The 113,199-nt window shown below is 68.5% G+C and carries 109 protein-coding genes, 1 other RNA gene and 2 pseudogenes (1 of these 112 only partly in view); 62 read left to right on the top strand and 50 right to left on the bottom strand.

Annotated elements, in window-relative coordinates:
* The 5 genes from D5S18_RS31080 to D5S18_RS31060 all read left to right on the top strand — a co-directional run.
* Positions 1-785 carry the 3' portion of a polyprenyl synthetase family protein gene (locus D5S18_RS31080; RefSeq protein ID WP_120044919.1) on the top strand. Its footprint begins 373 nt before the window's first position, so 785 of the gene's 1,158 nt are visible here — the last part of the coding sequence; its start codon lies off the left edge, out of view; its stop codon occupies positions 783-785.
* A complete protein-coding gene (locus D5S18_RS31075; RefSeq protein ID WP_147404316.1) occupies positions 782-1,054 on the top strand; it encodes a hypothetical protein in 273 nt (90 codons plus the stop codon). The genes D5S18_RS31080 and D5S18_RS31075 overlap by 4 nt, the downstream gene beginning before the upstream one ends.
* 53 nt (positions 1,055-1,107) lie before the next feature.
* Positions 1,108-2,676, top strand: coding sequence for a phytoene desaturase family protein (crtI, locus tag D5S18_RS31070; RefSeq protein ID WP_120044693.1), 1,569 nt, complete (start codon positions 1,108-1,110; stop codon positions 2,674-2,676).
* 80 nt (positions 2,677-2,756) lie between these two features.
* Positions 2,757-4,469: an alpha-(1->6)-mannopyranosyltransferase A gene (locus tag D5S18_RS31065; RefSeq protein ID WP_120044692.1), complete on the top strand. Its 1,713-nt coding sequence runs from the start codon at positions 2,757-2,759 to the stop codon at positions 4,467-4,469.
* Positions 4,466-5,476, top strand: a complete 1,011-nt coding sequence (locus tag D5S18_RS31060; protein WP_120044691.1) for a phytoene/squalene synthase family protein — start codon at positions 4,466-4,468, stop codon at positions 5,474-5,476. Before D5S18_RS31065 ends, D5S18_RS31060 begins: the two co-directional genes overlap by 4 nt.
* 55 nt (positions 5,477-5,531) lie before the next feature.
* Here D5S18_RS31060 and D5S18_RS31055 read toward each other — a convergent pair whose 3' ends face one another.
* Complete coding sequence (locus D5S18_RS31055; protein WP_120044690.1) at positions 5,532-5,897, bottom strand: Rv2175c family DNA-binding protein; 366 nt, start codon at positions 5,895-5,897, stop codon at positions 5,532-5,534.
* 206 nt (positions 5,898-6,103) lie between these two features.
* Here D5S18_RS31055 and pknB point away from each other — a divergent pair, with 206 nt between their 5' ends.
* Positions 6,104-8,014, top strand: a complete 1,911-nt coding sequence (gene pknB, locus D5S18_RS31050) for a Stk1 family PASTA domain-containing Ser/Thr kinase (RefSeq protein WP_239004138.1) — start codon at positions 6,104-6,106, stop codon at positions 8,012-8,014.
* A gap of 37 nt (positions 8,015-8,051) precedes the next feature.
* Here pknB and D5S18_RS31045 read toward each other — a convergent pair whose 3' ends face one another.
* A complete protein-coding gene (locus D5S18_RS31045; protein ID WP_120044688.1) occupies positions 8,052-9,437 on the bottom strand; it encodes a class II 3-deoxy-7-phosphoheptulonate synthase in 1,386 nt (461 codons plus the stop codon).
* Between the two features lie 130 nt (positions 9,438-9,567).
* Between D5S18_RS31045 and D5S18_RS31040 the strand changes: the two genes are divergently transcribed.
* Entirely contained in the window at positions 9,568-10,062 is a 495-nt protein-coding gene (locus D5S18_RS31040) for a polyadenylate-specific 3'-exoribonuclease AS (protein ID WP_120044918.1), read from the top strand.
* A gap of 19 nt (positions 10,063-10,081) precedes the next feature.
* On the opposite strand, the gene D5S18_RS31035 is transcribed toward D5S18_RS31040, so the two are convergent.
* The 6 genes from D5S18_RS31035 to ctaE form a co-directional block, all read right to left on the bottom strand.
* Positions 10,082-10,690 (bottom strand): RloB family protein, encoded by a 609-nt coding sequence (locus tag D5S18_RS31035; RefSeq protein ID WP_120044687.1) that lies wholly within the window; start codon positions 10,688-10,690, stop codon positions 10,082-10,084.
* A gap of 6 nt (positions 10,691-10,696) precedes the next feature.
* On the bottom strand, positions 10,697-11,995 hold the full coding sequence (locus tag D5S18_RS31030) for an AAA family ATPase (protein ID WP_239004107.1): 1,299 nt from the start codon (positions 11,993-11,995) through the stop codon (positions 10,697-10,699).
* Positions 11,996-12,179: 184 nt separating this feature from the next.
* The gene (gene qcrB / locus D5S18_RS31025; RefSeq protein WP_120044686.1) at positions 12,180-13,805 is read right to left on the bottom strand and encodes a cytochrome bc1 complex cytochrome b subunit; all 1,626 of its coding nucleotides are present in this window, start codon (positions 13,803-13,805) and stop codon (positions 12,180-12,182) included.
* Entirely contained in the window at positions 13,802-15,001 is a 1,200-nt protein-coding gene (gene qcrA, locus D5S18_RS31020; RefSeq protein WP_120044685.1) for a cytochrome bc1 complex Rieske iron-sulfur subunit, read from the bottom strand. The genes qcrB and qcrA overlap by 4 nt, the downstream gene beginning before the upstream one ends.
* On the bottom strand, positions 14,998-15,861 hold the full coding sequence (gene qcrC / locus D5S18_RS31015; protein ID WP_120044684.1) for a cytochrome bc1 complex diheme cytochrome c subunit: 864 nt from the start codon (positions 15,859-15,861) through the stop codon (positions 14,998-15,000). Before qcrC ends, qcrA begins: the two co-directional genes overlap by 4 nt.
* Positions 15,862-15,923: 62 nt before the next feature.
* Positions 15,924-16,535: an aa3-type cytochrome oxidase subunit III gene (gene ctaE / locus D5S18_RS31010; RefSeq protein WP_120044683.1), complete on the bottom strand. Its 612-nt coding sequence runs from the start codon at positions 16,533-16,535 to the stop codon at positions 15,924-15,926.
* 330 nt (positions 16,536-16,865) lie between these two features.
* Here ctaE and trpD point away from each other — a divergent pair, with 330 nt between their 5' ends.
* Positions 16,866-17,918, top strand: a complete 1,053-nt coding sequence (gene trpD / locus D5S18_RS31005; protein ID WP_120044916.1) for an anthranilate phosphoribosyltransferase — start codon at positions 16,866-16,868, stop codon at positions 17,916-17,918.
* 8 nt (positions 17,919-17,926) lie between these two features.
* Here trpD and D5S18_RS31000 read toward each other — a convergent pair whose 3' ends face one another.
* Positions 17,927-18,202, bottom strand: coding sequence for an Lrp/AsnC family transcriptional regulator (locus D5S18_RS31000; protein ID WP_120044682.1), 276 nt, complete (start codon positions 18,200-18,202; stop codon positions 17,927-17,929).
* Positions 18,203-18,284: 82 nt separating this feature from the next.
* The gene (locus D5S18_RS30995; protein WP_120044681.1) at positions 18,285-20,150 is read right to left on the bottom strand and encodes a DEDD exonuclease domain-containing protein; all 1,866 of its coding nucleotides are present in this window, start codon (positions 20,148-20,150) and stop codon (positions 18,285-18,287) included.
* 498 nt (positions 20,151-20,648) lie between these two features.
* On the opposite strand from D5S18_RS30995, the gene D5S18_RS30990 reads away from it, so the two are divergent.
* The 12 genes from D5S18_RS30990 (at position 20,649) to D5S18_RS36495 (ending at position 29,758) form a co-directional block, all read left to right on the top strand.
* The gene (locus D5S18_RS30990; protein ID WP_120044680.1) at positions 20,649-21,215 is read left to right on the top strand and encodes a C40 family peptidase; all 567 of its coding nucleotides are present in this window, start codon (positions 20,649-20,651) and stop codon (positions 21,213-21,215) included.
* A gap of 250 nt (positions 21,216-21,465) precedes the next feature.
* Positions 21,466-22,476, top strand: coding sequence for an NlpC/P60 family protein (locus tag D5S18_RS30985; RefSeq protein ID WP_120044679.1), 1,011 nt, complete (start codon positions 21,466-21,468; stop codon positions 22,474-22,476).
* A 35-nt stretch (positions 22,477-22,511) separates the two neighbouring features.
* Positions 22,512-23,504: a hypothetical protein gene (locus D5S18_RS30980; RefSeq protein ID WP_120044678.1), complete on the top strand. Its 993-nt coding sequence runs from the start codon at positions 22,512-22,514 to the stop codon at positions 23,502-23,504.
* A 35-nt stretch (positions 23,505-23,539) separates the two neighbouring features.
* A complete protein-coding gene (locus D5S18_RS30975; protein ID WP_120044677.1) occupies positions 23,540-24,667 on the top strand; it encodes a glycosyltransferase family 4 protein in 1,128 nt (375 codons plus the stop codon).
* 169 nt (positions 24,668-24,836) lie between these two features.
* Positions 24,837-25,223: a polyketide cyclase / dehydrase and lipid transport gene (locus D5S18_RS30970; protein WP_120044676.1), complete on the top strand. Its 387-nt coding sequence runs from the start codon at positions 24,837-24,839 to the stop codon at positions 25,221-25,223.
* 29 nt (positions 25,224-25,252) lie between these two features.
* Positions 25,253-25,690, top strand: a complete 438-nt coding sequence (locus D5S18_RS30965; protein WP_120044675.1) for an SRPBCC family protein — start codon at positions 25,253-25,255, stop codon at positions 25,688-25,690.
* Positions 25,687-26,937, top strand: coding sequence for an ArsA family ATPase (locus D5S18_RS30960; RefSeq protein WP_282434921.1), 1,251 nt, complete (start codon positions 25,687-25,689; stop codon positions 26,935-26,937). Before D5S18_RS30965 ends, D5S18_RS30960 begins: the two co-directional genes overlap by 4 nt.
* The gene (locus D5S18_RS30955; RefSeq protein WP_239004104.1) at positions 26,934-27,332 is read left to right on the top strand and encodes a hypothetical protein; all 399 of its coding nucleotides are present in this window, start codon (positions 26,934-26,936) and stop codon (positions 27,330-27,332) included. The genes D5S18_RS30960 and D5S18_RS30955 overlap by 4 nt, the downstream gene beginning before the upstream one ends.
* On the top strand, positions 27,329-28,330 hold the full coding sequence (locus tag D5S18_RS30950) for an ROK family protein (RefSeq protein WP_120044674.1): 1,002 nt from the start codon (positions 27,329-27,331) through the stop codon (positions 28,328-28,330). Before D5S18_RS30955 ends, D5S18_RS30950 begins: the two co-directional genes overlap by 4 nt.
* A 108-nt stretch (positions 28,331-28,438) precedes the next feature.
* Positions 28,439-29,161, top strand: coding sequence for a lysophospholipid acyltransferase family protein (locus tag D5S18_RS30945; RefSeq protein WP_120044673.1), 723 nt, complete (start codon positions 28,439-28,441; stop codon positions 29,159-29,161).
* A 108-nt stretch (positions 29,162-29,269) separates the two neighbouring features.
* A complete protein-coding gene (locus D5S18_RS30940) occupies positions 29,270-29,509 on the top strand; it encodes a nucleotidyltransferase domain-containing protein (protein WP_120044672.1) in 240 nt (79 codons plus the stop codon).
* Positions 29,510-29,758 carry an aminoglycoside adenylyltransferase domain-containing protein gene (locus D5S18_RS36495; protein ID WP_120044671.1) on the top strand — a complete coding sequence of 83 codons (249 nt, stop codon included), beginning with the start codon at positions 29,510-29,512 and terminating at the stop codon, positions 29,756-29,758.
* Here D5S18_RS36495 and D5S18_RS30930 read toward each other — a convergent pair.
* The 4 genes from D5S18_RS30930 to D5S18_RS30915 all read right to left on the bottom strand — a co-directional run bounded on the left by D5S18_RS30930 (position 29,703) and on the right by D5S18_RS30915 (position 34,580).
* Positions 29,703-30,605 (bottom strand): hypothetical protein, encoded by a 903-nt coding sequence (locus tag D5S18_RS30930; RefSeq protein WP_120044670.1) that lies wholly within the window; start codon positions 30,603-30,605, stop codon positions 29,703-29,705. The two genes, D5S18_RS36495 and D5S18_RS30930, sit on opposite strands and share 56 nt — an antisense overlap.
* A gap of 22 nt (positions 30,606-30,627) precedes the next feature.
* Positions 30,628-31,761, bottom strand: coding sequence for a DUF3696 domain-containing protein (locus tag D5S18_RS30925; protein WP_120044669.1), 1,134 nt, complete (start codon positions 31,759-31,761; stop codon positions 30,628-30,630).
* Between the two features lie 4 nt (positions 31,762-31,765).
* A complete protein-coding gene (locus D5S18_RS30920; protein WP_120044668.1) occupies positions 31,766-32,941 on the bottom strand; it encodes a DUF262 domain-containing protein in 1,176 nt (391 codons plus the stop codon).
* Between the two features lie 118 nt (positions 32,942-33,059).
* Positions 33,060-34,580, bottom strand: a complete 1,521-nt coding sequence (locus D5S18_RS30915; protein WP_120044667.1) for an MFS transporter — start codon at positions 34,578-34,580, stop codon at positions 33,060-33,062.
* Positions 34,581-34,674: 94 nt separating this feature from the next.
* Here D5S18_RS30915 and D5S18_RS30910 point away from each other — a divergent pair, with 94 nt between their 5' ends.
* Together D5S18_RS30910 and D5S18_RS30900 are read left to right on the top strand one after the other, a co-directional pair.
* On the top strand, positions 34,675-35,229 hold the full coding sequence (locus D5S18_RS30910) for a TetR/AcrR family transcriptional regulator (RefSeq protein ID WP_120044666.1): 555 nt from the start codon (positions 34,675-34,677) through the stop codon (positions 35,227-35,229).
* A 205-nt stretch (positions 35,230-35,434) separates the two neighbouring features.
* Entirely contained in the window at positions 35,435-35,899 is a 465-nt protein-coding gene (locus tag D5S18_RS30900; protein ID WP_120044664.1) for a nitroreductase family deazaflavin-dependent oxidoreductase, read from the top strand.
* 70 nt (positions 35,900-35,969) lie between these two features.
* Here D5S18_RS30900 and D5S18_RS30895 read toward each other — a convergent pair whose 3' ends face one another.
* The 3 genes from D5S18_RS30895 to ctaC all read right to left on the bottom strand — a co-directional run bounded on the left by D5S18_RS30895 (position 35,970) and on the right by ctaC (position 38,999).
* Positions 35,970-37,247: an FAD-binding oxidoreductase gene (locus D5S18_RS30895; RefSeq protein WP_120044663.1), complete on the bottom strand. Its 1,278-nt coding sequence runs from the start codon at positions 37,245-37,247 to the stop codon at positions 35,970-35,972.
* A 236-nt stretch (positions 37,248-37,483) separates the two neighbouring features.
* Positions 37,484-37,900, bottom strand: coding sequence for a cytochrome c oxidase subunit 4 (locus D5S18_RS30890; RefSeq protein WP_120044662.1), 417 nt, complete (start codon positions 37,898-37,900; stop codon positions 37,484-37,486).
* 13 nt (positions 37,901-37,913) lie between these two features.
* Complete coding sequence (ctaC, locus tag D5S18_RS30885) at positions 37,914-38,999, bottom strand: aa3-type cytochrome oxidase subunit II (RefSeq protein ID WP_120044914.1); 1,086 nt, start codon at positions 38,997-38,999, stop codon at positions 37,914-37,916.
* Positions 39,000-39,418: 419 nt separating this feature from the next.
* On the opposite strand from ctaC, the gene asnB reads away from it, so the two are divergent.
* Entirely contained in the window at positions 39,419-41,362 is a 1,944-nt protein-coding gene (gene asnB, locus D5S18_RS30880; RefSeq protein ID WP_120044661.1) for an asparagine synthase (glutamine-hydrolyzing), read from the top strand.
* 52 nt (positions 41,363-41,414) lie between these two features.
* On the opposite strand, the gene D5S18_RS30875 is transcribed toward asnB, so the two are convergent.
* Both D5S18_RS30875 and D5S18_RS30870 read right to left on the bottom strand, forming a co-directional pair.
* A complete protein-coding gene (locus D5S18_RS30875) occupies positions 41,415-42,383 on the bottom strand; it encodes a carbohydrate kinase family protein (protein WP_120044660.1) in 969 nt (322 codons plus the stop codon).
* A gap of 107 nt (positions 42,384-42,490) precedes the next feature.
* Complete coding sequence (locus D5S18_RS30870; protein WP_120044659.1) at positions 42,491-42,841, bottom strand: HesB/IscA family protein; 351 nt, start codon at positions 42,839-42,841, stop codon at positions 42,491-42,493.
* Positions 42,842-43,002: 161 nt separating this feature from the next.
* Here D5S18_RS30870 and D5S18_RS30865 point away from each other — a divergent pair, with 161 nt between their 5' ends.
* From D5S18_RS30865 to D5S18_RS30845, 5 genes are all read left to right on the top strand, one after another.
* A complete protein-coding gene (locus D5S18_RS30865; RefSeq protein ID WP_120044658.1) occupies positions 43,003-43,671 on the top strand; it encodes a DUF3043 domain-containing protein in 669 nt (222 codons plus the stop codon).
* A gap of 154 nt (positions 43,672-43,825) precedes the next feature.
* Positions 43,826-44,359, top strand: coding sequence for a bifunctional adenosylcobinamide kinase/adenosylcobinamide-phosphate guanylyltransferase (cobU, locus tag D5S18_RS30860; RefSeq protein WP_239004103.1), 534 nt, complete (start codon positions 43,826-43,828; stop codon positions 44,357-44,359).
* A 211-nt stretch (positions 44,360-44,570) separates the two neighbouring features.
* Complete coding sequence (gene cobT, locus D5S18_RS30855; RefSeq protein ID WP_120044657.1) at positions 44,571-45,638, top strand: nicotinate-nucleotide--dimethylbenzimidazole phosphoribosyltransferase; 1,068 nt, start codon at positions 44,571-44,573, stop codon at positions 45,636-45,638.
* A gap of 61 nt (positions 45,639-45,699) precedes the next feature.
* The gene (locus D5S18_RS30850) at positions 45,700-46,446 is read left to right on the top strand and encodes an adenosylcobinamide-GDP ribazoletransferase (protein ID WP_120044656.1); all 747 of its coding nucleotides are present in this window, start codon (positions 45,700-45,702) and stop codon (positions 46,444-46,446) included.
* Between the two features lie 129 nt (positions 46,447-46,575).
* Positions 46,576-47,289, top strand: coding sequence for an MBL fold metallo-hydrolase (locus tag D5S18_RS30845; protein ID WP_120044655.1), 714 nt, complete (start codon positions 46,576-46,578; stop codon positions 47,287-47,289).
* A 222-nt stretch (positions 47,290-47,511) separates the two neighbouring features.
* Here the strand turns inward: D5S18_RS30845 and D5S18_RS30840 are convergent, their stop codons facing one another.
* From D5S18_RS30840 to D5S18_RS30825, 3 genes are all read right to left on the bottom strand, one after another.
* Complete coding sequence (locus D5S18_RS30840) at positions 47,512-48,612, bottom strand: branched-chain amino acid aminotransferase (protein ID WP_120044654.1); 1,101 nt, start codon at positions 48,610-48,612, stop codon at positions 47,512-47,514.
* A 619-nt stretch (positions 48,613-49,231) separates the two neighbouring features.
* The gene (gene gcvT / locus D5S18_RS30830) at positions 49,232-50,332 is read right to left on the bottom strand and encodes a glycine cleavage system aminomethyltransferase GcvT (protein WP_120044652.1); all 1,101 of its coding nucleotides are present in this window, start codon (positions 50,330-50,332) and stop codon (positions 49,232-49,234) included.
* A gap of 59 nt (positions 50,333-50,391) precedes the next feature.
* Complete coding sequence (locus D5S18_RS30825) at positions 50,392-51,024, bottom strand: GNAT family N-acetyltransferase (protein ID WP_120044651.1); 633 nt, start codon at positions 51,022-51,024, stop codon at positions 50,392-50,394.
* A gap of 193 nt (positions 51,025-51,217) precedes the next feature.
* Here D5S18_RS30825 and D5S18_RS30820 point away from each other — a divergent pair, with 193 nt between their 5' ends.
* Positions 51,218-52,744 carry a leucyl aminopeptidase gene (locus D5S18_RS30820; RefSeq protein ID WP_120044650.1) on the top strand — a complete coding sequence of 509 codons (1,527 nt, stop codon included), beginning with the start codon at positions 51,218-51,220 and terminating at the stop codon, positions 52,742-52,744.
* A 20-nt stretch (positions 52,745-52,764) separates the two neighbouring features.
* On the opposite strand, the gene D5S18_RS30815 is transcribed toward D5S18_RS30820, so the two are convergent.
* Positions 52,765-53,124, bottom strand: a complete 360-nt coding sequence (locus D5S18_RS30815) for an oxidoreductase (protein WP_120044649.1) — start codon at positions 53,122-53,124, stop codon at positions 52,765-52,767.
* Positions 53,125-53,392: 268 nt separating this feature from the next.
* Here D5S18_RS30815 and sucB point away from each other — a divergent pair, with 268 nt between their 5' ends.
* From sucB to D5S18_RS30785, 6 genes are all read left to right on the top strand, one after another.
* Positions 53,393-55,096 carry a 2-oxoglutarate dehydrogenase, E2 component, dihydrolipoamide succinyltransferase gene (sucB, locus tag D5S18_RS30810; protein WP_120044648.1) on the top strand — a complete coding sequence of 568 codons (1,704 nt, stop codon included), beginning with the start codon at positions 53,393-53,395 and terminating at the stop codon, positions 55,094-55,096.
* 4 nt (positions 55,097-55,100) lie between these two features.
* The gene (locus tag D5S18_RS30805; protein WP_120044647.1) at positions 55,101-56,009 is read left to right on the top strand and encodes a TIGR01777 family oxidoreductase; all 909 of its coding nucleotides are present in this window, start codon (positions 55,101-55,103) and stop codon (positions 56,007-56,009) included.
* A complete protein-coding gene (locus tag D5S18_RS30800) occupies positions 56,006-56,542 on the top strand; it encodes a GNAT family N-acetyltransferase (protein ID WP_203237004.1) in 537 nt (178 codons plus the stop codon). The genes D5S18_RS30805 and D5S18_RS30800 overlap by 4 nt, the downstream gene beginning before the upstream one ends.
* A 147-nt stretch (positions 56,543-56,689) precedes the next feature.
* Positions 56,690-57,421, top strand: a complete 732-nt coding sequence (gene lipB / locus D5S18_RS30795) for a lipoyl(octanoyl) transferase LipB (protein ID WP_120044646.1) — start codon at positions 56,690-56,692, stop codon at positions 57,419-57,421.
* A gap of 43 nt (positions 57,422-57,464) precedes the next feature.
* Positions 57,465-58,481: a lipoyl synthase gene (lipA, locus tag D5S18_RS30790; RefSeq protein ID WP_120044645.1), complete on the top strand. Its 1,017-nt coding sequence runs from the start codon at positions 57,465-57,467 to the stop codon at positions 58,479-58,481.
* 106 nt (positions 58,482-58,587) lie between these two features.
* Complete coding sequence (locus tag D5S18_RS30785; RefSeq protein ID WP_120044644.1) at positions 58,588-60,771, top strand: elongation factor G-like protein EF-G2; 2,184 nt, start codon at positions 58,588-58,590, stop codon at positions 60,769-60,771.
* 76 nt (positions 60,772-60,847) lie between these two features.
* On the opposite strand, the gene glnA is transcribed toward D5S18_RS30785, so the two are convergent.
* Positions 60,848-62,284, bottom strand: coding sequence for a type I glutamate--ammonia ligase (glnA, locus tag D5S18_RS30780; RefSeq protein WP_120044643.1), 1,437 nt, complete (start codon positions 62,282-62,284; stop codon positions 60,848-60,850).
* A 271-nt stretch (positions 62,285-62,555) separates the two neighbouring features.
* Here glnA and D5S18_RS30775 point away from each other — a divergent pair, with 271 nt between their 5' ends.
* Positions 62,556-63,008: an RDD family protein gene (locus D5S18_RS30775; protein WP_120044642.1), complete on the top strand. Its 453-nt coding sequence runs from the start codon at positions 62,556-62,558 to the stop codon at positions 63,006-63,008.
* A 102-nt stretch (positions 63,009-63,110) separates the two neighbouring features.
* On the opposite strand, the gene D5S18_RS30770 is transcribed toward D5S18_RS30775, so the two are convergent.
* On the bottom strand, positions 63,111-63,845 hold the full coding sequence (locus D5S18_RS30770) for a DUF4191 domain-containing protein (RefSeq protein ID WP_120044641.1): 735 nt from the start codon (positions 63,843-63,845) through the stop codon (positions 63,111-63,113).
* Positions 63,846-64,013: 168 nt separating this feature from the next.
* Here D5S18_RS30770 and D5S18_RS30765 point away from each other — a divergent pair, with 168 nt between their 5' ends.
* The 3 genes from D5S18_RS30765 to D5S18_RS30755 are packed head-to-tail and all read left to right on the top strand — an operon-like array spanning position 64,014 to position 66,395.
* Positions 64,014-64,367: a VOC family protein gene (locus tag D5S18_RS30765; protein ID WP_120044640.1), complete on the top strand. Its 354-nt coding sequence runs from the start codon at positions 64,014-64,016 to the stop codon at positions 64,365-64,367.
* A 40-nt stretch (positions 64,368-64,407) separates the two neighbouring features.
* Complete coding sequence (locus D5S18_RS30760) at positions 64,408-65,286, top strand: DUF2334 domain-containing protein (RefSeq protein ID WP_120044639.1); 879 nt, start codon at positions 64,408-64,410, stop codon at positions 65,284-65,286.
* Positions 65,286-66,395 (top strand): glycosyltransferase, encoded by a 1,110-nt coding sequence (locus tag D5S18_RS30755; RefSeq protein WP_120044638.1) that lies wholly within the window; start codon positions 65,286-65,288, stop codon positions 66,393-66,395. The genes D5S18_RS30760 and D5S18_RS30755 overlap by 1 nt, the downstream gene beginning before the upstream one ends.
* A 12-nt stretch (positions 66,396-66,407) precedes the next feature.
* Here the strand turns inward: D5S18_RS30755 and D5S18_RS30750 are convergent, their stop codons facing one another.
* Positions 66,408-67,334: a DMT family transporter gene (locus D5S18_RS30750; protein WP_120044637.1), complete on the bottom strand. Its 927-nt coding sequence runs from the start codon at positions 67,332-67,334 to the stop codon at positions 66,408-66,410.
* A 111-nt stretch (positions 67,335-67,445) separates the two neighbouring features.
* Here D5S18_RS30750 and D5S18_RS30745 point away from each other — a divergent pair, with 111 nt between their 5' ends.
* Genes D5S18_RS30745 through D5S18_RS30735 form a run of 3 tightly spaced genes read left to right on the top strand, consistent with a single transcriptional unit; the run spans position 67,446 to position 71,283 of the window.
* Positions 67,446-69,107, top strand: a complete 1,662-nt coding sequence (locus D5S18_RS30745) for a CocE/NonD family hydrolase (RefSeq protein ID WP_120044636.1) — start codon at positions 67,446-67,448, stop codon at positions 69,105-69,107.
* A complete protein-coding gene (locus tag D5S18_RS30740; RefSeq protein ID WP_120044635.1) occupies positions 69,104-70,468 on the top strand; it encodes a M20/M25/M40 family metallo-hydrolase in 1,365 nt (454 codons plus the stop codon). Before D5S18_RS30745 ends, D5S18_RS30740 begins: the two co-directional genes overlap by 4 nt.
* A complete protein-coding gene (locus tag D5S18_RS30735) occupies positions 70,465-71,283 on the top strand; it encodes an alpha/beta hydrolase (protein ID WP_120044634.1) in 819 nt (272 codons plus the stop codon). Before D5S18_RS30740 ends, D5S18_RS30735 begins: the two co-directional genes overlap by 4 nt.
* Positions 71,284-71,291: 8 nt before the next feature.
* Here the strand turns inward: D5S18_RS30735 and D5S18_RS30730 are convergent, their stop codons facing one another.
* The 3 genes from D5S18_RS30730 to D5S18_RS30720 form a co-directional block, all read right to left on the bottom strand.
* On the bottom strand, positions 71,292-74,303 hold the full coding sequence (locus tag D5S18_RS30730) for a bifunctional [glutamine synthetase] adenylyltransferase/[glutamine synthetase]-adenylyl-L-tyrosine phosphorylase (protein ID WP_120044633.1): 3,012 nt from the start codon (positions 74,301-74,303) through the stop codon (positions 71,292-71,294).
* Positions 74,304-74,396: 93 nt separating this feature from the next.
* The gene (locus D5S18_RS30725; RefSeq protein WP_120044911.1) at positions 74,397-75,737 is read right to left on the bottom strand and encodes a glutamine synthetase family protein; all 1,341 of its coding nucleotides are present in this window, start codon (positions 75,735-75,737) and stop codon (positions 74,397-74,399) included.
* 118 nt (positions 75,738-75,855) lie between these two features.
* Complete coding sequence (locus tag D5S18_RS30720; RefSeq protein WP_120044632.1) at positions 75,856-77,364, bottom strand: alpha/beta hydrolase; 1,509 nt, start codon at positions 77,362-77,364, stop codon at positions 75,856-75,858.
* Between the two features lie 165 nt (positions 77,365-77,529).
* Here D5S18_RS30720 and panB point away from each other — a divergent pair, with 165 nt between their 5' ends.
* The 4 genes from panB (at position 77,530) to D5S18_RS30700 (ending at position 80,826) form a co-directional block, all read left to right on the top strand.
* Positions 77,530-78,417, top strand: a complete 888-nt coding sequence (gene panB / locus D5S18_RS30715) for a 3-methyl-2-oxobutanoate hydroxymethyltransferase (RefSeq protein WP_203237003.1) — start codon at positions 77,530-77,532, stop codon at positions 78,415-78,417.
* A 120-nt stretch (positions 78,418-78,537) separates the two neighbouring features.
* Entirely contained in the window at positions 78,538-78,969 is a 432-nt protein-coding gene (locus D5S18_RS30710; protein ID WP_203237002.1) for a hypothetical protein, read from the top strand.
* Positions 78,969-79,931, top strand: coding sequence for a prolyl aminopeptidase (gene pip, locus D5S18_RS30705; RefSeq protein ID WP_120044631.1), 963 nt, complete (start codon positions 78,969-78,971; stop codon positions 79,929-79,931). Before D5S18_RS30710 ends, pip begins: the two co-directional genes overlap by 1 nt.
* 1 nt (position 79,932) lies before the next feature.
* Positions 79,933-80,826, top strand: coding sequence for a CHAD domain-containing protein (locus D5S18_RS30700; RefSeq protein ID WP_120044630.1), 894 nt, complete (start codon positions 79,933-79,935; stop codon positions 80,824-80,826).
* A 29-nt stretch (positions 80,827-80,855) separates the two neighbouring features.
* Here D5S18_RS30700 and D5S18_RS30695 read toward each other — a convergent pair whose 3' ends face one another.
* Positions 80,856-82,325: an RNB domain-containing ribonuclease gene (locus D5S18_RS30695; protein WP_120044629.1), complete on the bottom strand. Its 1,470-nt coding sequence runs from the start codon at positions 82,323-82,325 to the stop codon at positions 80,856-80,858.
* A 6-nt stretch (positions 82,326-82,331) separates the two neighbouring features.
* Entirely contained in the window at positions 82,332-82,646 is a 315-nt protein-coding gene (locus D5S18_RS30690) for a hypothetical protein (RefSeq protein ID WP_239004102.1), read from the bottom strand.
* Between the two features lie 451 nt (positions 82,647-83,097).
* Between D5S18_RS30690 and D5S18_RS30685 the strand changes: the two genes are divergently transcribed.
* Positions 83,098-83,478: a hypothetical protein gene (locus tag D5S18_RS30685; protein ID WP_120044627.1), complete on the top strand. Its 381-nt coding sequence runs from the start codon at positions 83,098-83,100 to the stop codon at positions 83,476-83,478.
* Between the two features lie 8 nt (positions 83,479-83,486).
* Here D5S18_RS30685 and D5S18_RS30680 read toward each other — a convergent pair whose 3' ends face one another.
* Positions 83,487-84,335 (bottom strand): slipin family protein, encoded by an 849-nt coding sequence (locus tag D5S18_RS30680; RefSeq protein WP_120044626.1) that lies wholly within the window; start codon positions 84,333-84,335, stop codon positions 83,487-83,489.
* An 85-nt stretch (positions 84,336-84,420) separates the two neighbouring features.
* Positions 84,421-85,182: a TetR/AcrR family transcriptional regulator gene (locus D5S18_RS30675; RefSeq protein WP_158608037.1), complete on the bottom strand. Its 762-nt coding sequence runs from the start codon at positions 85,180-85,182 to the stop codon at positions 84,421-84,423.
* 95 nt (positions 85,183-85,277) lie between these two features.
* Between D5S18_RS30675 and D5S18_RS30670 the strand changes: the two genes are divergently transcribed.
* Positions 85,278-85,694, top strand: coding sequence for a Cif family virulence factor (locus D5S18_RS30670; protein WP_203237001.1), 417 nt, complete (start codon positions 85,278-85,280; stop codon positions 85,692-85,694).
* A gap of 29 nt (positions 85,695-85,723) precedes the next feature.
* Positions 85,724-86,833 carry an oxidoreductase gene (locus D5S18_RS30665; protein WP_120044624.1) on the top strand — a complete coding sequence of 370 codons (1,110 nt, stop codon included), beginning with the start codon at positions 85,724-85,726 and terminating at the stop codon, positions 86,831-86,833.
* 28 nt (positions 86,834-86,861) lie between these two features.
* On the opposite strand, the gene D5S18_RS30660 is transcribed toward D5S18_RS30665, so the two are convergent.
* Complete coding sequence (locus D5S18_RS30660) at positions 86,862-87,464, bottom strand: TetR/AcrR family transcriptional regulator (RefSeq protein ID WP_239004101.1); 603 nt, start codon at positions 87,462-87,464, stop codon at positions 86,862-86,864.
* Between the two features lie 94 nt (positions 87,465-87,558).
* On the opposite strand from D5S18_RS30660, the gene D5S18_RS30655 reads away from it, so the two are divergent.
* Complete coding sequence (locus tag D5S18_RS30655; RefSeq protein ID WP_120044623.1) at positions 87,559-88,797, top strand: cytochrome P450; 1,239 nt, start codon at positions 87,559-87,561, stop codon at positions 88,795-88,797.
* A 58-nt stretch (positions 88,798-88,855) separates the two neighbouring features.
* On the opposite strand, the gene D5S18_RS30650 is transcribed toward D5S18_RS30655, so the two are convergent.
* Positions 88,856-89,743: an alpha/beta hydrolase gene (locus tag D5S18_RS30650; RefSeq protein ID WP_120044622.1), complete on the bottom strand. Its 888-nt coding sequence runs from the start codon at positions 89,741-89,743 to the stop codon at positions 88,856-88,858.
* 36 nt (positions 89,744-89,779) lie between these two features.
* Here D5S18_RS30650 and rnpB point away from each other — a divergent pair.
* The 4 genes from rnpB (at position 89,780) to D5S18_RS30630 (ending at position 93,062) form a co-directional block, all read left to right on the top strand.
* Positions 89,780-90,211: RNase P RNA component class A (rnpB, locus tag D5S18_RS30645), an RNA gene on the top strand.
* A gap of 79 nt (positions 90,212-90,290) precedes the next feature.
* The gene (locus D5S18_RS30640) at positions 90,291-91,709 is read left to right on the top strand and encodes a serine hydrolase domain-containing protein (protein ID WP_120044621.1); all 1,419 of its coding nucleotides are present in this window, start codon (positions 90,291-90,293) and stop codon (positions 91,707-91,709) included.
* Between the two features lie 24 nt (positions 91,710-91,733).
* Complete coding sequence (locus D5S18_RS30635; protein WP_120044620.1) at positions 91,734-92,438, top strand: MerR family transcriptional regulator; 705 nt, start codon at positions 91,734-91,736, stop codon at positions 92,436-92,438.
* Between the two features lie 63 nt (positions 92,439-92,501).
* Entirely contained in the window at positions 92,502-93,062 is a 561-nt protein-coding gene (locus tag D5S18_RS30630) for an NUDIX hydrolase (RefSeq protein ID WP_120044619.1), read from the top strand.
* An 84-nt stretch (positions 93,063-93,146) separates the two neighbouring features.
* On the opposite strand, the gene D5S18_RS30625 is transcribed toward D5S18_RS30630, so the two are convergent.
* From D5S18_RS30625 to cobC, 6 genes are all read right to left on the bottom strand, one after another.
* Positions 93,147-93,842 carry a chymotrypsin family serine protease gene (locus tag D5S18_RS30625; protein ID WP_120044618.1) on the bottom strand — a complete coding sequence of 232 codons (696 nt, stop codon included), beginning with the start codon at positions 93,840-93,842 and terminating at the stop codon, positions 93,147-93,149.
* Positions 93,843-94,025: 183 nt separating this feature from the next.
* A complete protein-coding gene (locus D5S18_RS30620; RefSeq protein WP_239004135.1) occupies positions 94,026-95,174 on the bottom strand; it encodes a bifunctional RNase H/acid phosphatase in 1,149 nt (382 codons plus the stop codon).
* Positions 95,174-95,911 (bottom strand): zinc ribbon domain-containing protein, encoded by a 738-nt coding sequence (locus D5S18_RS30615; protein WP_120044616.1) that lies wholly within the window; start codon positions 95,909-95,911, stop codon positions 95,174-95,176. The genes D5S18_RS30620 and D5S18_RS30615 overlap by 1 nt, the downstream gene beginning before the upstream one ends.
* Before the next feature lie 67 nt (positions 95,912-95,978).
* Entirely contained in the window at positions 95,979-96,623 is a 645-nt protein-coding gene (locus D5S18_RS30610) for a hypothetical protein (RefSeq protein WP_120044615.1), read from the bottom strand.
* 237 nt (positions 96,624-96,860) lie between these two features.
* Complete coding sequence (locus D5S18_RS30605) at positions 96,861-97,982, bottom strand: Nif3-like dinuclear metal center hexameric protein (RefSeq protein ID WP_120044614.1); 1,122 nt, start codon at positions 97,980-97,982, stop codon at positions 96,861-96,863.
* Positions 97,983-98,034: 52 nt separating this feature from the next.
* The gene (gene cobC, locus D5S18_RS30600; protein ID WP_120044613.1) at positions 98,035-99,072 is read right to left on the bottom strand and encodes an Rv2231c family histidinol phosphate aminotransferase CobC; all 1,038 of its coding nucleotides are present in this window, start codon (positions 99,070-99,072) and stop codon (positions 98,035-98,037) included.
* A 44-nt stretch (positions 99,073-99,116) separates the two neighbouring features.
* Here cobC and D5S18_RS30595 point away from each other — a divergent pair, with 44 nt between their 5' ends.
* Both D5S18_RS30595 and D5S18_RS30590 read left to right on the top strand, forming a co-directional pair.
* Positions 99,117-99,608 (top strand): low molecular weight protein-tyrosine-phosphatase, encoded by a 492-nt coding sequence (locus tag D5S18_RS30595; RefSeq protein WP_120044612.1) that lies wholly within the window; start codon positions 99,117-99,119, stop codon positions 99,606-99,608.
* Complete coding sequence (locus tag D5S18_RS30590) at positions 99,608-100,474, top strand: SURF1 family cytochrome oxidase biogenesis protein (RefSeq protein ID WP_120044907.1); 867 nt, start codon at positions 99,608-99,610, stop codon at positions 100,472-100,474. Before D5S18_RS30595 ends, D5S18_RS30590 begins: the two co-directional genes overlap by 1 nt.
* 28 nt (positions 100,475-100,502) lie before the next feature.
* Here the strand turns inward: D5S18_RS30590 and D5S18_RS30585 are convergent, their stop codons facing one another.
* Both D5S18_RS30585 and D5S18_RS30580 read right to left on the bottom strand, forming a co-directional pair.
* Complete coding sequence (locus D5S18_RS30585) at positions 100,503-101,420, bottom strand: cobalamin biosynthesis protein (RefSeq protein WP_120044611.1); 918 nt, start codon at positions 101,418-101,420, stop codon at positions 100,503-100,505.
* A gap of 45 nt (positions 101,421-101,465) precedes the next feature.
* The gene (locus tag D5S18_RS30580; RefSeq protein ID WP_120044610.1) at positions 101,466-102,122 is read right to left on the bottom strand and encodes an MspA family porin; all 657 of its coding nucleotides are present in this window, start codon (positions 102,120-102,122) and stop codon (positions 101,466-101,468) included.
* Between the two features lie 362 nt (positions 102,123-102,484).
* Here D5S18_RS30580 and sigJ point away from each other — a divergent pair, with 362 nt between their 5' ends.
* Entirely contained in the window at positions 102,485-103,414 is a 930-nt protein-coding gene (gene sigJ / locus D5S18_RS30575; RefSeq protein WP_120044609.1) for an RNA polymerase sigma factor SigJ, read from the top strand.
* On the opposite strand, the gene D5S18_RS36665 is transcribed toward sigJ, so the two are convergent.
* The 4 genes and pseudogenes from D5S18_RS36665 to D5S18_RS30555 form a co-directional block, all read right to left on the bottom strand.
* On the bottom strand, positions 103,411-103,587 hold the full coding sequence (locus D5S18_RS36665) for a hypothetical protein (RefSeq protein WP_439651194.1): 177 nt from the start codon (positions 103,585-103,587) through the stop codon (positions 103,411-103,413). The genes sigJ and D5S18_RS36665 overlap by 4 nt on opposite strands.
* A gap of 2 nt (positions 103,588-103,589) precedes the next feature.
* Positions 103,590-104,027: pseudogene (locus D5S18_RS30570) on the bottom strand (alanine dehydrogenase); the annotation flags it as partial.
* Between the two features lie 56 nt (positions 104,028-104,083).
* Positions 104,084-105,253: an MFS transporter gene (locus D5S18_RS30565; RefSeq protein ID WP_239004100.1), complete on the bottom strand. Its 1,170-nt coding sequence runs from the start codon at positions 105,251-105,253 to the stop codon at positions 104,084-104,086.
* A 191-nt stretch (positions 105,254-105,444) separates the two neighbouring features.
* Positions 105,445-106,230 (bottom strand): MBL fold metallo-hydrolase, encoded by a 786-nt coding sequence (locus tag D5S18_RS30555; RefSeq protein ID WP_120044608.1) that lies wholly within the window; start codon positions 106,228-106,230, stop codon positions 105,445-105,447.
* Between the two features lie 70 nt (positions 106,231-106,300).
* On the opposite strand from D5S18_RS30555, the gene D5S18_RS30550 reads away from it, so the two are divergent.
* The 4 genes from D5S18_RS30550 to D5S18_RS30535 all read left to right on the top strand — a co-directional run bounded on the left by D5S18_RS30550 (position 106,301) and on the right by D5S18_RS30535 (position 108,969).
* Positions 106,301-107,257, top strand: coding sequence for a GlxA family transcriptional regulator (locus tag D5S18_RS30550; protein ID WP_120044607.1), 957 nt, complete (start codon positions 106,301-106,303; stop codon positions 107,255-107,257).
* Between the two features lie 48 nt (positions 107,258-107,305).
* The gene (locus tag D5S18_RS30545) at positions 107,306-107,821 is read left to right on the top strand and encodes a gamma carbonic anhydrase family protein (protein WP_203237000.1); all 516 of its coding nucleotides are present in this window, start codon (positions 107,306-107,308) and stop codon (positions 107,819-107,821) included.
* A gap of 166 nt (positions 107,822-107,987) precedes the next feature.
* On the top strand, positions 107,988-108,146 hold the full coding sequence (locus D5S18_RS30540; RefSeq protein ID WP_239004099.1) for a hypothetical protein: 159 nt from the start codon (positions 107,988-107,990) through the stop codon (positions 108,144-108,146).
* Positions 108,147-108,318: 172 nt separating this feature from the next.
* Positions 108,319-108,969 (top strand): TetR/AcrR family transcriptional regulator, encoded by a 651-nt coding sequence (locus tag D5S18_RS30535; RefSeq protein WP_120044605.1) that lies wholly within the window; start codon positions 108,319-108,321, stop codon positions 108,967-108,969.
* Between the two features lie 2 nt (positions 108,970-108,971).
* Here D5S18_RS30535 and D5S18_RS30530 read toward each other — a convergent pair whose 3' ends face one another.
* Positions 108,972-110,660: an Eco57I restriction-modification methylase domain-containing protein gene (locus D5S18_RS30530; RefSeq protein WP_120044604.1), complete on the bottom strand. Its 1,689-nt coding sequence runs from the start codon at positions 110,658-110,660 to the stop codon at positions 108,972-108,974.
* Between the two features lie 200 nt (positions 110,661-110,860).
* Here D5S18_RS30530 and D5S18_RS30525 point away from each other — a divergent pair, with 200 nt between their 5' ends.
* Complete coding sequence (locus D5S18_RS30525) at positions 110,861-111,475, top strand: SanA/YdcF family protein (RefSeq protein ID WP_203236999.1); 615 nt, start codon at positions 110,861-110,863, stop codon at positions 111,473-111,475.
* 8 nt (positions 111,476-111,483) lie between these two features.
* Here D5S18_RS30525 and D5S18_RS30520 read toward each other — a convergent pair whose 3' ends face one another.
* Both D5S18_RS30520 and D5S18_RS35985 read right to left on the bottom strand, forming a co-directional pair.
* Entirely contained in the window at positions 111,484-112,932 is a 1,449-nt protein-coding gene (locus tag D5S18_RS30520; protein ID WP_120044602.1) for an acyl-CoA carboxylase subunit beta, read from the bottom strand.
* A 133-nt stretch (positions 112,933-113,065) separates the two neighbouring features.
* Positions 113,066-113,199: pseudogene (locus D5S18_RS35985) on the bottom strand (beta-ketoacyl-ACP synthase); the annotation flags it as partial.

The raw sequence follows: 113,199 nt of genomic DNA, 5'->3' as shown, positions 1-113,199 counted from the left end.
CCTCGCGCACCCGACGCGGCTACCCCACCGTCCACGTCGACTACGAGCGTCGCCACCGCGACCGCGGCTGGGCGGGCGAATCCGAGCACTTCGGCGTCGGCGCGGGCATCCTGATCGGCGACCTGGCCCTGGCCTGGGCCGACGACATGGTGCACGCGGCCGGGTTGCGCCCCGACCAACTGGCCCGATTCGCCGAGGTATGGGCCGGTATGCGCACCGAGGTGCTCGGCGGCCAACTGCTCGACATCTCCGGTGTGGCCGGGGCCGACGAATCGGTAGCGGCCGCGCTGCGCATCAACCGCTACAAGACCGCCGCCTACACCGTGGAGCGGCCGCTGCACCTGGGCGCGGCCATCGCCGACGCCGATCCGGAACTCATCGCCGCCTACCGCACCTTCGGCACCGATATCGGCATCGCGTTCCAACTGCGCGACGACCTGCTCGGCGTCTTCGGCGATCCGGCCGTCACCGGCAAACCCTCGGGCGACGACCTACGCGAGGGCAAACGCACCGTTCTGCTGGCGGCGGCGCTCGAGCGCGCCGACGCCACCAACCCCGCCGCGGCCGCGCTGCTGCGCGAAGGCATCGGCACCGACCTGAGCCAGGATCAGGTCGAGCGGCTGCGCGGAGTGCTCATCGAACTCGGCGCCGTCCACGAGGTGGAGCGGCGCATCACCGAACTCACCGACCGGGGATTGGCCGCGATGCAAGCCAGTTCGGCCGCACCGGCCGCCAAACAACGACTGCGCGCCATGGCATTGGCCGCGACAAGGAGAGCCGCATGAGGGCCGTAGTGGGACCGAACGATCGCGTAGTCGTCGTCGGGTCATATGCGAACACGGCTGAGTCCAACAAGCCCGATACCGAGCAGGCCAATACCGGCAATCGGAGGTCGGTCCCGCTGGAACGCCGGGTGGTGATCGGCGGCGCGTTCCCGACCCGCCGCGCCATCGGGGCGACCCGGCGGCGCAGGCGGTTGCCCGCCACGGTGTTCGACCGGCCCGCCGCGGTCGAGTCCGCGCCGCGCCGCCCCGAGACGGACACCCCGCAATAGTCGAGGATTTCCCGCTCGGCGACAAATTTCCACAGAAGGATCGGGAGTTCCGCATGAGAACCGTCGCGGGACCGACGGGGCGCGTCGCCGTCGTCGGGGCCGGGCTGTCCGGCTTGGCCGCCGCCCTGTACCTGACCGGGTCGGGTCGTCAGGTGACGTTGTTCGAGCGCGCCGACCACGTCGGCGGGCGGGTCGGTCGCTATCGCGGTCCGGACTACGAAATCGACTGCGGTGCGACGGTTCTCACCTTGCCGGAACTCGTCGACGAGGCACTGGCCGCCGTGGGCCGCACCCCCGAATCGCTCGACACGCCGCTGCGTATGCGGCGGCTGGTCCCCGCCTACCAGGCCCGCTACGCCGACGGCAGCACCATCAGGGTCTTCCCCGACGTCGAACAGATGGCCGCCGAGGTGGCCGCCACCTGTGGACCCGACACCGCCCGACGCTATCGCCGCCTGCGCGAATGGCTGGCCGCGATATATCGGGTCGAATACCGCGAATTCATGGACACCAATTTCGATTCGCCCCTGGATCTGGTGCGCAGTCCACACAAGCGCGGCGCCATGCTCGAACTGGTGCGCCTAGGCGGCTTCGGTCGCCTAGGCGCGCGCGTCGACCGACTGCTGCGCGAACCGAAACTCGCCCGGCTGTTCACTTTTCAAGCGCTCTACGCGGGCATCGCACCCGCCGACGCGCTGGCCGTCTACGGGGCCATCCCGCATATGGACACCTCGCTCGGCGTCTACTTCCCCGAAGGCGGGATGCGGGCCATCGCCGCCGCGCTGGCCGAGGCATTCACCGGAGCAGGCGGCAAACTCGCACTGAACACCGAGGTCACGGGCGTCGACTACCGCGAAGGACGCGCCCATCGCCTCCGGCTGGCCGACGGCGCGACGGTGGACTGCGACGCCCTCGTCCTCACCGCCGACCTCGGCTCGCTCGCCCGATTCGGAGTGCGACCCCGGCGCGGGCTGCGGGCCGCGCCCTCGGCGGTCGTCGCGCACGGCACCATACCCGCCGCCGTCGCCGCGACCTGGCCGGTCCAAGCGCACCACACCATCGATTTCGGCGCGGCCTGGAACCGGACCTTCCGCGAGATCACCGCCCGACGCGGCGGTCGCCCGATGAGCGACCCGTCCGTGCTGATCACCCGGCCCGCGCTGACCGATCCGACCCAGTGCGTGGCGCGCGCCGACGGCCGCCACGAACCGCTGTCCCTGCTCGCACCGTGCCCGAATCTCGAAGCGACGCCCCTGGATTGGACCGCACTCGGACCGGCCTACCTGAGCGAACTGCTCGGTGTGCTCGAGGGGCGCGGCTATCACGGCATCGCGCAACATTTCGCCGTCGACCACCTCGACACCCCGCACACCTGGCGCGACCAAGGCATGATCGCGGGCACCCCGTTCTCGGCCGCGCACCTCTTCCGACAGACCGGCCCGTTCCGCACCCGCAACTTCCCGCGCGGCAGCGCCAATGTCGTCCTCGCAGGCTGCGGCACCACACCGGGAATCGGCGTGCCGACCGCACTGCTGTCGGGCAAACTCGCCGCGGACCGCATCATCGGCCCGCACCTCGAAACCGCGCATACCAGCCGGATGGCACTCGCGGCAACGCCGTAAACTAAGCGCCGACCTATTCACTCGCGGTTGCGACCGCCGACCAACCGGGGGGACCAACACCGACTATGGCATCCCCCAATATGACGCACCTCCCCGCGGTCGAGACCGCGCCCCGCCCCGCCGCACCCGGCAACGCCCGGCGCCTGCGCGCCGCGGGCGACTTCTTCCGCAGCCCCGAGGGCCACGCGGCACTGCTCGGATGCGCGGGCGCGACCATGATCACCTTCGGCGGCTTCGGCGCGGGCAGCGTCCGCCGCAACGATCCGCTGCTGGAATCGCTGCACCTGTCCTGGCTGCGCTTCGGACACGGCTACGCACTGAGCACCATCGTCATCTGGATCGGCGTACTGCTCATGATCACCGCGTGGGTCCGCCTGGGCCGCACCACGATCGGACGCGACGACCGCCCCGGCGCGGGCGTCACCCTCAACGAACTGCGCGCCATCGTCGGCATCTGGACCTTCCCGCTGCTGTTCGCGGTGCCCATGTTCAGCCGCGACGCCTACTCCTACCTGGCGCAGGGCGCGCTGCTGCGCGACGGTTTCGATCCCTACCAGGTCGGCCCGTCCGCCAATCCCGGTGTGCTGCTGGACAATGTGAGCCCGGTCTGGCTCAACACCACCGCGCCGTACGGCCCGATCTTCCTGCTGCTCGGCCGCGCCATCACCGTGGTCACCGGCGACAACGTGGTCGCGGGCACCATCGCGCTGCGGCTGGTCATGCTGCCCGGCCTGGCCCTGATGATGTGGGCCGTGCCGTACCTGACCAAACACCTCGGCGGCAAACCCACCGTCGCACTGTGGCTCGCGGTGCTCAACCCGCTGGTCCTCATCCACCTCATCGGCGGCGTCCACAACGAACTGCTGATGGTCGGACTGATGGCCGCCGGAATCGCGCTGGTTCTCGAACGCCACCACGTGGCGGGCATCGTGGTCGTCGCCATCGGCGTCGCCATCAAGGCCACCGCGGGCGTCGCACTGCCCTTCCTGGTGTGGATCTGGATGCTGCACGAGCGCGAACGCCGCGCCGAACAGCGCGCCGCCGCCCCCGACCACCACCCCGACGCCGCGCGCCCCAGCCCGGATATGCCGCACCCGGCCATGACCTTCGCCAAAATCGCCGGACTCGGCCTCGGCGTCTTCGGCGTGGTATTCGTCGCCGCCTCCGCCATCGCGGGCGTCGGCATCGGCTGGCTCACCGCGCTGTCGGGCTCCAAGAAGATCATCAACTGGCTCTCGCTGCCCACCATCCTCTCCCACATGGTCACCTGGGTGACCCCGCTGAGCCAGGAATCGGTGCTGCCCATCGCCAGGGCGCTGTGCGCACTGGCACTGGGCCTGGTCCTGATCTGGACCTGGTGGCGGTGCCGACACAGCGAGCGCGAGGCGGTGCTCGGCATCCTCATCGCCTTCGTCGCCATCGTCATCCTGTCCCCCGCCGCACTGCCCTGGTACTACTCGTGGCCGCTGGCCCTGGCGGCGGGCTTCGCCCTGTCCACCGGCACACTCATGGGCCTGGTCGGGGTGTGCACGTGGTTGATGCTGGTCTTCCAGCCGGACGGGTCGATCGGGCTGTACAACTTCTGGCACGTGGCCGCGGCCACCTTCGCCGCCGTGGTCGCGGCGCTGTCGCTGCGCACCGTCGACCCGCTGCGGCTGCGCGCGAACCCCGGTCCGACCGCACCCGATGGCACAGCCCCGTTGCTTCGCTCCGACACCGCGCTCCCGACCACCGCTGTGTCCTCCGCCACCGCTACCGCCACCGCGTCCTCCCCCACCCCCACCGGGTCATGAGCGGCCAGGAACTCGCCGCCGCCTATCGGGAGTGTCGCGCCATCGCAGCCGCGCACGGCCGCACCTACTTCCTGGCCACCCGGTTGCTCTCGCCCGAGCGAAGACCGGCCGTGCACGCGCTGTACGCCTTCGCCAGGACCGTCGACGATATCGTCGACCATCCGGCCACCGTCACGGCCGAACACGGTCCGGCGGGTGAACTCGACCTGATCGAGAAGCGACTGCGGCTACTGCTCGAATCCGGTTCGGAATCCGGCGAGCAAGGCGCACAACCGTATTCGGCGGTATTGCGGGCCGCGGCCGACACCATCGCGCGCTACGACATCGCACCCGAACACTTCTGGATCTTCCTCGACGCCATGCGCATGGACGTCCCCGGCTCGGCCCACTTCCGCGACCGCTACACCACCATGACCGAATTGCGCGGCTACATGCGCGGTTCGGCGGCCGCCATCGGACTGCAACTGCTGCCGGTGCTCGGCACCGTGGTCCCGGTCGTCGAGGCCGAACCCGCCGCCGCCGCGCTGGGCGAGGCCTTCCAGCTCACCAACTTCCTGCGCGATATCGCCGAGGACCTCGAGCGCGGCCGGATCTACCTGCCCACAGCGGAACTCGCCGCCTTCGGCGTCGACGCCGACCTGCTGACGCACGCTCGCCGCACCGGGCGCACCGAGCCACGGGTGCGGCGCGCGCTGAGCCACCTCACCGCGATCAATCGGGAGCTGTACCGGCAGGCGAATCCGGGTATCGCGCTGCTGTCGCCGCGGGTCCGCCCCGCCATTCGTGCGGCGAGCACCCTGTATTCGGAGATTCTGGTCGAACTGGAACGCGGCGGTTTCGCCGTCTTCGCGTCCAGGGCCGTGGTGTCGCGGCGACGACGCATCGGTGTCGCGGCGAAGGAATTCGCGGCCTCCGCCGTACGGCCGGGAATTCCAGCCATACAGCCTGCAATTCCAGCCACCCGGCAAAGGGATTACCGCCGCCCGGCAAAGGGATTCCAATACTGACACGGAAGTGAATTGCCCGCCCTGCGACACAGGGCGGGACGTCCTATACGACTGCTCAGAACGGGTCGGCGGCCGCGCGGCGCAGCACCTCCCTGGCGAGCGGACCGTGCAGCGCCTCGACGGGCTTGCCCGGCAGCGTCTCGTCCTCCTTGAAGATCCACTCCAGGATCTCCTCATCGCTGTACTTGGCGTCGCGCATCACCGTGATCAGGCCCGGCAGCGGTTTGACCACCGCGTCGGCATCGAGAAACATCTCGGGCACGCCCGCGACACCCGCGCGGCGCACCGCGATCAACTGATGATCGCGCAGCATCTGATGAACACGGGTCACCAGGATCCCGAGCCGGTCGGCCACCTCCGGCAGCGGCAGCAGCGCCACCGATTCGGGAAGGACATCATCACTGCAGGGAAAGGCACTCACCCGGACAACGGTAGACGGTCACCAGCGGCGCAGCGCGCAACACCCTGGCAGCAGGCCCGCGAACAGGACACGCCCGAGCCACCCGGCGCCACAGCCGGGCACGGCTACGATCGTGGGGGCCGCACGGGGCGGCCGGTCGCTTGTCGCACGCGCAGCGAGGGGTGAGCACATTTGTGAAAGCCGGAGGAAACCAATTGATCGGCCAGATGCTGGAAGGGCGCTATCGCATCGACGCGCCGATCGCGCGGGGCGGCATGTCGATGGTGTTCCGAGGGGTCGACACCCGCCTCGACCGGCCGGTCGCCATCAAGGTGATGGATCCCAAATTCGCGGGCGACCCGCAATTCCTCACCCGCTTCGAATTCGAGGCGCGCGCGGTGGCCAAACTCAAGCACCCCGCGCTCGTCGCGGTGTACGACCAGGGCATCGACGGCGAATACCCCTTCCTCATCATGGAATTGGTGGAGGGCGGCACCCTGCGCGAACTGCTGCGCGAACGCGGCCCGATGCCGCCACACGCGGTCCGCGCCGTCGCCGAACCCGTCCTGGCCGCCATCGGGGTCGCGCACACGGCGGGCCTGGTGCACCGCGATGTCAAACCCGAGAATGTGCTCATCTCCGACGCGGGCGAGGTGAAGATCGCCGACTTCGGCCTGGTGCGCGCGGTAGCCGCCGCCAACACCACCTCCGCCAGCGTCATCCTCGGCACCGCCGCCTACCTCTCCCCCGAACAGGTCACCACCGGCACCGCCGACGCGCGCAGCGATGTCTACTCCTTCGGCATCCTCATCTTCGAATTGCTCACCGGGCAGGTGCCGTTCACCGGCGACAACTCGCTGTCCATCGCCTACCAGCGCATCGAGAACGATGTACCGAGCCCCAGCCGATTCATCGCGGGCGTCCCACCCGAATTCGACGACCTGGTGGCCAGGGCCACCGCCCGCGAACCCACGCACCGCTTCGCCGACGCCAACGAGATGGCCGCCGCACTGCGCACCATCGCGGGCACGCTCAACCTCCCCGCCTACCGGGTGCCCGCGCCGAAGGATTCGGCCGAACACCTCAGCGCCACCTACCGCGCTGTCGCACCCGCACCGCGCCCCGCACCGGCACCGGTGCCGCAGGAGCTGCAGCACACCAGGGTGGTCACCGCGCCGCGCCCCATCGCGGACTACCACCCCACCGAATACACACCGGCCCAGGAGCTTCGCGAACAGCCCTTCGGTCCGCCCGAACTACCACGCGGACGACGCACCGCCTGGATCTGGGTGGCCGTCGTCGCCGTGCTCACCCTGCTGGTCGGCCTCGGCGGCTGGTGGCTCGGCTTCGGCCGCTTCGCCGCCGTCCCGCCCATCGCGGGCCTGGACACCCCGCGCGCCGTCGCCGCACTCCAGCAGGCCGGATTCGACACCGAGGTCAGAGCGCGGGCCTCCGACACCGTCCCCGTCGGCGGCGTCGTCGGCAGCGACCCCTCGGCGGGCGCCAAGGTCACCAAGGGCTCCACGGTCGCCGTCCTGGTCTCCAGCGGCAAACCGAAGGTGCCCGACGTCAAAGCGGGCGACAGCATCACGCAGGTGAACCAGCAGATCCGCGACGCCGGACTGATCCCGGTCGACTCGGGCGAGACGGCCAGCACGGCATCGAAAGGCACGCTGGCCAAGGTGGATCCGAGCCCCGGCATCGTGGTGCCCGCGGGCAGTCAGGTAAAGGTCTACCGCAGCAAGGGATCCCAACCGGTCAAGGTGCCCGACGTGCGTGGCAAATCCACCGAGGAGGCCACCCGCGTCCTGGACCAGGTCGGAATCAAGGTGCGCGACACCAAGAACCAGTACGACAAGAGTGTCGAGGCGGACAAGGCCATCGGCACCGTCCCCGCCGCGGGCGCGACCGTCCAATCGGGGGACGAAGTCACGCTGCTGGTCTCCAATGCCGTGCGCATGCCCGGCGTCGTCGGACTCAATGTGGCCACCGCACGCGGCCAACTGCAATCGCTCGGCCTCCAGGTCGATGTCAAACAGTTCGCACCGATGGACGGGTCGCTGGTGATCTCCCAGAACCCCGGAGCCGGAGCCAACGTGGAGGCGGGCGACACCGTCAGCCTGGTCGCTATCCCCTAGTCGGGAGCGCGGCCGATGGGACCGCGCTCCCCACCGATCAGCGCAGCATCTCGGCGACCAGGAAGGCCAACTCCAGCGACTGCGAGGTGTTCAGGCGCGGATCACACGCCGTCTCATAGCGGTCATTCAAATCCAGATCGGAAATGTCCTGCGCGCCACCGAGGCATTCGGTGACATCCTCACCCGTCAACTCGATGTGCAAGCCGCCGGGATGGGTGCCCAGGGCGTGATGCACCTCGAAGAAGCCCTGCACCTCGTCGACGATCCGGTCGAAATGGCGGGTCTTGTAACCGGTGGACGCCTCATGGGTATTGCCGTGCATCGGGTCGCACTGCCAGATCACCTGATGGCCGGTGGCCTGCACCTTCTGAATGATCGCGGGCAGCACATCGCGGACCTTGCCGTTACCCATCCGCGAAACCAGCGTCAACCGGCCCGGCTCATTATTCGGGTCCAGACGCTCGACATACTCCACCGCCAACTCCGGCGTGGTGGACGGGCCGATCTTCAAACCGATCGGATTGGCCAGCAACTCGGCCAAAGCGATATGAGCGCCATCCAACTGGCGGGTGCGCTCACCGATCCAGAGGAAATGCGCGGACAGGTCGTACAGCAGCGGCTCACCCTGCGCGTTCTCGCTCAACCGCAGCATGGCCCGCTCGTAGTCGAGGACCAGCGCCTCATGACTGCAATAGATGCGGGCCGATTGCAGACTCGGATCATTGACCCGGCAAGCCGTCATGAAACGCAGGCCGCGATCAATCTCCGAGGCCAGCGCCTCATAGCGGGCACCGGCGGGCGACTGGGCCACGAAATCACGATTCCAGTCGTGCACGCGATGCAGATCGGCCATACCCGCGCCGGTCAGCGCGCGCACCAGATTCATCGCCGCGCTGGCATTGGCGTAGGCGCGGACCAGGCGCGACGGGTCGTGCTCGCGCACGCGGGCATCCGGCGCCAACGAATTGATCATGTCGCCGCGATAGGACCGCAGGCCGAGCGAATCGGTGTCGGACGAGCGCGGCTTGGCATACTGACCCGCGATGCGGGCCACCTTCACCACCGGCAGGCTCGCGCCGTAGGTGAGCACCACCGCCATCTGCAGCAGGGTGCGGATATTGCCGCGAATATGCGGCTCGGTGTTGTCGGCGAAGGTCTCCGCGCAGTCGCCGCCCTGCATGAGGAACGCCTCGCCCCGCGCCACCTGGGCCAGTTGCTCACGCAACTCCTCGACCTCGGCGGGCACGCAGATCGGCGGCACGCTCTCCAAGACAGTGCGCATATTCGCGGCTTGCGCCCGGTCCCAAGACGGTTGCTGTACCGCGGGGCGGGCCAACGCTTCGTCGAGCCGTCTGCGCATCTCCATGGGCAGCGGCGGCAGTTCCGGAAGGCGATCAATGGGCACGTCAACGGTCCAGTTCACAACATCAGAATACGGCCGGCGAACCCCATCCGCAGACACCCGGCATAGATCGCCGATCCGCGGCACCTAGGGTGAATGTTCGAGTTGCGTCGACCGCGACGCACCGGATGTGGAGGACAGAGCAATCTCGCTGAGGTACTTTTACGACTCCGAATTCATCGAGGACGGCCGAACCATCGACCTGATCTCCCTCGGCGTCGTCTGCGAGGACGGCCGCGAATACTACGCCATCTCAACGGAATTCGATCCGGACAAGGCGGGGCCGTGGGTACGCAGGAACGTGCTGCCCAAACTGCCGCCCCCCTCCTCGCGCCTGTACCGCAGTCGTCGCCAGATCCGTGACGACCTCTACCAATTCCTCGTCCCCCGCCCCACCGTCCAACCCGAACTGTGGGCCTGGGTCGGCGCCTACGACCATGTAGCCCTCTGCCAACTGTGGGGCGACATGACCGAACTTCCCCCCGCCCTCCCCCGCTACACCAACGAACTCCGCCAACACTGGGACTCCCACGGCCGCCCCACCCCCCCCCCCACCCCCCCCGACGCCCACGACGCCCTGGCCGACGCCCGCCACAACCTCGCCAAATACGAAGCCATAGAAGCCTCCCGCCGCACCGCTTCTTGAACGCCCCGGCTCCACATTCTCAGGTCCGCTCGAGGGCATCCAGCAACTCGAACATCCCCGACGACGGGTTGTTTCGTGGCAGTTCGGAGCCGTTGTCGGCGTGCAGGCGCGCCAGGCTCGAGGCACGCCGGTGGGCTTGGTTTCGCAGCGGCATGTACCGGGCCGCGTCGATCTGTTTTCCGGCGCGTCCGTCGAGCCCTCGACTGTCTCGCTCCGCACAGTGCGTATCAATGAATGACGTGTGGTCACGGTGGTGCAGGATCAGCCACAGTTCGAAGCAAGGGTTCGAGATCGCCAGGCCGATATCGCTCGCCTTGGCCAATTCGAGGGCCTTGCCGAGATGGGGGTGATTCCTCGGCCATTCCACATCGAAAACACACCAGCAGGAGTCGATCTCCTTGTCCCGCTTGCGTTCCATCGCACGTTCCACCAGAGTCAGGGGCACGCCGCATTTCGGATCCAGTTCGATCCGCACCGATGTATTCGCGCGGACACCCGGCAGATTTTTGACCGCTCTGAGGTAGTCGTGCTCGGTACGCACACCTTCGCAGAAGATGACAACCGTCCGGTATTCCGCGCGGGTGGCCGCCCGGCGGGTCAGAGGCCGGGCGGATTTGCGTCGTGCCATGCGGTTTCAGGCGATCAAGCCGAGTGCACGGAGCAGGTCGGCGCGGTCGATATCCGGTAGCGCGCCGAAACGTCCGTGTAGATAGGCGGTTTCGAGGTTCTGGGACTTTCGGACGCGTTCACCTGCGAATTCGGCCAGCGCGCCGAGACGCGTCGCGCCGGTGGATGCCTTCTCGGTGAACCAAACCTCGTCGCGATTGAGATGATTCAGCAGGTTCGTGTCGTGGGTAGTGAAAATCAACTGCGCCCCCAATGGATTCGTCGCAGGATCGTGAAACAGTTGCAGGAGTTGCGCTGACAGTGTCGGGTGCAGGCTCGCGTCAATCTCATCGAGTACCAGGATCGAACCCGACCGGAGGGTATCGAGCAAGGGGCCGATCATCTGATACCAGTTGCGGGTACCGCTGGACTCGCCAGTAAATTCGAGAGGCGTCGGACCGGTTGATGTTCGATGAGTAAGTCTTGGTCGCCGCGTCGGGAGGATGAGTTTGATCATCCAAGAATCGGGTTCGGTCTCGGAAGCCGAGAGTCTCGACTCCTCAGTGAAGACAACATCTTCGATGCCCAGGTCCGCAAGCCGCAGCAGTTCCAGCGCGCGCTGCCTATCTTTCTCGAAGTCCTCATGACTTCCCGAGTTCCGCGAGGCGCTCCCGGAGCCCTCGGCATCAAACCACTGGTTTGTCTGACCCGCACCGAATAGACCGAGCAGGGAAGGGACCGCCTCTTGAACCGTCCCTTTCAACTGTATTGCGAGCAGAGCATCGGCAAAGCCCGAGACCAGAGGCTCGTCAAAACGGTGGGCCGCCGCAAGCGCCGACGTTCGCGGAGTCAATAGCTGACGAGTCCCGGCCAGATCTCCCAGCCCACGCTGAAGGGTGAGATCGAGTCCGGTCCGCTCGAAGATCCGCCTGCGCTTCTTCTCCGGATAGTGGAACAGTCCTTCGTAGTGAATCTGCTTGCGATCCAGTTCGATTGCGTACTCGAAGCGGACTCCATCGATCAGGAGCTCGATGATGAACTCGGTCGGACACGACCAGGCGTCATCGAACGCGAAACACTCCACCGGAATTTCGTTGTCCCACATCCGCATCGAGTCGCGAATCGCATCGCTCAGCCACTTCATCGCCAGCAGAACGTTCGTTTTGCCGGAAGCGTTCGGACCATAGATACCTGCCACCGTCAGCAGATGCTCGCCGAGCATGGACGCTTCGCGGGCAGCGGCTCGGTCCCTGTCGATGGCGACCATCGACAACTCGACCCGGTCTCGGATCGATCGGAAGTTCGAGACTTCGAATCGAATCAGCACGATGCCATACTACGCCGCCTGAGCACACTCATGCCGCGACCAGAGGGCAGATTTCGTCGAAACTGTACGAAAATGATGGCTTACACGCTGAGCGAACGGAAGGGAAAACCCGCGGGCCTCGAGTCGATGGAGACTCGAGGCCCGCGGGCTGGTGAAAATGACTCAGTGGCCAGATAAAAGTGACTCAGTGGCCGGAGGACTCTTCCTGAGCCTTCTGGAGGACGGCGAGTTGCTTGTGCTCCTCGGCGTGCTCGATCTCGAAGTGCTGCTGACTCTCGTGCGGCGGGTCGGCGCGCAGGAAGCTGCCGGTGCCGGGTTGGCCCGCGGCGCCGAGCTTGTTCATCTTCTTCGGGACCGGGGCGCCCTGGTATTCCAGCGGGATCGGGTGGCCGTGGTCGTCGACCGGGCCGAGGGGCTGATGCACCTCGATGTACTCACCGTGCGGCAGGCGCTTGATGACACCGGTCTCGATGCCGTGCTCGAGCACCGCACGATCCGAACGCTGCAGACCGATGCAGAACCGGTAGGTGAGGAAGTACGCCACCGGCGGCACCACCAGCATGCCGATACGACCCATCCAGGTGGTGGCGTTCAACGAGATGTCGAACTTGTACGCCAGGATGTCATTGACACAGGCCAGGGTGAGCACCACGTAGAACGAGATGGCCATGGCGCCGATCGCGGTGCGCACCGGCACATCGCGCGGCCGCTGCAGCAGGTTGTGCAACGCCTTGTCACCGGTGAGCTTGGACTCGATGAACGGGTAGGCGATCAGCGCGCCGAACACCAGACCCATGATCGCCGCGGTCCAGAACGCGCCGGGCACGGTGTAGCGGCCCAGGTACAGCTCCCACGGCGGCATCAAGCGTTCCATGCCGTCGGTCCACATCATGTAGAAGTCGGGCTGCGAACCCGCCGACACCTGAGAGGGGTTGTAGGGACCCAGGTTCCAGATCGGGTTGATCTGCAGCACACCGCCCAGGATGGCGACCACACCGAGGGTGAACATGAAGAACGCGCCCTGATCGGCGGCGAACACCGGGACGATGCGCGCGCCGACCACATTGTTCTCCCGACGGCCGGGGCCGGGGAACTGGGTGTGCTTCTGGTACCAGACGAGCGCCACGTGCGCGGCGATGAGGGCCAGGATGATGCCGGGCAGCAGCAGCACATGCGCGACGTAGAGGCGCGGGATGATCATGGTGCCGGGGAAGTCGCCACCGAAGATCAGCCAGTGCAGCCAGGTGCCGATGATCGGCACGCTCATGGTGATACCGCCGAACGCGGCCCGCAGACCGGTGCCGGAGAGCAGGTCGTCCGGGATCGAGTAGCCGAAGAAGCCCTCGAACATGGCCAGGATCAGCAGCAGCGAACCGATCACCCAGTTCGCTTCGCGGGGCTTGCGGAACGCGCCGGTGAAGAAGACGCGGAACAGGTGAATGATGATCGAGGCCGCGAACAGCAGTGCCGCCCAGTGGTGCACCTGTCGGACGAACAGACCGCCGCGCACCTCGAAGGAGATGTTCAGCGTGGTCTCGTACGCCCTGGACATGGTGACGCCGCGCAGCGGCTGGTAGGCGCCGTTGTAGACGACCTCGCTCATCGACGGATCGAAGAACAGGGTCAGGTAGACACCGGAGAGCAGCAGGATGATGAACGCGTAGAGCGCGATCTCACCGAGCAGGAACGACCAGTGGGTCGGGAAGACCTTGTTGATCGACCGCTTGACGAACGCGGCGGCGCGGTACCGCTCGTCCATCGCATTGGCTTGTTCGGCCGCCCTGCGGCCGATGGCGGATTCGGCGCTCATGAACGACGCTCCCAGTAGGCCGGGCCGAGCGGCTCGATGAAGTCGCCGTTGGCGACCAGGTAACCCTCGGCGTTGACGGTGATCGGCAGCTGCGGCAGTGCGCGCGCGGCGGGACCGAAGATGGGCTTACCCCATTCGGTCGCGGAGAACTGCGACTGGTGGCACGGGCACAGGATCCGGTTGGTCTGCTGCTCGAACAGCGAGGTGGGGCAACCGAGGTGGGTGCAGATCTTCGAGTAGGCGAAGTAGTCGCCGTAGTTGAAGCTCTCCTGGCCCTTGCGCTTGATCGCCGTCTGCGCGTCTTGGGTGCGCAGGCGGATCATCATGACCGCGTTGCGGATACCGCGCAGCGACTGCAGGGTGGCGTGCTCGTCGCCGCGCCACTTCTCCTTCCACGGAAAGACTGTCTCCATGGCGCCCGCGTCCAGGTCCTCGGGGCGGACCAGCACCACATCGTCCGGGCGACCGGTGTCGCGACGAATGTAGATGGTCTCGCCCGGGTAGTCCGGGGTCCAGCCCGAGACCCACAGCGGCGACTTGTCGCCCTTGGCCCACGGGTTCTTGACGAGGCCGCCGACAAAGACCAGCAGCGCGCCGATGCCGAGCACGCCGACGCCCGCGCCCGCGGTGCGGGTGATGAGCTTGCGGCGGCCCAGGGTGGAGGTCTCGAGCGCGTCGGACAGCTCCGCGACCAGGGTGCGCCGCTCCACCTCCTCGGATTTGCCGTCGTGGCGGACCTGGATGGACAGTTCGGCCGGGATGAACTTCTTGCGGATCAGCACCACGGCGATGCCGATGGCCAGCACCGAGACGCCGAGGGCGAGACCGACCAGCGGCGTGTAGAGGGAGTAGGTGCCGTGGCCGGAATCGCCGTGGCCCTTCCATTCCCAGGGCCAGAACAGGAACACACCGACCAGGACGGCCGCGGCCAGACCGGAGATGGCGAACCAGAACGCCACCTGCCGCTCGGCCCGCTTCTCGGCGCGGGTGCCCGCGATCGGGAAGCGTTCGCGCCGGTAGGCGACGTCGACGCCGTCGCGTGCGGTGCCGAGCTCGACCAGCTCGTCGCGCGACATGGCGTCGAGTTGGGCCTCGGTGTACTCCTGCTTGTCGGCGGGCGCAGTGCTCTTGTCGGCGGGCGCCGAAGCGTCGTGGCCCTCTTCCGGCCGCATGTCGTTGATCTCCTTGTCGCTCATGAGCGGGATCCGATCCACATGGCCGCACCGACGAGGGCGACGATGCCGACGACCCACATGGCCAGACCTTCGGTGGCCGGGCCGAATCCGCCGAGATCCCAGCCGCCGGGGCTCTTCTCCTCGGCCGCGTTCTTGACGTAGGCGATGATGTCGCGCTTCTCCTCCGGGCTGAGCTGCCGGTCGGAGAATTTCGGCATGTTCTGGGGGCCGGTGAGCATCGCGTCGTAGATCTGCTGCTCACTGGCGGGCTCCAGCGGGGGCGCGAACTTGCCGGAGGACAGTGCGCCGCCGCGACCGGTGAAGTTGTGGCAGGACGCGCAGTTCATCCGGAACAGTTCCGAACCGCGGGCGGTGTCGGGGCCGCGCAGCGACTCCTGGGCGACCTCGCCGTTGCTGTCGCGGATGACGGTGGGGCCGCCGCCCTTGGAGGCCACGAACGCGCCGAGCGCGTCGGTCTGGTGGGCGTCGAACTTCGGGGGTTTGCGGGTGGCCTGGGCCTCGTTGCGCGCCATCGGCATGCGACCGGAGGAGACCTGGAAGTAGACGGCGGCCTCGCCGACGCCGATCAGGCTGGGGCCGCGGTCCTGCACGCCTTGCAGGTTCGCGCCGTGGCAGGTGATGCAGGAGGTCTCGTAGAGCTGCTGCCCCTCGCGCTGCAGCGAGGTCTGCTCCTCCTTGGCGGTGGCCACCTGCGGGTTGGGGGTCAGCACCGCGGCGAGTACTCCGGCTCCGACGAGGCCCACCATAAGCGCGAGGCCGCCCGCGATCCGACGCTGGAGGCGGCGCTGCCTGCGCGTCTTGCTGGCCTCGCCGTTCCCGTTGCTGGCGGGCGCTGGCGCTGACGGGGGAGATGAACTCATCTGTGTCCCTTTGGAAGTAGACGGAACCGACTAATGCTGCTGATGTGCTGTGCCCGCGCGGATCAGCGGACGAAGTAGATCGTGGCGAACAGCCCGATCCACACGATGTCGACGAAGTGCCAGTAGTACGAGACGACGATCGCCGAGGTGGCCTGGGCCGGGGTGAACTTGCTCACCTTGGTGCGGATGAGCAGGAACACGAAGGCGATGAGGCCGCCGATGACGTGCAGACCGTGGAAACCGGTGGTGATGTAGAACACCGAGCCGTAGGCGCTGCTGGAGATCGAGGTGCCCTCGCGGACCAGGTTCGTGTACTCGTAGGCCTGACCGGCGACGAAGAACGCGCCCATGATCAGGGTGAGGACGTACCAGCGCCGCAGGCCGAACACGTCGCCCTTCTCGGCGGCGAACACGCCCATCTGGCAGGTGAACGACGACAAGACCAGCACGGTGGTAACCGGCACGGCGAGCTTCATGTTCAGCTCGGTCGGTTCCGGCGGCCAGTTGCCGTGGGCCTGGGCACGGGCCACGAAATACATCGCGAACAGGCCCGCGAAGAACATCAGCTCGCTCGACAGCCAGATGATGGTACCGACGCTGACCATGTTGGGCCGGTTCAGCGAATGCACACGCTGGGTAATGGCCGATCCTGGTGTCCCTACTGCGGTCGTCACGCGGTAAGTATGACTCGTCGTAGTACGACAGGAGTAGCCGGGTGCGAAACTTGTTGTTCCGTGTCGGAAAACGCACGGACAGAGCCGGTCTCGAATGGCGGCGCGGCGTGTTGGTCGCGTGGACCCGATCATGACAGGTCCGGATGAGAGGAACCTGAGATGCGCACGGCGGGTGGGTGAGCCCGAATCTCCAGGCCAACCAAGGCGTACCTCCGCCTTCGCTCCGGCCGCGCGCAGGTCTATGGACGGCTTCGCCGACTGCGCCACTAGGCTGCTTCGGGACAACCCGGTGCGCGCCGGGTTGAGCCGACGGGAGAAGTGGACATCGCGATGACTGTGCGGAACTGGCCGCAGGTGCTCGGAACTCTCGCGGACGGCGGCGATCTCGCCGCCGACGATACGGCGTGGGTGATCAACGAGATCTTCACCGATAACGCCACTTCCGCGCAGATCGCCGCGTTCGGTGTGGCCATCAAGATCAAGGGTCCGACCCCGTCGGAACTGACCGGCCTGGCCGCGGGCATGCTGCGGCACGCCCGACTCGTCCACATCGACGGCGACGCGGTGGATATCGTCGGCACGGGCGGGGACCGCTCGGGTTCGGTGAATATCTCCACCATGTCCTCGATCGTGGTGGCGGCGGCCGGGGTGCCGGTGGTCAAGCACGGCAACCGCGCCGCATCCTCCAAGAGCGGCGGCGCCGATGTGCTCGAGGCGCTGGGGGTGAAGCTGGCGCTCGGTCCGGAGGCGGTGGCGCGCTGCGTGCGCGAGATGGGGATCGGATTCTGTTTCGCGCCGCTGTTCCACCCCGCGCTGCGCTACGCCGGGCAGGCGCGCAGCGAGATCGGTATTCCCACGGTCTTCAATGTGCTTGGTCCGCTGACCAATCCGGCGCAGCCCCGCGCCGGTCTCATCGGCTGCGCGTTCCCGGATCTGCTCGCGGTGATCGCGGGCGTGTTCACCGAACGCGGATCCAGCGCGCTGGTGGTGCGCGGCAATGACGGGTTGGACGAGATCACCATCTCCGACACCACCCACGCCTTCGTGGTCTCCGGGGGCCGGATGCGCGAGACGACCATCGACCCGACCCGCATCGGTATCGCCCGAGCCGATCTGGACGCGCTGCGCGGCGGGGACGCCACGGTCAACGCACAGGTGGCCAGGGATGTGTTCGCCGGGAAGGTCGGACCGGTCCGGGACGCGGTGCTGGTGAATTCGGCGGCGGCCATCCTCGCCTACGACCTGTCACTGGGCACGGTCGACCACGAGATGGACTTGCACGAGGAGTTGGCGCGCGGCGCGGCGCGGGCGGGGCGGGCCATCGATTCGGGCGCCGCCGCCGCGCTCCTGGAGCGCTGGGCGACGCTCACCAACTCGCTCTAGCGAAAGGCTCACTCGCCCAGCGAGAATCCGGCTTCCACGTCGGCGCGCCGATAGGACTTGAACGCGATATGCGTGATGGTGCGCACCACGCCCGCCACCTTGTCGATCCGATTGGTCACCACCTCGGCGATCTGCTCGTGGTCGCGCACCCGCACGACCGCGATCAGGTCGACCTCGCCTGCGCAGGAGTAGACCTCGGCGACACCGGCGGTGTCGGCCAGAGCCTGCGCGGTCTCCGGAATGCGGCCGCTGTCGGCATTGATCATCACGATCGCGGTAATCATGGGCTCAGCGTAGTGGGACACCGGCCCGCGCCCGGCTGCTGGGCGGAAGTGGTTCCGTCGCGAAATCAGGCTCGTGCAGGCGCTACCTATCCAGATACTCGTCCTGAAGAGGGTTGCCGCGCGCCGCCGCGGCCGCGACCTCGGCCCAGCCTGCCCACCGGGCGGCACCGTAGCGCGGTTCCCGATAGCCCTCGCTGGTGTGGACGATGCGTACGCCGGGGCGGGCCAGCCAGCGTGCGATCACCGCGATTTCGTCGGGTGACGCTCCGCGCAATGGTGGACCGTCGTCGTGGGGCTCGTGCGAGGCCATATGTATAGGAGTGTGTTCGGGCCGGAGGACCTCCTCCTGCGATGCGTCACCAACAGGGATCACCGTCTCGGCGGCCGCGACGATCCGTTCTACAACCGGCATGGGCGGCGTTCCGCGTGCGGCGACGCCCGCGCCCGCGAGTCGGCCGTATCGAATGACGGAGAACTCCCACCCGCCTGCCCCGTCCGGGTGGGCGACGACGAGTTCGGCGATGCGGGCGATAGCCGCGAGCCGCTGGATGCGGCGCAGAACACCGATGAGCGCGGCGGTGCGATCGCGCAATCGCGCGGCGGCCTCGAAATGCTGCGCGGCGGAATGCGTTTCGATGCGATCGAGCATCGTGTGCAGTGTCGCGTCGGAGCGACCGGCGAAGAGATCCCGCACCAGTCGCGGCGCGGGAGCGTAGGCGGCGCGATCCAGCGGGGCCGCTCCGGCGGCGGGGCAGCCGCCGACAACGGCGGGCGGGCAGGTATGCGCGCCGTCGCGGGGCAGGCGGGCGGTGCAGGTGCGCAGACCGGTGAATTCCGCGATGACCGCCGCGGTCTCGGCCGCGTCGGCGCGGGCCGGGAAGGGGCCGATCGCGTCGCGCGTCGGGGTGCGCACCACGGCGAAACGCGGGAAGGGTTCGGCGGTCAGGGAGATCCACCAACCGCGCTTGGGAAATTTCGAGCGCCGATTGTAAGGCGGGGTGTGCGCGACCAGCAGCCGCAACTCGCGTACCCCCGCCTCCAGGCCGTGCGCGCAGACCACGTGGTCGACGCGGGTGGCCAGTTCGACCATCTCGCGCATGCGACCTCGGGTCTCCGAACCGGTGAAATAGGTGCGCACTCGCCGCCGCAGATTCACCGCGGTCCCTATATAGAGGACTTCGTCGCTCGGACCTCGGAACAGGTAGACGCCGGGCAGCGCTGGAAGATCCTGCGCGAACACCCGTTTCGCGCGCCGGCGCGGCGTCACGTTCGGGAGGTAGTCCAGGAGTTCGGTGAGGCTGTGCACGCCCTGGTTGCCGACGCGGGCGATGAGCGCGTGCAGCACGTCGACGGTGGCCCTGGCGTCGTCGAGGGCGCGGTGGGTGGGTTCGGTGCTCGCGCCGAGCAGCCGGGCCAGGACGCCGAGCCGCACGGAGGGCGCTTCATCGCGGCCCAGGACGCGCCGCGCCAGTTTCACGGTGCACAGCACCTGCGGGGCGGGCCACGGCGTATCGCTCGCGGCCGCGGCGGCCCGCAGGAAGGCGGTGTCGAAGCGGGCATTGTGGGCGACGAGCACCGCGCCCGCGGCGAACTCCAGGAAGCCGGGCAGCACCGCCTCGATGCGCGGCGCCGCCCGGACCATCGCCGTGGTGATGCCGGTGATCTGGATGACGGCGGGCGGGATCGCACGGCCCGGATCGACCAGGGTGGCGAATTCGCCGAGCACCTCGCCGCCGCGCACCTTGACCGCGCCGATCTCGGTGATGGCGTCGTCGCCCGGACTGGTTCCGGTGGTCTCCAGGTCGACCACGACGAAGGTGGTGTCGTAGAGGGGCGTGTCGAGTTCGTCGAACGCCAGTTGGGTGGGTCTGGCCAGGCGCGGCGCTGGGACGGGCACGGCGTGCAGCGTAGGGCGCGGGTACGACAGGTCTGATCGCGCCGCGTGCATCGAATTACATCGGACGGATTTCGCTCGGAAACGGGCGAAATGATCTCGAATTATAAAATGTGATACAGATCACAGTTTTGTAGGGATCGCATGAATCCTTCGGGCGTGTCGGATTGTCACCCCCCGGCGGACGGACCGTCCCACCGGGGTTGCCGAAAACAGACCGTTAGGTCATCGATCGTGTGGCGCACAGTGTCAATGACGCGCCAACCGACCAGGGGAAACCCTGATACCCCGTACGCCGCGAGTCGTACCCGCACCGCCCGGATCGATCCGGGTAGCGGACCGACGACTCCCGGAATTCAACCGAGAGTTATCTTTTCGTGATTGTTGTGAGATATCTCGCATTTGATCTCGAGTGAAATTGTGGTGCACGGCCATTTCGGAAAGCGGTGACTTTACAAACCGCCGTGATGTGTTCGTAATCTTTTCGAGACCTCGCGGAGTCCGACGCGCCACCGGGTGCGGCGTCGCGGGGCAGATTGGAAGTACCGCATCATGGAGACCAACACCGTCAAGCGACAGGCGCGGCGTGCCGTCGCCTTCGGAGCTGTCGGCGCTGCCACCCTCGGCGCGTTCCTGCTTCCGGCCGCCCCCGCGTCGGCCCAGCCGGTGACCATCCCCGGTGTGGGAACCTTCGAGATCCCCAATGAGATCCCGCTGCCCCCCGGCGGCCTGCCCGGTATCGAGCTGCCCGCGCCGCCATTCTCCGCCCCCGGGAAGACCCTGGGCGAGTCGGCCCTCGACGCCGCACTCAGCAAGGTCGGCGCACCTTACGTCTACGGCGCCGCAGGCCCCAACGCCTTCGACTGCTCCGGCCTGGTCCAGTGGTCCTATCGCGAGGCGGGCGCGAACGTGCCGCGCACCAGCGGCGAGCAGCTCGCCTACGGCAACCCCATCTCGATGGGCGACCTGCAGCCCGGCGACCTGGTGTCGTTCTACGGTGGCGGCCACTCCGGCCTGTACGCGGGTGACGGCAATGTGGTGCACGCCTCCACCTCGGGCACCCCGGTACAGGTTTCGCCGATTTCCTCCATGCCGTTCGCGGGCGCGCGCCGCTTCTGACAGACTCCCCGTCGGGCCGTGCGCGGCGCGGCCCACCGCGGCACGAAATGGGCGGTGCGGGATCAAGATTTTGCTCGGTTCATCGCTTCCCTGGACACCGACCCGCGCCGTTCCGTAACCTAATCGAGACCTTCCCGAGTTTCGGGGGCGCACCTCGAGCTCGAGCCGCGGACAGCCACAACGAGAGAACGGGGCACGGCCTGCTGTGAGCACGCACCGAAGACAGCGCGGTATTCGTCTGGCGGGGGCCATGTTCGCAGCCGGGGTGCTAGCCACCTGCGGTGGTAGTCCGGCAGGCGCCGATCCGACCGTCGCCCCTTCCAGCGCGGGCGACGCCATCCAGCGGATGATCGACCTGTCCCGCCAGTCCGAACAGCTCAATCAGCAGGCGCTCGACGCCCAGTCCGATCTCGACGGCAAACTCGCCGTGCAGCACGACGCCGACGCCAAACTGGCCGAGGCCACCCAAAAGGTCGCCGACGCCAAGGACGAGGTCCGCCGCTACCAACCGATCATCGACCGCACGGCCATCGCCGCCTACCAGGGCGCGCGCACCAACCGTCTTTTCTCGGTTTTGCTCAGCGATTCCCCGCAGCAACTGCTCGATCAGATCTCCACCCTCGACCTGATCTCCGCCCAAACCGCCGACCAACTCGACCGCTTCAAGAAGGCCGCCGAGACGGCGGGCGCCGCCGAATCCACCGCCCGCACCGCCGACGAGGCGGCCCGCGGCGCGGCCAAGAAGGCCGACGCGGTGCGCACCGATCTCGAACGCAAACGCACCGACCTATCGGGTGCCATCACCGATGTCGTCCAGGCGTGGACGGGTCTGTCCACCAGGGACAAGGCCACCCTGGCCGGTACACCGTTCCCACCCGGTTTCGACCGGGACTCACTGCTGAAGGGTCTGGTGCCCGGCAGCGGCACCAGCGCGCTGGCCGCCGCGCTCACCCGAATCGGCGACCCCTACGTCTGGGGCGCCACCGGGCCGAGCCAGTTCGACTGCTCGGGTTTGGTGCAGTGGGCCTTCAAACAGGTCGGCATGGAGGTGCCACGCACGAGTTCGCAGCAGGCGGGCTTCGGCACCCCGGTCGCCCGCGACCAGATGCAACCCGGCGACATCGTCTTCTTCTACTCCGATATCTCACACGTGGGGATCTACGCGGGCAACGGTCTGATGGTGCATGCCTCCACCTTCGGGGTGCCGGTGGCGGTGGCGCCGATCGGCGCCACGCCCTTCCATTCGGCGCGGCGCTTCTAGGGTCCACCGGAGGACCGCTGTGATACTGGTTCGCCATGGGTGAGATGCGACGGTGGTTGGCGGCGCGCGGCCGCCTCCGGTTCTGTCTGACCATCGCCGCGGTCATCGCGCTGACCGGCGCCTGCGGCGCGCTGCTGCTCGTCCCCAATTCGGTGCTGCCGAAACCCGGTGCGGTCTCAGCGGATTCGGTCGTCGGACAGGCTCGCGCCGCCGTCGGCGATCCCCGATTGGATCCGGTGCGTCGCACCATGGAGCCGTTCGGGGAACTCGCCGCCGAACGGGTGTCCACCGGGGACGGCGCGCAATCGCTGGTGGTCGGTCATCCCGGTCAGCGCCGCGATATGGAGGTGCTGGCCGGGGAACTTCCCGGCGCGGTCGCGGCGGTCAGCCAGGTGTGGGGTCGTGACTGGGCCGGTTCGGCGGTCGTCGTGCTGACCGCGAATATCTCCGAATTCGCCGGGCTGGTGCACGCGGGCGCGGACCTGCCCACCGAGATCGCCGCCGCCTCGGTCGCCGACCCCTTCGTGCCGGGCACCCGCCCGACCGGGCAGCGGGTGGTCTTCGGCCCCGACGCGAGCGCCCGCGTCGGCCCCGACGGCCTGCGCACGCTGCTGCGCCACGAACTCACCCACGTGGCCGCCCGCGCCGGCACGGTCGACGGTGCGCCGCTGTGGATGCTGGAGGGTTTCGCCGACTACGTCGCCCAGCACGGCCAGGGACATCGGTTCGCCGAGATCGCCCCCACCCTCACCGCGCGACTGCGCGCGGGCGAACCACCGCGCGACCTGCCCGCCGACCGCGAATTCGGCGGCGCGGGCGCGGCATTCGCGTATGAACAGGCATGGTCGGTCAACCAGTTCATCGCCGAGCGGTTCGGGCAGACCGCACTCGTCGACCTCTATCACCGGATCGCGGCGGGACGCCTCGACGCGGCAGGCACCGATCGCATCCTGCGGGAGACGCTCGGTTCGGGCCGCGCCGAATTCGTCGACGGATGGCGCGGCTGGCTGGCCCATCAGGTGGGGTGAGAGCCGGGCGCGCCGCACCAAGTATTTTGTTGCCCATGGCCCGAACTTTGCTGGTTACCAATGATTTCCCGCCGCGGCCGGGCGGAATACAGTCCTACCTGCAGGCGCTGACGAATCAACTGCGGCCCGAGGATCTGGTGGTGTACGCGCCGCGCTGGCGCGGTGACAGCCACCTGAAGTTCGATGCCAAACAGAAGTTCCAGGTGGTGCGTCATCCCACCACCCTCATGCTGCCCACCCCGCTGGTGCTGCGGCGGGCGGCGCGCCTGCTGCGCGACGAGGGCTGCGACACCGTGTGGTTCGGCGCGGCCGCCCCGCTGGCGCTGCTGTCGCCAGGACTGCGCCGCGCGGGCGCGGCCCGGATCCTGGCCAGTACGCACGGGCACGAAGTGGGTTGGTCGATGCTGCCGGGGGCGCGGCAGGCGCTGGGCGCGATCGGCCGCCACACCGATATCGTCACCTATGTCAGCCGCTACACCCGCAACCGGTTCGCATCCGCCTTCGGTCCGGAGGCCGGGCTGGAGTATCTGCCGCCCGGAGTCGATCCCGAGACCTTCCGCCCCGATCCGGCGGCCCGCGCGGAATTGCGTGCCCGCTACGGACTCGGCGAACGCCCCACCATCCTGTGCCTGTCGCGGCTGGTGCCGCGCAAGGGTCAGGATGCGCTCATCGCGGCCATGCGCGAGATCCGCGCGCAGATCGATGGCGCGGTGCTGGTCATCGCGGGCGGCGGACCGTACGCGGAGCGGCTGCGCAGGCTGGCGACGGCCCTCGACGTGGCCGACAGCGTGGTGTTCACCGGCCGGGTTCCCTCGGCGGAACTGGCCGCGCATCACACCATCGCCGATGTCTTCGCCATGCCGTGCCGCACCCGAGGGGCCGGGCTGGATGTCGAAGGACTCGGCATCGTGTACCTGGAGGCGTCGGCCACGGGAGTGCCGGTGGTGGCGGGCAATTCGGGCGGTGCGCCCGAGACGGTGCTCGAGGGCAGGACGGGTCGGGTGGTCAATGGTCGCCGGACCTCCGAGGTCGGCGCGGCCATCGTCGATATTCTGCGGGACCGGGACGCGGCCGCCGCCATGGGCGCGCAAGGCAGGGCGTGGGTGCGGCGCGAGTGGCATTGGGACGCCCTCGGCGCCCGGCTGCGTACGCTGCTGCGGTGAATCCGCCGCCATCCACTACGCTTCGGACCGTGCGAGTGCGAACCAGCGAGATCACCGAATCGGCCGGGAGCGCGGCTGTGTTTCCTGAAGCCGGAATGGCTGTGTTCCCTGAAGCCGGCACGGCTGTGTTCCCCGGAGCCGCAACGGCTGTGTTCCCCGGAGCCGAGTCGTGAGCACCATCCAGGTCGCGGACCAGACCTTCGTCGCCGCACCGGGATCCGCCGTCGCGCAGGCACTGGCCGGACCGACCAATTGGGTGCGCTGGTGGCCCGATCTCCTGGTCGAGGTGCGAGAAGACCGCGCCGACAAGGGAATCCGCTGGACTATCGCGGGCGCGCTCACCGGAACCATGGAGGTGTGGCTCGAACCCGCGCTCGACGGGGTGATCCTGCACTACTTCCTGCACGCCGAACCCGCGCCGCCGCGCCCGATGACGCCCCGACAGCAACTGGCGGCCAATCGCGCGCGCCGGGTGGCGGGCAAGGATATGGCCTTCGAGGTGAAGGCCCGCTTGGAGGCGGGTCGCCCTGCGGGCGTCGCACCCACCAGTTCCTGACCCGTCGCCGAAAGGAATACTCCCCCGCCATGGCCGACAGGACCCAGCGGTCGATCACCATCGAGGCCCCTGCACAGCAGGTCATGTCCGTCATCGCCGATCTATCCGCCTATCCGGAGTGGGTTTCGGCGGCCAAATCGGTCGATGTGCTCGAGCAGGGTCCCGATGGCCGGGCGCACAAGGCGCGCTTCGTGTTGGACGCGGGCGTGGTCAAGGACACCTACGTGCTGTCCTATCGCTGGCGCGCCGACAATCGGGCGGTCAGTTGGACCCTGCTCGAGGGCGAACTGCAGAAGGCGCAGGACGGCAGTTATGTACTGACCGAACTCCCCGACGGCAGCACCGAGGTGGTCTACGAACTCACCGTCGATTTGAATATCCCGATGATCGGCATGTTCAAGCGAAAGGCCGAGAAGGTGATCACCGATACCGCCCTGAAGGAACTGAAGAAACGGGTCGAAGGCTGAGCGGGTACGCCACCCGCGTCGAACTCTTCATCGGCAAGGGCGGGGTGGGTAAGACGACACTGGCCTGCGCCACGGCGCTGGCCGCGGCCCGTGCGGGCCGCAAGGTGCTCATCGCCTCGCTGGATCAGGCGCATTCGCTGGGCGACGCGCTCGGTTTCCGGTTCCCGCACGATCCCGGCACGGTCACCGGTATCACCGATCTGCTGCCCAATCTGTCGGTGATCGAGGTGGATTCGCTCGCGCTGCTGGAGGACAGGTTCCGCGAGTTGACGGGTGTGCTGTCCGGGGCCGGTCACGAGCACGGCATCGATCCGACCGCGCTGGATCCGGCCGAGTTGACGGGTCTGCCCGGTGTGCAGGAATTGCTCATGCTCGCCGAGATCACCGCCTACGCGGCCGACGGGGAATGGGAATTGCTGCTGGTCGACTGCCCGCCGACCGCCGATATGTTGCGCATCGTGACCGCGCCGGAGACGCTGCTCGGCTATCTGGAGCGGATCTGGCCGCAGCACGCGCGCGCCATGAGTATGGGCGGACGCGAACTGCGGCGGGCCGTGCTGGCGGCGGCGGTGGAGCGAATCGTCAAGGAGGTCACCGCGATTCGCGAACTGCTCGCCGATCCGGCGCGAACCGGCGCGCGGCTGGTCACGGTGCCGGAGCGGGTGACGGTGGCCGAGTCGGCGCGGGTGCGCTCGGCGGCGGCGCTGCTCGGTCTGCGGTTGGACGCGATCGTGGTGAACAAGGTGCTGCCGCCCATGCCCGACCCCGAATCCGGGCAGGCCGCCCATCCCGCGGTGTCCTGGTATTCGAATCGCCGCGCCGAGCAATTGGCGGTCATCGCCGATTTGGAGCGCACCGCGGGCGAGGTGCCGGTGCTGATCAGCGGTCATACCGGCCCCGAACCGGTCGGCTTGGCCTCGCTCACGGCGTTCTCCCACGCGGTCGACGACGACCCGATGCTCGGCGCGAATCCCGCGCGCGCGCATTCCGGCGCGCCGGTGGTTCGATGGGAATCGGGCGCCGGACTGAAATCGGTGTACGCGCTGCGGCTGCATCTGCCGGTCGTCGATCCGGCGACGCTGCGACTGGGACGAGTGGAGGACGATTTGATCGTGGGAGCGGACGGGGTCCGACGCCGCGTGCGCCTGGCCCCGGTATTGCGGCGGTGCACGGTCGAACAGGCCGAACTCGCCGAGGGTTACCTAACGGTGCGTTTCGTCCCGGACCCCGAGGTGTGGCCGATATGACCGGACCCACCGAGCACGACGGGCTCACCGAATTCGCCGAGGAACTGCGGCTGCTCGCCGAGGCCATGCTGGAGCGGGTCGAGCCCGTGCTGCGGCGCGGCGCGATGGCCGGGCAGGCCGAATGGTCGAGTTGCTCCTGGTGTCCGCTGTGCGCGGCCGCGGCGCTGGTGGGCGGCGAACACCACGATGTGCTCGCCGCCGTCGCCGAACACGGCACCGCGATCGTCACGGTGCTGCGCGAGGCGCTGGCCGGTGTTCCGGTCGAACCCGTGCTTCCCCCCGAATACGATCCGGAAACCGGTGCACCGCACCATCATTCGGCCCCCGAGGGCGCCCCGACGGAGCGGGAGGGGCGGGCGAAGTACGTCGGTATCCCCGTGACGATCAAACAATGACGCGGCAGCAGGCCCCGCTGACCGTCGGCATCGATGTCGGCGGCACCAATATCCGCGCCTCGGTGGTCGACGCCGACGGCGAAGTGCTCGACACCGTGCAGGCCCCGACACCGCACGCGGCGCGCGCCTTGGAGGACGCTCTCGATCGCGCGGTGCGCGAATTGAGCGACCGCCATCGCATCGGCGCGGTCGGTCTGGCCGTGGCGGGCTTCATCAACGGCGACCGTTCGACCGTGCGTTTCGCCCCGCACCTGCCGTGGAAGGACGCCCCCGTGGCCCGGCGGCTCACCGAGCGGCTGGCACTCCCGGTCATCCTCGAACATGACGCCAACGCCGCCGCCTGGGCCGAATACCGTTTCGGTGCGGCGGCGGGCGGACACAATGTGGTGCTGGTGGCCATCGGCACCGGGATCGGCGCGGCCCTGCTCATCGGCGGCCGGTTGTATCGCGGAACCCACGGCGTGGCACCCGAACTCGGCCATCTGCAGGTGGTGCCCGACGGCAGAGGGTGCCCGTGCGGCAAACGCGGCTGCTGGGAAAGGTACTGCAGCGGAACAGCGCTGGCCGACACCGCCATCGAACTGCTGGCCACCGATCCGGTGCGTTCGGTGCTGGCCAAGGATGTGCTGCGCGATCCCGGCTCGCTCACCGGCCGCCGGGTGGCGGGCGCGGCCCAGGACGGCGATCCGCTCGCCACCAGGGTGCTGGCCGATTTCGCCAGGTGGCTCGGGCTGGGACTGGCCTTCGTCAGCGATATCTTCGACCCGGACCTGATCGTCATCGCGGGCGGAGTGAGCAGTTCGGCGCCGCTGTTCCTCGATGACGCGCGCGAACACTACGCCGCCTCCGTCACCGGCGCGGGCCACCGCCCGCTCGCCCGCATCCGCACCACCCAATTGGGTGAGGCGGCAGGCATGATCGGCGCGGCGGAACTGGCGCGGGCCACCCTCGCCGAAGCCGACGGCGGGCCGGTCGCGGCCGGTCGATCGGCCCGCTGAATCCGGGTGTCACGGGCCGCACCCGCGCTTGGATGTGATCGCCGACCAGCGGTACAGTCGCTCTGACGCAGGTGCTCGCTTCTATCCCGGTTCCGGGGGAAGGACGTCATGTTCTACTGGCTGCTCAAGTTCGTGCTGATAGGACCGTTCATCCATTCTTACAACCGACCCACGGTGGAAGGTGTGGAGAACATCCCGGCCGACGGACCGGCGATCATGGCGGGTAATCACCTGTCCTTCGCCGACTGGTTGTTCGCGCCGCTGATGAGCCCGCGCCGAATCAACTACCTGGCCAAGGCCGAATACTTCCGCACCCCCGGCCTCAAGGGTCGTTTTCAGAAGTTCTTCTTCAGCGCCAGCGGTCAGTACCCCATTGACCGCAGCGGCGCCGACGCCGCCGAGGACGCGCTCAACGCCGCCCGCAAACTGCTCGACCAGGGCAAACTGGTCGGCCTGTACCCGGAGGGCACCCGCTCCCCCGACGGCCGCCTGTACAAGGGCAAGACGGGTATGGCCCGGCTCGCCTTGGAGACCGGCGTCCCCGTCATCCCCGTCGCCGTGATCGGCACCGACGAGGTCAGCCCGCCGGGGCCGTTCCGCTGGCGGCGACGGCGCGTCACCGTGAAATTCGGTGCGCCCATCGACTTCTCGCGCTACGAGGGTATGGGCGGCAACCGCTTCGTGGAGCGTGCCGTCACCGATGAGGTCATGTACGAGCTCATGCAGATGGGCGGCCAGGAATACGTCGACGTGTACGCGGCCAGCCTGAAGAAAGACGTGCCTTCCGGTTCCCGCCCCGACGCCCGCATCCCCGACACCGCCGCCGGCTGACCACTCCGCTCCCCGCCCCGCCCGCAGCCGACGCACCGGCCGCGGGCGGATTCGTTTCCGACCCAAAATCTTTCGACACCGCCCCGCGCCTTCGCTACCGTGCCCCGCATGACGCAAGAGGCAACGGTCGTTCGGCTCATCCAGGACATCCTCGCCGACAACGTGATCGGCATCTACCACCACGGCTCGGCGGTACTCGGCGAACTGCGCCCCTACAGCGACCTCGACCTACTCGTCGTCACCGATCGCTCCCACCTAAAACAATCCCTCTTCGCCTGCCTCCCAGACCTCCAAGACAGCCTCGCCGACGACACCCGCAACGCCCTACTGGTCCTCGCCCGAGTCTGAATGATCCTCGCCACCGGCGAGATCACCACCAAAGACCGCGCCGCCACCTGGGCACTGTCCCACCTCCCACCCAACCTCCACCCAGCTCTCTCCCACACCCGCGAGGTCTACCTCGACACCACAAAAGAAGACTGGCCCCACTCCGCTCACCGCCCACCTCGTGACGGAAATAGAGCGCTTCCGCTGAGCCACTTCAGACCCCGAGCTTGCGACCGATATAGGCCACCCGAGCAGACCGATCCGCACTGACCAAGCGGAAGTGGATCCGTCCGTGGCCGGGTGTGAAACGCGAATGCCAGTCGAAGACCTGTGTCACGCCATCCATATCCTCGAATTCACAGATGCGGCGGCGGCCCTCGTACTCCCCGGTGGTGTGGCTCCCCCAAACCGGCAGCGCGGCGCCGGTTCGACGCCATCCCCCAATGGCCATGTCCAACTCGCGGAGCCGAATGAGCACTGGCCGCACCCATTGGGGTGTGAGCGTCCCGAGATCATTTTGAACTCGTGCCAGGAAGGTGAGCGAGGGAAAGTAGTCGGCGCGGCGAGTCCAAATCTGAAGTCCGGATTCGACGGTGGCGTCGAGCTCACACGTCTTCAACCAATCCGTATGCGAATCAACATGATCCGCACACGAGGCATGCCGCACCACCACCTCGGCGTCATTGACCTGATCGGCTTCGATCCACAGCCTGGTCAGGCCGACACTGGTCTTCGACCAATTGCCATGGGTCGCAAGACTCACGGCAAGGCCCTCGTGGCCGTGCGCGACGCCCAGACCTTTCGCCAATACGCCTTCGTGCCGGTACTCCCCGTCCTCGGGGCCTACTGGTTCGAGCTCGGCGAAGGTGAACGGCGCCCTGCTCTGCTTCAGCCGAATCGCCCGCCACAGATCGCGGTTGCGACCGTCCGCAGCCCAGCGCGACATCGGATACCCCTGCGCGAGTTCGATATTCGGTAGCTTCTCCGAGGTCACGAGCACAGCGGCAGATTCGACAGCGCGCAACGTGGCGACAAACGCCTCCATCGCCCGGCCGACGCTCTCCTGCGGCATCTGGTGAGCGCACGACAATTCGTTGAGCACCAGCAGTACCGGCACCGATCCCCCTCCGCTTCGGCTGTCAGTCGATCAGTTCATCCAATGCGCGATCCCACTCGTCGAAAAAACCTTCCGGCCAATGCGAGATCGTCCCTTTGGGACCGAGATCGAGCACCTCGACCCGGTGCACGTGATCATCGTCCCTGCGAAAGTACAACGGGCACACCTGATCATGCGGCAGAATCCCATTCTTCACGGCGATCCGCAGACCATTGAGCACGTGGTCACTATGCGTCTCGACCAGCACTTGGGCACCGGCGGCACATGTGCGGGCGATCAACTCGGCCATGGCCGACTGGCCACGGGGATGCAGGTGCGCTTCGGGGTTCTCGAGCAGGATGAGACTGCCGGGCACTGCGGTCAAACAGGCAATGACGATCGGAAGCGCATAGGTGAGGCCGAACCCGACGTTGGTCGGCCGGTAGGGGTTCGATGAGCTGAGACCGCCCGTACCGAAACGGTATCCGAGCCGCACGGAGTCGGTGCCCGTGATATCTGTCGCCGAGAGATTGATTCCGGGGCACAAGGTTCCGAGCCAGGCCTCTGATTGGCGTAGCAATGAGGCCGAGACAGCGTCGGGATGTCGTACCGAGGCAGGCACGCTATCGTCCTGACGCAAGCGCAGGATGTTGACCGCATGCTCGCCATGAACCCCCAGGAATCCGCGACGTCCCGCGGCGGATCGCGGATAGCTCACCGCGGGATTGATCCGATCGGAACGCAGGTACTGGAACCCCGGATCGAAAAGATTCGGGCGGTGCCGATCCTGAAGTGGGTTGTCGCTGCTGAGCGACAAGAGGTCATCGTCGGCCACGTAGTCGACCGACCACTGCCACGAAGCACCCGAGGCACCGATCAGCCCGATGCCGATGCCACCGGGATCCGCGTCGGAGAACTTCACCCATGCCTCATGGCGCACATCGCGCCCTGTCCCGAGGCTGACGAGATCACCATTGAGAGTGAACCCGTGGTGACCCAGCGGTTTCCGCCCCGCAGGTAGCGTTCCCGCATCCGCCGACTGCCGAAGAAGCGCCAATGCATGCAGCACCGTACTCTTCCCGGACGAGTTGAGACCCGTCAGCAGCGTCAGCGGACGAAGCGGCATCTCTTGCTGGGCAAAGGCTTTGAAGTTGACCAGCTCCACCCCGGTCAGCATCGAATCAGCTCCCATCGAAGCGTGCGAAAAGGTCGTCGATCCTCTTGAACCGAGTCTGTACCTTGGGCGGTTCCCCGGCCATGGTCGAGATCGACGCCCCGAACCTCGAATCGGAATTCATCAATTCCGTTAATGCGGCGACCACCTCCGAAGAGGCCGCGCACAGTTCGTTGACCTGCTCCGATGTCCGTTTCGCCAAGCCGACGCTGACCGCTTCGAATAGCGCCTTGTTGATCGGGTTTCGCCCCGTCCTCCGATCGTAGAGCCTGCGGAATGCATCGTTCCCGAAAATTGCCCGAGAGGCCGTCATAACCCGACGGAAAGTGACCCGCAGATCATCGATCTCATGGGATGCGAGACCGTTGATACTATGCATCGCCTCCCGCAGGAAATGATCGAAGTCCCAATCGTCGTACTCGCCGGGATCGGACCTCAGAAAGGCGATGAATCGAAGCACCATCTCCCGGTCGGCCATTCGGCTGCGGTTCGCCGAGCCAACCGTCGCCTGTTGGAATTCGACCGACGCGGCAAGCTCGGCCAACAGCTCCCGCGCCGGTCCGGGGATGAGAGCATGCCGCAACTCCTGCGTCGTCAGCGGTAGGCCACCGGTGTTCAGCCTGGCGAAGATATTGAACTTCGCTTCCTCCGGTGTACCCAATCGGATCAAATGCAGAACCAGCTCGGTCTCCTCCAGCCGAGTCTGCAATTGTCCCGGCAGATCGGCGAAACGAGAACCATTGAAGTCGAGATAGTTCAAATCGCGCAGCACGAGTGGCGGCAAGTGCACGGATTCCGGGTCGATGAACCGACTGATCGCGGTGAGTCGCTGCGTACCATCGACGATCGCCCAGATATCACCGGCGTTCTCCGCCGCGTAGAACGCCGGGAGTGGAATCCGAAGCAGCATGCTCTCGATCAGTCTGCTTTGGTTGGTATCACTCCAAATTCCCGCATTTCGCTGGAAGTCCGGCTGTAGGTCGATGCCGCCCTTACGCAAACGCGACAGGATCAGGCCGACAGAGAGGGGGCGGGTAACGATATCGATCTTGTTCGGATCATAAGGATGACCAACCGGCCCCCCGGTATCCTCACGTTCCAAATCGACGACTTCCCCGCCACCATTCAATTCATAGTGAAACGCGAGCGGATATCGCGCTCCAACTTCTCGATCGTCGACCATCCGCCTCCCCGCTCGTCATGGACTGCCCGACTGGACTGTACCCGGTGCGTGCCACACACACTCGCGGACCAGCGGCCCAGGTGATTGCGGAGCGCAATCGCATGGGCCGGTGGGGATTTCAGGGTTGGGGTCTGGGTGACGGGATGGTGAGCCAGGCGATTACCGCGGCGATGGCCGTGATAGCGGCGGCTATCAGGGCGGTGGATTGCATGGCGGTGGTGAAGGCGGTGCGGGCCGCTTCGGCGGCCGGGGAGTCGGGGGTGAGGGTGTGCAGGGCGGCGGCTAGAGAGTCGTAGAGGGCGGATTGGTGGGTTTGGGGGAGGTCGGCGGGGATGGGGACGGACGCGCGGTAGAAGGCGGTGACGACGGAGCCGAGAAGGGCGACGCCGAAGGCCATACCGAGTTCGTAGGCGGTTTCGGAGGTCGCGGCGGCGGTGCCCGCCTTGTTCGGGGAGACGGCCGAGACCACCGAGTCGTTGGTGACGGTTTGGACGATGCCGACGCCGAGGCCGACGCAGGTGATGGCCAGGGCCAGCCAGATGAAGTGTTCCGCGCCTTCGGCGAGGGAGACCAGGGCCAGGCCGATGGCGCTGGTGGCCAGGGCGACGGCGGTGGTGCGGCCGGGTCCCAGGCGGGTCATCAACAAGCCGATCAGGGCGATGCCCCCGAGTCCGCCCACGGTGGCCGGTAGTTCGGAGAGACCGGCCTGCAAGGGGGTGAATCCGCGCGCGAGCTGTAGGTACTGGGAGAAGAAGAACAGCATTCCGGTGAGCGCGAAGACCGAGGCGAAGTTCGACAGGATCGCGCCGGAGAACGCGCGCTGCCGGAACAATTCGACATCGAGCAGCGGGTTGGTCAGTCGTGTCTGTCGTCGGACGAACAACCATCCGATGCCGAGGCCGAGCGCGAAGGCGAAGGCGACGCCGAGATCGAATCCGGCGGTGACCGCGCGTTTGACCGCCCAGACCACGGGGATGATGGCGCCGAGGGACAGCACGGCCGAGATCAGGTCGAAGCGGCCGGGTTCGGGGTCGCGTGATTCGGGTAGCAGCACCGCGCCCGCGCCGATCAGCAGCAGCGTGATGGGGAAGTTGATGAGAAAGACCGAGCCCCACCAGAAGTGGTTGAGCAGCGCGCCGCCGATCACCGGTCCCAGGGCCGCGCCTCCCGCGGAGGCGGCGGACCAGATGGCGATGGCGCGGGTGCGTTCGGCCTGCTCGCGGAACATGTCCCGAATGATGGACAGCGTCGCGGGCATGATGGTCGCCCCGGCGATGCCGAGCAGCAGTCGCGCCACGATGAGCACGGCACCGGAACTGGCGAAGGCCGCGAGCAGTGAGGCCAGGCCGAAGGCTCCGGATCCGATGAGCAGCAACCGCTTTCGTCCGAGCCGGTCGGACAGGTTGCCCATCACGACCAGCAGTCCGGCCAGTGCCAGCGAGTAGATGTCGCCGATCCACAGGATCTGGGTGGCGGTCGGCCCGAGGTCGGCGGTGAGCGCGGGGACGGCCAGGTAGAGCACTGTGCCGTCCACCGCGAGCAGCAGAACGGACAGGACGAGGACACCTAGGGCGGCCCAGCGGCGCGCGGCCGAGAGGGGTGGTCGGTCGAGGCGGGCCGAGACGACTGGTTTGGACATACCAGAAACTGTACCGCCCGGGCGGTATAGTTTGGCAAATCGATAAAGCTGTCAAGATGGACACCGATCACCTCGAAACCCAGGGAGACGAGATATGGGCCGCGTGAATGGCCGCAGCGCGCTGGACACCCGCCGCCAAGTGCTCGATGCCGCGGCGACCACCATCCGCAAGCTCGGCCCCGCCGCCTCGCTGGATTTGATCGCCCGCACGGCGGGCGTCTCCAAGGGCGGGCTGAAATACCATTTCACCTCCAAGGACGAACTGTTCCGCGCCCTGGCGAACGATCTACTCGAAGGCTTCCGCGAAGAGGTCGCCAACAATGTCGATCCGCACGATCAGGAGGCGGGCCGATTCGTCCGCGCGTATGTGCGCACTCGAATGAACCCGGCCGCCCTCGCCGGGGAGGCCCGCGATTTCTCCGCACTGGTATCGCTGCTCAGCACCGAACCCGCGGTGTTGGAACTGGCCCGCGCGGACGCGACGTGGTGGGACGAGCGCCTGGCCGCCGACGGGTTGCCCGAGCGGGTCTACAGCGTCGTCGTGGCCGCCGCCGACGGGATCAGCTGCTCGGCCGCTTGGGGTTCGGAACACTCCCCCGCCGAGATCGAACGAATCACCGGCTACCTGCTCGATCTCACCCGAAGTTAGACGCTACTTCGGGTAGGAAAACAAGCGCGGGTGACAAGGACCACCGCCGGTCACCTTCGCCACCCTCTCCACGTCATGGATCTCGATGCGGGCGTGCAGAATCCGCTGCCCGCCCGCGCCGCGGCACGCGCACTGCAAGCGGCGCATCCACCGATCCGGTGCGATGCTGGATGGATCACGGTCCCCCATCGAGAAAGGATCGGCCATGAGCTTCCACAAGATCCCGAACGGGACGCGCGGCGGCCGTCCGATGCCGTCCAATCCGCTGACCCACCTGATGATGCGCGGCATGCAACGTCTGCACCGCTGGCAGGGCGATCGCTTCCAGGGTATGGACCTGCTGTATCTGACCACGATCGGCGCGCAATCCGGCCAGGAGCGCCACGTGACGATCAGCAGGGTCGCGGATGGGGATGGCTGGCTTGTCGCCGCCTCCTACGCCGGGGCGGTCAAGAACCCGGCCTGGTACAACAATGTCGCCGCGCATCCGGACCGCGTGTGGGTCGAGTTCGGCGGCGAGAAATTCCGAGTGAATGTCGAGCAACTCGAGGGCGAGGCGCGCGAACGGGCCTGGCAGAAGATGGGCACGGCGGTGCCCCGATACTTCGGGTACGAGCAGAAGACCGATCGGACGATCCCGGTCCTGCGCCTGACCCGCGCCACCCAGTAGCGGCGAACCCGCCGTTCGGCTTGGTACGGCCCGCGCCGGACAGTCGACGGCGCGGACCGCCCCGACGGCGCTATTCGCCCGACTCGTACCGCATGGCGTGCTCGGAGCGGCAGATCTCATCGATCCCGGACACGATGTCGCGCAACAACTCCGACGGCAGCGCCGAGGGCCGCAGCCGGCAGGTGAAGGTGATCAGGCCGTGCTCCGCGCCGGGGATGCCGCGCGCGGTGGCCTCGTCCCGCAGATACGGCGAGCGCACCCCGTAGGTCATGGCGGAGATGACGGTGAAGCAGCCGGTGCGCTCCCGATGCCCGGCGAACAGGTCGTGCAGGCGGTAGAAGACCGAGGTGTAGCTCGTGACGGGCGCGAAGATGCCGACGCGGTAGGCCGGGCCGCGCTCGGAGGAGCTGAGCTGGGTGTCGGCCAGGTACTCGGCGTCGCGCAGGGTGAGCACCTTGGGTGCGAACATCAGCGCCGCCGCCGCCGCGTTGCGGACCGGCATACCGGCGCGGCCACCCGCGGCGGAAGCGATGGCGCCCAGCGACTTTCGGGTTCGGGTGCCCGCCTCGCGCCTGGCCCGCAGACCGCGCGTCGGCGTGGTCGGGAACAGACTCGACCACTGGCCGAAGCGCACCGTGCCGAGCTGGATATTGCCGGTGCCGACCGGGCGCGCCACCTTGAGCGGGGCGGTGTCCACCCAGCGCCCCACCTGCAGCGCCGCCCCACCGGGCCGGGTGATGTGCAGGTAGGCGTGTTCGACGAAGGAGTCGAAGTCCAGGAAGCGGTGCGCGTCGGTGGTGAGCCAGGTGTGCTCCTTGTCGACCTCCACCGCGTCGAGGGTGAGCGCGGTGATGATGCCCGCGCGCCCGCTCGCGCCGAGGATGCGATGGAAGCGCTCGGTGTGGTGGTCGCGGCCGCAGGTGCCGATCCGGCCGTCGGTGTCGACGTATTCCAGATCGACCACCTGATCGGTGAACAGGCCATACTTGTGCGAGGCCGTGCTGACGCCGCCGACCGAGGCGAAGCCGCCCGCGGTGATATCGCGGTGGTCGCCGACGATGGGCAGGCCGAGGCCGTGCGCGCCGAGCCTGCGGTCGATATCGGAGAGTTTCGCGCCCGCCTGCACGCGAACGGTCTTGCGCCCCAGGTTGATATCGAGGACCTGATTCATTCGGCGCAGCGAGACCACGGCGCGCTGATCGGGTAGCGCGAAGCCCTCGTCGACCGGGTCGCCGCCGACCACCGTGAGCCGACCCGCGCGGACCCGCGAATCCCGCACGGTGCGAACAACATCCGCAGTGTCGCGGGGTAGATACTCTTCGGCGGCGACGGTGCGCGGCGTGCTCATGGCGGAAATCCAACCACAGTGGGGCGCGCCACGCGTAGCCGAATCCGGTGGCTATCTTTCGGCATCCGAATCCGAGCGTGGTGAGCTGCGCGGATGCCCGCCGCCGCGCCGACAGCGCCCTTGACATCGGCCACCCATAGCAGAGCGCCCCACCGGGATTCCGGTGGGGCGCTCTGGAACTACGGCTCAATGCTCTCTCGGAGCCTGCGGCTCAGTGCTTCGTTCGAGCCGATGGCTCAGTGCTTCTCCGGGCCGAGGTGATACTCGAAGACGAGACCGCCCGCGGCGGCGAGCACGCACAGCACGCCGACACCGATCAGCCAGAACTGGAAGAAGGCCAGACCCAGGGCCGTCACCGCACCGGCGGCGGCCAGGGTGATCGGCCAGAAGCTGCCCGGCGAGAAGAAGCCGAGATCACCCGCGCCGTCGACGATCTCGGCGTCCTCGTAATCCTCCGGGCGCAGGTCGAGCCTGCGGGCCACGAATCGGAAGTAGGTGCCGATGATCAGCGACAGTCCGGCGGTGAGCACGATGGCCGTGGTGCCCGCCCACTCGACGCCGGTGCGCGACTGACCGGTGAAGAAGCCGTAGACGATCGCCACGATGATGAAGAACACCGTGAGCAGTTCGAAAATCCGCGCTTCGATCTTCATGGGATGGAGGTCCTTACTTTGCCTCGGCCGCGGTCTTGAGGGTGCGGTCGGTGTTGAACGGCCTGGTGGACGTGGCGACGGGCGACTCGTTGATGTCCGCGAGCGCCTGGGCGTTGGTCTTGCCCGACTTGCGTGCCTCGAGGTACTTGGTGAACTTCTCCGGGGTGACGGCGCGGACCTCGAAGTTCATCATCGAGTGGAAGGTGCCGCACATCTCGGCGCAGCGACCGACGAACGCGCCCTCCTTCTCGATCTTGGTGATCTGGAAGGTGTTGTCGGAGTGGTTTTCCTTCGGGTTGGGCATCACGTCGCGCTTGAACAGGAATTCCGGCACCCAGAACGCGTGGATGACGTCGGCGGCGGCGAGCTGGAACTCGATGACCTTATTGGTCGGCAGCACCAGGACCGGCACCTCGGTGGAGGAACCGACGGTCTCCACCTTGTCGTAGTGCAGGTAGGAGAGGATGTCGTTCTCCGGCTTGCCGTGCACCGGACCCGGCTGCGGGTGACCGTCCTCGGTGCGCTCCTTGTACTTCTCGAGCTGCTCCTGGTTGGCCGATTCCTTCTCTTTGTCGATGCCGTCGAACCTGTAGCCGTCCTTGAAGTCGACACCGCGGTAGCCGAACTTCCAGTTCCACTGGAAGGCGGTGACATCGACCGTCACATCCGGGTTGGCCACCTTCTCGTGCACGTAGTTCTGCACGACGACGGTGAAGTAGAACAGCACCGCGATGATCACGAACGGGATCGCGGTGTAGGTCAGCTCCAGCGGCACGTTGTAGCCGGTCTGGCGGGGGAATTCCGGCGAGTCGGCCTTCTTGCGGTGGAAGGCGATGGTCCAGAAGGTCAGGCCCCAGACGAGCACGCCCATGGCGAGCGCGGCCAGCACCGACCAGGTCCACAGCTCGCGCATCCTGGTCGCCTGCGGGGTGACGCCGGAGGGCCAGCCGAATCGCAGCCATACATTGTCGATCGAGCAGCCCGAGACGAGCACCGCGGTGATCCCAAGGGACACCGCCAGCCCGGCCCGCCGCAGGAGTCGGCCCCGCCGACCCGTGCCGGGTCGTGCCCCGATCTCTTCGCTCGTCCTGTGCGCCACGCTCACGCCTTCCTGGTCGCCACACTTCCGACAAAAGCGCCTGGCGGACCGCGAACGCCCGCCGACACCTAATCAAGCACGTTTCAGGTCCTCTCGGCGACGCCGCGTCGTACACGCGCCAACTGAGAATGACCTGAGTACTACGCAGCGTAGACCAAACCGGCGTTATCTTTGGCGTCGGGTCGGCTACGACACTCCGCCGTCGGCGGCCCGACACCCCACCGTCGGCGGCCACCTGGGACGACGCACCGCCCGCGCACGCGCGCCGCGCGTGCGGCATACTCGGACACGGCATTTCGGTGACCCCGCACCGCGCGGGCAAGGCACGGGTATCGTGCGCTGCCGCCGATGAGCACACCCCGCAAGACAATTGATTCGCCCCGCCTAGGGGGCACGACAGAAACGAGGTCGCCGACGCCGTGTGTGGACTGCTCGGATTCCTGACATCTGATGCGGCAACCGAGGACGTCGTGGCGCGGGTTTACCACGCGTTGCACTGTGTGCGGCACCGCGGCCCCGATGAGCGCGGGACCTGGCACGACGAGCACATGATCTTCGGGTTCAACCGCTTGTCGATCATCGATATCGAACATTCGCACCAGCCGCTGCGGTGGGGTCCGCCGGAGAATCGGGAGCGCTACGCGCTCACCTTCAATGGCGAGATCTACAACTATCTCGAATTGCGCGCGGAGTTGGCGGCCGCGCACGGGGCCGAATATCCGGATGATTCGCTGTTCCGCACCGAAGGCGACGGTGAGGCCATCGTCGCGGGCTTCCACTACTGGGGCCGAGAGGTGCTGGGCAAGTTGCGCGGCATGTTCGCCTTCGCCATCTGGGATACCGAGACCCACGAGTTGTTCCTGGCCCGCGATCCGTTCGGCATCAAACCGCTGTTCCTGGCCACCGGCCAGGGCGGCACCGCCTTCGGCAGCGAGAAGAAGAGTCTGCTCGAACTGCTGCCCGCCCTCGGCCGCACCGACGAGTTGGACCCGCGCGCCCTGGAGCACTACACGGTGCTCCAGTACGTGCCCGAGCCCGAGACGCTGCACCGCGCTATCCGCCGCCTCGAGTCGGGTAGCTGCGCGGTGGTGAAACCCGGTGCCGCACCGGAGATCTCGCGCTACTTCCGCCCGCGTTTCGCCGCGCGCGCCTTCGCACCGGGCACCGTGGACGCCCGCATTCGGGAGATCACCGCCGCGCTGGAGGATTCGGTCGCCAAACATATGCGCGCCGATGTCACCGTCGGGGCGTTCCTGTCCGGCGGTATCGACTCCACCGCCACGGCGGCGCTGGCCATCCGGCACAACCCCAAGCTCATCACCTTCACCAGCGCCTTCGAGCGGGCGGGCTACTCGGAGGCCGATGTGGCCGCCGAGACGGCCGCGGCCATCGGCGCGGAACATATCGTCAAGATCGTCTCCCCCACCGAATTCGCGCAGTCCATTCCCGAGATCGTCTGGTATCTCGACGATCCGGTGGCCGATCCCGCGCTGGTCCCGCTGTACTTCGTGGCCAAGGAGGCCCGCAAGCACGTCAAGGTGGTGCTGTCGGGCGAGGGGGCCGACGAATTGTTCGGCGGGTACACCATCTACCGGGAACCGCTCTCGCTCAAGCCATTCGAGTATCTGCCCGGCGGGCTGCGCAAGCTGGTGGGGCGGCTGTCGGAGCGGATTCCCGACGGCACCAGGGGCAAGAGTCTGCTGCACCGGGGTTCGCTGTCGCTCGAACAGCGCTACTACGGCAACGCGCGCAATTTCAACGACGCCCAATTGCGTTCGGTGCTGCGGGAATTCCGCCCCGAGTGGACCCACCAGGACGTCACCGCCCCCATCTACGCCGAATCGCGCGGCTGGGATCCGACAGCCCGCATGCAGCACCTGGACCTGTTCACCTGGCTGCGCGGCGACATCCTGGTCAAGGCCGACAAGGTCACCATGGCCAACTCGCTGGAGCTGCGGGTGCCGTTCCTGGACGCCGAGGTGCTGAAGGTCGCCGAACAACTCCCGGTCGACCAGAAACTCACCAGGGACACCACCAAGTACGCGCTGCGGCGCGCGCTGGAGCCGATCATCCCGGCGCATGTGCTGCACCGACCCAAACTCGGTTTCCCGGTGCCGCTGCGGCATTGGCTGCGCGGCAGCGAACTCTACGACTGGGCGCAGCAGCAGATCGCCGAATCCCAGACCGATCACCTGCTGCACAAGGCGGCCGTCAAAACCATGCTCGACGAGCACCGGGCCGGGCGGGCCGATCACAGCCGCAGGCTGTGGACGCTGCTGGTGTTCATGATCTGGCACGGCATCTTCGTCGAGGACCGGATCAAGCCGGACATCAAGGAGCCCACGTACCCGGTCTCGCTCTGAACAAAGCGGTGCCCCTGAACCTTTCGGTTCAGGGGCACCCTCAGCTCCGCGATCAGAGCAGCGGCTTGATCTCCGCCGCCGCATCCGCGCCGTAGGCGGCAGTGAGCCGCTCGACGGCCTCGTCCTTGTTCAGCGTCCACTCCTGGGTGCCCATGGTCTCCAACACCAGGACCGCGATGAGCGAACCCAACTGCGCCGAACGCTCCAGGCTCAGCCCCGCGGTGTGGCCGGTGAGGAAGCCCGCGCGGAACGCGTCGCCGACGCCGGTGGGCTCGACCCGCTCCTTCTCCGGCACCACCCCCACATCGACGGTCGTGCCGTCGCGATCCACCACGCGCACGCCGTCCTTGCCGAGCGTGGTGACCCGGATACCGACCTTGGCGGCCACCTCGTCCTCGGTCAGGCCCGTCTTCTGCAGCAGCAGGGCCCACTCGTACCTATTGGTGAACAGGTAGGCGGCGCCCTCGATCAGGGTCAGCACCTGCTCGCCGTCGAGGCGGGCCAGCTGCTGGGACGGGTCGGCCGCGAACGGGATACCGAGCGCGCGGGCCTGTGCGGTGTGGGCCAGCATGGCCGCCGGATCGTTCGCGCCGACCAGCAGCAACTCCAGCGCGTGATCCTCGGCCAGATCGGCGATGGCGATATCGCGGGCCTCGCTCATCGCGCCCGGATAGAACGAGGCAATCTGGGCCATATCGTCATCGGTGGTGCACACGAAGCGGGCGGTGTGCGCCTTGGCGGAGATCAGCACACCCGAGCAATCGACGCCGTGGCGCTCGAGCCACGCGCGGTATTCGGCGAAATCCGCGCCGACCGCGCCGACGAGCAGCGGGGCGCGATTGAGCACGCCCATGGCGAAGGCGATATTGCCCGCGACGCCGCCGCGCCGGATCTGCAGATCGTCGACGAGGAAGCTCAGGGATACGTGATCGAGTTGGTCGGCAAGCAGAGCGTCGGCGAATCGACCTGGAAAACGCATCAGGTGGTCGGTCGCGATGGACGCGGAAACGGCGATGGACACGAGAGCGAGCCCTTCAACGGTAGACGGCAAGCAGCGGAAAAAGACCGGGACTACAGTCCCGGTCTTCACCGTAGCTCACCCGACTCGCCCGCCGGTGGATCCGCCGATCAGTTGAACGAGTCGCCGCAGGCGCAGGACCCGGTGGCATTCGGGTTGTCGATCGTGAAGCCCTGCTTCTCGATGGTGTCGACGAAATCGATCGAGGCGCCCTGCACATAGGGGGCGCTCATCCTGTCGACCGCGAGCTTGACGCCCGCGAAATCGACGGTCAGGTCGCCGTCGAGGGAGCGGTCGTCGAAGAAGAGCTGGTAGCGCAATCCGGCACAGCCGCCCGGCTGCACCGCGATCCGCAGGGCCAGATCGTCGCGGCCCTCCTGGTCCAGCAGGGCCTTGGCCTTGGCGGCGGCGGCTTCGGTCAGAGTCACACCGTGGACGGCGGTCTCGTTCTGCACAGTCATGAACTCTCCTAAGGGACACGTCTGGTCGTGTCGATCAACACCAATGAGTTGGCTGCTTATTCCCATCTTGCCACCGAGGCGGGCGGCCGGTGCAGTCCCCTGCGGGCGCGGGCGGGCGGACCGCGTTTCGCGACGGCTGGCGCATCGAATAGCCTGGTCGCGTGAAATTGTTCCGTCGCGGCGAGTCCAGCACCACCGACGCGAGCGCCGAGGCGACGGCGGTCGCGGACGGCGACGCCGCAGAATCCACTCGTCGGACGGCCACCGCCACCGAGGGTAAGGGCCGACCAACCCCGAAACGCCGTGAAGCGCAGGGCAAACGACGCGGACCCGTCGCCCCCGCCCCGCATACGGCCAAGGAGGCGCGCGCCCGCCGCCGCGCCCTGCGCGGCAGCAGGGCCGAGCGCAAGGCGTCCTCCGCCGAGCGCCGCGCCGAGGCGCAGGACCGGCGCGCCAGAATGCTCGCGGGCGAGGACAAGTTCCTGCTCCCCCGCGACAAGGGTCCGGTGCGGGCCTACGTGCGCGACCTGGTCGACGCGCGCCGCAATCTGGTCGGGCTGTTCATGCCGATGGCGCTGGTGCTGATCCTGTCCATGTTCGTCGCGCCCGCGCTGCAGACCATCGTCACGCTGGCCATGCTGGTGATGATGCTGTTCATGATGGTGGAGGGCGTCATCCTGGGCCGCATGGTCAACAATCGGGTGCGCGAGCGTTTCCCGGAGACCACCGACGGCGGGTTCGGGCTCGGATGGTACGCGTTCGTGCGCGCCTCCCAGATTCGCAAGATGCGCGCGCCCAAGCCGCGGGTCAGTCCGGGCGCCGCGGTCTGAGGTCGCGTTCCACGCAGGTGGACACCGCGCGTGCCCGACCGAATATCGGTCGGGCACGCGCTTTTTCTTTCCCGGTGGCCGATTATCGCAATAGGGGATCATCAGGCCCGCAGAACTTCGGGGCACCGCACCGGAGGGTTGCTACCGTGCTCGCGTGTCCGACAGTGCGCAGCGAACCCTGGTGCTCGGCGGAGCCCGCTCGGGCAAGTCGACCTACGCCGAGGAACTGGTGACGCGGCAAGCCCGGCCGGTCCGCTACCTCGCCACCGCCGTCCTCGATCCGAGCGACACCGACTTCGCCACTCGCATCGCGGGCCATCGCGCCCGCCGCCCCGCCGACTGGACCACGATCGAAAGCGCCGATCCCGCCGCCGTTCTCGGCACGCCCTTCCCCGTCACACTGATCGATGACATCGGGACCTGGCTCACCGCGCGCCTCGATGCCCGCGCCGCCTGGGACGCCCCGCGCGGCACCGTCGCCCCGGACGCCGACGCGCTCGTCGCGGCGGTCGACGCGTATCGGGAACGCTTGGTGATCGTCAGCCCGGAGGTCGGCATGGGCGTGATCCCCGCACACCGTTCGGGCCGCCTGTTCCGTGACGAGATCGGCCTGGTGAACCAGCGACTCGCCCGTGCGTGCGACGAAGTGTTCCTGGTGGTCGCGGGACTGCCGATGCGCTTGAAATAGTGCGCGGCGCAGGCCCGCACGCTTCCGGAAATCGTCCGACCGTTTCAGGACAGGGTGTCCGGAAGCGGATCCGGACGACGCCGAACCGCCCCGAATCCGCGACCGTGTCGCCACACGCCGCTCCGGCTCGCCGAACACGGGCGATGTGCGCGCGAACCGGACGGGCGGGCAAGATTGGGCCGATAGATGCCACGGACCGGAAGGCTGGACAGTGACAAGCGGATTCGGAGCGGTTGCGGTGCCCGACGCGGCGGTGCGCGAGCAGGCCGAGCAGCGGCAGGGCCGACTGACCAAACCGGCCGGGGCGCTCGGGCGACTCGAGGCGCTGGGCAACTGGGTCGCGGCCTGCCAGGGAAGCTGCCCGCCCAAGCAGTTCGCGCGGGCCAGGGTGGTGGTGTTCGCGGGCGATCACGGCATCGCGCACCACGGCGTCTCCGCCTATCCGAGCGAGGTCACCGCGCAGATGGTGGCCAATTTCCTCGGCGGCGGCGCGGCGGTGAACGCGCTGGCCGAGGTGGCGGGGGCGAGCGTGCGGGTCGTCGACCTCGCCGTCGACGCGGACACCGATCCGCGCGTCGGCGGGCACAAGGTGCGCCGATCCAGCGGATCCATCGATCGGGAGGACGCGCTCACCGAAACCGAGGTGCAGGCCGCGCTGGCGGCGGGCCGCGCCATCGCCGACGAGGAGATCGACGGCGGCGCCGACCTGCTGATCGCGGGCGATATGGGCATTGGCAACACCACCCCCGCCACCGTACTCATCGCCACCCGCACCGACACCGAACCCATCGCCGCCGTCGGTCGCGGCACCGGCATCGATGACGCGGGCTGGTGCCGCAAGGTCGCCGCCATCCGCGACGCCATGCGCCGCGCCCGCCCCGTCTCCAGGGTCCCGGTGGAACTGCTGCGCACCGCCTCCGGCGCCGATATCGCGGCCATGGCGGGCTTCCTCGTCCAAGCGGCTGTCCGCCGCACCCCGGTCATCCTGGACGGCCTCGTCGTCACCGCCGCGGCCGTCATAGCCGCGGACCTGGCTCCCGGCGCGACCTCGTGGTGGCAGGCGGGCCACCGCTCCACCGAACCCGCCCACACCCTGGCCCTGACCCACCTCGACCTCAAACCCATCCTGGAGTTGGATATGCGGCTCGGCGAAGGTTCCGGCGCTTTGGCCGCGCTTCCCGTGCTCCGTGCCGCCGTGGCCGCGCTCGCCGAGATGTCCACCTTCGACGAGGCGGGCGTCAGTACCGGCGAGGCCCCCGGTGTCGACCTCAGTAAATGACCGACACGCCTAAGTCCTGTCTCGAAGTCCGGCCGGGTTTCGGACCGGGCGGAGTGCGCGGATGAATGGGGCGCGGTTGGCGCTGTCGTGGTTGACGGTATTGCCGGTGCGCGGACCGCGGACGGTGGATCGGGCGATGGCAGGGCGGGCTATCGCGTTGGCGCCGTTTGTTGGGATATTGCTCGGAGGTGCGGCGGCCGGGGTGGTTTGGGGGTTGAGTCAGGCGGGGGCAGGCACGCTCCTGGCGGGCTTGCTGGCGGTCGGGGCGCTCGGGATGCTCACGCGGGGAATGCATTTGGATGGGCTCGCCGACACCGCGGATGGGCTGGGGGTCTATGGGCCGCCGGAACGGGCCAGAGAGATCATGAAAAGCGGCGGGGCGGGACCGTTCGGGGTGGCGGCGATCGTGTTCGCCATTGGGATCCAGGCGGTTTCGTTCGCGCGGTTGGCCGAGGAAGGGCGCTGGGCCGCGATCGGGCTCGCGGTGGCCGCGGGGCGGGTCGCAGTGGTTTTCGCGTGCCGACACGGGATCGAGGCCGCACCGGGCGCCGGGTTCGGGGCACTGGTGGCGGGGACACAGCGGATCTCGACGGGCGCCGCTTGGGGCCTGCTCGCCATCGTTGGCGGGTACTTTGTTGGGCCGCACCACTATTGGGTCGGGCCGATTGCCGTGACAGTGGTGTTGGTGATGACGTCCATCGTGGTCGCGCATTGCGTGCGGCGATTCGGGGGGCTGTCGGGAGATGTGCTCGGAGCGGCCGTGGAAGTCGCGACTGCGTTCACGGCAGTGGGGTGCGCGCTCGGCTGAGCGACCACCGACGCGCGGGATTCGCCCACGCCGGGGCGCGGCCGGTCGAGCATTCAGGCACGCGCTTGCCCCGCGTCTGGAAGGCGGCTTGGCGAAGAACCCAACAGGTCGGGCAAATAAGGTGGGCAGATGCCCTCCGAGCGCTTGTACTTTCGCCAACTCCTGTCCGGACGCGACTACGCGGTCGGTGATCCCATCGCGACGCAAATGCGCAATTTCGCCTACCTGATCGGGGATCGGGAGGCCGGGGAGTGTGTGGTGGTCGATCCGGCTTATCGGGCCGCCGATCTGGTCGAGGTGGCGCAGGCGGACGGGCTGCGGCTCACCGGTGTGCTGGCCACGCATCATCACCCCGACCACGTGGGCGGCTCCATGCTCGGGTTCACTCTCGGCGGGGTGCGGGAACTGTTGGAGCAGGTTCAGGTTCCGGTGCACGTCAACGCGCAGGAACTGGATTGGGTCGCCAATGTCACGGGGATCGCCGCAGGCGAACTGACCGGGCACGAGCACGGCGACAAGGTGGGCGTCGGCGCGTTCGAGATCGAACTGCTGCACACCCCCGGCCACACACCGGGCAGCCAATGCTTCCTATTCGACAATCGCCTCATCGCGGGCGACACCCTGTTCGTCGACGGTTGCGGACGCACCGATTTTCCGGGCGGCGACTCGGCGGAGATGTTCCGCAGCCTGCGCTACCTCGCCGGTCTGGCGGGCGACCCGGTGGTCTATCCCGGACACTGGTACTCCGACGAGCCCTCGGCCGCGCTGTCGCATATCCGCGACAACAATTACGTCATGCGTCCGCAGACGCTCGAGCAGTGGCACATGCTCATGCCGAGCTGAGAATTTCGCGTACGAGATCAGCGTCGTCTCGGTAGCCAGGTTCCGCAGGACAACGCTTGCATCCTCCGAAGAACACGAACGCGCCCGCCGACCGAAGTCGACGGGCGCGCGATTACCTGTCCATGGACCTGCGCAGAAGGTACGCCCAATGGGCGCTGCCGGCGAAGCCGTCCACAGACCCGCGCATAGCCGCAGCGAAGGCGGCCGGTGCGCCTTACCGATTCACATCGGCGACATCCACCCGTGGATATCGGCGAAGGTGCCGCGCTGAATACCGGTGAGCGTTTCGCGCAGCGCCATCGTGACCTCGCCCGCCTCGCCGCCGCCGATGGCGAATTCGCCGTCGGCGGAACGGAACCAGCCGACCGGGGTGATGACAGCGGCGGTGCCACAGCCGAAAGCCTCGGTGATCTCACCGGATTCCGCGCCCTTGCGCACCTCCTCGATGGAGATCCTGCGCTCCTCCACCTGGTAGCCGGAGTCGGCGGCCAGCGTCAGCAGCGAGTCGCGGGTGATGCCTGCCAGCAGCGAACCCGACAGCTCCGGGGTGACCAGCCGGGCCTGCGAACCGGAGCCGTAGACGAAGAACAGGTTGTTGGTGCCCATTTCCTCCACGTAGCGGCGCTCGCAGGCGTCGAGCCAGATGACCTGGTCGCAACCCTTCTCCGAGGCTTCGGCCTGGGCCAGCAGCGAGGCGGCGTAATTGCCCGCGACCTTGGCCTCACCGGTGCCGCCCGGAGCCGCGCGCACGTACTCGGCGGAGACCCACACGCGCACCGGCTTGATCCCGCGCGGGAAGTAGGCGCCAGCAGGCGAGGCGAGCAGCAGGTACTTGTAGGCGGAGGCGGGTTTCACGCCGAGCCCGGCCTCGGTGGCCACCATGAACGGACGCAGGTAGAGCGAATCCTCACCACCCGCCGCGGGCACCCAGTCGGCGTCGACGGCGAGCAGTTGGCGAATGGATTCGACGAACAGCTCGTCGGGCAGTTCGGCCATGGCCATGCGGCGCGCGGAGCGGCGGAAACGGGCGGCATTGGCCTCGACGCGGAAGCAGGAGATGCTGCCGTCCGGCTGCCGGTACGCCTTCAGACCCTCGAAGATGGCCTGGCCGTAGTGGAAGACCATGGTGGCCGGGTCCATCTGCAGCGGCGCGTAGGGGGTGACGGCGGCATTGTCCCAGCCGCCTTCGGTGGTGTAGTCGATGCCGACCATGTGATCGGTGAAGTGACGACCGAAGCCGGGCGCCGCCAGTATCTCGTGTACTCGCTGCGCCGGGGTGGGAGCGGGATGCGGTATGCGAGTGAACTGTGCAGCGACGGTCATGACCCGATCCTATCCGCGCCCGCGCGCGGCGTGGCGGCCGATCCGCTAACCCGTTTGTCCACCCGTCCCGACCGGGCCGACCTGCGCGGACACCCATTCCCCTCCCCGCTGAGCACCTTGCACAGCAACACCGCGCCCGCCCCGCCGCGCGCTGAGCAGAACGAACCGACCCGCCCGTCCCGACCCCACCGCTTCCCATTCGAAAATTTCCGACCCGAAACACGACACGCCGTGTGCGACACGCCGATTTCGTCACACGGTTCCTCCACCGATGGGCTGCACGCGGACTCCTCCGTCGTCGAATCCGACCACCCGCCAAGCCGACTCGGACCAAGGACTCACCTTCGCGCCGAAACACACTGGGGCGCCGCCGCTTTCGACCACGAACCGCCCAGCGCCCCACAGGCGGACGCCGATATCGGCCCGCCCCATGGGATATCGCCCGCGATGCCGGAATTCGCCGCACGAGGAATGCGACCGACCCGAGGCGACAGACGCCGCATCCCGAATGGCAGTCGAACCCGACCTGCCACAACTGAACGACTCGCCACGAATTCGTGGTCCACATCGGCCGCCCGCTCAGGCGACAACCCGAGCAGGCGGCTGCCTCGAGGCGCCGCTACGCGGTGCGCGCCTCGACGAACGGCGGCCGGACGACCTTGCAGCGCAGCCGTCGCCCACGCACGTCGACCTCGACCTCCGCGCCGGGCTCCAGTCCCGCAGCGGTATCCATCAGCGCCAGCGCGATGCCGACCTTCAATGTCGGCGAGAAGGTGCCCGAGGTGGTCTCGCCGACGACTTCGTCCCCACGCAGCACCGTCTGCCCCTGCCGCAGCACACCGCGATCGAGCGCCTCGAGCCCCAGCAGGATTCGGCGCGGACCGGCGGCCTTCTCCTGCTCCAGCGCCGCCTTGCCCCAGAACTGCGGCTTCTTCCACCCGACCGCCCAACCACAGCGGGCCTGGACGGGCGAGATGTCCGGCGACAACTCGTGACCGTGCAGCGGATAACCCATTTCGGTGCGCAGGGTGTCGCGCGCGCCGAGCCCGGCGGGCTGACCATCGGCGGCCCGCACCTGCTCGGTCAACGCCCGGAACAGCGCCGCGGCGTCGGCCCAGCGCGGCAGCAATTCGTAGCCGTGCTCACCGGTGTACCCGGTCCGGCAGACCCGCACCGGACGGCCCTCCCACTCGGCGTCGACGTAGGCCATGTACTCCTGATCGGTCGGCAGGCCGAGCGCGGCGAGCACCTCGGTGGAACGCGGCCCCTGCACCGCGAACACCGCGTAGTCGCGATGCTCGTCGGTGATCGTGATGCCTTCCGGCGCGACCTTCGTCAACTCCGCGACCACAGCCGCGGTATTGGCCGCATTGGGCACCAGGAAGATCTCGTCCTCGCTCACGTAGTAGGCGATGAGGTCGTCGATGACACCGCCCTCGGGCGTGCAGCACAGGGTGTACTGCGCCTTCCCCGGCCGAATCCGCCCCAGATCATTGGTGAGCGCCGCATTGACGAACTCGGCCGCCCCCGCCCCGCGCACCGTCGCCTTCCCGAGGTGGCTCACATCGAACAGCCCGACCGCCGTGCGCACCGCCTGATGCTCGGCGACCGTGCCCGCGTACGACACGGGCATCTCCCACCCGCCGAACGGCGCGAATGTAGCGCCCAATTCGACATGGACGGCGTGAATGGGGCCTTGCAGCAGGTTCGACTCGGTCACCCGCCGAAGCTTATCGGCCCCATCCCGTGCACGGACCGGTACCCGAACCGTCCCCCGAACTACCTTGTCGCAGCGTCGATCACCGGCCGGTACCACATGGGTCGCAGCGTCGGCCCGCCCTCGGGCAGGGTGTGTGTCCGGGGTTCGGCCACGAACCCGTACCGCGCGTACAACCTCGCCGACTGCGCGCTGCTGGCCTCGAGGAATGCCGAACTCCGCGCCGCCGCAGCGGCCGCCGTCCGATCCGCCACCAACGCCGCCCCGGATCCCTTCCCCCGGTGTTCGGGCACGGTCACGATGATCTGCAAGTACCGGTGCGGAAACGACGTCGGATGCTGGTCTGCCTGCAGTCGCGTCGCGATCGCGGCCCGCCGCAGCACCTGCATATCGGGCATCGCCTCGGCGAACCCCTGCGCCTCGGCCGCCTCCGCGAAGAACCGCTCGGTCGAGGTGACGTGTTGCCAAATCGACACCGTCCAAATCTCGGCCTCCACGCCCGCGACCCAGATCTCGTCTGTCGCCAACGCCCGATCGATCACTTCGGGGACATACCCGTCAACGAATCCGTCGACCGGACTTCCGGCCATGACCCAGGCGATAGCGGGCTCATCGACCGCTGCCCGCGCGAACGCAGCGATCAGCGCATCCCGATCCGCGACCTCGGCCCGACGAACAACGATCTCACTTCCCATGACCTTCTCCTCTGATCGACGTGGCCGCCAAAGTAGCTATCCCGCAACGCCACTGCCACCTGCCCGATGTGATTCGGATCAAAGCCGCCTATCTCCGGTGGGTTCGAAGCGAATCGCGTCGGGCCGCGCGATGTCGATCGACTGCCTGCGGCCGCGGCCGAGGTGGGATGGAGCAGCGCATAGCCTGGGGCGCATGACAGCTGTTGCAGATCGCTCGCTGGGACCGGAACTGGCCCGCAGCCTGACATTGGGACCCGATACCGATGTGTTGATCATCGGACTCACCTCCTCCGATACCGGACCCGCGATCGCGCCGGACGACCTGTTCGGCGACATCCTCACCGCGGACATTCGCGCGCAATTGCTGGATCAACTCGCAGCGGTGGGGGCCAAGGGCAAGGCCGAGGAGTTGACGCGGGTGCCCGCGCCCACGGAACTGGCCGGGGTCACCAGCGTGTTGGCCGTAGGGCTCGGTCCGGCGGAGAAGGTGGATGCCGAGCAGGTGCGGCGCGCGGCCGGGGTCGCGACCCGTGCGCTGACGGGCACCGAACTGGTCGCCACCACCCTCGGTGGACTCGATCTCGGCGCCGCCGCCGAGGGCGCGTATCTGGGTGCGTACTCCTTCAGCCCGTTCCGTTCGGACAGGTCCGCGCCGAAACCCGATGAGCGTCCGGTGGCGCGGGTCGAATTCCTGATTCCCACACCGGAATTCGGGGAGACCGCGCTGACCCGCGCGCAACTGATCGCCGAGGCCGTCGCCACCGCGCGCGATTTCGTCAACACCCCGCCCAGCCACCTGTACCCGGCCGAATTCGCCGACCGCGCACAGGCATTGGCCGAAGCCGCAGGGCTCGAGGTCGAGGTGCTGGATGAGAAAGAGCTCGCGGCACAGGGTTACGGCGGTGTGGTCGGTGTCGGTCAGGGTTCCTCGCGCCCGCCGCGACTGATCAGGCTCTCCTACCGGGGCGGCCCGACCAAGGTCGCGCTGGTCGGTAAGGGCATCACCTTCGACACCGGCGGCATCTCGATCAAGTCGGCCCAGAACATGGACCACATGACCTCGGATATGGCGGGCGCGGCGGCGGTCATCGCCACGGTGCTGCTCGTCGCGCGCCTCGGCCTGCCGATCACGGTGACCGCGACGGTCCCGATGGCCGAGAACATGCCCTCGGCGACCGCGCAGCGTCCCGGCGATGTGCTGACCCAGTACGGCGGCGTCACCGTCGAGGTGCTCAATACCGACGCCGAGGGCAGGCTGGTGCTGGCCGACGCGATCGTGCGCGCGGGCGAGGACGACCCCGACTACCTCATCGATGTGGCCACGCTGACCGGCGCGCAAATGGTCGCGCTCGGCACCCGCACGCCCGGTGTGATGGGCACCGACGACTTCCGGGACCGGGTGGCCCGGATCTCGCGCGAGGTCGGCGAGAACGGTTGGCCGATGCCGCTGCCGACCGAACTGCGGGCGGATCTGAACTCCAAGATCGCCGATCTGGCCAATGTCACCCCGCACCGGTTCGGCGGCATGCTCGCGGCCGGGTTGTTCCTGCGGGAGTTCGTGCCGGAGGGTGTGCAGTGGGCGCACCTGGATGTCGCCGGACCCGCCTACAACACGGGTGGCGCCTTCGGCTATATCGGCAAGGGCGGCACCGGGGTTCCGGTGCGCACGCTCATCGCGGTGTTGGAGGACATCTCTTCGGAGGACACCGCAACCGAATAGCCATGACGCGGCGGCGCGCGCTACAGGTCGCGCAGATCCTGTTCCAGAGCGCGCCGCCGCTCGGCCCGCACCCTGGCGTCGTGGTCGCGCATGCGCTGCGGGTAACCGGTCTTGCGCACGTCGTAGACGGGGATGCGCAGATCGCGGGCCAACCGCTGGGCGCCGCGTTCACCGACGAGACGGCGGGTCCATTCCCCATCGTTGGCGATGAGCACCACGGTGACATCGGTCACCGTGGTCTTGGGCTCGACGTAGGCCTCGACCCCGACGTGGGTGCGCACCCACTGCGCGAGATATCCGAAATCCTCATTCCCCCCTGGTCTCGGACGTGCGCCGCCACCCCGTGTCACGGCGCCCCGGAAACGATCCAGCAAACCCATCGACGCCGACCTCCTTCGCATCGGACTCCGGCGCCGGACCGCGCGGCCGCACCGGTCATTCCATCCTGCCAGTCCCGCGCGTGGGCACGCCCTGTGCTCCATCGCACCCGGACGAGTGCAAGGATGGTTCGCGGTACAAGAACCACACGGATCCTCCGGGCCGCGCAGAATGTTCGGCGGCAAGGGATGTCCCGCGCAAACCCGCGACGGCGTCCGCCGAGGGATCAACTGTTGTGAACCCGACGAGCAGTCAGAGGAGTCAGAGGACATGGCCTTCTCCGTCCAGATGCCCGCTCTTGGTGAGAGCGTCACCGAGGGAACGGTGACCAGGTGGCTGAAGCAGGAAGGAGACACGGTCGAGGTCGACGAGCCTCTGCTCGAGGTCTCCACAGACAAGGTCGACACCGAGATCCCGTCCCCCACGGCGGGTGTGCTGTCGAAGATCACCGCCAAGGAAGACGATGTCGTCGAGGTCGGCGGCGAATTGGGCGTGATCAGCGCCGCGAACGAGGCTCCGGCCGCCGCACCCGCTCCGGCTCCGGCGCCCGCCGCGCCCGCCCCGACGCCCGCGCCCGCCCCGGCCCCGGCCGCTCAGGCTCCGGCGCCCGCCCCGGCCCCCGCGCCTGCCGCCGCGTCCGGCACCTCGGTGAAGATGCCCGAACTCGGCGAATCCGTCACCGAGGGCACGGTCACCCGCTGGCTCAAGGCCGTCGGTGATCCGGTCGCCGTCGACGAGCCGCTGCTCGAGGTCTCCACCGACAAGGTCGACACCGAGATCCCGTCCCCGGTCGCGGGCACCCTGCTGGAGATCACCGCGCAGGAGGACGATGTCGTCGCCGTCGGCGGTCAGCTCGGCGTGATCGGCTCCGGCGCACCCGCTGCGGTTGCTCCGGCGCCCGCCGCGCCCGCCCCGGCACCGGCCGCCCCGGCCCCCGCGCCCGCTCCGGCCCCTGCCCCGGCTCCGGCTCCGGTCGCGGCGGCTCCTGCCCCGGCACCTGCCGCCGCCCCGGCCGAGGCCTCCACCAATGGCGCGTCCCCGTACGTCACCCCGCTGGTGCGCAAGCTGGCCGAGGAGAACAACGTCAACCTGGCCACCGTGGCCGGTTCCGGCGTGGGCGGCCGCATCCGCAAGCAGGATGTGCTCGCCGCCGCAGAGTCGAAGAAGGCTCCCGCCGTCGCGCCCGCCCCCGCGGCCGCCGCGGCACCGGCCGCTCAGGCCCCCGCCGCGGCCCGTCCGCAACTGGCGCACCTGGTCGGCACCGTGCAGAAGGCGAGCCGGATCCGGCAGATCACCGCCGCCAAGACCCTGGAGTCGCTGCGCAACACCGCCCAGCTCACCCAGGTGCACGAGGCCGACGTCACCAAGATCGCGCACCTGCGGGCGCAGGCCAAGGCCTCGTTCAAGGAGCGCGAGGGCGTCAACCTGACGTTCCTGCCGTTCTTCGCCAAGGCCGTGGTCGAGGCGTTGGGCGTGCATCCGAATGTCAATGCCAGCTACGACGACGCCACCAAGGAGATCACCTACCACGCCTCGGTGCATCTGGGTATCGCGGTCGACACCGAGCAGGGTCTGCTGTCCCCTGTCATCCACAATGCGAGCGACCTGTCGCTGGCCGGCTTGGCCCGCGCCATCGCCGATATCGCCGATCGGGCGCGCAAGGGCGGCCTGAAGCCGGACGAGTTGGCGGGCGGCACCTTCACCATCACCAATATCGGCAGCCAGGGCGCGCTGTTCGACACCCCGATCCTGGTTCCGCCGCAGGCGGGCATGCTCGGCACGGGTGCGATCGTCAAGCGTCCGGTGGTGGTCACCGATGAGACCGGCAACGAGTCCATCGGCGTGCGCTCGATGTGCTACCTGCCGCTGACCTACGATCACCGCCTCATCGACGGTGCGGATGCCGGTCGCTTCCTGACCACCATCCGCCACCGGCTCGAAGAGGCCGCGTTCGAGGCCGACCTCGGTTTGTGACCGCATGAGGGTGGTGATCGCCGGTTCGTCCGGTCTGATCGGGACGGCGCTCGTCGCGGCGCTGCGCCGCGGCGGGCACGAGGTGGCCCGGTTGGTGCGCCGTCCCGCCGCCGCGCCGGACGAGTTCCGCTGGGATCCGGCGCGGGCCGAGGTGGACGAGCGGGCGCTGCGCGGTGCGGACGCGGCGGTCAATCTGTGCGGTGTCGGGTTGAACCGGCGCCGCTGGAGCGGCGGTTTCAAACAGGAGTTGCGCGACAGCCGCATCACGCCCACCGATGTGCTGTCCGAGGCGGTGGCCGCCGCCGGGGTGCCGGTGCTGGTGAATGCCAGCGGCGCGCACTATTACGGCGGCGCCACCGCCGACCGGGTGGTCGACGAATCCGCCCCTGCCGGAACAGGTTTCCTGGCCTCGCTGTGCCGGGACTGGGAGGCCGCGACGGATCCGGCGACGGCGGCGGGTGTGCGCACGGTGCTGCTGCGCAGCGCGGCGGTGCTGACGCGCCGGGGCGGCATGCTGGCGCTGCTGCAGCCGCTGTACTCGCTCGGGCTCGGTGGTCGGCTCGGCGACGGCCGCCAGTACACCCCGTGGATCTCGCTGGAGGACGAGATCGGCGCGATCGTCTTCGCGTTGGGCGCCGAGGAGGTGCGCGGCCCGATCAACGCGGTCGGCCCGGCCCCGGTGACCAATGCCGAGTTCACCCGCGCCCTCGGTCGCGCCGTGCATCGGCCCACCCCGTTCGTGGTGCCCGCGTTCGCGCTGCGCGCGGCGGTCGGCGAATTCGCCGATGAGGCGATCCTGCACGGCCCGAGGGCGATTCCCGCGGCGTTGGAGCGAGCGGGTTACCAGTTCCACCATCCAACGGTCGGGGCCGCGCTGGCCGCCGCCGTCGGCCGATCCGGAGATTCCCGATGACAGATCAGCTCGACACCAGACCCGCCCTGCTCGTGCGCGCGGCCCTGGAGGCCGACCTGCCCGCGATCCTGGCCATTCACAATGCGAATATCGCGACGTCGACGGCGATTTGGGACTACGAGCAGGTGGGTATCGAGGAGCGAACGGCCTGGTTCCACGATCGCGCCGCCGCGCGCAAACCGATCCTGGTCGCCGAAATCGACGGCGCGGTGGCCGGATACGCCAGCTACGGTCAGTGGCGGCCGAAGATCGGCTACCGGTATTCGGTGGAGAATTCGGTCTATGTCGACGAGCGCTTCCATCGCCGCGGGGTGGCTTCGGCGCTGCTGCGGGCGCTGATCGAACGGGCGCGCGCCGACGGCGATGTGCACGCCATTATCGCGGCCATCGAAACGAGCAATACCGCTTCGATCGCGCTGCACGAGCGTTTCGGTTTCACCGTCGTGGGGCAGCTTCCGGAGGTGGGGCAGAAGTTCGGCCGCTGGCTCGATTTGACGCTCATGCAGTTGACGATTCCGGTCGATATTCGATAGTCGTTGCCGCAGAAGCGGTTCCGCATGCGGCCCGGTAGTTCCGAATGGGCGTATCCGCGGCCCGTCGCGGTAAACTCGGCAACCGTGTGGCACTCCACACACCCTGTCGCTGGAATATCGTAAAGGGCTCAGCGTACCGTCGAGTCCGTGAACGACACGCGCACGTGGTCCGCCCGCTTCGATACCACCCCGGTCGTGGTCGAGGATCTCGGACTGATCGACTACCACGCGGCCTGGGAGATGCAGCGCAGTTTGGCCGCGCAGCGTGCGGAAGGGCTCGGCGCCGATCATCTGCTGCTGCTCGAGCATCCCAGCGTCTACACGGCGGGGCGGCGCACCGAGGCCGAGGATATGCCGTGCGATGGCAGTCCGGTCGTCGAGGTGGATCGCGGCGGCAAGATCACCTGGCACGGGCCGGGTCAGCTGGTCGGCTATCCCATCGTGCGGCTGGCCGAACCGGTGGACGTGGTCAACTATGTGCGCAGGTTGGAGGAGGCGCTGATCGCGGTGTGCACCGAGATGGGCGTGTGCTGCGGCCGGGTCGAGGGCCGCTCGGGGGTGTGGCTGCCCGCCACCGAGTTGTACTCCGAGCGCAAGATCGCGGCCATCGGCGTGCGGGTGCAGCGAGGTGTCGCCCTGCACGGCATCTCGCTCAACTGCGATTCGGCGATGGACGGGTTCCAGGCCATCGTGCCGTGCGGCATTCGCGACGCCGGTGTCACCACGCTCAGTCGGGAATTGGGCCGCGATGTCGGCGTCGCCGAGGTGAAGGACAAAGTGGCCGACGCGATCATTCGGGCACTCGATGGCGAACTGCCAGTTACCGAGCGGGATATCTCGTGTCCGGCTCCCGCGCGTCGCCCCGGCGCGGTCCACTAGGTGTGCTGCGACCCGGTTGCGACGGGGGCGTAAGGTCGATCGAGTGACCTCAGCTTCAGCACCGGCAGGACGCAAACTTCTGCGTATCGAGGCGCGCAACGCGGAAACCCCGATCGAGCGCAAGCCCAAGTGGATTCGCACCCGCGCGACCATGGGACCCGAATACACCGAACTCAAGGGCCTGGTCAAACGCGAGGGTCTGCACACGGTGTGCGAGGAAGCGGGCTGTCCCAATATCTTCGAATGCTGGGAGGATCGCGAGGCGACCTTCCTCATCGGCGGTGAGCAGTGCACCCGCCGCTGCGATTTCTGCCAGATCGATACGGGTAAACCCGCGGCCCTGGACCGCGATGAACCGCGCCGGGTGGCCAAGAGCGTGCAGGCGATGGGTCTGCGCTACTCCACCATCACCGGCGTCGCCCGCGACGACCTCCCCGACGGCGGCGCGTGGCTCTACGCCGAGACGGTGCGCGCCATCAAGCAGCTCAACCCGAATACCGGTGTGGAACTGCTCATTCCGGATTTCAACGCGGTGCCCGAGCAGTTGGCCGAGGTGTTCGACGCGCGGCCCGAAGTGTTGGCGCACAATCTCGAGACGGTGCCGCGCATCTTCCGCCGCATCCGCCCCGCCTTCCGCTACGAGCGTTCGCTGGCCGTGCTCACCGCCGCCCGCGCCGCCGGTCTGGTGACCAAGTCCAATCTGATCCTCGGTATGGGCGAGACCCCGGAGGAGGTCACCCAGGCCATGCGCGACCTGCACGAGGCAGGCTGCGACATCCTCACCATCACCCAGTACCTGCGACCCTCCCCCAGGCATCACCCGGTGGACCGCTGGGTCAAGCCGGAGGAGTTTGTCGCCCACTCCGAGGTCGCCGAGGAGATCGGCTTCGCGGGGGTCATGGCGGGTCCGCTGGTCCGCTCCTCCTACCGCGCGGGCCGGCTCTACGCGCAGGCCATGCGTCATCACGGCCGCGAGATCCCGGCCACCATGGCACATCTCGGCGAGGAAGGCACCGCCTCTCAGGAGGCCAGCTCCGTGCTCGCCCGCTTCGGCGGCTGATCGATCTTCAGCCTTTCGGCACACGATCTCGACCGAAGCGTGTGCGGCAGGTGAACGTTGGTGGGAAGCTCGAAGGACGGCAGGTGTCGAGCGGGAGCGAAACCACATGGTCGACAGAGCGAGTGTCCCCGCGGAGGCGAACGGCAAGGCGATGACGGCGGAGCGGCCGGAGGCCATCCGCAATGTCGTGCTGGTCGGCCCGAGCGGATCCGGTAAGACGACGTTGGTCGAGGCGCTGGCGCTCACCGCGGGCGCGCTGAATCGGGCGGGCCGGGTCGAGGACGGCACCTCGGTGTCGGACTACGACGAGATCGAGCATCGGCAGCATCGGTCCGTGCAGTTGTCGGTGGTGCCGGTGCCATGGGCCGGGATCAAGATCAATCTGCTGGATACGCCCGGCTATGCCGATTTCGTCGGCGAGCTGCGCGCCGGATTGCGCGCGGCGGACGCGGCGCTGTTCGTGGTCAATGCCGCCGAGGCCGCCGAAACGGTCGGCGGCGCGACGCATGTGCTGTGGCAGGAGTGCGCGCGCCTCGGGATGCCGCGCGCGATCGTGCTCACCCACCTCGATACGGCGCCGGAGGATTTCGATCAGGTGGTGGCCACCTGTCGCGCCGTGCTCGGCGCGGATTCGCCGGAAAGTATGCTGCCGCTGCATCTTCCGGTGCTCGGCGAACGCGGCGGTGACGGCAGGCGTCCCGTCGGCGGGTTGATCGATCTGCTCGCCGACCGCACCGTCGACTATTCCGGCGGCGAGCGGCAGGTGAGCGCGGACCCCGCCGCGGCGAACGGCGCGCGCGAGCGCCTCATCGAGGGCGTCATCGCCGAAAGCGAGGACGAGACGCTCATGGAGCGCTACCTCGGCGGCGAGGAGATCGATTCGGCCACACTGGTTTCCGATCTGGAGCGGGCGGTGGCGCGCGGCAGTTTCCATCCGCTGCTCCTCGCCGCGCCCGCACCCGAAGGGGCGCGTCAGGGTCTGGGCACGGTCGAATTGCTCGAACTCATCGCGGGCGGATTCCCCACGCCCACAGAGCATCCCGCCCCCGCCACGCACACCGCCGACGGCGCCGCCGCGCCCGCGCTGGCCTGCGATCCCGCGGGGCCGCTCGCCGCGGAGGTGATCCGCACCATGTCGGACCCGTATGTCGGCCGGGTGTCGCTGGTGCGGGTGTTCTCGGGCACCCTGCGCGCCGACGAGACGGTGCACGTGTGCGGGCACGGCGCGGACCGGCCCGAGGCCGATCACGATATCGACGAGCGGGTCGGCGCGGTCAGCGTGCCGTTCGGCAAGCAGCAGCGGCCGCTCGGGCAGGGGATCGCGGGCGATATCGTCTGCGTCACCAAACTGGGCCACGCCGAGACCGGCGATACGGTGTCGGCCAAGGCCGCGCCGCTGCTCATCGAGCCGTGGTCCATGCCGGATCCGCTGCTGCCGGTGGCGATCCAGGCCCACAGCAAGGCCGACGAGGACAAGCTCTCCCAGGGGTTGACCCGCCTGGTCGCCGAGGATCCGAGCGTGCGACTCGAACAGAACACCCACACCCACCAGATGGTGCTGTGGTGTCTGGGCGAGGCGCATCGCGAGGTGGCGTTGGAGCGGCTGCGCGCCCGCTACGGCGTACAGGTCGATGTGGTCGAGCATCGGGTGGCGCTGCGGGAAACGTTCGCGGGCAAGGCTTCCGGACGCGGCCGCCACGTCAAACAGTCCGGCGGGCACGGACAGTACGCCATCTGCGAGATCGAGGTGGAGCCGCTGCCCGGCGGCTCCGGTATCGAATTCGTGGACAAGGTGGTCGGCGGCGCGGTGCCCCGCCAGTTCATCCCCTCCGTGGAGAAGGGTGTGCGCGCCCAGGCCGCGCGCGGTCTCGTCGCCGGAAATCCCCTGGTGGACATTCGGATAACCCTCTTCGACGGCAAGGCGCACTCGGTCGACTCCTCCGATTCGGCCTTCCAAACGGCGGGCGCGCTGGCGCTGCGCGAGGCCGCCGCCGCCGCCCGCATCAACCTGCTCGAACCCATTGCCGAAGTGGCCGTGGAGATCTCCGACGACTACGTCGGCCCGGTGATGAGCGACCTGTCCGCCCGCCGCGCCCGCGTCCTGGGCACCGAACCCGCCGACGCGGGCCGCACCACGGTCCGCGCCGAGGTCCCCGAACTCGAATTGGCCCGCTACGCCATCGATCTGCGCTCCCTGTCGCACGGCACCGGCCGCTTCGCCCGCAGCTACGTCCGCCACGACCCCATGCCCGCGCACCTGTCCGACTCGCTGCGCGCGGTAGCCGACTGAGACCCCGACGCAAAAAGGACCCTCCCGCGCCGTTGCGGGAGGGTCCTTGCGCCGTAACGCCTTGCGCCGATTCGACTTACACGTCGAAGTACAGCTCGAACTCGTACGGGTGCGGCCGCAGGTTGACCGGGGCGATCTCGTGGTCGCGCTTGATCTGGATCCAGGTCTCGATGAGGTCCTCGGTGAAGACACCGCCCTCGGTGAGGTAGTCGTGGTCCTGCTCGAGCCGGTCGATGACCGAGGACAGGCTGGTGGGGGCCTGCGGGATGTTCTTGGCCTCCTCCGGCGGGAGCTCGTAGAGGTCCTTGTCGACGGGGGCCGCGGGCTCGATCTTCTTCTTGATGCCGTCCAGGCCCGCCATCATCATGGCGGCGAAGGCCAGGTACGGGTTGCCCGAGGAGTCCGGCGCGCGGAACTCGATGCGCTTGGCCTTCGGGTTGTTGCCGGTGACCGGGATGCGGACGGCGGCGGAGCGGTTGCGCTGCGAGTACACCAGGTTGATGGGGGCCTCGTAGCCCGGAACCAGCCGATGGTAGGAGTTCACCGTCGGGTTGGTGAAGGCCAGCAGCGACGGCGCGTGGTGCAGGATGCCGCCGATGTACCAGCGGGCGAGATCCGACAGGCCGCCGTAGCCCGCCTCGTCGTGGAACAGCGGCTTGCCGTCCTTCCACAGCGACTGGTGCACGTGCATGCCCGAACCGTTGTCGCCGAAGAGGGGCTTGGGCATGAAGGTGACGGTCTTGCCCTCCTCCCAGGCGGTGTTCTTGACGATGTACTTGAACAGCTGCAGATCGTCGGCGGCGGAGAGCAGGGTGTTGAACCGGTAGTTGATCTCGGCCTGACCCGCGGTGCCGACCTCGTGGTGGCCGCGCTCGAGCTCGAAGCCCGCGTTCTGCAGCTTGGTGGAGATCTTGTCGCGCAGATCCACGTAGTGGTCGTAGGGCGCGACCGGGAAGTAGCCGCCCTTGGCGCGGACCTTGTAGCCGCGGTTGCGGGTGCCGTCCGGGTTGAACTCCGCGCCGGTGTTCCAGGAGCCGGAGATGGACTCGATCTCGTAGAACGCGCCGTTCATGGCCGAGTCGTAGCGGATGGAGTCGAAGATGTAGAACTCCGCCTCGGCGCCGAAGTAGGCGGTGTCGGCGATACCGGTGCTCTTGAGGTATTCCTCGGCCTTGCGCGCGACATTGCGGGGGTCGCGGCTGTAGGCCTCCCTGGTGAAGGGATCGTGGACGAAGAAGTTGAGGTTCAGCGTCTTCGCGGCGCGGAAGGGGTCGACGCGGGCGGTGCCGTAGTCGGGCAGCAGCAGCATGTCCGACTCGTCGATGGACTGGAAGCCGCGCACGGACGAGCCGTCGAAGGCCAGGCCCTCCTCGGCCAGGTCGGCGGTGAACGCCTTGGCCGGGATCGAGAAGTGCTGCTGGACACCCGGCAGGTCGCTGAAGCGGATATCGACGTACTCGATGTCCTCGTCGGCAAGGAATTTGATGACCTCGTCGGCCGTGCTGAACGTCACTTGTTCTCCTTACGGATCGGTTCCCAGCCAGTGTCGATTGCTTGGGTTCGTCGCGGACTGACGGTATGGACGCGAAGTTTCCCAGCAGTCAAGGTTGTGTTTCGCCAGTGTTACACGTGCCGCCGACTGGGTGACGCGCACCGCGGGCGGCCCCGGTCAGCATCGTAAATCCTGACAGGAGCTACCGCGCGGCAACGAATCCGAGTGCCGCATCCCACATCCAGCCAGGCGGCCGTCATCCGGGCTGAACGACGCGGCCTACAGTGAACGCATGGGACGCATGACCGGATCCTGGCTCTCCGGCCCCGCCGAATCCGAGGACGCGCCGCGCCAGGACTATCAGGGCGAACTGCTCGGCCTGCCCCGTGACGGCGCGGGCTCGCTGGTCGGACTGGGCCGCCGAATCGTGGCGCTGTTCGTGGATTGGATGATCGCGCTCGGCATCTCGGCGCTGATCGTGCGCGACGGGTCCACATCGACGGTGACGCTGCTGGTGTGGTTCGTGATCGGCGTCGCCGCGGTAACGCTGTTCGGCTACACACCGGGCCAGTACTTCCTGCGACTGCGGGTGATCCGGATCGATGCGCCGGTCGGCGTCGGATTCGTCCGCGCGCTGGCCCGTCAGGCGCTGCTGGTCTTCGTGGTGCCCGCGCTGTTCACCGACGGCGACGGACGCGGCATGCACGACCGGGCGACCGGCACGGCCTTGGTCAGAGCCCGCTAGCAGATAATCGTGCCTAGCAGATAATCGTACGGAGCCTCCCGCGCGCCCAAACGAACAGGCCCGCATCCGAAAGTTCCGGATGCGGGCCTGTTTCACGTCGGATCAGCGGCGGCGGATGGTGCGCTGCACACCTCGCATCTTCGCACCCGCGGGCATCGGCCCCTTCGGCAGCGCGGGGCCGCTGCGCGAGTTCAGCGCCGCGAGCCTGCCCTCGATCAGGTCGATGCGCTTGGCATCGATATTGCGGGGCAGTTTGGTGAGGTGGCGCTGGAGGTTCTTCAGCGCGATCTGGCCGTCCTCGTTGCCGATGACGATGTCGTAGATGGGGGTGTCGCCGACCAGGCGGGCGGTGCGCTTCTTCTCCTGGGCGAGCAGGGGCTTGAGCCGTTGCGGCGCGCCCTCGCCGATCAGGATGACACCGGGCAGCCCGACGACGCGGTGCACCGCGTCCAGTTGGGTCGTGGCGGCGATACCGTTGGTGACCCGCCATTTGCCCTGCAGGTTGTCCAGCACCCAGGCCGCCGCGCCCGCTTGGCCCTCGGCCTTGGCGTAGACGTTCTTCTGCACGCGGCGCCCGAAGATGATGAAGGCGAGCAGCACACCGAGCAGGATGCCGAGCGGTGTCAGGAACCACGACAGCCCGAATACCAGGCCGAGCACCACGAATACGGCGGTGCTGAGCACCAGCGCGCCGATCATCAGTGGCAGCAGCAGCTTGTCTTCCTTGCGCTGCATCTGGAACGCCTGCCACAGTTGCTGACGGCGTTCCTTCGACTGCTGCTTGCGGGCCGCCTTCGCCGCGGCCTTCGCTTCTTTGGTGGGCTTACCTGCTGCCATGCCGTCCAGCTTAGTGAGCGGTCGCCCACCGAGGAGCAGGGGCGTCCATTACCGCCTTCGGCGGCGCCCGAACGGAACCGGCCATCCGGTACGCGAGTCCATCGGCCGAGTGCGATGCTGGTCGCGAGGTAGTTCTGACCGCTCTGCGCCGGCAACGAAGGAGTCGATATGAACACCGGACTGCGCACCATCCTGTTTCCCGTCACCGACCTGGCCGAGTCGAAGGGCGTCTTCACGGCGCTGGCCGGGCACGAACCCATCGCGGACACTCCGTATTACGTCGGCTTCGAGATCGCGGGCCAGCACCTCGGGCTGGTGCCCGACGGCGCGCGAGAGCAGGGCATGAAGGGGCCGGTCGGCTACTGGCATGTCGAAGGGATCGCCGAGCGCATCGATGAGCTGGTCGCCGCGGGTGCGACCGTGCAGAACCAGCCGCGCGAGGTAGGCGGCGGCAGGCTGGTGGCCACCCTGCTCGACGCCGACGGCAACCAGATCGGTCTGCTCGAAGACACCGCCGGATAATCCGGGTCGGCCGCGCCGCCGGTGCCATTACGCTGAAATCATGTCCGGCGCTCTCGCCCAGGTCCGCCGCGCGCGGCTCCTGGCCGCCGGTGGCGGATCCGCGCACGGGCCGATGATCTTCAAAAGACACCACCTCGGTGTTCAAGTTGCGGCCACCGAACGGTGTTACCTTCCGGGCGTGTGTGCGCGGTTGGTGGTGAGCATCCATGACGTCGCACCGGCGAGTGCGAGACAGACGGCGCGGTGGTGCGCCGATGCCGATGCCCTCGGAATTCCGGTGTCGCTGCTGGTGATACCGGGTCCGTGGCGCGGCGAACGCCTGGCCGACCACCCGGACTACGCGGCGTTGCTGCGCGAGCGGCGGGCCGGGGGCGACGAGATCATGGTGCACGGTTGGAACCATCGCGCCGGACCGGAGGGTTCGGCGCTGCGGCGCGGTGTCGGGCGGGTGGTGGCCAGGGGCGCGGCCGAATTCGCCGCCCTCGATCGCACGGCCGCCGCCGCGAAGTTGCGCGACGCGCTGCAGGTGATGGCCGAATGCGGGCTCGGCACAACGGGTTTCACCCCGCCCGGCTGGCTGGCCTCACCCGAGGCCGAACGCGCGCTCGTCGCGGCCGGATTCACCCACACCACCACGCATTTCGGGGTGAAGGATCTGCGCACCGGACACCTGCACCGGGGTTTCGCCCTCTCGCATCGGCCGGGTGGCGGCTGGTCCGAACGGGTCGGCGCGGAAGTCTTCGAGCGGGCGGCCCGCCGCACCGCCGCGCGCGGCGGACTGGTGCGGCTCGCACTGCATCCGGATGATCTGTCCCGCCCCGGCCTACGGGAGACCACACTGCGCGCCGCCGCGGCCGCGCTCGCGGCGGGCGCGCGAGCGAGCACGTACGCCGACCTGATCGGATCGGTGATCGACTAGTGCGCATCGTGCAACTGGCCAACTTCTACACCCCCGCCTCGGGTGGTCTGCGGACCTGCGTGGACGAGATCGGTCGCGGCTACACCGCCGCCGGACACGAGCGGGTGCTGGTGGTGCCCGGCCCCGCCGACACCGACGAGCGCACCGCGGCCGGACGGCGAATCACCCTGCGCAGCCCCAAATTCGGGGCGGGCGGCTACCACGTGCTGACCGCCAGGCACACCCGTCCCGTCCTCGACCGACTGGTTCCCGATGTGCTCGAATGCAGCGATAAGCTCAGCGTCCGCTGGTTGGCGCCGTGGGCCAAGCGCACGGGGGTGCCGCTGGTGCTGTTCTCCCACGAGCGCATCGATGCCATTCTGCGGTCGCGGGTGCCGCGCGGTTTCCCGCTGTCCGCCGCCGCCGACCTCGCCAACCGCCGCCTGTGCGTGCGGGCCGAACAGGTCGTGGTCACCTCCGATTTCGCGACCGCCGAGTTCGATCGCATCGGCGCCACCAATGTGCGCCGCATCCCGCTCGGCGTGGACCTCAGCACCTTCCGCCCCACCGAAAGCGATACCGCCGCAGCCGATGTCGTGCGGCTGGTGCTGGTCAGCAGACTCTCGCGGGAGAAGCGCGCCGAACGCGCCATCGAGGCGGTGCGCGAATTGAGCGCCGCCGGACTGCGCTGCGAACTCACCGTCATCGGCGACGGCCCGCTGCGGCCCCGCCTCGAACGCCTCGCCGCCGGTCTCCCGGTCGACTTCCGCGGTCACCTCACCGACCGCACCGCGATGGCCGCCATGATCGCCGACGCCGATATCGCCGTATTCCCCTCCCCCGCCGAAACTTTCGGCCTCGCCGTCCTGGAGGCCCTGGCCTGCGGCACCCCCGTCGTCGTGCCCCGCGCGGGCGCCGCGGGCGAACTCGTCGACGCCCCCGGCTCCGGCGTCGTCTCCGACGGCTCCCCCCGCGGCCTCGCCGCAGGCGTACGCGAACTGCTCGAAGTGCCCGCCCCCCAACGCCGCCACGCCGCCCGCACCGCCGCCGAACGCTTCCCCTGGTCCGCTACGGTAGCAGGCATGCTCTCCCTCTACGCCGACTACGAAATCACTTCCCGCACAGCCTGATCGATAGACGGTCTACGAAACTTCGACGGGGGCGCGGGGATTCGGTTCCGGATGTTCGTGTTCGTCGTGGAGGGTGGGCGAATTCGCCAGGAGGAGTACGCCGGTGAGGACGGGGACGGCCGCGCAGATCAACCAGCGGGGGTTGGGGTGGATGGTGGAGGTGAACAGGGTGAGGCCCGCGATGTAGCTCAGGACCGGGTCGGTGATGGTCATGGCGGTGAGGGCGGTGGGGAGGGAGCCGCGCGCGTAGGCCTCCTGGGTGAGCAGACCGCCGACGGTGGTGCTGATCGGGATGGCGGGCAGTGCCCAGCTCAGACCCGGTAGAGCATTGCCTGCGACGACGACGAGCACGGCCGTGGTGGCGAAGCAGCAGCCCGCCGCGACGGCGAACAGTGCCGAACGCACCTGTGTCGAGCGGACCAGTCGGCCGAGCAGCACCAAAGCGCCGACGGCGGCGATGACCCCGATCGCGGCGCGCGGCAACAACTCCGAGCGCACCCCGGAATGATCCGGCACTCCCTGCCCGACCAGCAGGATCAGTCCGGCGCACACCAGGATGGTGCCCGCCCAGTCCCGCCGCAGCAGCGAGCGTCGGCGCCGGGCGGCGGCCAGCGGCAGCGCGAACAGCAGTTGCACCACCAGCAGCGCCTGTACCACGGAGATGGCGCCGAGGCGCAGCGCCAGCGCGTGCAGTCCGAAACCGCCGACCAGCGCACCCTGTCCGGTCAGCCAGCGGCGGTCGGTGACGAGGGTGCGCAGGATGCCGAGGACGGTGAGCCAGCGACCGTGTCCGGCGATACTGGCGGCCTGGCGCGCTGCGCCCTGTTGCAGCGCGGCCGAGACCGCGAAAAGGAATGCGGCGATCAGTGCGAGCGCGATGGGAAGCGCCGCACGCAGGTCCGAGGGTTCGAGGCCGGGCGCCTCGATGGCATGCGGCATAGCGCCCATGCTCATCGGGGCGGGTGAACATCGGGTGGCCGAGGACCGGCGACTCGGCAACGGCTCGCACCCCGATTCTGGGGGCGCGCCCCGGCGGGGGGCAGACTCGCGATGGTGATCGAACGTTCTGTCCTGTTTCGCCTGCTGGTTGGGCTGCTGTTCATGGTGGGGGCCATTCCGGCGACAGCCGCCGCCGATCCGGTGCAGGCGCCCTATCAGTGGCGCGAAGTATTCTTCGACGCACCCGACGGCACCCGACTGCACGCGGATGTGCTGCGCCCCCGTGGCATTTCCGAGGACACCAAGACTCCGGTCATCATGACGGTGAGCCCCTACCGCTCCCACATGATGTATTTGATCCACACGCGCCCGCAGCGCAGTCCCTCGGTCGACAATCTGAATGTCGAGATGTTCCTCAATGCCGGATACACCTACGTGGTCGCCGATCTGCGCGGCTTCGGCGGTTCGGCGGGTTGCCCGGATTTCGGCGGACCGGGTGAGCGGATGGATGTTCAGGCGGCGGTCGAGTGGGCGGCGGATCAGCCGTGGTCGACCGGAAAGGTGGGGCTCGCGGGCACCTCCTACGAGGGGTGGACGGGGATGATGGGTTTGGCGCAGCGGCCGCGCGGTTTGGCCGCGGTGCTGGCGGCGGGCGCGGTGGTCGACCCGAACGCCTATCTCTATCAGCAGGGCATCGCGTGGCGGTTCTCCGCGCGGCCGTTGACCGACAACGGACTTCGCCCCGGCGAAATGGCCGGATTCGAACATCTGCTCATCGCCTCGACTCCGCCGCGCCCCGATGACTCCCCCGAATATCAGGCCGACGCGATCGGCCGCCCTCGCGACTGCTACGCCCGCTATGTGCAGAATGTGGCCGATCACAATCCCGACTCCGAGTTCTGGCGTGCGCGCAGACTGCCGGATGTGCTGCGCGGCAACACCATTCCCACGTTCCTCGTGCAGGGATTCGTGGACGCGAACACCAGGCCGGACCGCCAGTTCGAGGTGTGGGACGCGCTCGGTCCCGGCGATCATCGCGCCTGGTTCGGCCCGTGGGGTCATCGCGACTGCCACGACAATTGCGGCACACCGCAATACGACCAGGAGGTGTTGGCCTTCTTCGACAGGCATGTGGCGGGCAAGGAGGTGACCGTACCGGGACCGCGCGTCACCGTCGGCGCGTTCGACGGCACCTGGCGTTCCGAAACGGCATGGCCCCCGGCCGATTCTCGTCGCGTCCCGATCGCGCTGCGCACCGGGACCTACACCGATCGCGGTCCGATTCCCGGTCCGGAGCGCGATATCTGGTCCATCTCCGAACCTTTGGCGCAGCCCCAGCACCTGTCGGGGCTGCCGTCAGTGACGGCGACGGCGACGGGTCCGGCCGAGGCCAGTCTCGCCGCGGAGATCTACGATATCGATCCCGGTGGCCGCGCCACCGTGATCACCAGGGGTATCGCCCCGATCGGCGCGGGCGAACCGCGCATCCGCATGCTCGCCACGGACTGGCCGATTCCGGCGGGGCACCGGATCGGTGTGCGACTCGCCGATATCGTCGACGATGTGTGGGCGCGGATGCCGACCGGCCTGCGGATCACTGTCACGGCCGCGACCGCCGAACTTCCCCTGCTCGCCGCGACCCGCGTCCCCGATCTGCCCGGCGGTGTCGGCGAGGGACTGGTGAAGTGGCGCGATGAGAAGACGATCGCACTGGACCCGGCGCTGGTGAACAATGCAACGATGCCGATGACACTCCCCGAACGCGACCGATGAACCCCGTCGACGCCGCGGCCGCCGAGCGGCTGGCCGCCGCCCTGCGCTGTGCCACCGTCTCTACCGACGAACCCGCCGACGGCGATGCTGCCGCCTTCGACGCGCTCGCCGCCCACTTGGTGCGCTCGTTCCCGCGGGTGCACGCCGAACTGGAGTTGCGCACCTTCGGGCACAGCAGGCTCTACCGCTGGCCGGGCGTGGAACCGGGTGTCTCGGCGATCCTGCTCGCCCATCAGGATGTGGTCCCGGTGGACGATATCGACAGCTGGACCCACCCGCCGTTCGCGGGTGTGGTGGACGACGAATTCGTCTGGGGCCGAGGCGCGATCGACGACAAGAGCAGGCTGATCGCCATCCTGGAGGCGGTGGAGGACGCGCTCGCGGCCGGGATTCGCCCGCGCCGCACCGTGTATCTGGCCTTCGGCCACGACGAGGAGGCCTTCGGCGGGGCGGGCGCGGGCGCGATGTCGGAGTATCTGCGCGCCGAGGGGATACGCGCGGACCTGCTGCTGGACGAGGGCGGGGTGATCACCGAGGGCATCGCGGACGGCATCGGGGTGCCGGTGGCGGTGATCATGGTGGCCGAGAAGGGTTATGCCACGGTGCGACTGTCGGTGTCGGCGTTGGGCGGGCATTCGTCGATGCCCGGCGCGCAGACCGCGGTCGGCAGGTTGGCTCGCGCGGTGGCCAGGATCCAGGATCATCCGCTGCCGCTGCGGATGACGCCGTTGGCCTCCGACATGCTGATCCGCCTGCGCGCGCACATGTCGCCCCTGCGTCGGCGCCTGCTTCGTTTCGCCGACTACGCCGATCCGGTGGTCACCAGGATCCTGGCGGCGCGCCCGCAGACCGAGTCGCTGGTGCGCACCACCACCGCGCCGACGGTGATCCGCGGCGGGGTGAAGGCGAATGTGCTGCCGCAGCAGGCCGAGGCGCTGGTGAATTTCCGTATCCTGCCGGGTGATTCGGTGGCCGACGTGGTGGCGCACTGCCGCAGGGTGGTGCGCGATCCCGGTATCGCGGTGCAGACCGTCGGCGTGTGTTCGGAACCGTCGCGGCGCACCGGCCCCGGCCCGGCCTTCGAGGTGATCGCGCGGCTGGCCACCGAGATCGTCCCCGGTATCGCGGTCACCACCGGTATCGTGCCCGGCGCGACCGACGCCCGCTACTACGACGATCTGGCGGGCACCCGCTGCAATTTCGCGCCCATCGTGCTCGGCGCGGCGGAACTGGCCACCATTCACGGCACCGATGAACGCATCTCGCGGGTCAACTACGCTCGCCTCATCGCCTTCAATCGGCGTTTGCTCGAGCACCTCGCCCACGACGCGGTGCCCGCACCCGCGACAGGAGCGCCATGACCGAGACCACCGGCACCCTCGACAGCGGTCGGATCTTCTGGCGGTCCCGACTTCCCGATCAGCCTGCGGGCGTCCTCGTTCTGGTGCACGGTGTCGCCGAACATTCGGGCCGCTACGACCATGTCGGAAAGGCGTTCGCCGCGGCCGGATTCGCGGTCTACGCCCTGGATCACGCGGGGCACGGGCGGTCGGCGGGTCATCGAGCCAATATCGGTTCGATCGACTCGGCCGCCGACAATGTGGCCGCGCTGCTGGATCTCGCGCGCGGGGCGCATCCGGGCCTGCCCGCGTTCCTGGTCGGGCATTCGATGGGCAGTTTGATCGTGCTCTATCTGGCGACTCGCGCGCCCTTGGATGTCGCGGGCATCGTGGTGTCGGCCCCGCCGCTGGTGATCCCGGTGGGCAATCCGATCCAGCGCGCGCTGGCCCCGCTGCTGAGCCGCTTCACCCCGAATCTCGGTGTGCTGAAACTGGATTCGTCCATGATCAGCCGCGATCCCGCCGTGGTCGCCGCCTACGACGCCGACCCGCTGGTATATCGGGGCATGCTGCCCGCCCGCACGGGTGCGGAGATCCTCGCGGCCACCGGCGCCGTCAAACAGCGCTTGGCGAAGCTGACCGTCCCGGTGCTGGTCCTGCACGGCGCCGCCGACGCCCTGGCCGATCCCACCAGCGCGGATCTCATCGAACGCGGTTCCGGCGCAACAGATCTCACCGTCATCAGGTATGACGGCCTCTATCACGAGGTGTTCAACGAACCCGAGCGCGACCGAGTGCTCGCCGACGCGATCACCTGGCTCACCGCGCATCTCTAGGCTCGTTCCTATCCGCCGAAGACGCGCTCCACCACCGCTTTCGCCCGCCTGGTGATCCGCATGTAATTGTCGAGGAATTCGCTGCCGTCGTCATTGCGCCAGCCCGCGACCCGCGCCACGGCCGACAGCAGCCGCCCCGGACCGGGTAGCTGATCGGTGGGTTTGCCGCGCACGAGCACCAGCGCGTTGCGGGCTTTGGTAGCGGTGAGCCAGGATTCGCGCAGCAGCGCCACATCGTCGGGATCGAGGAGTTTGTTCTCCTCGATGACATCGAGGGATTCCAGCGTCGAGGTGTTGTGCAGGCCGGGCACCTCGTGCGCGTGCCGCAGTTGCATCAGTTGCACGGTCCACTCGATATCGGCCAGACCGCCGCGACCCAGTTTGGTGTGGGTGGCCGGATTCGCGCCGCGCGGCAGGCGTTCGGAGTCGACGCGGGCCTTGATGCGCCGGATCTCGCGCACCGCGTCGGTCGAGACGCCGCCCTGTGGGTAGCGCACCTTGTCGATCAGGTGCAGGAATTTGACGCCCAAGCGCTGATCGCCGGCGACCTGGTGGGCGCGCAGCAGCGCCTGCACCTCCCACGGCTGCGCCCACTGCTCGTAGTAGGCGGCGTAGGCGGCGAGTGTGCGCACCAGCGCGCCATTGCGACCTTCGGGGCGCAGCCCGGCGTCCACGTGCAGCGGCGGATCGGTGCTGGGCGCGCCGAGCATCCGCTGCACCTTCTCCGCGACGCCGATCGCCCATTTGACGGCCTTGGTCTCGTCCTCACCGGGCCGCGGATCGCAGACGAACAGCACATCGGCGTCGGAACCGTAGCCCAGTTCCATCCCGCCGAGGCGACCCATGCCGATCACCGCGAAATCGGCGGGGGCGGGCGCGCCCGACTCGGCCTCCGAGGCGCGGATCACCGCCTGCAGCGCGGCTTCGAGCACCGCGACCCACACCGAGGACAGCGCCCGGCACACCTGCGCCACCTCGAGCATGCCGAGCAGATCCGCCGAGGCCACCCGCGCCAACTCGTGCCTGCGCAGCGAGCGGGCCGCGGCGACCGCGCGCTGCGGATCCTCGTAGCGGGCGGCGGCGGTGAGGATGCCGCCGGCGACATCCTCCTGGCGCGGGCTGAGCAACAGCGGCCCGCCGGGACCGTCGGCGTACATGCGGATGGTGTCGGGGGCGTTGATCAGCAGGTCCGGCAGATACTCCGAGGAGCCGAGGACGATCATCAGCCGCTGCGCGATGGCGCCTTCGTCGCGCAGTTCGCGCAGGAACCAGATCTGATCGGACAATCCCTCCGACACCCGCCGGTAGGCGAGCAGGCCTGCGTCGGGATTCGGTGTCTCGCCGAGCCATTCGAGCAGGGTGGGCAGCAAGAGGGCCTGGATGCGCCCCTTGCGCGACACGCCGCCGGTGAGTGCCTTGAGGTGGCCGAGGGCGTTCTCGGGGGCCGCATAGCCCAGCGCCGCCAACTGGCGCACGGCCGCGTCCGGACTCAGTCGCAGCGCGTCTGAATCCAGTCGGGCCACCGCCTCGAGCAGCGGACGGTAGAACAGCTTGGCGTGCAGTCGCCGGACCCGCAGCGCGTTGCGGCGGATCTCCGCGCCGAGCACGCCCACGGCGTCCTGGCGGCCGTCGGGGCGAATGTGCGCGGCGCGGGCCAGCCAGCGCATCCCCTCCTCGTCGTCGGCGGCGGGCAGGGTGTGGGTGCGCTTGAGCCGCTGCAGTTGCAGGCGGTGTTCGAGCAGGCGCAGGAATTCGTAGGAGGCGGTGAGGTTCGCGGCGTCGTCGCGGCCGACGTAGCCGCCCGCCGCGAGCGCGGTCAGCGCCTCTACGGTGCCCTGCACGTGCAGCGATTCGTCGACCCGGCCGTGCACCAATTGCAGGAGCTGCACGGCGAATTCGACATCGCGCAGGCTGCCGTGGCCCAGTTTGAGTTCACGTTCGCGCAGGTCGGCGGGCACCAGATCCTCCACGCGCCGCCGCATCGCCTGCACATCGGCGACGAAGTCGGGGCGTTCGGAGGCGGACCACACCATGGGCATCAGGGTGTCGCGGTACTGCGCGCCCAGTTTCAGATCGCCGGTCATGGGGCGGTTCTTCAGCAGGGCCTGGAATTCCCAGGTGCGCGCCCACCGCTTGTAGTAGGCGATATGCGAATCGAGGGTGCGCACCAGTGCGCCCTGTTTGCCCTCGGGCCGCAGCGCCGCGTCCACCTCGAAGAACGCGCCGGTGCCCACGGTCATCAGTTCGGCGGCGAGGCGGGTGGCGATGCTGTCGGCGGGTTCGGCGACGAAGACCACGTCCACATCGCTGACGTAGTTGAGTTCGCACGCGCCGCTTTTGCCCATGGCGATGACGGCAAGGCGCACCGGGCACGGCCCGTCCTTGCAGACCCGCGCCACCGCGACCGCGAGCGCGGCGGTGAGCGCGGTATCGGCCAGGTCGGTGAGATGGCGACCGACCACCTGGTACGGCAGTACCGGTTCATTCTCGACCGTGGCGGCCAGGTCCAGCGCGGCCAGCACCATGAGCTGATCGCGATACCGCTCGCGCAGCAGGGCCACCGCCTCCGGACCGGCCACCCCCGCCCGGAACAGCATCGGTCCGGCATGCGGACCCGTCTCCGGCGCCGCGTCCACCGCGTCCAGCAGATCCGCCAGCACCGCCTCGCGGGTGGGCAAACCCTTGACCCGCAGCAACTCCCACTTCTCGGGATGGGCCACGAGATGATCGGCGAACGCGCTCGACGAACCGAGCAGCGCGAACAGCCTGCCCCGCAACGCGGTATCGGTGCGCACTACCGAATCCAGTGCCGCCCAACCGCTTCCCAACCGCTCACGCAGCCGGATCAGGGTGCTCAGCGCCAGGTCGGCATCGGGTGCGCGCGACAGCGACCACAGCACCGGCACGCTTTCGGCGTTGTCCCAGCCCAATTCGCGCAGGGCGTCGGCCGCCGTCGGCTCGAGCAATCCGAGCCGACCGACGCCGGGAACAACGGGGCGGGCAGACGATGGCCGGACCATGGATCAAAACTACCTGGCCGCGCACCGCGACATGCCTGAGCTACCCGGAACTGTGACCCTCCTGGCACCCGGACTCCGACGGCAGGCCGAAACCTACAGTCCCAGGTACTCCTTCAGCTCGTAGGGCGTCACCTGGCTGCGGTAGTCGGCCCATTCGCGGCGCTTGTTGCGCAGGAAGAAATCGAAGACGTGCTCGCCCAGCGTCTCGGCCACCAACTCCGAGCGCTCCATGGCCTGCAATGCCTCGTCCAGCGTGCCGGGCAGCTCGCGGAAACCCATGGCCCTGCGCTCGGCCGAGGTGAGCGACCAGACGTCGTCCTCGGCCTCCGGCGGCAGCGTGTAGCCCTTCTCGATGCCGCGCAGACCGGCCGCGAGCAGCACCGCGAAGGCCAGGTACGGATTGCACGCGGAATCGGGGCTGCGGATCTCGACGCGCCGCGAGGACGACTTGTTCGGGGTGTACATGGGCACCCGGACCAGCGCCGAACGATTCGACCGACCCCAGGACGCGGCCGTCGGGGCCTCGCCGCCGTGGATCAGGCGCTTATAGGAATTGACCCACTGATTGGTGATCGCGCTGATCTCCGGCGCGTGCTCGAGCACGCCCGCGATGAACGAGCGCGCCGTCTCCGACAGGTTGATCGGATCGTCGGGATCGTGGAAGGCATTGGCCTCGCCCTCGAACAGGCTCATATGCGTGTGCATGGCCGAACCCGGATATTCGGCGAAGGGCTTGGGCATGAAGGTGGCGCGCACGCCCTCGTCGATGGCCACCTCCTTGATGAGGTAGCGGAAGGTCATCACGTTGTCGGCCATGGACAGGGCGTCGGCGTAGCGCAGGTCGATCTCCTGCTGACCGGGCGCGCCCTCGTGATGGCTGAACTCCACCGAGATACCCATGGATTCGAGCGCGTCGATGGCGTGGCGGCGGAAATTCGGGGCGGCGTCGTGCACCGCCTGATCGAAGAAGCCGCCGCTATCGGCCGGGGTCGGGCGCGAACCGTCCAGGGGGCCGTTCTCCAGCAGGAAGAACTCGATCTCCGGGTGGACATAGCAGCTGAACCCGACATCGCCCGCCTTGTTCAACTGGCGGCGCAGCACGTGGCGCGGGTCGGCCCAGGACGGCGAACCGTCGGGCATGGCGATATCGCAGAACATGCGCGCGGAGTGCTGGTGACCCTTGCTGGTGGCCCAGGGCAGCACCTGGAAGGTGGACGGATCGGGGCGGGCGACCATATCGGCCTCCGACACTCTGGCGAAACCCTCGATCGCGGATCCGTCGAAACCGATGCCCTCCTCGAACGCGCCCTCCAGTTCGGCCGGGGCGATCGCGACCGACTTGAGATAGCCGAGCACATCGGTGAACCAGAGCCGCACGAAGCGAATATCCCGCTCTTCGAGCGTCCGCAGCACGAATTCCTTCTGGCGATCCATGTCCGCGAGCGTAAGCACCCGGCGTTAAATCCGTGTTACATACGACGTCCGAATCACGCTCGCGCGTTTCGTTCCCGCTATCTCGAGCCGACCACCTTGTTCCGGCCGCACAGCACGCTCAGCAGTTCGCGTCGGCGGGCGGGCTCTTGCCATCCACCAGATAGTCGAAGACGACCCGATCCACGCACGACTCGCCCGCCACCAGCGCCACAGTATGCCTGCTGCCCTTGAAGGTGAGCAGCCCGGCACCCAACTGGTCGGCCAGATCCACGCCCGCCTGATAGGGCGTCGCCGGATCCTCGGTGGTCGACACCACCAGTAGCTTCGGCAGATCCGGAATCGAAACCCGATGCGGCGCCGAAGTATTGGGCACCGGCCAGGTGGCGCACAGCTCCAGCGCGGCCGCGCCGGTGCCACGCCCGTCGTCGGCAAAGGGCGCGACCCGACGGGCGTCGGCGTCCTGCTCGGCGACCACCGCGCGATCGGTGACGCGCGGATCGTCGACGCAGCGAATGGCATTGAACGAATCGATGCGGTTGCTGTAGGTGCCGTCGTCGCGGCGGGCCTGATACATATCGGCGAAACGCAGCAGGGTGTCGCCGCGACCGTCGCGCAATTCGGCAAGGCCCAGCGTCAATCCGGGCCACAGTTCGTCGGCGTAGAGGGCCTGCCGCACGCCGGTGATGGCGTCGTCGTAGCCGAGGCCGCGCGGGTCGGAGGTGGGAATTCGCTTGTCCCACAGCGGATTCACCAGCGCGCGGAAACGCGCGTTGGCGGCGGCGGGATCGGTGCCGAGCGGACAGTCGCCGCGCTGCGCGCAGTCGGCGGCGTAGGCATCGAACGCGGTCTGGAAGCCCGCCGCCTGCCGCAGCGATTCGGCCACCGGATCCTGGGTGGGATCGATCGCGCCGTCGAGCACCATGGCCCGCACCCGAGTGGGGAACTTCTCCGCGTAGGCGGTGCCGAGCCGGGTGCCGTACGAATAGCCCAGGTAGGTGAGTCGCGGATCGCCGAGCACCGCCCGGATGACATCCATGTCCTGCACCACCTCCCTGGTGCCGACATGCGCCAGGAAGTCCTTCCCGCTGCGCGTCAGACACCGGTCGGCGTAGCGGCGGTTGTCCGCCTCGGCCGCGGCGATGCCCGCGGGCGAATTGTCCTTCGGGAGTTCGGCGCGGTCGGCATCGTTCTCCTGCGCGGTCTGGCAGACGATGGCGGGCGTCGAGGATCCGACACCGCGCGGATCGAAGCCGACCCGATCGAAATGCTCCGACACCGGGGTGCGTCCCGCCAGCGCGGCCATGGCCAGTCCGGACTCCCCTGGCCCGCCCGGATTGATCAGCAGCGACCCGATCCGATTTCCGGTGGCCTTGATCCGCGAGAGCGCGAGCTGCGCGGTCGGGCCGTCCGGCGCGGCGTAGTCGATGGGCACCGCGACCCTGGCGCACTGGGCGGTGGGCGGCAACCGTTCGCCGAAGCCGTCGCAGCTCCCCCAATGCACCTGCTGCCCGTAGAACTTCGCCAACCCGGCGGGCGGCTGCGGCATGGACGGCGTCCCCGTGCCGGAACATCCGGCCACCAGAACCGCCGCACCGACCAGGAACATCCACCGCCGCACCGCTGACATGCCCCCGATACTGGCACGTCCCGCACCGGCCACCCGCGCCCACCTGTGACAAATCGCACCGAGGAGGCCCCTGATCCGCCGGTCATCCGTGCGGCAGACTGATTTCGTCAGACAAACCCGGGGACCCGCGACGTGGCCCCGAGGCATACGACGAAAGGGACGATGATGTCCGTACCGAACGCGCAAACACAGCACCCGAGTACCGAAACACAGCTCTACGGCGCCCCCGCGGCGTCCGGGTCGACCGGCAAGGCGGCCCGACGCAAGACCAGGGTGCACCACCTGCAGGAAATGAAATCCGCAGGCGAGAAATGGGCCATGCTCACCGCCTACGACTATTCGACGGCGCGGCTGTTCGAGGAGGCGGGCATCCCGGTGCTGCTCGTCGGCGATTCCGCCGCCAATGTGGTCTACGGCTACGACACCACGGTGCCCATCACCGCCGATGAGCTCATCCCGCTGGTGCGCGGGGTGGTGCGCGGCGCACCACACGCGCTCGTCGTGACCGACCTGCCCTTCGGCTCCTACGAATCCGGACCGCAGCAGGCACTGGCCACCGCAACCCGCTTCATGAAGGAAGGTCAGGCGCACGCCGTCAAGTTGGAAGGCGGTGAGCGGGTAGCCGAGCAGATCGCGCTCATCACCTCGGCGGGCATTCCGGTCATGGCGCATATCGGATTCACCCCGCAGAGCGTCAACACGCTGGGCGGATTCCGAGTGCAGGGTCGCGGCGACGCCGCCGAACAGCTCATCGCCGACGCCATCGCGGTCCAAGAGGCCGGAGCGTTCTCGGTCGTGATGGAGATGGTGCCCGCGGAACTGGCCGGACAGGTCACCCGCAAGCTGACCATCCCCACCGTCGGCATCGGCGCGGGCCACGACTGCGACGCGCAGGTGCTGGTCTGGCAGGACATGGCGGGCTACACCAGCGGCAAGACGGCGCGGTTCGTCAAGCGCTTCGGCGCGGTCGGCGACGAATTGCGTACGGCCGCCGCCGCTTACGCCGCCGAGGTGCGGCAAGGGGTGTTCCCCGCGCCCGAGCACAGCTTCTGATTCGGGCCTTCGGCCGGGCGGTGCTCAGCGCGCCGCCCGGCCGTTGCGCGCGCGGGTTCGATCGCGCCGCGAAAGGTGGCAGAGTGGATGCGGACAAACACGACTCGAGCAGAGGTGCTTATGCCGCAATCCCGTTGGATATCCCGCAGCCTGCTGCTGGCGGTGGGGGTCATGTCCGCAGCCGCCGTGACGGCCTGTGGGAGTACCGCGACCCCGTCCGGTAGTTCCGCGCCAACCACCACGACCGGCGCCGCCGCGCCGACCCCCGTCAAGCCCGGCGCCCTGCAGATCAACGACCAGGCCGCGGGCCAACTGTGCGACATGATCCGCCCGGAACTGTCCAACTGGCGGGTGCAGGGTCCGACACTGGGCCGGCTCGGATACAACATCATGGTGCAGGACTGGGCCGCCCGCAATGGCGGCATCAACCTCGCGGTCCTCGCCGATAAGCCGGTCATCGATCGGATCACCACCAAGAGTTGCTCCGATGTCCGCAGCCAGGCCATCGATGCGCTGCAACTGACCGATCTGGCCTCCGGATTGGCCTTCTGATGCGCACCCTCTACCCCGAGATCGAGCCATATCAAACTGGCCTGCTCGACGTCGGCGCGGGCGAGAAGGTGTACTGGGAGGTCAGCGGCAATCCCGAGGGCAAACCGGTCGTCTTCCTGCACGGCGGTCCCGGTGGCGGCACCTCCCCCTTCCAGCGCCAATTCTTCGATCCCGAGCGCTACCGGATCGTGCTGTTCGATCAGCGCGGCTGCGGCAAATCCACCCCGCACATCGCCGACGGCGCGAGCCTGGCAGCCAACACCACCGCCGACCTCATCGCCGATATGGAGGCGCTGCGGGAACTGCTGGGCATCGAGCGGTGGCAGGTCTTCGGCGGCTCCTGGGGATCGACGCTGGGGCTGGCCTACGCCCAAACCCATCCCGATCGGGTGACCGAACTGGTGCTGCGCGGCATCTTCCTGCTGCGCCGCGGCGAACTCGACTGGTTCTACAACGGCGGCCTCTCCTACATCTACCCGGACCTGTGGGAGCGGTATCTCGCGCCGGTGCCGCCCGCCGAGCGCGGCGGCGACCTGATCGAGGCGTACCACCGGCTGCTGCACTCCCCCGACGAGCAGGTGGTGCTGGCCGCCGCCATCGCCTGGTCCACCTGGGAGAGTTCGACCCTCACACTGGTGCCCAAACCCGAACGCGTCGCGCAGGCCTCCGATCCGCGCTTCGCACTCGCCTTCGCGCGCATCGAGAATCACTACTTCCGCAACAGGGGCTTCCTCGAAGAGGGGCAGCTACTGCGCGATGCGGGCAAGATCGCCCACATCCCCACGGTCATCGTGCAGGGCCGCTACGACATGGTCTGCCCCGCCATCAGCGCCTGGGAACTGCACCGCGCGCTACCCGACTCCACCCTGCACCTGGTGTCCGACGCAGGCCACGCCGCCGACGAACCCGGCATCGTTCACCACCTGGTGACAGCGACCGATGGATTCGCGAAAGTGAGTTGAGATGACAGCCGCGGCCGGTCCCGCCCTCGTCACCGCACTGGGCGAGGAGGTGGACCGGCTGCTGGCCGTCGAGCCCGAAGTCCGCGCCGACGCGGACGATTCCATCCACCAGATGCGGGTCGCCACCCGACGGCTGCGCAGCATTCTGCGGTCCTACCGAGGTTTGTTCGAAGAGGCTCCCGTGGCGGCGAGGCAGGAGGAACTCGCTTGGCTCGCGGCCGTTCTCGGTGTGGCGCGCGATGCCGAGGTCCGCGCCGACCGGTTCGCCGAGTTGCTCGCCACCGAAATGCCCGGCGCCAGGGGTAAATCCACCTCGAGCGGACCGATGACCCCGCTTCGCGCCGTTGCCACCGACCTGGTCGAGGCGGAGCGAACCAAACACCGCACCGCCCACGCTCGGGTCCTCGCGGCGCTGGACAGCGGCCGATATCACAGGCTGCGCACCGAATTGCGGGCATGGCGGACCGAACCGCCGCTGCGCGCCGACCGAGCGGACCGACCCGCCGTGCACGTCTTCGAGAAGGTCCTGCGGCGCGACCGCAAACGCCTACGCCGCCTGGTCTACGCCGAACCGGCCGCGCCCGCCGCCGAACGCATCGAGCTGCTGCACGATATTCGTAAGAGTGCCAAGCGACTTCGCTATTCCTGCGAGGACGCCGCGGCGGTGCTCGGCCCCGAGGCCACCGAACTCGGGAGGCACGCGAAGCGCTTGCAGACCGTCCTCGGCGACCACCGCGACGCCATCGAATCCCGCGACGCCCTGCTGTCGCACACCGCCGAGGCCCCCGTCGCCGAGGCCACCATCTACCGCACCCTCGCCGAGGCCGAGGATCGCGCCGCCGTACGCGCCCTCGCCGACTATCCCGACGCCGCCGCCTTCGTCTGCGAAGACTGACGCCGATTCGCCTCGGCGGCAGTCTTCTCTCACAGCAGGCGTGCGGCCCGATCCGGTGCCGGAGTGGCAGGAAACGCGAAACTCACCTTGCGGGTCGACACGTCGGCCGAGACGAGGCGAACCCGCACCGATTCCCCTTCGGGCGGCGCGCCGACACAGGGGGCGAGCACGGGCGGATCGGCGACGAAGATCTCGGCGGGACGGCTGCCATTGGCTTCGCGCAGCACGATCGCGTCGAATTCCGCGCCGGTGCGCGGGGCGAGCAGGGTCGCCTCGGTGAGGTCGACGCAGGCGCGCTCGACCTTGCCCGCCACGCCGTCGCTGCGGCGCATGGTCTCCGCCGCGGCGACCAGACCGTCGCGAACCCACTGCGGCACCGGCACTTTCGCGCAGTTGGCCAGGCAGATCTCGGTGGCGAAGCGGTCGGCGAGGCGGCGCAGCGGGGCAGTGACATGCGCGTAGGGCGCGGCGATGGCGCTGTGGCGCAGCGCGGACTCGGGTCCGTCGCCGTCGAGCACCGTGTAGTTCGCGCCGCGCAGCAGACTCGTCGCCTCGGACATGAGCACCAGGGAGGTAGGCGAATTCGGATCGAGTCCGGCCAGGACCCGCCCCACCGTGCGTTCGTCGGGCCAGTCGACGCTGAGCGCGGCGGCGGTGCGCCGCAGGGATTCGATGGCCGAGGCGGCGGGCGGCGGCAGCGTGCGCAGCAGACCAATCCGCTCACCGGATCCGTTGCCGTCCATCATGATTCGCGCCGCGCACAGTCCGGTGAGCAGCGAGACCTGTTCATTGCAGTCCTCGGCGGCGGTGCGCGGCTCCACCACCAGCCGCCAGTGCCCGTCGGCGGCGCCATCGCGGACCACGCGCTGCACCGGCAGCCGCAATCCGATCGCACCGCGCGCCAACCCGGCCTCGATGCGCCGCATGCCGAATTCCGGCAGGGCCGCGATCGAGGGGTGCGGGTTGCCCGCGTCGGCGTCGGCCTGCACGCCCGCGTAGTCCAGCCGCGCCACCGAGCGCACGGTGGCGCGCACCACCGAAAACCGTTGCGGCTCGGCCGCTTCGTCGAGTTCGATGGTCCACAGCGCGGCGGGTCGCGACACACCGGGCAGCAGACTCGCCGAACCTTCCGAGAGCACCGGCGGATGCAGCGGCACGGTGCCGTCGGGCAGGTAGAAGGTTTGACCGCGCGCGCCGGATTCCCTGGCCAGTGCCCCGTCGGGGCGGATCATGGCGGCGACATCGGCGATCGCGTAGTGCAGCAAATATCCGGCACGGGTGCGCTGGATCGACAGCGCCTGGTCCAGATCCATGGCGCCGGGCGGATCGATGGTGACCAGCGCGATATCGGTGCGGTCGAGCCGAGAGCCCGCGAACGCGTCGACCGCGTCGCGGGCCTCGACTCCGGCCTCGGCGGGATACGCCGAGGCCAGGCCGAACTCGGAACGAATGGCACCGAAATCCACCGGTGCCGAGACGATCCTTTGGTGCAGTGCCAAAACGAGCTACTGCAAGGCGAGCATGGTGCCGTTCAACTGGTCGAACGGACCGTAGACGGTGAAGGTCACCCGGCCGTTGGGCACGGCGGCGGAGACACCCGCCGCCGCGTCCAGCGCCGCGCCGAACGAGGCCGCCGACGGATGCGGCAGACCCGCGAGCGTCTGGCCGAAGTGGCTCTGCGCCACCCAGGCCGTATCGGTGGGGCTCAGGTCGACCTGCACGCCGCCCGGCAGCGGCGTGACCGCGACCGCACTCGCGGACCCCGCGCCCAGCGCGGCGAAAACCGAAGCGGCCCCGGCGATCAATGCACCGGCGACCAATGAGCGAACTATCCGCATTTGAATTTCAGACCTGCTTCCCGCGATCGAATGTGTACGACCCGCCGCAGCCCGGCAACGGGCCTAGCCAACGGCGATTACTTTATGACGTCGCTCACGCGAAAAGCCAGTACGCGGCGAATCTTTCCGGTCCGCCCCGGATCTCCGCGCCGCCCTCGCGCGATTGCTACTGTGGCCGTCGAACGCGGGAGGTGCTCCAGCCCCGCATTCGGAAAGATTTCCAGTACGACGACGAATTGGGAGTTCCACGCAGATGTCTTCGATCCTCTACGACTACCTTCTCCCGGTGCTCGGTGCCGATCAGGCCGCCTTCTGGGCGCGGATTCTGCTCATCGGACCGCTGTAGGCGGACCGGTCGGTTGTCGATCGGCGGTCGCCTCCCGTTCACCGGACGGGAGGCGACTTTCGTTGCGTGCCACTAGCATGCCGGTGCGTGAGACGAACCCCCGCCGCGTTCGCGGCCTGCGCCACCGTATTGACCCTGTTGCTCGCCGGCTGCAATGACGACAAACCCGCGGCCTCCGCCCCCACCACCGCGAATACCGCCGCCGCCAAGGCGCTCGTCGGCGTCGACGCGGGGCGGGCCGCCGCCTTCACCATTTCGTTCAAGCAGGCGTTTCAGGGTTTGAGCGCGGGCAAGAACGACGGTCAGATCGCGCAGATCCTGTCCGATACCTGTGTCGAACTCGAGGCGGGCAAGGCGAAGGACGCGGTGGTGCAATCCATCGGCGCCCGCGCCAAATCCGCGCAGGCGACCGCGACCACCGACGAATCGCAGGCCATCTACGAAATGGCGAAACTCATGTGTTCCTGAGAAACCTGTTACGGCGATGTTCCCTCGCCGTGTTGCACCGGTGTTCCCTCGCCGGGTAACGCTGTGGTTTCCGTGCCGGATTTCGGTTCGGCGGGTCGGCTGTTGTGTTCCAGGAAGCGCAGCAGTTCGACCGGGAACGGCAGCACCAGCGTGGAATTCTTCTCCGCCGCCACCTGCACCACCGTCTCCAGGAGCCGAAGTTGCAGCGCGGCAGGGGTTTGCGACATCCGCTCGGCCGCCTGGGAGAGCATGGCCGATGCCTGGAATTCGCCCTCGGCCGAGATCACCCGCGCCCGCCGCTCCCGCTCCGCCTCGGCCTGCCGCGACATCGATCGCTTCATCGAATCCGGCAGCGCCACATCCTTGATCTCCACCCGGTCGATGTGCACACCCCAGCCGAGGGCCGGGTTGTCGATCATGATCTCCAGGCCCTTGTTCAATTCCTCGCGGTTGGACAGCAGATCATCGAGGTCGCTCTTGCCGATGATGGATCGCAGCGACGTCTGTGCCACCTGGCCCACCGCGAAGACGTAGTTCTCCACCTCCAGCACCGCCATGCGCACGTCGACCACCCGGAAATACACCACCGCGTCCACGCGGACCGTGACATTGTCGCGAGTGATGCCCTCCTGGGCGGGCACCGGCATGGTGACGATCCTGGTGGACACCTTGCGCATCTTGTCGACGACCGGGATCAATAGCCGCAAGCCGGGATCCCTGGTGGCCACCACCCGTCCGAACCGGAATACCAGTCCCTTTTCGTATTGCGCGACCACTCGAGCGCTGAGCACCGTGGCGGCTCCGGCGAGCACCGCGCCCGCAGCGAGAATGCTGGCCACTAGATCGAGAATTCCCATGGCGACACTTCCATCTCTCGATCTCCATCATGGCACCGAATCCCACCCCCGACCGCGATGTCCAGAGAAATCCGTGCGCGGGCGCTCAGCGGCGAGAGGTGTTCGCGCCGTGGTCGGTTCCGGCCGGGAGGTTGGCCGCGACACCATTGAGCACGCGGTCGAGGCCGTACCGGAAACGCTCCTCGGCGGGCAGGTGCGGGACGCGCGATTCCCTGATCGTGCGGGTGAACATCGGATATCGCTCGGTGGAAATGAGCTGGGCGACATAGGGTCCGACGTAGCCGCTCATCCATTCGGCCATATCCATTCCGGTGGCGCGCGCCTGGTCGGACCAGCCGATCTCCCGCTGCACCGCGCCGTAGGTGTAGTCGCTCACCATCCAGGCCAGGCCCGCGATCTCGTCGATATCCAAGCCGAATCCGTCGAGGGCCGTCATGGCGAATTCCTGGACCGCGAGGGAGTTCGGCCCCAATGTGGGTCGCCTGTTGGCGAGGGCGCCCCACCACGGGTGCCGCAGGCCGACCACCCGCGTCCGTTCGGCGACCGCGGCGAGGTCGCGCCGCCAGTCGCCGCCCGCGACCGGCAGGTCGATCTCGCCCATGACGGCGTCGATCATGAGGTCGATCAGATCGTCGCGACCGGTTACGTAGCGGTACAGCGACATCGCGCCGGTGCCGAGTTCCGCGGCGATCCGGCGCATGGTGACCGCCTCCATCCCCTCGCCGTCCGCGATCTCGATGGCGGCGGTGGTGACCTCGGCGCGGCTGCGGCGCGGGCGTCGTCCCGGTCCGGTGCGCTCGAGCTGCTCCGGTCGCATCCAGATCGTCATGTTCTCGTGGCTCGGCATGGCCCTCCTCCTAAATGCGTACATCGTACTTGAAATGGGGTTCCATTTCGAGTACGTTGTACTCGAAATACTCCGACGCAGGTGAGGACACACCGATGGACACTCGACCGACCCTGAGCGATCCCGCCGACAAGGACCGGGCCTGGCAGATCGCCACCGCATTCGCCGACACACTGCAGGGCAGCAATGACGCCGACGGCTACGACTCCGCCTTCGCGGCGGACATCCTGTGGGGCAGCCCCTACGGGGCGACCGTGGCCGGCTATGCTGAGATCAACGCGATCCATCGCAGGCTGGTGACGGCACACGTCGCCCCGCCGTCCCGATTCGAGATAGTCTCGGCCCTGGCTCCCGCGCCGGGCGTGGTGGTGACGCAGATCCGCAGGCGCGCAATCGATTCCGGCGGATTCTCCGAGATGGCGCTCTATGTCCTGATCGAACGCGACGGGCGCTGGTGGCTCACCGCCGCGCAGAACACCCCCATCGCCGCTGCGCCCCAACAATCCGCCTGATCGTCGGTCCCGATCGAAAGCGAATACCGATGTCCACCAAATCCATTGAACGCGCCGCCGACATTTTGACTCGTCCGCTGTCGGTAGGGCGTCTCACACTGCCCAACCGCGTCGTCATGGCCCCGATGACGCGCGAATTCTCCCCCGAAGGCGTACCGGGTGCGGACGTGGCGCAGTACTACGCCCGACGCGCCGCAGCCGGTGTCGGGCTGATCATCACCGAGGGCGCCTACATCGGCCACGATTCGGCGGGCGGCAGCGCTCGGGTGCCGCGCTTGCACGGCGCCGCGGCACTGGCGGGTTGGTCGGCCGTGGCCGAGGCGGTGCACCGGGCAGGTGGCCGAATCATGCCGCAGCTGTGGCACATCGGCATGGAGCGCGCCCTCGGCGCCCCGCCGGTGCCCGACGCTCCGCGCATCGGTCCGTCCGGTATCGCGTTGGACGGCACGAACTCCGGTCGCGCGATGACGCGGGTCGATATCGACGAGGTGGTCGCCGCGTTCGCCGCCGCCGCGGCGCAGGCCGAAGCGCTCGGCTTCGACGGCATCGAGATCCACGGCGCCCATGGCTATTTGATCGATCAGTTCCTGTGGGCCGAGACCAACCGGCGCACCGACGCCTACGGTGGCGATATCGCGGGCCGCACCCGATTCGCCGCCGAGATCGTGGCCGCGTGCCGGGCCGCCGTCGCCGCGGACTTCCCGATCTCCTTGCGACTGTCCCAGTGGAAGGCGAACCACTATCAGGCCCGGATCGTCGAAACGCCACAGGAACTGGAGACAATGCTCGGCCTGCTGACCGAGGCGGGCGTCGATATCTTCCACTGCTCCACCCGCCGGTTCCAACAGCCCGAGTTCGCAGGTTCCGAACTCGGACTGGCGGGATGGGCCAAGAAGCTCTCCGGCAAGCCGGCTATCGGCGTCGGATCGGTGGGACTCGGCAGCGAATTCCCGCAGATGTCACCGGGTTCGGCCACCGGTGTGGCCGAGTTGCTCGACCGACTCGAAAGCGACGAATTCGACCTGATAGCGGTCGGCAGGGCGCTGCTGGGCGATCCGGAATGGCTGCCGAAGGTGCTCGCCGGACAGGGCGAGACGATCACCCCCTTCCACGGCGGTCTGCTCGGCAGCCTGCATTGACCCGGATCATCTTGCCGGCCTGGTGATTTCAGTTCGCGCCGAGAAGTGTCCGGATGAGGGCCGCGTGGTGGGCCAGGATGCGGGACGGGGGGAATTCGGTGGGTTCGGCGAGGGTGAGGCGGCCCGCGTTCCAGACCAGGGTGTCCAGGGTGCGGGCGGTCATGGGGATGTCGATGGCGCGGGTATCGATGGTGGCGCGGAGGAAATCCGCGAAGGCGGTGATGAATTCGCGCCGCCACCGTTCGAGGCGGCGACGGAAGTAGGGTGTTTCGCTGTCCACCAGAGCGAATGCCGCGCGCCAGCGGTCGGGGGCGGCGCCGACCGCCTGCAGGAAACCGCTGAGGTAGCGCAGCACGTCGGCGACCGGATCGCCGCTCGGGCGCAGCGGCAGGATCGGCGAGAGCTGTTGGCGGGCCAGGTCTTCCTCGCGATCGAGGGAGCTGCGCAGCAAATCGTCGGTATCGGTGAAGTGGGTGTAGACGACGGGTCGGGTGACGCCCGCGGCCCGTGCCACCGAATCCATCGACACCTTGTGGATGCCCTGTTCGACCACGATGCGCAGCACGGCGTCGAGCAGTTGGGCGCGACGATCCTCGGGGGCCATGCGCGGCGCATAGGTGCGGGAGGCCATCGCGCACTCCTCTCTCTTGACAGCGGACGATTCGACCGTGGATGCTACAGACACTGTAGCTACGGTGAGTGTAGCTTTTGGAGAGAAGGTTCGGATGACCGCCACGGATCGGCCCCTCGGTGTGGCCGAGTACCTCAGCCTGATCGATCCGGCCAATCGCGCCAACCCGTATCCGCTGCTCGCCGAGCTGCGCGCACTGGGACCGCTGCGACTGGGCACCGCGCCGGTCGTCCTGTTCACCAACTACGACGATTGCCTCAGTGTGCTGCGACATCCGGATGCCAGGGTGGATCGCGGGCTCACCGAATTCCCGCTGTCACAGTTCCCCGACCCGCGCTCGGACGCGCGCGGCGAGAAACCGTCGTTCCTCTTCCTCGATCCGCCCGACCACACCCGACTGCGGCGACTGGTCGCGCAGGCGTTCACCCCGCGCACGGTGCGGCAACTGGCCCCGAGAATCACCGAACTGGTCGACCGGACGTTGGACCGGGCCGCGGCAGCCGGACAGTTCGACGCGGTCGCCGACCTCGCCTACCCGCTACCCGTCACCGTCATCTGCGAATTGCTCGGCGTGCCGGTGGCCGACGGCGACCGGCTCAGCGAATGGTCCGCCCTCATGTCGCGCCGACTCGATCCGGCCGCCCGCTCCACCGCCGCCTTCGCCGCCGACCCCACCGAACTCGCCCGCGCCTCGGACGAAATGTATTCGTACTTCGAGGATCTGGCGGCGCGCCGGCGCACCGATCCGGGACCGGACCTGCTCTCGCAACTGATCGCCGCCGAGGAATCCGGCGACAAACTCACCCACGACGAACTGATCGGCACCTGCGGTCTGCTGCTGATCGCGGGCCACGAGACCACGGTCAACCTCATCGGCAACGCGATCCTCGCACTACTGCGCGACCCACGACATCTGGCCGCCCTGCGCGCCGATCCCGACCTCGCGCCCGCCATCGTCGAGGAAACCCTGCGCTACGACCCGCCCGTGCAACTCGCGCCCCGCATCGCCGCGGCGGATATGCGCATCGCCGGGATGGATATTCGGCGCGGCGATCTGCTGATCATGCTTTTCGCTGCCGCCCAACGGGATCCGCAGCTGTATCCGGATCCCGACCGATTCGATCCCGGTCGCGATGCGCGCCACCTCGCCTTCGGACTCGGCGCGCACTTCTGCCTCGGTGCGCCGCTCGCGCGACTCGAGGCCGCAATCGCCCTGTCGCGCTTCGCCGCTCGCGTCGAGCGGCCCCGTTTGCTGGTCGACCCGCCGCCCTACCGCGACCACGTCAACCTGCGCGGCCCCGCCGCCCTGCCGATCGCCTTCGACGCGATCTAGGGACACAGACCCTAGACCGCTCACCATCTCGCGGCAGCTCGTCCGTTCCGTGAGCGGTTCACGGACGCAGCACCGACACCAGGAATTCGGTCTGGTCGTGGACCGCGCGCTCGAAATGATCATCGAAGTACACGTCGAAATGTCCTACGGGATAGCGCTTCACGATGGCGTGCTTGGTGCGCTCGGCCGCGCGCAGCGCCGACTTGGCAGGCGCGACCGAATCATTGTCGGCGATGGCGTACAGCACCGGCATCTTCAACGACTTGGCGCGCCTGCCCGGCGCGTCGAACAGTGCCGAGAAGGCAACGCGCGCCGCCACTCTCGGCTCGTAGCGCGGGCTCTCCTCGGCGAGACGACCGTATCCCTCCGGCACATCCGACGCACTCATCAGCGCCCCCGACCGCTTGCGCCCCGCCAACCGGATCCCGACCGGTCTGCGCCGCAGCGGCCCGATCAGCAGGTCGGCGGCGGCGATGGCCGACACCTTCGTCATACTGATCGGCCCCTTCGCCAGCGCCGAGGACAGGCCGCTGGTGAACGGCACCTGCGCGACCACTGCGGCGATGTACGCGTCGTCCGGCGCCACCGCCAGTACGTGCCCACCGCCGAATGACGTGCCCCACAGGGCGATTCGAGTGGCATCGACACCGCGCAGGGTGCGCGCGTAGGCGATGGCGGCATGCCAGTCGGCGCGCTGGCGGGCGATGTGCAGCAGTTGACGCGGCGCGCCCTGACTGGCCCCGAAATGCCGGTAGTCGAAGACCAGCACGGCCATTCCGGCCGCGGCGAACCGGCGCGCGTAGCGATCCAGACCCATTTCACGGTTGCCCCCCAGGCCATGCCCCATCACCACGAGCGGGCGGGGCTTGGGGACGCCGTCGGGCGGGTACAGCCAGGCGGCGCACTGCTCGCCCCCCGAAGCGAAACTGACCTCGACACGTTCCATGAGGCTCGAGGGTAGCGGGTAGTCTGTAGCAGCGAACGAGTTGGCCGGGCGACCGCGGCACGGGAACGGACATGCGAATGTCGCCGCCCGCCGCCGAGGAAAGTCCGGACTCCACAGAGCAGGGCGGTTGCTAACGGCAACCCGGGGTGACCCGCGGGACAGTGCCACAGAAAACAGACCGCCTGCGGCGTCGCGGCCTCGCGAGAGGTCCGATGCCGCGTGGTGAGGGTGAAACGGTGCGGTAAGAGCGCACCAGCGCCGCGGGTGACCGCGGCGGCTAGGTAAACCCCGCCCGGAGCAAGGTCGAAGGTCGCACCGCTCGCGGTGCGACTGCGCAGGCGTCCGAGGGCTGCTCGCCCGAGCCTGCGGGTGGGCCGCTCGAGGTACCCGGCAACGGGCTACCCAGATGGATGGTCGCCCCCCGGCGCGAGCCGGGGACAGGATCCGGCTTACAGGCCAACTCGTTCGCCCTTTCTCGGATGGCCTTCGCCGCAACCGAATTCCGAGGCTTGACCTTGCCCCAGGGGCAGGGTTCGACGATGGGGGCATGGAAACAACCACCACGGAAATAGCGGCCGCGATGCGGGAACAAGTGACCGCGTACTGCGAAAACAATGGAGTGCCCGGCTATCTCGCCGGGGTATATCGCGGCGGGGAGCAGGTCGTCCTCGCACACGGAACGGCCAACAGGTCGACCGGCGCCGCCATGCGGGAGGACACCGGATTCCTCCTGGGCTCGGTGACCAAGGTGCTGACCACGACCCTGCTGCTGCGCCACGTGGAACGCGGACTGCTCGACCTCGATCGGCCCGTGGTGAGCTATCTGCCGGAGTTCGAATTGACCGAACCCGGTGCGGCCGAGCGGATCCGGGTGCGCAACCTGCTCAACCACACCAATGGGATCGACGCGGACCTGCTCTTCGCCGACGGTGCGGGCAGGCACGCGCTGCGCGACTACACCGCGGCGCTGGGGCGGCAGTGCGGGGTGCTGTTCGCACCCGAGGAGTATGCGAGCTATTCCAATGGCGGCATGATCGTGGCCGGTCGCCTGCTGGAGGCGGTGACGGGAGCGAGCTATCCCGAACTGCTGGAGCGGGAACTGTATTCGAGTGTCGGCATGGCCGATTCGAGCACCTCGGCGCGGCAGGCCATCCTGCGCAGCACCGCCGTCGGGCACTTCCCCGCCGCCGAGGGCGCGCGGCGCACCGAGATGTTCATGCTGCCCGACACCTGGGGACCCGCGGGTGGGACGGCCATCGGGACCGTCGCCGATCTGCTGGCCTTCGGGCGAACCCACCTCGCGGACGGTATCTCCCCCTCGGGAACGCGGGTGCTGTCGGCGGAGCTGACGGCGCTCATGCGGCAACCCTCCTACGACCTCGGCACCCCGAATGTCGCACCGATCGGGTTGGGCTGGTTGCTCATGCCGTTCGGTTCGGCGCGGGTGCTGACCATGTCGGGCGCCTCACCGGGCGGGGTCGCGCTGCTGGCGGTCGCCCCGGAACAGGACCTGGTCTTCGTCGCGTACGGCAACGATATGCGGGCCATGCCGCTGCACGACGAGCTGCTGCTGTGGTTGCTGACCGAATCGGGGGTGCGGGTCACGGATCTGGTGACACCGTCCGAGGCGGGGGAACTGGTCCGGTACGCGGGCACGTATCGGTCGAATCAGTTGCGGGTCGAGGTGCGCGCGGTGGACGGCCAGTTGGAGGAGCAGACGCACTACGAGCCGTTCGACACCGAGCAGGAGCGCATCTTCCGCGGTTTCGCGGGCGGGGCGGTGTCGGGGCCGCCGCAGCGCTACGTGCCGATCGGCCGCGACCTGTTCGCCCCCGCGGGCATGCCCGCGCAGGCGTTCAATGGATATCTGCGCCAGTTGCTGGTCTCCTACCACGGCTTCGCCGACGGTCGCGCGGCGTACCGAAATGCGGGCGGCAGGATGACGCGGCGGCACTATGACCGTTAACCACCGCCACACGGGGAGGTAGGGATGCTCACCATCGGTCAGCTCGCGGGCTACGTGGGTGTGACGATCAAGGCGATCCGGCACTACCACGCGCGCGGCCTGCTGGCCGAGCCCGCGCGCGACGCCTCCGGCTACCGGCGTTACGGTGCGCAGGACGCCGTCGACCTGGTCAAGATCAAAACCTTGGCGCAGGCCGGCGTCCCGCTGGCCCGCATCGCCGAACTGCTCGCCGCCGACCAGGGGACCTTCGCCGCGGGCCTCGCCGAGATCGATCGCGACCTGGCCCTGCGGCAGCGCGAGATCACGCGCACCCGCGCGCGCATCGCCGAATTGCGCGGCGGTGACCGGCTTTTCGTCTCCGGGACGGTGGCCGACTACCTGGACCGGCTGCGCGAACTCGGCATCAGACCCGAGACCGTGCGCCTGGAACGCGACGGCTGGATACTCGTCCAGGCGGTATCGCCCGACCAGGCGGCCGCCTGGATCGCCGACAAGCTCGCCCTGCTCGACGACCCGGAATTCCGCGCGCTTTACCGCGACTACGACGCCGCATTCGACTGGGCCTGCGACGATCCCCGCCTGTCCGCCCTCGCCGAGCGCACCGGCCGCTGGCTGGCGGGCCGCGGCGCCTCCGCCCCGCCCGCCGATCCCACCGTGGCCCGCATGCTGGCGGCCGAGGGGGTGTCCTCCCCCGCCTGGACCCGGCTCACCGACCGCGGCGGACAGTGAACCCTCCGTGCGTGGGTCCGCAGCCCGCGCGGGGTGTCGGTGCGGCGTACTACAGTGCGCGGAATGAACCGTGCTACCGCCGTGGTCGCCGAGATCGTCGGGGCGATCGAACCATTCGACGAGAGGGAGCGCGATCAGATCGGGGAGGCGCTGCGGTGGTTGGCGAGCACCGATGATGTGTTTCGGCGGGTGAAGCCGGATACACCGCCGCGGCATCTGGTCAGCTACACGGTGCTGGTGGATGGGCGGCGCGGTGCGATATTGCTTGGGCGGCATCGGCTCGCGGGGCTGTGGCTGCCTGCCGGTGGGCATGTGGATCCGGGGGAACATCCCTTGGAGACCGCGCGGCGGGAAGCCGACGAGGAGATGGGGATCCCCGAGGCGGATTTCGGCCTGCTGGGGGCGGCGCCCGTATTCCTGACCATCACCCCGACGCATGAGGACGGGCACGAGGACGTGAGCCTGTGGTACGTGTTGCGCGGGGACAGCACTCGCGAATACGTATTGGATCCAAGGGAATTCGATGGCGGCCAATGGTGGGACATCGACTCGTTCGCGATAACCGATACCGATCCGAGTCTGCCCCGGTTCCTGAAGAAGCTCACCGCCGCCCTCGCCCGGTGAAGGTGCGCGGCAACGCGGTTCGCGGACAGGCCGATCGGTGCGCGGGCGGCGGTTGGTTGATCGACCGCCGCACACGGGATTTCGTCAGATGGGCCGGAAGCCCGCACCGACTCCGCCGCGGGCATCGATATCGGCGAGGATCTGATCGATCGGCGCGAAGAACGCGGGCGAGTGATACGGGATGGCCGCGATCAGGCACGGCACGTCGAAGCCGATCGGGCCGAGCCCCGTCAATCTGCCCTGATTCATACCGACCAGCCTGTCCCCTACCATTACCGGGCCACCCGAATCCCCCGGTTTGGAGCAGCCCTGGTTGATGGTGGTCCCGTCGAGAACACCCCAGACGACACCGCAACTCGATCCGCTGCTGCGCCCATTGGCGCAGACCGTGCCACCGGGACCCGGTGCGGCACCGAGCCCTTCGATGGTGGTCACGCCCACGGTGCGCACCGGAATCACCTTGGCGGCATCGAATTCGATGACGGCGTAGTCGAGTCGGTTGCCGTTGTCGGAGAACACGACCCGGCCGACGACACCTTCCTCCCTGGCCCGCTCGGCGACCAGTCGCATGCCTTCCGGGGCGCAGTGTCCGGCGGTGAATCCGACCAGTCGGCCGGAGCTGTCATGGCCGATGGTGGTAAGCGAACAGGCCGCGTTGTTGTCGAAGATGATGCCCGACGAACCGCCCAGTACCGCGCCGGGGTCCGCCTGCGCGGACCCCGAGGCGAATCCGGCCAGGGATGCCGTCAGCGCGGCGACCCATCCGAAAGTTCCAGCCACAAACCTCTCCTTAGGACGGTTCCCCCCGATCGCGCGGCCCATCGACAAGATCAACGATAGGCGCATCGACGGCGGATCGGCAGGCCAGGGTCCGATTCTCGCAGTCAGCTACCTGATAGCAAACAAACTTTGGCGGAAGTCGGATCCGATGGCAACACAGATGTGTGCGACGCCACACCAACGCTAAAGATAGGACGTGTCGTTCACCAAGCGCACCGACGCGCCACCGTCCGGATAGAACTCGGCGATCGAGAGCGAGGCCAGATCCAGATGCAGCCGGTACAGCAGCGACGGACCGACTCCGAGCGCCAACTGCAAAAAGGTCTTGATCGGCGTGACATGGCTCACCACAACGATATTCGCGCCAGGATGCAGCGCGACCAGATCGCGGCGCACCGCCTCCACCCGCTCGCGCACGGCATCGAAACTCTCCCCGCCCGGTGCGGGCACGGAAGGATCGCCGAGCCAGCGGGCGTGCGACTGCGGATCCCGCTGCGCCGCTTCGCCGAACGTCAGACCCTCCCACGCGCCGAAATCGGTCTCGGTGAGCCCGTCGACGGTGCGCACCGGGAGCCGCAGCGCCTGCCCCACCGCGGCGGCCGTGGCCTGCGCGCGATCCAGGGGCGAGCTCACGACGGCCGCGATATTCCCTTTGGCCGCAAGCATTCTCGCGGCACGGTCGGCCTGTTCGCGACCGAGTTCGGTGAGCGGCGGATTGCCGCGCCCGGAATACCTCCGCTGGATCGACAATTCGGTTTGGCCGTGCCGCAGCAGCAGTAGGCGCGTCGGACGGCCATGCGCCCCGGTCCAACCCGGCCCCGGCTCGCGCGCGGCGGTTGCGCGGGGTTCGCCACGGGAGCGAGAGCCGGCCACCTCGGTATCGCGCTGCGCGAGAGTGGAATTCACTGCCCGCACCTCATCGACGATCGGCGCGTCGTCCATCGCCTCGTTGGCCAACCGGTCCGCGTGCGAATTCTGCGCGCGCGGAATCCAGGTGAAGCTCACCGCGTCGAAACCGGCGACCAGCGCCCTGGCCTGCTTGGCCAGCGGAATCATGGCCGGATGCTTGACCTGCCAGCGACCGGACATCTGCTCGATCACCAGTTTGGAATCCATCCGCACCGCGACGGTGCGCGCCCCCAACTCGGCCGCCGCCGCCAATCCCGCGATGAGACCGCGATACTCGGCCACATTATTGGTCGCGACACCGAGACTCTCGCGCCGCTCGGCCAGCACCCGCACATGGTCGGCGTCGTAGACCACCGCACCGTAACCCGCGGGACCGGGATTGCCGCGCGAACCGCCGTCGGCTTCGACGACGACCGCTGGGATCACAAGCCGGATTCCTTGGTGCGCACCATGATCGCGCCGCATTCGGGGCAGCGGACCACCGCGTCGGGCGCGGCCTTGGCGATGCGCGCCAACTCCCCGCGATCGAGTTCGATGCGGCAGGCGCCGCATTTGCGCGCCTGCAGCAGCGCCGCGCCGACACCGTGCTGGGCGCGTTGCCGGTCGTACACGGCGAGCAGATCGGTCGGGAATTTGGCCACCAGGTCGATCCGGTCGCTCTCGCAACGGCCCTGCGCCACTTCGAGATCCGCGAGCGCCTCACCGCGCACCCGCTGCGCGTCGGCGAGGTCCATCTCGGTCTTGGACAGGCGCGCGCCCGCGTGCTCGTGATCGGCGGCCGAGGCCTCGCGCCGCTCCATCACCTCGAGCAGTTCGTCCTCCAGGACCGAACGGCGGCGCTCCAGGCTGCCCAGCTCGTGCTGGATCTCGGAAAGCTGTTTCGCGCCAACCGATCCCGAGGTGAGCATGCCCCGGTCGCGCTGTTCGCGCTTGCGGACCGCCTCGACCTCGCCCTCGAGTTTGGTGATATCGCGGTCGAGGTCGTCGAGCACGATCTCCACGGCCACCGCGGCATCCTTGTGCGCATTGCGCTCGGTCTCGAGCCGCGTCACCTCCTGCTGTTCGGGCAGGACGGTGCGCCGGTGCGCGATCCGCGTCAGTTCGGCGTCGACAGCGGCGAGCCGAAGCAGTGTGGCCTGGACGGATGGTTCGACATTCAACGCGGACAAACTCCTCGACGCTATGGATTGGGCCGGCCCTCAACCGTACCCCGCGCGGCCCCGCGCGCTAGCGTCCGGTCTGACGCGTCTTGATGGCGTCGCGGGAAATGTAGATGTCGTACTCGCCGGGCATGGAGATCACCGCGTTGCCGTAGGCCGAGCGCACGAATGGTTCGGTCCACCAGCGGCCCGCCCGCATATCGGTGAAGAAGTCCTGATCCTCGCCATTGAGGAATATCTGATGCTGACTCGTCGCGACCCCGTCCAACCGCTGACCGTACAGGCGGGTGACCTTGTAGCCGGAGTGGAATCCGATCGCGTTCACCCAGGGCTCGAGTTCCACGATATCGGCCTGCAACACCCACATATCGCCCTCGACGTCGTAGGCGCGGCGCTGTTCGGGGTGCGCGTCGTCACCGAAGAGTGTCAGATCCACCTTCAGCCGGTGTTCGGATCCCGGCACCGAGTTCACGGTGAGGTGCGCGGCTTTGATCTCCCCGGTCAATCCGAGATAGGTCTGCATGAGTGTGGCGACCCACAGCGCCACCACGGCCGTCACCATGAGCGCGAGACCACTCGCCCCGCGCGCGAGCAATGCCCGCATTCCGACCTTGCGCACCTTGATCACGGCGGTCACCAGCAAGGCCAGCGCGACCACCACGAGCAGAATCAGGCCCACCTGCAGGAACCCGAACTGCACCGGGAAACTCATGCGCTAGTTGTACCCTGTCCGACTCCGGAATCCACCCGCGCCGAGCGACTTCGGCGCATCGCGATAGCCGAGGCGCGGGGAAGGCGAGCCGGGTCTCGGCCGGATCGAGGATCTCGATATCCGGCCGAGACGCGGATCTCACACGCCTTGGATGCGCTTACCGCCGTCGGAAATCCTATGGGCACCTCCGAAGCGGCGGCAATCGATACGCGGGCCGAAAGTTCGGTCGGGAACGGGCTATTGGCCCGCGGCGACCGTCCACGGATCGGTGCGCAGCGTGCAGATTCGCGTCTGCACGTCGGGAAGCGCGGCGCGCAACACCTGTTCGGCCTGTGCGCACCACGGGAATTCGGTCGCCCAGTGCGCGGCGTCGATCAGAGCCGGGCCGTGTTTGCGGAGATGTTCGTCGGCGGGGTGGTGGCGCAGATCGGCGGTGACGTAGGCGTCGACGCCCAGGCGTGCGACGGTGTCCAGGAAGGAGTCGCCCGCGCCGCCACAGACCGCTACCGTGCGGATCATCCGTTCCGGATCGCCTGCCGCGCGCACACCCCAGACGGTGGCGGGCAGTGCCGAGGCGACGCGAGCGGTGAAGGCGCGCAGGGGTTCCGGGGTGGGCAAGGCGCCGATGCGACCGAGTCCGCGCGGTGAGGACAGTTCGGCGCGCTCGGTGACCTGATAGGCCGGTTCCTCGTAGGGGTGTGCGGCGCGCAGAGCGGCGAGCACTGCCGAGCGAGCGGCGGGCGATGCGACGACCTCCAGGCGCTCCTCATCGACGAGCGTCAACTCGCCCCGTGCGCCGATGGTCGGATTCGCCTGCCCCACAGGACGAAACTGCCCGACCGCAGGCACCCGCAACGCACATTCGCGGTAGTCCCCCGCTCCGCCCGCACCGGCCGCGAACATTGCGGTCAGCACCGCGTCCGCGGATCCGGCGGGCACGTGCACGGTCCAACTGTCCACGGCCGACTCGGGTTTCGCCGCGATCGGCCCGGTCACCGTCAAGCCCAATGCCGCCGCCAACGCGTCCGAGACACCGGGATCGGCCGAATCCGCATTGGTGTGCGCGGTGAACAGCGCGCATCCCCCACGAATAAGCCGGTGCAGCAGCGCCCCTTTGGGCGTATCCGCCGCCACCGTGTCGACCCCGCGCAACAGCAGCGGATGATGCACCACCAGCGCCTGCGCACCCCACGTGATGGCCTCCTCCACCACCCCGGCCGTGGCATCCACCGCGAACAGCACCCGCCGCACCGGATCGCCGGGATCCCCGCACACCAGCCCCACCGAATCCCACGACTCGGCCAACCGGGGCGGATACGCCGCGTCCAATACCTCGACGACCTCGGCCAAACTCGTCACCGCACAGCCTCCTTCCTCGCCTCCGGCCCGAAACCCCTGGCCGGCGCGGGCCTCATATTCCTACCGTTTCGATCCCCGAGATCAGCCGATCGACGGCGGCGGCATCCCGCACCGCGACCCGCAGGTGGTTCGGTCCGAGACCGGGGAAGGTATCGCCGCGCCGCACGGCGATTCCCTGCTCCGCCAGTCGTTTCCGCAGCAGCTCACCATCCGGCACCCGCAGCAGCAGGAATGGTCCCGCCGCCGGAGTGTGCACCTGTACGCCGATCGCACGCAGGCGGGCGACCATCGAATCGCGTTCGGCGGCGATATCTTCCGCGAACGCGGCCGCCATGGCGACGGCCTCGGGCGATGCGGTGGCAGCGATGGCGGTGAGTGGCAGGGTGCCGAGGGGCCAGTGGGCTCGACCGTGGGCCAGCCGTCCCAAGAGATCGGGCGGGCCGAGCCAGTATCCGCAGCGCAGCCCGGCCAGCGCCCAGGTCTTGGTCAGACTGCGCAGCACGAGCACATCGGGCAGCGGGTGCGCGGCGAGGGACTGCGGCTCGCCGAGCACGGCGTCGGCGAACGCCTCGTCGACCACGATGGTCCGGCCGGGTCGGCGCAGCGCGCGAATCGCGGCGGCCGGATGCTGCACGGAGGTCGGGTTGGTGGGGTTGCCGAGGACGACCAGGTCGGCGGCCTCGGGGACGAGCGCGCCCGCGAGTTCGTAGGGCGGTTCCAGGATCACCCTGGCCACCGGGATATCCGCCTCGCGCAGCGCCAACTCGGGTTCGGTGAACGACGGGTGCACCACCGCGGCCGCGCGCGGCGCGAGGCGCGGCAGTTGCGCGAAACCCTCCGCCGCCCCGGCCAGCAGCAGCACCTCGGCCTCGGATCGACCGTGCCTGGCCGCGACGGCGGCGCGCGCGGCCGCCGCCTCCGCGGCGCTCGGATAGCGGCCGAGGTCGGCCAGGCGCGCCGCCAACCGCTCGCGCAGCCAGGCGGGCGGCGCCGCGCCCCGCACATTCACCGCGAAATCGAGCAGACCCGGCCGCACGTCCACATCGCCGTGGTGGCGCAGTTTCGCGGGATCGACGCGATCATCGGGCACAGCAGCCCACCCTACGTGGCGGCGGATCGGCCGCACCGGCCAGAATGGCTGTCGTGGGTGAGCTTCACGTCTGCTTCGTGTGCACCGGCAATATCTGCCGATCGCCGATGGCGGAAAAGATCTTCGCCGCGCGGCTGGCGCGCGCGGGCCTGGCCGACCGGGTCCGGGTGAGCAGCGCGGGCACCTCGGCCTGGCACGCGGGCGACGAGGCCGACCGGCGCACAAATGCGACGCTGCGCGCGCACGGCTACCCCACCGGCCATCGGGCCGCGGGCCTGGGTCCCGAGCATCTCTCGGCCGACCTGCTGGTCGCCCTGGATCGCGGTCACGACCGCGACCTGGCCGCGCTCGGCGTCCCGTCCGAACGTCACCGGCTGCTGCGCAGCTTCGATCCGACGGCGGACCGCCTCGATGTCCCCGACCCGTACTACGGCGATATGGCGGATTTCGAAGTGGTTCGCACCCAGATCGAGGCGGCGATACCGGGTCTGCTCGAGTGGATCCGCGCCGCGCCGGCCCCTACGGACGGCGACTGATGCGCCGCCTGACGTTCCTGCTGCGCCCCAGTTGGGTCATTCTGGCGGCGGTGGTGGTCGCGTTCGCGTATCTGTGTTTCACCGTGCTCGCGCCGTGGCAACTGGGCAAGAACACCAGGACCTCGCATCGCAATGAGCTCATCGCGGATTCGGTGCGCGCCGAACCGGTCGACGCCGCGACCGTCTTCGACGGCAGGGACGCGGCGCACGAGTGGCGGCGGATCACCGCGTCGGGCGCTTACGTCCCGAATTCGACCGTGCTGGTGCGCCTGCGCCACCTGGATGGCAATCCGGCCTATTCGGTGCTGGGCGCGTTCAAACTCGACGACGGCCGCATCGTGCTGATCGATCGCGGCCTGATCGCCGCGGCGAATGGGACGAGCACGCCGCCGATTCCGGACCCGCCCGCAGGCCCGCAGCATCTGGAAGGCCGGTTGCGGGCCGCCGAAGGCGTCATTCCGGGTAAGGATCCGAGCGTTCAGGACGGCTTCCGTCAGGTCTATTCGATCGATCTGGCCCAGGAGATGACCGTCCTCGAGCTGCCGCTCACCGCGCTGCCCGACAAGGGCTATCTCCAACTGGAGAAGGGGCAGCCCGGCGCGTTCACCCCCGACCCGCTCCCCCAACTCGACGCGGGTCCGTATCTGTCCTACGGCCTGCAATGGCTGGCTTTCGGCATCATGGCCCCGCTCGGCCTCGGCTACTTCGTCTTCGCCGAGATCCGCGAACGCCGCAAGGAGAAGGCCGCGGCCACACCGCAACCCACCGGTCCGGATCCGGAACCGCAGGACCCGCAAGCGGATACGCAGCCCACACGGCAGAACACTCAGGCGCGCTTGGCCGACCGCTACGGTCGGGGTCGCTGACCGCGCGAACGGCCACCCGGCGTAGCGACTACGCCCTGGACGGCCGCACCGCCCACACCGCCGCGACCAGCAGCGCCGCCGCCTGCACCGCCTCGGACATGCGCACCGCACGGCGCAGATCCCGCACCGTCGGCGCGGGACCTTCCCCGAGCGTCGGCCGCAATTCGGTGCCGTAGCGATACTGGGTGCGCCCACCCAACTGCACACCGAGCGCCCCGGCCATACTCGCCTCCGCCACACCGGCATTCGGGCTCGGATGCTTGGCCGCGTCATGTCGCCAAGCATGTACGGCGGCACCGGGGCGCCCCCCGACGACCGGGGCGAGGGCGGCGGTCAGCGAACCCGTGAGACGTGCCGGAATCAAATTCGCCAAATCGTCGACTCTCGCGGCGGCCCAACCGAATCGGAGGTACCGCTCATTGCGGTAGCCGATCATCGCATCGAGGGTATTGACGGCCCGGTACCCGAGTAGGCCGGGTATGCCCGCGACCGCACCCCACCACAGCGGGGCGACGGTCGCGTCGGAGGTGTTCTCGGCGATGGATTCCAGTGCGGCGCGGGCCAATCCGTCCGCGTCGAGCACTTCGGGATCGCGCCCGCAGAGCGAAGGAAGCAGCGCCCGCGCACCGTCCAGATCGCCCGCTTCCAGCAGGTCGGCCATGGCGTTTCCGGTGCGGGCCAGGGTTGTTCCGCCCAGGACGGTCCAGGTGGCCAGCGCCGTCGCGATGATGCCGCCGCGACGCAGGGCGAGTCCGAGTCCGATCACCGCGCCCACCGCGAGCACCTCGTGCACGACACCCGCCGAACGCCGGTCGGCATAGGTCAGTGTCTCGAGTCTATTTGCCGCGGAACCGAATCCGGCCACCGGATGAGCGCGGCGCGGATCGCCCGCGACGCGGTCGATCGCGAAGCCGAGCACCAGCCCGGCGGCCGTCGAGAATGCCACCGGCCGAGGGTAACCGGTCGCGCCCCCGACCGTCGCGACCGGGGACTACAGCGAGATGGGATCGCCGTAGACGGTCACGGCGTGATCGGTGGCGGCGGTCTTGATGGTCGCGGTGGCGAACGAGCGCAGCGTCACCGGTCCCATGCAGGCGTCGACCTTGATCTCCACCTGTTCGGCGGCGATCGAACCGCGGTCACCGACCAGGGGTTTCGTGCCGAAGGCAATGGTGCTGATGGAGCCGGGCTTGAGCGTGGTCTGCACGCTCGGGATGACAGCGGCCGAACCGCCGACGGTGACGCCGGGGGTGCCGCTGATGGTCACGCCGACATTCGGGCCGATGGACAGGCCGAGACCCAGTTGCAGACCGCTGGTGACATCGACCTGACAACCCAACTGGTAACCGAAGGTGATGTCGCCCGCGTCGACCTTGTTGCTGCCCGCGCCGGTGTATTCGCCAATGGCCTTGAGCGAGACGAAGCCCTCGCGGCTGGTCGGCGTATTGGCCAGGTTCGGGTAGCGGTCGAGGGTTTCGGCGGTCTTGCTGACGGTGAGGGTCCAGCCGTCATCGGTTTGCGTCGTGCGCGATTTATCGGCGACGACATCGGCGCTCGCGACACCGGTGCCCAGGAGTAGACCTGTCGTCGCCAGGCACGCCACTCCGGCCGCCGCGACACTGCCCCGTCGAATTCCAGCCAACTTCATTTCTGCCGCACTTCCATCTCTGAGATACGCACCGCCAGACCCCAGCCGCGCTCCTTACTGTGACGACTCAAGTGAACGCGGACAGCTATTAATCGGCAAACGAACTGTGGGTGTGAATCGGACACCGCGACATCGCGTTCACCAGGGTGAACCCCACCCCGCCCGGTCAGCGGCAGGATCTATTGACCGACTGACCAGCTTGTGATTTCCGGCACCGAACCCACGATTCCACGCCAAATGTGACGGGCCGCACCACCGGACTCTCCGCGATGTCACACTGGCACGGTCCACGTCGTCACCGTGACGACCCCCTCTAGACTCGTGTGCCCAGAACAGGCCACCGATGACGAACGGCGACAGCAGTGACATCCCCGCAACCCACCGATCCCACCGAGCTGGCCCGACAGTTCGAGGAGCATCGCCCCTACCTGCGCCGCCTGGCCTACAGCACACTCGGCAGCCTGTCCGACGCCGATGACGTGATCCAGGAGGCGTGGCTGCGCCTGCAACGTCAGCACGAGGCGGGCGCCGTCATCGACAATCTGCGCGCCTGGCTCACCACCGTCACCGGCCGGCTCGCCCTGGACCAACTCTGCTCGGCGCGCGCCCGACGCGAGCAGTATGTGGGCGAGTGGCTGCCCGAACCCGAGGTGACCACCTCGCTCGATCCGGCCGACCGCGTCACCCAGGACGAGCGGGTCACCACCGCGCTGCTGGTCGTCCTGGAATCACTCTCGCCCGCCGAGCGCACCGCCTTCGTACTACAGGATGTCTTCGGCATGTCCGGACCCGAGGTGGCCGAGGTCGTCGGCCGCACCCCGGCGGCCGTGCGTCAGCTCGCCTCGCGCGCCCGCAAGCGGGTCGAGGAGGGCACGCCGCGCTTCCCGGCCACAAGCGACGAACAGCAGCGCGTGGTCTCGGCCTTCGCCGTGGCCTGGCGCTCCGGCGATCTGAGCGCGCTGCTCGGCATCCTCGACGCGGAGGTCAAGCTGACCGCCGACGGCGGCGGCAAGGTGCCCGCGACGCGCCGCCCGATCTCCGGGGCCGAACTGGTCGCCAAGCTGCTGATGGGTTGGTACCACGCGCCATCGGCCCGCGGCGCGTGGGGACGCCACGTGCTGGTCAATGGCGAGCCGGGCCTGATGGTCTTCGACGGCAAGCACACCGGGATCATGTCGCTCACCGTGGATCAGGGCGTGATCGTCGGCATCAATGTCATCCGCAATCCCGACAAGCTGCACGATCTGCCTGCCGACGGCGAACCCGACTGGTATATGGATCGGATCGACTAGGAATACCCGTGCGCGGCGGCCACTTCCGCCGACAGCAGTTCGCCCGCGTCGGCGGTGAGGCCGTGCGCCAGTTCGGGATGGGCGGCCAGAGCCGCCCGCCAACCGTGTTCGGCGATGGTCCGCACATACGGCAGCGTCGCGTTGGTGAGCGCGACGGTGGCGGTGTGCGGCACCGCGCGCCGACCTGCGGCCCCAGCCTGCCCGCGACCTCGCTCATGGGCGCGAGCAACGGCAGCGACCCGTCGGCGGCCCGCACCGTCTCATACGCGATGGCGGTGATCCCCGAGGCCAGGATCGCCTCGGTGCACTGCCGCGACGCCGCCAGATGCAGATACGCGAACAGCACCTGCCCGGCGCGCAGCCGCGAATACTCCTCCGGCACCGGCTCTTTCACCTTCAGCACCAACTCCGCCCCGGCCCACACCGCCGCAGGCCCCGACACCGTGCGCGCACCGTGCGCGACATAGTCGATATCGGCGAAGCCGGAACCCACACCCGCCCCGGCCTCGATCAGCACCTCGTGCCCGCAGGCCGTCAACTCCCCCGCGCCCGCCGGGGTCAGTGCGACCCGAAACTCCTGTTCCTTGACCTCCCGTGGCACTGCGATTCGCATACCGTCATCGTCGACCACCGATCGCCGCGTCGGCCGCAACGCCGCGCGGACAGCGACTACCCGCGTGGTTCGGGCAGCAGGAAGGCGAGCCCGATGACGACCACCGGAACCACGCACAGCACGGTGAGCACGGCCTGCGGCCCGTGCGCGTCGGCGATCAAGCCGAACACCGGCGCGAAGAAGCCGCCGATACTCACCGCCAACCCGAGGGTCACCCCGGTGGCGGTGCCGGGCCTGCGCGGCAGATAGTCCTGGCCCAGCTTCACCAGCACCGCGAACGGGATATTCAACGCGACACCACCGAGCACCGCGAGCGCCAAACCGACCTCCGGATTCGGCGCGACCCGCAGCAGGATCAGTGCGGGCAGTGCGGCGATCGAGCCGATCCGGATGGTGCGCACCGCGCCGAAGCGATCGGCCAGCCTACCGCCGACCAGCGTGCCGAGGACCCCACCGATCATGAAGGTCGTCAACGCGATACCGCCGAGTCCCTTCGCCGCGCCCAAATGCCGAATCCAGAACAGCACCAGGAAGGTGCTGATCCCGAAGAAGATGATCGATCGCACCACCGCCACTCCCGACAGCAGCAGGAACGGCACCCATCGATCCGAACCGTCGCTCACGGCCGTCGCCGCGGCGACGGCCGCCCGACGCTGCTGATGCCGCCACAGCACCACCCCCATGAACACCGCGGGCGGAATGAATATCGCGGTCGCGCCGATACCCCACGCCACCAGCGCCGGGGTGACCAGCGCGGGCGCGAGGAAGAATCCGACATTGCCGCCCACCGCGAACCAACTCATCCCGGTGGTGCTCGCGCCCGCCGCCTGCCGCGCGTCGCGCCCGGCCGCCGGATGGAAGGCGGCGACACCGATTCCCGAGAGCAGCAGCAGCGCCCAGACCAGCGGATAGCTCGGGGCCAGTCCGGACAGGCCCGCGCCGACCCCGGCCAGGGTCAGGCCGGCGGGCGCGAGCCACAGCAGCCGCCAACGATCCGCGAGGAAGCCCAGGATCGGTTGCGGCAGTGAACTTCCCAGCGTGGAGGCCAGGGCCAGTCCGGACGCCGCCACATAGCTGTAGTGCCGCTCGAGCACGAAGAACGGGACGGCGGCGGGCACCAGTCCCTGATAGAAGTCGTCGACCGTGTGCGCGATGACCCAGTACCGCATCCGCCGCCACAATGCCCAGCCGCTCGCCGCGGGTTCGGTCGCCACCTGTAAACCCATCACCAACCCCTTCGACCATCCGACGCGTTGTCAGCGTAGACAGCCGGGGGGCGGCAGCTCACGCGCGCCACCGAACAACCCCTGCGCCTGCCCGCCGCCCGCGACGAAAGACTCAGGCACGCCTGCGCGTTGCTCGACCGTCACGCCTACGGCTACACGCCGGGCTCGAATCGCCCGCCCCGCCGCGAAATTCAGGCGGGCTGGACCCGAGCCGTGTAGGCGGGCACCAGGAACGTCTCGCCGAGCGGCGGAATGTGCAGTTGCGCACCGCGACCCGCGTAGTGGAAATTGTGCGCCAGATAGTCCACGGATTCGCTGAAGTGCGCCCACCCCTCGGCGTGCACGACGACGATGGCGGCTCCGGCCAGCACTTCCGCGGCGGCCACGGCGGTGCGACCGTTCAGCGTGATATCGGTATCGCCGAACAGTCCGACATTCGCCGCCCCGGCGAACAGCACGGCCACATCGATCGGGAAGCGCCGGGCGATCTCGGCCACGAGGTCGACGGAGGCGTTGTCGCCGGAGACGTAGACGGTCGGCTCCCCCTCGGCCTGGAGGACGAATCCGGTGACGGTGCCGGTGAATTCCTCGCATCCCTGCGGCCCGTGCAGGGCGGGCACACCGGTCACGGTCACCGCGCCGATCTGCACCGTCTCCCAATTGGCCAGTCCCCGAACACCGTTCATCCGGCCCGCGGCCTCCGGCGTGGACAGTACGTGCTCGACGCCGGTGAGGAGCGCGCGCCCGGCATTGTCGAGATTGTCGGGATGCTCGTCGTGGGAGAGCAGCACCGCGTCCACCGGGCCGATGCGATCCGGGCTCAAGGCGGGGCCGGTCAGTTTGTGCAGGGTCACCGGACCCGCGAAATCGCCGGGCTCGTCGAAGGTGGGGTCGGTCAGCCAGGTCAGCCCGCCGTAGCGGAACCACAGGGTGGGGCCGCCGATGTGCAGGACGTCCAACAGGGTGCGTTCACTCATACGTTCATCATGCTGACGGCGAACAATGATCAACAGTGGCCCGAAGGCCGAGCCTCGCTAAGATCGGGCCATGCAGACCGTGGCCGTCCTCGCCTTCGACGGCATCAGCCCGTTCCACCTGTCCGTCCCCACGCTGGTATTCGGTCGCGTCGGCGTCGAGGCAGCGGCACCGTATCGCATGGTGATCTGCGCCGAACGTCCCGCAATGCTGTCCACCCCCGCCGGATTCGATATCACGGTGCACCACGGCCTGGACAGCCTCGCCGCCGCCGACCTGGTGGTGATCCCGAGTTGGACCGTCTCCCAAGATATTTCGGACGACCTGCGCGCCGCCCTGCACACCGCGCACGCCCGAGGCGCGCGCCTCATCGGCCTGTGCCTGGGCGCGTGGGCCGTCGCCGCCAGCGGCCTCGCCGACGGTCGCGAGGTCACCACCCACTGGGCCACCGCCGAAGCGCTCGCCGCCGCCTACCCCGCGGTCCGGGTCCGCGCCGACACACTGTGGACCGACCTCGGCGATATCGTCACCTCGGCGGGCGTCGCCGCCGCCCTGGACTGCTGCCTGCACGTCGTTCGCGCCGACCACGGCGCCCGCGCCGCGACCGAACTGGCGCGATTGCTGGTCACCGCGCCGCATCGCAGCGGCTCACAGGCCCAATACATTCCGGTCGCGATACCCGACCGCGTCGCCGACGATCCGATCGAACGCGCCATGGTCTGGGCGCGCGCCCACCTCGGCGAACCCATCGACCTCGACAGCTGGGCGGGCGCGGTCCACCTGTCTCGGCGCACCTTCACCCGCCGCTTCCGGGAGCGCACCGGCGACAGCCCGCAGCGCTGGCTGCTGCACCAGCGCACCGACCGCGCCAGGCTGCTGCTGGAATCCACCGCCGACACCGTAGACCGGATCGCCGCCGAGACCGGCTTCGGCAGCGCGGTCAGCCTGCGCCACCACTTCCACCGGATTCTGGGCGTCAGTCCGGCCGCGCATCGCGCGCAATTCGCGCCCGCCGCGCACCGCTCGTGAGTCCCGCCACTTGGTAGGGCACGACAGCGACCGGATATGTTCGAGGCCATGCGGATCGAGGTCGGCGGCTACGCCCCGGAGATTGACGACAGCGCCTGGCTGGCCCCCAATGCCACGGTGATCGGCCGGGTGCGGCTGGCCGCCGAGGTCGGCATCTGGTACCAGGCGGTGCTGCGCGGCGATTTCGAGACCATCGAGGTCGGTGCGCGCAGCAATATCCAGGATGGCTGTGTGCTGCACGCCGATCCGGGATGTCCGCTCACCGTCGGCAGCGGAGTCTCGGTGGGGCACAACGCGATCCTGCACGGCTGCACCGTCGAGGACGATGTGCTCGTCGGTATGGGGGCCACCGTGCTCAATGGAGCGGTGATCGGCGCGGGCTCCCTCGTGGCCGCCAACGCCCTCATCCCCGAAGGGGCGCGGATCCCGCCCGGTTCCCTGGTCGCGGGTGTACCGGGCAGGGTGCGTCGCGAACTGCGTCCGGAGGAACTGGATCGCATCCGCGTGAACGCGGCGGTATATCTGCACAACATCGCCACACATCGAGCCGCCGAGCAGGTGTGATACAGGGCACACTGAGCAAATGCTCACCGTGAATCGCTGCTAACATTTCTGCCAGCGTTCCCAGTGACCCTGGGTCTTCTGCCGATCCCACGGGGAAGTGGGAGCGCGAGCGTTGCAGGCAGGAGGTTTCACGGTGTCGTACGGGCGAGACAGTATGCACCGGCCGATGGGACGCATCAGCGTCGCCGATATCGCGGCCCAGCCGGGTGGAGTCGAGGCACTCCAGCGGCGAATCCACGAATTGCGTTCCAGCGGTGTCGAATTCGCGGCGAATGCGATCGAGCGAGAGATGGTGGCCCTGAATCTGCCGCGCCCCTGCCTCTAGTTGGTTTCAGTTGGCTGGTCTCAGTTGGCAAGAATCCGTCGGGCCGGTACGACACCGCGATCGTGCGAACCGGACGAAGCGCACTCGGTGAAATAATGGGCGGCACCCCCATCCGCACGTCGTCGTGCCGCGCCCCACCGGACCCGGCCGCGCGCCGAATGACTGGAGTCCGATGCCGACCGCCTCAGCCCTCTTGCAGCGCCTCTTCGACAGGGGAAGCGCCAAATCCGGCGGCGACAAATCGGTCGCCGACGGCGAACATCTGCTCGACAGCGCGCTGGCGGCCTTCCTGGACTTCGGCGTCAAACGCACCAGCATGGGCGAGATCGCGCGCCGCGCAGGGATCAGCCCGGCCACACTGTACCGCCGCTTCGACTCCAAGAACGAACTGGTCGAGGCGGTCACCCTGCGCGAGGCGCGGCGCCTGGTCACCGAGATCGATGCGCGGGCGCGCACCTTCGACGGCGTGGCCGAGCAACTGGTGGAGATCTTCGTCGCCTTCATCACCGCGCTGGCCCAGAACGACCTGCTGCGCAGGCTGCTCGGCACCGAACCCGATTCCATCCTGCCCCGCCTCACCACCGAGGCGGGTCCTATCCTCGCGGTCGGCCGCGGCTATCTCGCGGAGAAACTGAGCGAACTGCGTGCCGCGGGCGGCACCGATGATTTCGACGCCGACCTGGTCGCCGAGATCATGGCCCGACTAGCCCTCTCGCTGGCCCTGACCCCCGATGGCCTCATTCCGGTCGAGGATGCCGCCGCGGGAAGGGATTTCGCCCGCCGCGTGCTCCTCCCGATGGTCGGCGTCCGCGCCGATGCCTGAGTTCATGCCACGCCGAAGGCCGCCGCCACCCGCTCGTCGAGCAGCCGCACCCGCTCGGGATCCGGTGGCACGCCCGCATCGACGAAATCCCGCGCCATCTTCGCGATCTCGCGACCCGATGCCGAATCCGGGTCCGGCAGGGGCATTCTCGATACGTACTGCGTGATCCAACGGCGGCGACCCGAGTACAGCCGGTTGCCGCACACCGCGTCGTAGAAGCGCAGTCCGAGAGCCGAATTGGCCACGCCCATCAGCAGATGCGCCAGCAGTTCCGGATCGCCCGATGCCGCGAGATCGGTCAGCGAGATCCAATAGCAGTCGCCGTTGACGACCGCGCCGGAACGATCCAGGGCGAATCGCGGCCGGTCGCTGATATCGGGGAACACGACCTTCGGCGCGGCCCAAAGATTCGGACGCTGCGGCACCCAGATCTCGAACCACTTCCTGCCGCTGTCGGTCACATAGTCGCGACCGGCCAGTTGCGCCCGGTGTCGACGCAAATACGCGGCCGCGCCGGGATATTCGGCGAGATCGATGGGTGCGCGGGTGGACTGTCCGGTGTCGTAGGGGTAGAGCACCCTGGTGTCGGCCGCGCGCCGCACCCGCCACGGCGCCACATCGTCGTGGGTGATGAGTTCGAGCAGCAGTTCCGGCTCCGGACTCGGGGTCACCTCGTCCCAGCGATCGGAGATGAACACCCGATCGGCCGTCGTCTTGACGCCGACCCGGATGCGTCCGACCTCGCCGAAGGTGCGCCAGGTCCGCGCGCCGATGCGCCGCAACCAGTCGTCAACCCCCGGCCGCGACAGACGCCACGCCTCGTCGTCGGAGGGACGCGCGGCGACCGAACCGTTCTCGGGTGGGTTCGCGAGCGGATTCCCGGTCGCGAGCCGCCCGATCTCCACGGCGAAGGTGCGACCATTGTGTCCGACCAGACCGCCGCGCGCACCGACCAGCGCCTCGAAAAGGTCCGCGTCACCGACGATTTCACCGCCGGGCACCTCATAGGCCGAAACATAGCGGCAGGGACCCGGACGCCCGTCGCGCACGGCGATCGTGACGGCAGGCAGCACCGCCGCGCTGAACAGCTTGGTATCGCCCAGATCGTAGAGTTCCACCGGCGTCAGGTCGGTGCGCAGCACGCGCCGCATATTCGCCCCCGCCTTGGTGGTGAGAAACCGGTTGGCGCACAGCAATCCGAGCACGCCACCGGGCCGCAGCAGCCGGGGCACCATCGCCACGAACGGATGGGTGAGATCGATGCGTCCGCGCAGCCCGAATCGCCGCGCCAGCAGTTGCGCCGTCTCCCCGCCCAACTGCTGGGTGCGCACATACGGCGGATTGGTGATGACCGCGTCGAACGCCCCGTCGGCCTGCTCCCCCGCCGCCGAGAGGAAATCTCCCGTGTGCCAGGTGATTTCGATGCCCGCCTCGGCGGCCCGCGCCCGCGCGAGCGCCACCGCCGCCGGATCCAGATCGTATCCGGTCAGTTCCAGCCGCAGTCCGGGTCCGGCTTCCTCGCAGAGCGCCAGGAGCAGCTCGCCGTCCCCGCAGGCCGGGTCGAGCACCCGCAGCCGGGTGCCCATCGATCGGGCCAGCAGCCGGCGCGCCAGAAACCGCGCCAGCTCCGGCGGCGTGTAGTGCCTACCGTGCCGTTTCCGGTCCCCCGGACCGCCGGCCTCAGAAGCCATCCCTGGATTGTGCCGGGTAGCCCTGCGTCTCGCCCGGCGGCGCGCACCGTACCCGGCCGTACCGGGGCGGGTGCCGTCACGGCTGAAAATCCGGCACACTCGGTGGCATGGGATTTCGTGACCTTGTGGCACGGGGTCGGGGGCGGATACGAGCCCGACACGTGCGCCTGAGCTTGTGGGCCGTAGGGGGTGCCGCATTCATGCTGGCCACCGTTGGTTTCGGCTCGATCGCCTGGATTCGCCACCAGGCCGCCGACGGCGGGTACTCGGTCGAGACCGTCCCGCAAGCCGATGTCGCGCTGATCCTCGGGGCCGAGGTGTTCAACAACGGGGAACCGTCCCCGTATCTGGCCGCACGACTCGACCTCGGCCGCCAACTGCTGGCAGCGGGCAAGGTCAGGGCGCTGCTGCTCACCGGCGACAATGGTCGCGCGAGCTACGACGAGCCCACCGCGATGCGCCGCTACCTGCTCCGCAAAGGCGTCCCCGAAAACAAGATCGCCTTGGACTACGCCGGATTCAGCACCTATCAATCCTGCGAGCGCGCCTACCGCATCTTCGGCGTGCGCCAGGCCATTGTCGTCACCCAGGATTTCAGCCTGCCCCGCACCATCGCCCTGTGTCGCGGCGCGGGCATCGACAGCAACGGCGTCGCCGATACCGCCCAACCGCACGGCTTGACCTACCGCAAGATCTGGCTGCGCGACCAACTCGCCGCCACCAAAGCCGTCTACGACCTGCTGATCCATCCGGATCCGAAATTCCTCGGCCCGCAGGAGACCACGGTCCGCGACGCCATCAACGCCACGTCCTAGGGAATCGACTACAGCGGAATGTTCTTGTTGTGCGCGGCCCGCGCGGGCACGGCCGCCAACGCCGCCGCGAGAATCGACCGGGTCTTGGCCGGATCGATGACCTCGTCCACCACACCGATGGCGATGGCCCGCTCCACACCGCCCGCGATGCGCTCGTGCTCGATGGTCAGTCGCTGATGCAGCGCCTCCCGATCCGACTCCGGCGCGGCGGCCAGCGCCTTCTTGTGCAGAATCCCGACCGCGGCCTTGGCCCCCATCACGGCGACCTCGGATCCGGGCCACGCGTACACCGCCGTCGCGCCCAACGCGCGCGCGTTCATCGCGATATAGGCCCCGCCGTAGATCTTCCTGGTCACCAGGGTCACCCGCGGCACCCGCGCCTCGGCGAAGGCGTGCAGCAGCTTCGCGCCGCGCCGCACCACACCCTCCCACTCCTGGCTGACACCCGGCAGGTAGCCGGGCACATCGGTGAGCACGATCAGCGGAATGCCGAACGCATTGCACAACCGGACGAAACGCGCGGCCTTCTCGGCACTCTCGGAATTCAGGCAGCCACCCAAACGCAGCGGATTGTTGGCCAGCACCCCGACGGTGCGCCCGCCGAGCCGCCCCAGACCCGTGACCATGCTGCGCGCGTACCCGCCCTGCAACTCCTCGAACGTGGATTCGGTGGCGCCATCGGGTGATTCGACATTGTCGAGCAGTTCGTGCACGACCGGCTTCACGTCGTAGGCGCGGCGCGGCGACTCCGGCAGCAGCGCCTTCAAATCCACATCGCCGTGTTCGGCCGCGACCGGATCGAATTCGCCCTGTTCGGCCAGCATCGACACCAGCCTGCGCGCCCGATGCAAGGCATCGGCCTCGTCCTCGGCCACGATATGGCAGACACCGGACTTCTTGCCGTGCGTGACCGGACCGCCGAGGGTTTCCATATCGACCTGCTCGCCGGTCACCGAGCGCACCACATCCGGACCGGTCACGAAGACCCGACCCTCGGGAGCCATGATGACGACATCGGTCAGCGCCGGACCGTAGGCCGCGCCGCCCGCCGCGAAGCCGAGCACCACCGAGATCTGCGGCACCAGACCCGAGGCGCGCACCATGGCCTCGAATACCAGACCGACCGCGTGCAGCGCCTCGACGCCCTCCGCCAGTCGCGCACCGCCCGAATGCCACAGGCCGACAATGGGAAGACTCGAATCGATGGCGGTATCGATGGCGTCGACAATGTGTTTGCAGCCGTCGACGCCCATCGCGCCGCCCATGACGGTCGCATCGGAGCAGTAGGCCACCGTGCGCACACCGTCGACCGCGCCGAGGGCGGCCAGCACGCCGGACCTGTCCCGAGGGTGCATCAGCAGCATGGTCCCCGGATCGAAGAACCGCCGCAAACGGCCGAGTGGGTCGCGCGGATCGGTCTCGGTTTGCGCGCTGAACGCGGGAGCAATGATCGTCATCGCGTGCACTCCATCTCACAGAAAACGCGCCGCCACCGCGGCTGTAGAGCTCGGAACCCCGTGGGTCCGAACACCTTTCGGTGCCGGACCCACCAGGGGAACCGTGTGGAACCGCATCGGTCCGCGTTGACCGCTATGCGCGTCCGAAGGCGAGCGCGACATTGTGCCCACCGAACCCGAAGGAATTGTTGATCGCGTAATCGATCTCCTGGCGGCGAGCCTCGCCGTGCACCACATCCAGATCGATCTCCGGATCCTGGTTGTCCA

This window comes from Nocardia panacis (assembly GCF_003598715.1).
Lineage (GTDB): Bacteria > Actinomycetota > Actinomycetes > Mycobacteriales > Mycobacteriaceae > Nocardia > Nocardia panacis.
The sequence above is the reverse complement of the archived record's forward strand: the minus strand, read 5'-3'. Positions and strand labels throughout refer to the sequence as shown.

Excerpts from the sequence above, each read along its gene's own strand:
- D5S18_RS31075 (WP_147404316.1), top strand. The coding sequence starts at position 782 with ATGAGGGCCGTAGTGGGACCGAACGATCGCGTAGTCGTCGTCGGGTCA.
- D5S18_RS30925 (WP_120044669.1), bottom strand. The coding sequence starts at position 31,761 with ATGCTGACCGGGGTGGAGCTGGTCAACTTCAAAGCCTTTGCCCAGCAA.
- D5S18_RS30530 (WP_120044604.1), bottom strand. The coding sequence starts at position 110,660 with ATGGCTTCTGAGGCCGGCGGTCCGGGGGACCGGAAACGGCACGGTAGG.
- D5S18_RS30660 (WP_239004101.1), bottom strand. The coding sequence starts at position 87,464 with ATGGCCTCCCGCACCTATGCGCCGCGCATGGCCCCCGAGGATCGTCGC.
- D5S18_RS30915 (WP_120044667.1), bottom strand. The coding sequence starts at position 34,580 with ATGTCCAAACCAGTCGTCTCGGCCCGCCTCGACCGACCACCCCTCTCG.
- D5S18_RS30595 (WP_120044612.1), top strand. The coding sequence starts at position 99,117 with ATGGCTGTCGTGGGTGAGCTTCACGTCTGCTTCGTGTGCACCGGCAAT.
- pknB (WP_239004138.1), top strand. The coding sequence starts at position 6,104 with ATGCTGGAAGGGCGCTATCGCATCGACGCGCCGATCGCGCGGGGCGGC.
- pip (WP_120044631.1), top strand. The coding sequence starts at position 78,969 with ATGCGCACCCTCTACCCCGAGATCGAGCCATATCAAACTGGCCTGCTC.
- D5S18_RS30995 (WP_120044681.1), bottom strand. The coding sequence starts at position 20,150 with ATGCACGCGGCGCGATCAGACCTGTCGTACCCGCGCCCTACGCTGCAC.
- D5S18_RS30945 (WP_120044673.1), top strand. The coding sequence starts at position 28,439 with ATGTTCTACTGGCTGCTCAAGTTCGTGCTGATAGGACCGTTCATCCAT.
- D5S18_RS30980 (WP_120044678.1), top strand. The coding sequence starts at position 22,512 with ATGGGTGAGATGCGACGGTGGTTGGCGGCGCGCGGCCGCCTCCGGTTC.
- D5S18_RS30890 (WP_120044662.1), bottom strand. The coding sequence starts at position 37,900 with ATGAAGATCGAAGCGCGGATTTTCGAACTGCTCACGGTGTTCTTCATC.
- trpD (WP_120044916.1), top strand. The coding sequence starts at position 16,866 with ATGACTGTGCGGAACTGGCCGCAGGTGCTCGGAACTCTCGCGGACGGC.
- D5S18_RS30640 (WP_120044621.1), top strand. The coding sequence starts at position 90,291 with ATGGAAACAACCACCACGGAAATAGCGGCCGCGATGCGGGAACAAGTG.
- D5S18_RS30820 (WP_120044650.1), top strand. The coding sequence starts at position 51,218 with ATGACAGCTGTTGCAGATCGCTCGCTGGGACCGGAACTGGCCCGCAGC.
- D5S18_RS30785 (WP_120044644.1), top strand. The coding sequence starts at position 58,588 with ATGGTCGACAGAGCGAGTGTCCCCGCGGAGGCGAACGGCAAGGCGATG.
- D5S18_RS30955 (WP_239004104.1), top strand. The coding sequence starts at position 26,934 with ATGACCGGACCCACCGAGCACGACGGGCTCACCGAATTCGCCGAGGAA.
- D5S18_RS30850 (WP_120044656.1), top strand. The coding sequence starts at position 45,700 with ATGAATGGGGCGCGGTTGGCGCTGTCGTGGTTGACGGTATTGCCGGTG.
- D5S18_RS30650 (WP_120044622.1), bottom strand. The coding sequence starts at position 89,743 with ATGGAACGTGTCGAGGTCAGTTTCGCTTCGGGGGGCGAGCAGTGCGCC.
- crtI (WP_120044693.1), top strand. The coding sequence starts at position 1,108 with ATGAGAACCGTCGCGGGACCGACGGGGCGCGTCGCCGTCGTCGGGGCC.
- D5S18_RS31060 (WP_120044691.1), top strand. The coding sequence starts at position 4,466 with ATGAGCGGCCAGGAACTCGCCGCCGCCTATCGGGAGTGTCGCGCCATC.
- D5S18_RS31035 (WP_120044687.1), bottom strand. The coding sequence starts at position 10,690 with ATGGCACGACGCAAATCCGCCCGGCCTCTGACCCGCCGGGCGGCCACC.
- D5S18_RS36495 (WP_120044671.1), top strand. The coding sequence starts at position 29,510 with ATGATCCTCGCCACCGGCGAGATCACCACCAAAGACCGCGCCGCCACC.
- D5S18_RS30985 (WP_120044679.1), top strand. The coding sequence starts at position 21,466 with ATGTTCGCAGCCGGGGTGCTAGCCACCTGCGGTGGTAGTCCGGCAGGC.
- D5S18_RS31000 (WP_120044682.1), bottom strand. The coding sequence starts at position 18,202 with ATGATTACCGCGATCGTGATGATCAATGCCGACAGCGGCCGCATTCCG.
- D5S18_RS30655 (WP_120044623.1), top strand. The coding sequence starts at position 87,559 with ATGACCGCCACGGATCGGCCCCTCGGTGTGGCCGAGTACCTCAGCCTG.
- D5S18_RS30710 (WP_203237002.1), top strand. The coding sequence starts at position 78,538 with ATGCCGCAATCCCGTTGGATATCCCGCAGCCTGCTGCTGGCGGTGGGG.
- qcrA (WP_120044685.1), bottom strand. The coding sequence starts at position 15,001 with ATGAGCGACAAGGAGATCAACGACATGCGGCCGGAAGAGGGCCACGAC.
- D5S18_RS30900 (WP_120044664.1), top strand. The coding sequence starts at position 35,435 with ATGAGCTTCCACAAGATCCCGAACGGGACGCGCGGCGGCCGTCCGATG.
- D5S18_RS30540 (WP_239004099.1), top strand. The coding sequence starts at position 107,988 with ATGGGACGCATCAGCGTCGCCGATATCGCGGCCCAGCCGGGTGGAGTC.
- D5S18_RS30975 (WP_120044677.1), top strand. The coding sequence starts at position 23,540 with ATGGCCCGAACTTTGCTGGTTACCAATGATTTCCCGCCGCGGCCGGGC.
- D5S18_RS30675 (WP_158608037.1), bottom strand. The coding sequence starts at position 85,182 with ATGCCGAGCCACGAGAACATGACGATCTGGATGCGACCGGAGCAGCTC.
- qcrC (WP_120044684.1), bottom strand. The coding sequence starts at position 15,861 with ATGAGTTCATCTCCCCCGTCAGCGCCAGCGCCCGCCAGCAACGGGAAC.
- D5S18_RS30805 (WP_120044647.1), top strand. The coding sequence starts at position 55,101 with ATGAGGGTGGTGATCGCCGGTTCGTCCGGTCTGATCGGGACGGCGCTC.
- D5S18_RS30610 (WP_120044615.1), bottom strand. The coding sequence starts at position 96,623 with ATGAGTTTCCCGGTGCAGTTCGGGTTCCTGCAGGTGGGCCTGATTCTG.
- D5S18_RS30555 (WP_120044608.1), bottom strand. The coding sequence starts at position 106,230 with ATGAGTGAACGCACCCTGTTGGACGTCCTGCACATCGGCGGCCCCACC.
- D5S18_RS30720 (WP_120044632.1), bottom strand. The coding sequence starts at position 77,364 with ATGTCAGCGGTGCGGCGGTGGATGTTCCTGGTCGGTGCGGCGGTTCTG.
- D5S18_RS30735 (WP_120044634.1), top strand. The coding sequence starts at position 70,465 with ATGACCGAGACCACCGGCACCCTCGACAGCGGTCGGATCTTCTGGCGG.
- D5S18_RS30775 (WP_120044642.1), top strand. The coding sequence starts at position 62,556 with ATGGGACGCATGACCGGATCCTGGCTCTCCGGCCCCGCCGAATCCGAG.
- D5S18_RS30730 (WP_120044633.1), bottom strand. The coding sequence starts at position 74,303 with ATGGTCCGGCCATCGTCTGCCCGCCCCGTTGTTCCCGGCGTCGGTCGG.
- D5S18_RS30580 (WP_120044610.1), bottom strand. The coding sequence starts at position 102,122 with ATGAAGTTGGCTGGAATTCGACGGGGCAGTGTCGCGGCGGCCGGAGTG.
- D5S18_RS30665 (WP_120044624.1), top strand. The coding sequence starts at position 85,724 with ATGTCCACCAAATCCATTGAACGCGCCGCCGACATTTTGACTCGTCCG.
- qcrB (WP_120044686.1), bottom strand. The coding sequence starts at position 13,805 with ATGAGCGCCGAATCCGCCATCGGCCGCAGGGCGGCCGAACAAGCCAAT.
- D5S18_RS30825 (WP_120044651.1), bottom strand. The coding sequence starts at position 51,024 with ATGGGAAGTGAGATCGTTGTTCGTCGGGCCGAGGTCGCGGATCGGGAT.
- D5S18_RS30870 (WP_120044659.1), bottom strand. The coding sequence starts at position 42,841 with ATGACTGTGCAGAACGAGACCGCCGTCCACGGTGTGACTCTGACCGAA.
- D5S18_RS31065 (WP_120044692.1), top strand. The coding sequence starts at position 2,757 with ATGACGCACCTCCCCGCGGTCGAGACCGCGCCCCGCCCCGCCGCACCC.
- D5S18_RS30815 (WP_120044649.1), bottom strand. The coding sequence starts at position 53,124 with ATGGGTTTGCTGGATCGTTTCCGGGGCGCCGTGACACGGGGTGGCGGC.
- D5S18_RS30680 (WP_120044626.1), bottom strand. The coding sequence starts at position 84,335 with ATGGGAATTCTCGATCTAGTGGCCAGCATTCTCGCTGCGGGCGCGGTG.
- D5S18_RS30525 (WP_203236999.1), top strand. The coding sequence starts at position 110,861 with ATGCTGGCCACCGTTGGTTTCGGCTCGATCGCCTGGATTCGCCACCAG.
- D5S18_RS30630 (WP_120044619.1), top strand. The coding sequence starts at position 92,502 with ATGAACCGTGCTACCGCCGTGGTCGCCGAGATCGTCGGGGCGATCGAA.
- panB (WP_203237003.1), top strand. The coding sequence starts at position 77,530 with ATGTCCGTACCGAACGCGCAAACACAGCACCCGAGTACCGAAACACAG.
- sucB (WP_120044648.1), top strand. The coding sequence starts at position 53,393 with ATGGCCTTCTCCGTCCAGATGCCCGCTCTTGGTGAGAGCGTCACCGAG.
- D5S18_RS30760 (WP_120044639.1), top strand. The coding sequence starts at position 64,408 with ATGTCCGGCGCTCTCGCCCAGGTCCGCCGCGCGCGGCTCCTGGCCGCC.
- D5S18_RS30910 (WP_120044666.1), top strand. The coding sequence starts at position 34,675 with ATGGGCCGCGTGAATGGCCGCAGCGCGCTGGACACCCGCCGCCAAGTG.
- D5S18_RS30635 (WP_120044620.1), top strand. The coding sequence starts at position 91,734 with ATGCTCACCATCGGTCAGCTCGCGGGCTACGTGGGTGTGACGATCAAG.
- D5S18_RS30700 (WP_120044630.1), top strand. The coding sequence starts at position 79,933 with ATGACAGCCGCGGCCGGTCCCGCCCTCGTCACCGCACTGGGCGAGGAG.
- D5S18_RS30725 (WP_120044911.1), bottom strand. The coding sequence starts at position 75,737 with ATGGATCGCCAGAAGGAATTCGTGCTGCGGACGCTCGAAGAGCGGGAT.
- D5S18_RS30565 (WP_239004100.1), bottom strand. The coding sequence starts at position 105,253 with ATGGGTTTACAGGTGGCGACCGAACCCGCGGCGAGCGGCTGGGCATTG.
- D5S18_RS30765 (WP_120044640.1), top strand. The coding sequence starts at position 64,014 with ATGAACACCGGACTGCGCACCATCCTGTTTCCCGTCACCGACCTGGCC.
- D5S18_RS30535 (WP_120044605.1), top strand. The coding sequence starts at position 108,319 with ATGCCGACCGCCTCAGCCCTCTTGCAGCGCCTCTTCGACAGGGGAAGC.
- D5S18_RS30670 (WP_203237001.1), top strand. The coding sequence starts at position 85,278 with ATGGACACTCGACCGACCCTGAGCGATCCCGCCGACAAGGACCGGGCC.
- D5S18_RS30770 (WP_120044641.1), bottom strand. The coding sequence starts at position 63,845 with ATGGCAGCAGGTAAGCCCACCAAAGAAGCGAAGGCCGCGGCGAAGGCG.
- D5S18_RS30800 (WP_203237004.1), top strand. The coding sequence starts at position 56,006 with ATGACAGATCAGCTCGACACCAGACCCGCCCTGCTCGTGCGCGCGGCC.
- D5S18_RS30840 (WP_120044654.1), bottom strand. The coding sequence starts at position 48,612 with ATGACCGTCGCTGCACAGTTCACTCGCATACCGCATCCCGCTCCCACC.
- D5S18_RS30740 (WP_120044635.1), top strand. The coding sequence starts at position 69,104 with ATGAACCCCGTCGACGCCGCGGCCGCCGAGCGGCTGGCCGCCGCCCTG.
- D5S18_RS30550 (WP_120044607.1), top strand. The coding sequence starts at position 106,301 with ATGCAGACCGTGGCCGTCCTCGCCTTCGACGGCATCAGCCCGTTCCAC.
- D5S18_RS30750 (WP_120044637.1), bottom strand. The coding sequence starts at position 67,334 with ATGCCGCATGCCATCGAGGCGCCCGGCCTCGAACCCTCGGACCTGCGT.
- D5S18_RS30590 (WP_120044907.1), top strand. The coding sequence starts at position 99,608 with ATGCGCCGCCTGACGTTCCTGCTGCGCCCCAGTTGGGTCATTCTGGCG.
- D5S18_RS30520 (WP_120044602.1), bottom strand. The coding sequence starts at position 112,932 with ATGACGATCATTGCTCCCGCGTTCAGCGCGCAAACCGAGACCGATCCG.
- D5S18_RS30545 (WP_203237000.1), top strand. The coding sequence starts at position 107,306 with ATGCGGATCGAGGTCGGCGGCTACGCCCCGGAGATTGACGACAGCGCC.
- D5S18_RS30745 (WP_120044636.1), top strand. The coding sequence starts at position 67,446 with ATGGTGATCGAACGTTCTGTCCTGTTTCGCCTGCTGGTTGGGCTGCTG.
- D5S18_RS30965 (WP_120044675.1), top strand. The coding sequence starts at position 25,253 with ATGGCCGACAGGACCCAGCGGTCGATCACCATCGAGGCCCCTGCACAG.
- D5S18_RS30845 (WP_120044655.1), top strand. The coding sequence starts at position 46,576 with ATGCCCTCCGAGCGCTTGTACTTTCGCCAACTCCTGTCCGGACGCGAC.
- D5S18_RS30895 (WP_120044663.1), bottom strand. The coding sequence starts at position 37,247 with ATGAGCACGCCGCGCACCGTCGCCGCCGAAGAGTATCTACCCCGCGAC.
- D5S18_RS30950 (WP_120044674.1), top strand. The coding sequence starts at position 27,329 with ATGACGCGGCAGCAGGCCCCGCTGACCGTCGGCATCGATGTCGGCGGC.
- D5S18_RS30940 (WP_120044672.1), top strand. The coding sequence starts at position 29,270 with ATGACGCAAGAGGCAACGGTCGTTCGGCTCATCCAGGACATCCTCGCC.
- D5S18_RS30920 (WP_120044668.1), bottom strand. The coding sequence starts at position 32,941 with ATGGTCGACGATCGAGAAGTTGGAGCGCGATATCCGCTCGCGTTTCAC.
- D5S18_RS30990 (WP_120044680.1), top strand. The coding sequence starts at position 20,649 with ATGGAGACCAACACCGTCAAGCGACAGGCGCGGCGTGCCGTCGCCTTC.